The sequence below is a fragment of the Stenotrophomonas sp. B1-1 genome, from assembly GCF_010894375.1.
Classification (GTDB): Bacteria; Pseudomonadota; Gammaproteobacteria; order Xanthomonadales; family Xanthomonadaceae; genus Stenotrophomonas.
Map to the genome: position 1 here is coordinate 1 of NZ_JAAIUZ010000005.1, position 112,531 is coordinate 112,531.

Consider the following 112,531-nt stretch of genomic DNA (forward strand, 5'->3'; position numbering starts at 1 on the left):
GGCCGGCAGCCGGCTTTGCCGTGCCTGTCTGCCAGACGGCCAAAATCCCATCCCACAACACAGTTGCTCCAAGGATGGATTCACGGCGTGTCCTGCAAGCCCACACCGCCCCGCCAAGCCACGGATAGCCCGCTTTTGAAGTTGAAGTTGAAGTTGACGTTGCCCTGGCTTCCAGTAGGTGCAGGGCTGCAAGCCCTGCCGAACACCCCCCTCCCCTTTGCGCATGTAAACGATTCCAGTGTGTTTCAGCGAAACATCATTCGGCCGACACGTCCCTGCAATATTGCGCAGCAGCATGCGCAGACCCTCTGGCCATGCTAAAAATCGCCCCGCCATCGCTTAGATCGATCCAAGCGGATCCCATGGGATGGCCCGGCGTTGGGGACCGGCACAGGACGTACCCGAACAACAGCGCGCCGCCCAGGCAGCCGCGCGGCATCAGCAAAATCGGCACCGCAGATTAGATCGATTCAAGTTTCCGCGACAGTCACCGGATCAATCCATGAGAGAGGGAGAGATGGCAATCAAGCATTCAACTCGTACGCACGGCCGCGACGCCTTGTCGTTCGCCGTCGCACTGGCCCTGGCCGCAGCCGTCGCGCCGACCGGCGCCGCTGCCCAGCAGGCCAGCGCACAACCGACCACCGGCAGCGCCGACGCCACCACGCTGGACAGCGTGCAGGTCACCGGCTACCGCTATGCGATCGAGAAGAGCCTGCAGCAGAAGCGCGACGCCAACGCCGTGGTCGAAGTGATCACCGCCGAGGACGTCGGCAAGTTCCCCGACAAGAACGTTGCCGACTCGCTGCAGCGCGTGCCCGGCGTGGTCATCACCCGCGACGGTGGCGAAGGCAAGAGCGTCAGCGTGCGCGGCCTCGACCCCGACCTGACCTTGACCCAGTTGAACGGCAACTACATCGCCACCTCCGAAACCAATGACGAGGCCAGCCGTTCGTTCAACTACACCCTGCTGCCGTCGAACATGCTGTCCAGCGCCGAGCTGTTCAAATCGCCGGAAGCACGCATTGACGAAGGCGGCATCGGCGGCACGGTCATCCTGCATACCCGCCGCCCGCTGGAAATGGAATCCAACTCCGGCTACGTGACCCTGGAAGGCGTCTCCTCCGACACCCACCAGGATGTCGATCCGCAGGCGTCGGCGCTGTACTCGTGGCACAGCAAGGACGAGCGCTTCGGCGTGCTGGTCGGCGTGACCCAGCAGAAGCGCACCAGCCGCACCATGGAAGTGACCACTGAGAACTACCAGTGGTACGGCACTGACGTCGACGCCCGTGATGTCAACGGCAACGCCCTCACCCAGGGCGGCATCAACTACTGGTGGGGCAACTCCGGCTTCAACGACCAGTTCGGCCGCAACTACACCGACTTCTTCATGCCCACCTCGGTGAACTTCGCGGTGAAGGAAGAGAAGCGCGAGCGCAAGGGCGGCCAGCTGACCTTCCAGTTCAAGCCGGTCGACAACCTGACCCTGACCGCCAACTACTTCCGCTTTCAGCTGGACGGCGACTACACGCAGAACATGCTGAAGGTGCCCGAGTGGAACATGGCGCGCTACAACGGTGACGGCAACTGGGCTGGCGGCCGCCTGCTCAACGGCCTCAGCTTCGACCCCAGTGGCACCGTGGTTACCGGCGCACAGTTCGAAAAGCTGGCCGGCAAGACCTACTACTGCGGCGAAGACGAAGCCGCTGCCGCCGGCCTGGCCCCGGGCGGCTGGGGACCGGACGACTGCACCATTCCCACCCCGCAGCTGACCGGTGGCTACAGTCGCGAAAAGGCGCTCTCGCAGACCGCCGACCTGACCATCGACTGGGACATCAGCCCGCTCTGGAAGGCCTCCTTCAGCGGTGGCCGCACCTGGTCCGAGGGTGGACCGTCGATGAACTTCCGCATGTCGGCCAAGCCGCGCCGCCGCGTCAACGGCGTGTGGGAATCGGGCAACCAGTACACCGCGTGGGACCTGACCGGTACCCCGTCGCTGACCGTCTCGCCGAACCTGCAGGAGGTGCTGATGAATGGCATCGCCGAGGTCGACACCGGTTCCACCGATTCGTCGTGGATGCAGACCGAGGTCGAGCAGAACCACTTCCAGGCCGATGTCACCAAGATGTTCGAAAGCGGCTGGCTGGACTCGATCCAGTTCGGCGCCAAGTACCGTGATGGCAAGGTCCACCGCAACACCGGCAACACCTACTGGGTGTGCCAGGGCGCCGACCCGGCCGACTATGACAGCCGCTACCAGGCCGGCTGTGACAACACTGCCGGCATCGCCCAGCCCGGCTTCTTCCTATCCAACCCGATCAGCGGCATCGCCGGTGGCTTCAACGCGAATGTATTCCCGGGCATCAACTTCCCGTCGTACATCGATTACCTGAACTCCACCTACGGTTCGTCGCACAACCGCGTTGAGGACGATTTCGTCTACAACGTCAACGAGAAGATCTACTCCGGCTACTTCCAGGCCAACTTCCGTACCGAGCGCCTGCGCGGCAACGTCGGTGTGCGCGTGGTGCGCACCAAGCAGTTCGCCCAGTCCAGCGACTCGATCGAACGCTTCAACGATTACTTCCTGGACAACGCCTCCGGCGCGCCAATGTCCTGCGATGATCCGGCGGCGGCCGCCTTCCCGACCTATGGTTGCGAAAGCGGCTTCGTGCGCCTGCCCGATGCCCTGGCACGCGAGAAGAGCTACGAGCTGATCGGTTCGGACCGCACCTACACCGACGTGCTGCCCAGCTTCAACATTGCCTGGGACATCACCGACAACCTGGTGCTGCGTGGCGCTGCGTCGAAGGTGGTGGCACGGCCGAGCTACACCAGCATCGCCGCACCCGGCAGCCTGAGCTACTACAGCCCCGAGTACGTCAATGACCGCCGCGTTGCCGGCGGTGCGCCGACCGAAGGCTGGGCCGGCAGCGGCAGCAACAAGAACCTGGAAGCCTTCGAAGCGACCCAGTACGACCTGGGCGTGGAGTGGTACTTCATGCCGGGCGCGGTCGCCGGCGTCGGCCTGTTCCGCAAGGACATCAGCAACTTCACCGTGCCGATCGTGCGTGACGTGCAGATGGAAGTCGGCGGCGAAATGGTGACGGTGCAGAACTACAGCACCCAGGCCAACGGCCGCGATGCGGTGTCGCAGGGCGTGGAGCTGTACGGCCAGTACACCTTCGACTTCGGCCTGGGCGTGCAGGCCAACTACACCTACAACGACACCAACCTGGCCTCGATCGAGCTCAATGGCGAGAACCTGGGTGCATCGCCGCTGGTGGGCAGTGCCAAGAACCAGGCCAACCTGACGGTGTTCTACGAAACCGACCGGTTCCTGGCCCGCGCCTCGTACAACCGCCGTGGTGAAGTGGTTGGCGGCCTGGTCAACGGCATGACCCAGTACACCGAGCCGTACGACCAGCTGGATCTGAACGTGGCCTACAACTTCACCGAAGCGCTGACGTTCACCGCCTCGGTGCTCAATGCCACCAAGTCGGAACAGCGCGTCTATCTGGGCAACGACACCCAGTCGCGCCTGATCTCCAACCTGTATTCGGGCCGTCAGATCTACTTCGGCGCGACCTACAAGTTCTAAGCGCTACCGGGGTCGGAGCCCTTCTGCGAAGGGATCCGACCCCGTTCAACGGTCCTCCACGGCAGCTGCGCTTTCACAGGTGGCTGCCGTTTTTATGCGCACCTTCGTCCAGCGCCTTGCGCAGTGCCGCCACCGTGGCAGTGCTGGTCTGGTGCCAGTCGGGATCCAGCCCGCGCAGCAGCGGGTTCTGGAATTGCATGGCCGAACGCCGCAGCCCCTTGGCCGATGCATGCAGTTCGCTGCAGCCGGTCAGCCGCGCGATCCTGGCGATGTTGGCCGGGCCGATGCCTGCGCCCGCCATCACGCAAATGCGCCCTGCCGCCTGCGCCACCAGCGCGGCCAGCATGCTGCTGCCGGCTTCGGCGCTCACCTGCCCGCCTGAACTGAGCACCCGCGTGCAGCCCAGGTCGATCACCTGTTGCAGGGCCGCGGGAAGATCGCGTGCGGCATCGAACGCGCGATGGAAGGTGACCTGCAACGGCCCCGCCGCCTGCACCAGTTCGCGGCACAGCGGCATGTCGATGCCACCGTGCACATCCAGCGCACCAATCACCACGCCATCGCAGCCCAGCGCACGGCACTGCGCGATGTCACGCAGCATCAGCTCGGTTTCCAGCGCGTCGTAATGGAAATCGCCCGGGCGCGGCCGCACCAGCACGAACAAGGGAATCTGCAGGCGCTCGCGTGCGATGGCGATGCTGGCGAACGACGGCGTGGTGCCGCCCTCGCCCAGGTTGTCGAACAGCTCGATGCGGTCGGCGCCACCGGCCTGCGCGGCCAGCGCAGATGCCAGTGAATTGCTGGCGATCTCCAGCGTCAGCGCGGCGCTCACGTCTGGCTGCTCGTGTAGATCGACGGCGAATCGCGCAGGTCGTCCTGGCGCTGGCCATCGCATACCGCATAGACGAAGCCGCGATGCAGCGCGTACGCGCCCACTTCGCCCTGCTTGTTCATTGCCAGGAAGCACACCTGCAGCGTGCGGCTGGCTTCGGGGCGCTTGCGCACCACCCGGTCGATCGCTTCACGGCAGGCCTGCGCAGGCGTGCGCCCCTGCCGCATCAGCTCGACGACCAGGAACGAGGCAGCGTTGCGGATCATCTCCTCGCCCACGCCCGAGGCGGTGGCGGCGCCCACTTCGTTGTCCACGTACAGGCCGGCACCGATGATCGGGCTGTCGCCTACGCGCCCGTGCAGCTTCCAAGCCATGCCGCTGGTGGTGCAGGCCCCGGCAAGATGCCCCTTGGCGTCCAGCGCCAGCATGCCGATGGTGTCGTGGTTGTCGCTGTTGCCGGGGATGCCACGGCGCTCGGCGTTGATCTGCGGCTGGTACTGCTCGGTCTTCAACCATTCGCGCCAGGCCGCCTCGGCCTGCGGGGTGAGCAGCCGCTTGCGCTCGAAGCCCTGCTGCACCGCGAACCGCTGGGCACCGTCACCCACCAGCAGTACATGCGGGCTGTTTTCCATCACCCTGCGCGCCACCGACACCGGGTGCGCGATGTCCACCAGGGCAGCCACCGCGCCGCAGCGGCCATCGCCATCCATGATGCTGGCATCCAGGCTCAATACCCCGTCGCGATCGGGGTTGCCGCAATGGCCGACGGTGGGATTGCACAGTTCGCTTTCGGCCCAGCGTGCGCCGGCTTCCACCGCGTCCAGCGCGCTGCCGCCCTGGCCCAGTACCTTCCACGCGGCCTGGTTGGCCGGCACGCCGAAGTCCCACGTTGAAACGACCTTCGCCCCGCCCTGGGTGCGCGCCTGCACACCCGGCAAGGCGGCCATGCCTGCGGCCAATGCACCGGCCTGCAGGAACTGCCTGCGATCCACCATGTTGCCCTCCCCTTGCAGAAAGCGATGCCGGCCGCGGGCCGGCTGCGTGATTCAGCCCCCGCGCGGCAGCCGCGCCGCGTGCCAGACGGCCGCGCCGAGCACGCCCAGCTGGCCATGTTCCACCCGCCACACCGGCACCTGGCGCAGCACATCCGCCAGCACGCCCTTGTTGAGGAAGCGCTCGCGGAAACGCCCGTCGGCCAGGAAATCCTGCACGTGGGCGGAAATGCCGCCGGCCAGGTACACCGAGCGCGCACCTACGGCAATGGCCGCATCGCCCGCCAGGCTGCCCAGCCACGCGCAGAACACCTGCAGGGTTTCCACCGCCACCGCATCCTCGCCACTGCGCGCGGCGCCGATCAGCGCTTCGGTGGTCGACCACTGCGGTGCAACCCCGCGCAGTTCGCACAGGCACGGGTACAGGTTCAGCAGCCCGCTGCCGGACAGCACCCGTTCGTTGTCCACGTGCGGCCAGCGCTGCAGCAGCTTGGCCAGCACCTGCAGTTCCAGCGCGGTGCCAGCCCCCAGCGCGGCGTGGCCCAGTTCACTGGCCAGCACCGGGCGGTCGCCATCGGCAAAGCGCAGCGCTGCGCCCAGGCCGGTGCCCGCGCCCAGCACCAGCGCCGGGAACGCCTGCGCCGGGTCGCCCGGGCCGTTCAGCGGCACCAGCGTTTCCGGCTGCAGGTAGGGCACGGCCAGCGCCACGGCCTCGAAATCGTTGATCAGCTGCAGTTCGCCCAGGCCCGACTGCGCGCGCGTGGCCGACAGCGAAACGGTCCACGGCAGGTTGGCGTTGATCAGCACATCGCCATCGAGCACGCCGGCAATGGCCACCACCGCGCTGTGCGCGGGCGGGTCCAGGCTGGCACTGAAGTCGGCCAGGATCGCTGCCAGGCTGGCGTGGTCGGCGCAGGCATAGGTGCGGTAGCCGCCCAGGCGCGGGGTCTGGCCAGGCACCAGATGGGCCACCGCGACACGGGCGAAGGTGCCGCCCACATCGGCCACTACCACGCTGTGCGAAACGCCGGCGCCGCTGGCGTCGGAGGAAGACGGGTCTACTGCTGCGACGTTCACACGGGCCTGCTTGAATCGACGGATCGGCGTCGATTCTCGGGCATCCCAGCGGCTTTGCCAACGCTGCGGCAATGCCCCGCCCGGCAGCGTCTTACATGCCTTCCTGCTCGGCCACCTGCACGCCGTCCACCAGCACGCGCAGGCGCTGCGGACGGAAGCCGGCGAACAAGAGCGGCCGAGTGCGTTCCACCAGCACCTGGTGGCCGGCGATATGGCGCAGCCAGGACTGCACCAGCGAGAACGAAAAATGCGTGCCCGGGTGCAGCGGGTGCTGCACCCACACCGTTTCGCTGGCGCTGCGCAGCTGCATGGCACCACTGAACCAGTGGCGGCTGAGGGTGACCGGCGTGGTGCCGGCCATGAAGCGGATTTCCATGGCGCGTCCTTTCGTCGTGGCAACCGCCCGCCCGGTCAGGGCTGGGCGGTCTGCAGGCTGTAACTGGTGGTGGCGGTGAACACCGCACCGTCGGGCTGGGTGGAGCGTACCTCCACCTTGTGGCTGCCGACCGCCAGCCCGGTGGGCAGCGCGCCACGCCACAGGTGCGGCGAGGCGGTGGCTTCCGGCGAACGGTCATAGCCGCGCAGGGTGCTGGCCAGATCGTCGGCCACGTTTTCCACCAGCAGGCGCGGGTCGGGCTGGCTGACCTGCTTCATCGGCTGCCACGGGCCACCATCCACGCGGTACTCCACCACGCTGGCGTCCTCGCCCATGTACACGTTGGCGTAGACGCCCCATGCCGGGTAGGCGCCCTGGCGCAGCACCTTCGGCGCGTGCAGGCCGATCTGCTCGCTGGCCGGGGCGCCGGCCACGCGGTACTGCAGGCGGTAGCTGCCGTTGCCGGCCACATCCAGCAGCGCATAGCCCTTGGGCGTGCCATCGCTCATGGTGCTGTCCGGCACGCCGGCGGCATTCTTCACCCCGGACCAGAACGCGCCGCAGTTGGCGCCCACGTTGTATTCGTGCAGCGGCTTGTCGCCCTGCCAGCCTTCGGCCTTGCCGTGGTAGACGTGCTGCTGGGTGTGGCTGTGCCCGCTCAGCACCAGCACGTTGCGGAACGGCTTGAGCAGATCGAACAGGCGCTGGCGGTCGGCATGGCGGAAGGTCTCACGCCCCGGTGCCGCATCGAACAGCGGAATGTGCATGCCCAGCACCAGCAGGCGGTCCTTGTGCAGGCCCTTCAGGTACGCAGCCAGGAAGGCGAACTGGTCCTCGCGCAGGCCGCCCACATACTTCGGCTTGGCGTTGGGGTCGTACACCACATCGTCCAGGAACACGAAGCTGGCACCGCCCTCTTCCACCGCGTAGGTGTCCGGGCCGTAGATGTTGCGCCAGCTGTCCAACGAGTGGTCATCGTTGGCGGCGTCGAAATCCAGGTCGTGGTTGCCGGGCACATGGAACCACGGCACGCCCAGTTCGGTGGTCACCTTGTTGATGGCCGGGTACAGGGTCAGGTCGTCATTGACGATGTCACCCAGGGTGGTGCCCAGCCGCGCCTTGGTCTGCCCCACCAGCGGTTTGACGATCGACTGCTGGTAGTAGCCGATGTCCTGCGTGGTGGCGGTCTGCGAATCGGTGAACACCAGCATCTGGAAGCCGCGCCGGCTGTCGTGGCGATCGGCCTGCAGGGCGAAATCCCAACTGCGGGCGGCATCACCGGTGGCGGCGATGCCACCGTACTTCAGGGCCGGCGAGCCGTTGGGGCGGTAGTGCCGCCAGAACGACGGCAGTCCGTCGGCCGCCTTCGGGAAGGAATAGGCATCGGGCTTGATGACGAACACCGTCTGGCCATCGCGCACCGGCAGGCTGTAGCTGCCATCGGCGGCGGTCTTGACGATGGTTTCGCCGTTGGACACCTGCACGCCGGCCAGGCCGGGATCGGTGGCACCGCGCCCGGGCTTGCCGTCGCGCTCCAGGTAGACCTTGCCGCTCACCACGGTATCGGCGGCCCATGCCGGCGAAGTAAGCAACAGGCAGCACAGCCAGGCGGCAGGCAGTTTCATGGGGGCAGTCCGGGGGCAGAGAGACCCCCTATTGTAGGTGCGGACCGTTGGTCCGCACACCACTATCTGTCGCCCTTGTAGAGTCGAGCCATGCTCGACTGCATTGGCCACAACAGTCGAGCAAGCTCGACTCTACGGGTGGGTGCGGATCACCGGTGCCGCTGCTCCAGCACCGCCCGTGCATCATCCAGCGACAAGCCGCGCGCGCGCAGCAGCACCAGCAGGTGGTACAGCAGGTCAGCCGATTCCCCCAGTAATGCCTCATCGTCCTGGGCCACGGCGGCCAGCGCGGTCTCCACGCCCTCCTCGCCCACCTTCTGCGCGATGCGGCGAATTCCGCCCTCGAACAGCGAGGTGGTGTAGCTGCCCGGCGGTCGCTGCGCATCGCGCACGGCCACCAACTGGCCCAGGCCGCCCAGGAAATCCTTCGGCGCGCCGTCGAAACAGCTTTCCGCGCCGGTGTGGCAGGTCGGGCCGGCCGGGCGCGCCAGCACCAGCACGGTGTCGGCATCACAATCGACGCTGATCGACTGCACCGCCAGCACATGGCCGGACTGCTCGCCCTTGGTCCACAGGCGCTGCTTGCTGCGGCTGTAGAACGTCATGTGGCCGGTCACCTGGGTGATATGCAGCGATTCGGCATTCACATAGCCCAGCATCAGCACCTGCAGCGTATCGGCGTCCTGCACCACAGCCGGCAGCAGGCCATCGCCCTTGCCCCAGTCCAGGGTTTCCAACGCCTGCGGCGACGGGCGTACTTCAATAGACATCTCGAACCTCGATCTGTTGCTCGCGCAGGTAGCGCTTCAAATCTGCAATGGCAATGGCGCCGCTGTGGAACACGCTGGCGGCCAGTGCACCGTCCACGTCGGCCTGGTCGAAGGCCTGGGCGAAGTGCTCCATCGCACCGGCACCGCCGGAGGCAATCAGCGGCACGTTGCAGACTGCACGCGCCTGGCGCAGCTGCGCCACGTCGTAGCCACGGCGCACGCCGTCGCTGTCCATGCAGTTCAGCACGATTTCGCCGGCACCGCGGCGCTGCGCGTCCACGATCCAGTCCAGGGTGCGCAACGGCACCGCCTGGGTCTTGCTGGGATCACCGGTGAAGCGGCGCACGCGCCATTCGCCATCGGCCTCGCGCACCGAATCCACGCCGACCACCACGCACTGCACGCCGAACTCGTCGGCCAGTTCGGTGATCAGCTCGGGACGGCCCAGCGCCGGCGAGTTGATCGAGATCTTGTCGGCACCGGCAAACAGCACACGGCGCGCGGTTTCCACGCTGTCGATGCCACCGGCCACGCAGAACGGAATGTCGATCAGGCGCGCGATGCGCTCGATCCAGCCCACGTCCACCGAACGTGCTTCCGGGCTGGCGCCGATGTCATAAAACACCAGCTCGTCGGCGCCCTGGTCGCGGTAGCGCTGGGCCAGTTCGGCGATATCGCCCATGTCCACGTGGTCGCGGAAGCGCACGCCCTTGACCACGCGGCCATCGCGCACGTCCAGGCAGGGAATGATGCGGCGGCTCAACATGCCAGTGCCTCGCCCAGATCCATGCGCTGTTCCAGCAGGGCCTTGCCCAGGATTGCGCCACCACAGCCGGCCGCGCGCGCCTCGGCCACGTCGGCCACGCTGCGGATGCCACCGGACGCCTGTACGGCCACGCCCGGCAACAGCGCGGCAAGATGCGCGTACAGGCTGATGTTCGGACCGGCCAACATGCCATCGCGGGCGATGTCGGTGCACAGCAGGTGGGCCATGCCCGCCTGCGCATAACGCTGCGCCAATGCATCCAGGGTGACCCCGGCGTTCTCGGTCCAGCCATGGACCGGCAGCTGCCACTGGCCCTGCGCGTCCTGGCGCGCGTCCAGGGCGATGGTCAGGCGCTGCGGACCGAACTCGGCCAGCCAGCCGATCACCGTCTCCGGCTCGCGCACGGCCAGCGAACCGACCACCACGCGGCCGGCACCGGCATCGAGGATGCGCGCCACGTCGTCGCGGCCGCGCACGCCGCCACCGGTCTGCACCTGCAGCGACGTCTGCGCGCGTATCGCCGCCAGCAGGGGCGCCAGGGTGTAACCACCCGCTCGCGCCGCATCCAGATCGACCAGATGCATCCACTGCGCACCCTGCGCGGCAAAGGCCTGCGCGCGCGGCAGCGGATCGTCACCGTAGTGGGTTTCCTGCGCATAGTCGCCCTGGCGCAGCCGCACCACGCGGCCATCACGGATATCCAGCGCGGGGTAGACGGTGAAGCTCATGCAGCGGTGCCCTCAAGGAAATTGCGCAACATCTGCGATCCGGTCTCGCCGGAACGCTCGGGGTGGAACTGGGCGCCGAAGTAGCGGCCCTGCTCCACCACGGCGGTAAACAGGCCGCCGTGATCGCAGGCGGCCACGGTGTGGGTGTTCAGCGGTGCCGCATAGCTGTGCACGAAGTACGCGCTGGCACGCTCGGGCACGCCCTGCAGCAGGGTCGATTCGCGCAGCGGCAGCAGCCGGTTCCAGCCCATGTGTGGCACGCGGATCCCGCACGCCGGCACCAGCTTGCGCACCACACCGGGAATCAGGCCCAGGGTGTCCACGCCCGCTTCTTCGGAACGTTCGAAGAGCAGCTGCATGCCCAGGCAGATACCCATCAGCGGCACTTCCAGGCGCCGCAGCGGTTCCACCAGGCCCTGCGCGTGCAGGCGCTGCATGCCCGGTGCGGCCGCGCCCACGCCAGGCAGGATCACCCGCTGCGCACCGGCCAGGCCCTCGGCATCACGCACCAGCCGCACCCGCGCGCCCAGGCGTTCCAGTGCGTAGCGCACCGAGCCCAGGTTGGCACCGCCGGCATCGATCAGCGCAACCTCGCTCACAGCGCCCCCTTGGTGCTGGGCAACGCCGTGCCCTGTCGGGCCAGCGCCGGGCGCAGCGCACGGGCCAACGCCTTGAAGCACGCCTCGACCTTGTGGTGGTCGTTGTCACCGCGCACCTGCAGGTTCAGGTTCAAACCGCTGGCATCGCACAGCGAACGGAAGAAGTGCGGCACCAGTTCGGTGGGCATGTCGCCCACGCGCTCGCGCTTGAACTCGCCTTCGAACACGAAGTACGGCCGGCCGCTGAAATCCAGCGCGGCGCTGGCCAGGGTCTCGTCCATCGGCAGGGTGAAGCCATAGCGGCCGATGCCGCGCTTGTCGCCCAGCGCTTCGCGCAGCGCCTGCCCCAGCGCCAGGCCGGTGTCCTCGATGGTGTGGTGCTCGTCGATGTGCAGGTCACCCTCGGCCCGGATGTCCAGGGCGAAACCGCCGTGCTTGCCGATCTGTTCCAACATGTGGTCGAAGAACGGCAGGCCGGTGGCGATGTGCGCATCCCCGGCACGGTCCAGGTCCAGTTCAACGCGGATCTTCGTTTCCTTGGTGTTGCGCTGGACCACGGCGGTACGCGGCGCATCGGCCAGCGCGTGGGCGATGCCGGGCCAGTCCCACTCGCCGCCGAACTGCTCGGTACGCAGCTGGAAAGCGCGGATGTTGAGGTTCTCGGCGAACTGCACGTCGGTGATGCGATCACCCACCATGGCCGAACGCGCCCAGTCGATGCTGCGGTCCTGCAGGTAGGCGGTCATCAGGCCGATGGCCGGCTTGCGCGTGGGCGCATTGTCCTGCGGCCAGCTGCAGTCGATCAGCACGTCACGGAACACGATGCCCTGGCTTGCGAAGATCTGCAGCATCAGGTCGTTGGGGCCATCGAAGCTGGCGCGCGGGTACGCGTCGCTGCCCAGGCCATCCTGGTTGGTGACGATGACGAACTGGTAGCCGGCATCGCGCAGCTTCAGCAGCGCCGGAATAACCTGCGGCACGAAGCGCAGCTTCTCGTAGGCGTCGATCTGGAAGTCGGCCGGCTCCTCGATGAGGGTGCCGTCGCGATCGATGAACAGAATGGGGGTCATGCAGCGGCCCTCCGAGCCGACAGGGCCGCGAGCACGCGGTCGTTCTCTTCACGCGTGCCGATGCTGATGCGCAATGCATCGCCCAGCTGCGGCGCGGCGCGCTGGTCACGCACCACCACGCCAGCCGCCAGCAGGGCGTCGAATGCGGCCTGCGCATCGCCAAAGCGCACCAGCAGGTAATTGCCCGACGAGGGGTACACGCGGCGCACGCCGGGCAGGCCCGGCAATGCCGCGAACAAACGTTCGCGTTCGGCAATGACGGTGGCCACGCGCTCGGCGGTGCGGGCCAGTGCGGCCGGCTGCAGCGCCTGCACGGCCAGTTCCGCGCACGGCGTCGGCACCGGATACGGCGCCTGGCAACGGCGCAGCACGGCAATCAATTCCGGCGCGGCAATCAGCGTGCCGATACGGGCCGCAGCCAGTGCATGCGCCTTGGACAGCGTGCGCAGCACCGCCACGTTGGCGTGCGCGGCCAGCAGCGTGGTGGCTGACGGGCGCTGTGCGAATTCCACGTAGGCCTCGTCCACCACCACCAGGGCCTGCCCACGCAACGCCGTGGCCACACGTTCGATCCCGGCCAGGCTGATATCGCTGCCGGCCGGGTTGGACGGTGCGCACAGGAACACCAGCTTGGCGCCCTGCTGCTGCGCGGCGCTGATGACAGCATCCAGATCGGCGTGCAGACCCTCGGCCGAATCCACCAGCGGCACGTCGATCAGCGCGGCGCCCTGCAGGCGCGCGCACACCGCGTACATGCCAAATACCGGCGAGGTAACCAGTACGCCGTCGCGACCGGGCACGCACAGCGCACGCACCAGCAGATCGATGGCCTCGTCGCTGCCACGGCCGATCAGCAGCTGCTGCGGCTGCACGCCGTACAGCGCGGCCAAGCCCTCGCGCAATGCCAACGGTTGCGGTTCGGGATAGCGGCGGCTGCTGCCGACGGTATCGGCAGGATTGGCCCAGGCCGACTCGTTGGCGTTCAGCCAGACATCGCCCTGCACGGCCGCGCTGCGCGCCGAGCTGTAGCCGGCGAAGGCCTGCAGGTCCGGGCGCACCAGCGCCAGTACGTCGTTCACCGCGCTCATGCAGCGGCCTCCATGCGCACGGCCACGGCGCGTTCGTGCGCGTCCAGGCCCTCGGCACTGGCGATGATGCGCGCGCAACCACCAATCGCCGCCAGCCCGGCCGCGCTGGCACTCTGCACGCTGATCAGGTTCTGGAAACTGGCCACGCTCACGCCGCTGTAGGCACGCGCGGCGCCAGCGGTGGGCAGCACGTGGTTGGTACCACTGCAGTAATCGCCCAGCGCTTCCGGCGTGTAGTCGCCCAGGAATACCGAACCGGCGGCCTGCACCTGCGCCAGCCAGTCGCGCGGTTCACGCAGCGCCAGGATCAAGTGCTCGGGTGCGTAGCGATTGCTGATGGCGAAGGCCTCGGCCAGCGCCTCGACCTGGATCAGGCGCGACGCCGACAGCGCCTGCCGCGCGATCTGCTGCCGCGGCAGCAATGCGACCTGGCGTTCCACTTCGGCTTCAACGGCCGCCAGCATCGCTGCGTCGTCGGTCAGCAGCAGCACCTGCGAATCGGGGCCGTGCTCGGCCTGCGACAGCAGATCGGCGGCGACAAAGGCCGGGTTCGCACCGGCATCGGCGATCACCAGCACTTCCGATGGGCCGGCCGGCATGTCGATGGCAGCCGCGCCGTCCTGCGCCACCTGCTGCTTGGCCTCGGTCACGAAACTGTTGCCCGGCCCGAACAGCTTGTCGCAGGCCGGAATGCTGGCCGTGCCATAGGCCATCGCGGCGATGGCCTGGGCCCCGCCCAGCTTGAACACGCGCTGCACGCCGGTCAGCCGCGCGGCCACCAGCACGGCCGGATCGGCACTGCCGTCGGCGCGCGGCGGCGTGCACAGCACCACCTGCGGGCAGCCGGCCAATTGCGCCGGCACGCCCAGCATCAGCGCGGTGGACGGCAGCGGCGCACTGCCGGCGGGCACGTACAACCCTACCCGGCCGATCGGCCGCAGCATGCGTTCGCAGACCACGCCCGGCGCAGTTTCCACCGCATAGCCCTGGCCCATGCCGGCCTGGTGGAAGCGGCCGATGCGCTCGGCGGCCTCGACCATGGCCTGGCGCAGCGCCGCCGGCACGGCCGCTTCAGCGGCGGCGAATTCGTCCTCGGATACTTCGAACGACGGCAGTTCCACGCCGTCGAACCGGGCAGTGATGGCGCGCAGGCCGGCGTCACCTTCGGTGCGCACCTGCGCGATCAACGCAGCCACCGCATCGCGGGTCTGCTGGGCCACGGTCTGCACCGGGCGGGTCAGCGCCTCGCTGCGTGCGGCTTCATCAAGTTGCGACCAGATCAGACGATTCATGCCAGCGACCGCTCCACGCTCAACACCATCAGGCCCTGGGCGCCGGCGCGCTCCAGTTCTTCCATGCGCTGCCAGGTCAGCGGACCCGGGCACATGGTCTGCAGGCGCAATGCGCCCCCATCGGCAGGCAAACGCACCAGCGGCTCGGCATCGGCCAGCAGCTGGGCCAGTGCGTCCACCCGGTCTTCGCTGGCGCGGAACATCAGCAGCTTGCGGTCCTGCTTCTGTACCACGCCATCCAGGCGGCGCAGCAGCATGCTGCGCAGGCCGGCGCGGGCATCGTCGGGCACGCGCACTGCACCGGCCAGCACGGCCTCGCTGTCCAGCAGGTTGTGCACGGGCGTGAGCTGGTTGGCACGCAGGGTGGCGCCACTGGAAACCAGGTCGCAGATCAGGTCGGCAGTGCCCAGGCGCGGGGCGATTTCCACCGAACCGGACAGTTCCACCACCTGCGCATCCACGCCCTGCTCGCCCAGCCACTGCTTGAGGATGGCCGGGTAGCTGGTGGCGATGCGGGTACCGGCCAGCTGCGCCGGACCGCTCCACTGCCACTCTTCGGGCACGGCCAGCATCAGCCGGCACTGGCCGAAGCCCAGCCCGCGCAGGGCCTGATAGGCGTCGGGCAGGCCGATCTGGCGGCGCGCGGCGGCCTGTTCGTCCAGCTCGTTGCGGCCGACGATGCCCAGGTCGCACACGCCGTCGGCAATCAGGCCGGGAATGTCGTCGTCGCGCACCAGCAGCAGGTCCACCGGCAGCGATTCGCCGTAGCAGAACAGCTTGTCGCGGCTCTCGCGCCAGCTCAGGCCGCAGGCGCTGAGCAGGTTGCGGGCGGGCTCGGCCAGACGGCCGCTTTTCTGGATGGCGATGCGCAGCCGGTCACGTGCCGGCGCTGCCTGGGTTGCACTCATGGGGGAAGTCTCGAAGTTCGGAACGGGCGCGGATCAGCGCGAAGCAAGGCGGTCGATGGCAACGGCATAGCCTCGATGGCCATGCTCGAGCGTGCGCGCGACGCGTCCGGTGGTGGTCACGCTGACCCCGGTGCGTTCGTGGATCTCGCGGTAGGGCACGCCCTGCTGCAGCAGCGGCACGACCTTCCAGCGGTCGGCCATGGCTTCCAGCTCGGCGGGGGTGCACAGGTCACGCAGGAAGGCGGCGACCTCGTCGGGGGCGCGCAGGGCGGCAAAGGCCTGGGCCAGGGCGTCCAGGTCGGCCTGCGGGTCTTTGGCGGCAATGTCGGGGCGGGCTTTCACGGGGTCGATTTTGTGCATCAATGTAATAGCGCGTTAGTACATTAACGCATTCTTGCGCAGTGCGTCAAATCTGGAGGGGTGTTGTGGGCAGGGCTGCGCCCTGCACCCGCTGTAGAGTCGAGCCATGCTCGACTGAAGCAACAGCAAAAAGCTGGTTTCCTGGGGTTGGCGGGGTGGGTCCGGTTGAGGGGGACGGCGTAAATACGTCCATGTAGCCTCGGTCGCGCCATCCATGGCGCTCACGCCCCCTCAACCGGACCCACGCCGCCTTCGACAGTTGGCCGCGAGCTGTTGGGACGGCAAGGGGTCGGATTCGTTTTCTGAAGGAAGACGGCTCTGACCCCGGAACGCGGCCCGGAAACAAAAACGCCCACCGGGTGGTGGGCGTTTGCTGGCGTGTCGGCGTGCGGCCAACCGGCCGTTACATCACCTTCGACTGTTCCAGCTCGACCTGCAGGGTGCTGGCCAGTTCGTCGCGGGAGACTTCGAACTGCTGCTCGCGCACCAGGTCCTTCACCGCCACCACGCCGCGCGCCAGTTCATCCTCGCCCGCCAGCACCACGAAGCGGATGCCGGCCTTGGCCGCGTACTGGAACTGCTTGCCGATCTTCTTCGGCTCCATCTGCACTTCGGTGTTGATGCCACCGCTGCGCAGGCGGCGGGCGATGTCCAGCGACTGCGCCATGCCCTGCTCGTCCATCAGCGCCACCAGCGCCTGCACGCTGCTGGCTTCGATGCCGTCGATCAGGCCGGCTTCGCGCAGCTGCCAGAACAGGCGCGACAGACCAATGGAAATGCCCACGCCCGGCAGCTTGGACTTGCTGTAGTGGCTGGCCAGGTCTTCGTAGCGGCCGCCCGAGCAGATCGAGCCGATCTGCGGGTGGTCGGTCAGCGTGGTTTCGTACACGGTGCCGGTGTAGTAATCCAGGCCGCGGGCGATGGAGAAGTTCAGGCAGTACGCGCTTTCCGGCACGCCCAGCGCCTGCACCAGCTGCAGCACTTCGCGCAGCTCGGCCACGCCGGCGCGCAGGGTGTCCGACGATGCGGCATTGGTTTCCAGCGCCGCCAGCTGGGCCAGCGCATCGGCATGGCCCTGCGAACGCACCGCTACGAACGCCAGGATCTTCTCGACCTGTTCGGCCGGAATCCCGAAGCCCTCGCCCACCAGCGTATCGCGCACGTAATCGGCGCCGCGCTTGTCCAGCTTGTCCACTTCGCGCAGCACGGCCAGCTGGCGCTCGCCCTCGGCCACGCCCAGGCTTTCGAAGAAGCCGCGCATCAGCTTGCGGTTGTTCAACTGGATGCTGAAATCGCCGATGCGCAGTTCCGAGAACACCGCATGGATGACCGCCAGGACTTCAGCGTCGTAGCGCACGCTCAGGCTGTCCTTGCCGATCACATCGATGTCGCACTGGTAGAACTCGCGGAAGCGGCCACGCTGGGCACGTTCACCGCGGTACACGCGCTGCATCTGGTAGCGGCGGAACGGGAAGGTCAGTTCGTGTTCGTGCTCGGCCACGTAGCGGGCCAGCGGCACGGTCAGGTCGAAGCGCAGCGCCATTTCCGGCAGCGAACGGTCGCCCGATTCGGCCGCATTGGCCAGCGCACCGGTGGACTGCACGAAGTACACCTGGCGCTCGGTTTCGCCGCCGGACTTGGTCAGCAGCACATCGGACAGCTCGAACACCGGGGTTTCCACCGGCAGGAACCCGAAGCGCTCGTAGTTGCGGCGGATGACGTCCAGCATGCGCTGGAACGCAATCTGCTCGCGCGGCAGCAGTTCAAGGGTGCCGGGCGGGGTACGGGGCTTGATCACGGGGCGGAACTCCTGCAGGAACGGGAACGTGGGAGGGGGCGACATTCTAGCGCCCCGCATCGCTCAGGCGCCGATCAGGGGCCGTCTGGCCGCATGAAGTATCATAAGGCCCTCCCCGCCCGCGATCTGCCCCTGCACCATGTCCCGGCCCGACGGCGCCCTGCCCGCTGATCCCTCCTCCGCTGCACCGTCCTGCACCACGCTGGACTGCCTGCACTGCTCGGTGCGGCATCTGGCGGTGTGCTCGGCGCTGTCGCCCGACGAGGTGCAGGCGCTGGAACAGGTTACGGTGTCGCAGCAGGTGGCCGTGGGCAGCACGCTGGCCCGCAGCGGTGAAGAACGCCTGCATGTCTATACATTGACTGCCGGTGCACTGCGTCTGGTGCGCACCCTGGCCGATGGCCGCCGCCAGATCAGCGGCTTCGTGCTGCCCGGCGATTACCTGGGCCTGAGTGGCAGCGACCACCACCGCTACGATATCGAAGCCATTGCGGACAGTCGCGTGTGCCGGGTGGCGATGCCGCAGATGCGCGCCCTGCGCGGGCGCTACCCGCATCTGGAACGCAAGCTGCTGCAGCGCGCCTGCCAGGAACTGGACGCCGCGCAGGACGCGGCGCTGGCCCTGGCCCGTCTGCAACCGGCAGAGAAGCTGGCCGATTTCCTGCTGCGCCTGGCCGCGCGCGAGGCCCGCCTGGGCGGCGACGGCCTGCGCGTGCAGCTGCCGATGGGCCGCGGCGATATTGCCGATCATCTGGGCCTGACCATGGAAACGGTCAGCCGCACCTTCACCAAGCTGCGCCAGCAGGGCCTGATCGCCCTGCCCCATCTGAACGTAGTGGAGATCCAGGACGAAGACGGCCTGAGTGCGCTGGCCGGTGACGGGCTGATGTGACCGCGGCCGCCGGGCATGGCCCGGCGGCGCTTGATCAACGCAACAACACCTCGCGCAACGCGTTGTAGTCGGCCGGCAACGGCTCGGCATGCGCCGGGCGCTGCAGCAGCGCATCCAGCGCCGGCGGCACCGCCACCGCTTCACCGATCAACGGCTCCACCACCGCCTCGAACTTGGCCGGGTGCGCCGTGGCCACCACCGCCCAGTCACCCTTGGCACCACGCACGCGCAGATCGCGCAGCACTTTTACCGCCGTGGCCGTATGCGGGCAGAACAGTTCGCCATGGCTGGCATGTTCACTGGCGATGGTCGAGCGGATCGTCACATCGTCCACGCTGAACGCACGGAACGCGGCGCGCAGTTCGGCGTCATCGTCGTTGTACAGCCAGCGCAGGCGCTCGAAATTGCTCGGCGCCCCCACATCCATGGCGTTGGCCACGGTGGCCACGCTGGCCTGTGGCTGGTACTGCCCGCCATTGAAGTAGGCCGACAACACCGCATTGGCGTTGGTGGCCAGCACGATCTGCCCGATCGGCACACCCAGCGCCCTCGCCAGCACCGCCGCCATCGCATTGCCCAGGTTGCCGGTCGGCACCACCAGGTTCAGGCGACGCCCGCTCTGCGCGTGGTGCACCAGCGCGGCATGCGCGTAGTAGCTCATCTGCGGCAGCAGGCGGCCCAGGCTGATGCTGTTGGCCGAACTGAGCGGCACCTGCGCCTGCAGCGCGGTGTCGGCCAGCGCCTGCTTGGCCATGGCCTGGCAATCATCGAACGAACCGGCCACGCGCAGCGCCTGGATGTTGTCACCGAAGCAGCCCAGCTGATGCGCCTGGCGCGGCGATACGCGGCCGTCGGGATACAGCACCACCACGCGCACGCCCGGCTGCTGGTGGAAGGCCGCGGCCACGGCCGCACCGGTGTCGCCGGACGTTGCCACCACGATGGTCAGATCGCGGTCCTTGCCGGCCTGCAGGCGCGACAACGCACCGGCCAGGAAACGCGCGCCGATGTCCTTGAACGCGGCCGTGGGCCCATGGAACAGCTCCAGCACATGGTCGCCGTTGCCCAGCGCACGCAGCGGCACGGGGAAATCGAAGGCCTGCTGGCAGATCGCAGGCAGCGCATCGGCCAGTGCATCACCGGCGAAGAACGGCGCCAGCAGATCCGCTGCGGTGTCGGCCAGGGTTGCGCCGGCCTGCAGCACACGCGGTGACGGCAGACGCTCGGGCACGTACAGGCCGCCATCGGGGGCCAGCCCAGCGGCGATGGCCGCACTCAGGCCAACGGCCGGTGATTGGCCGCGGGTCGATACGAAATGCATCACGTCGGTTTCCAGAAGGGGGGAAGGATTCAGCACAGGTGGGCTCCCGGGGCATCCAGCGGCGAGACCCAGGCCTCGCTGTCCAGGCCGGCGGCCGCAAACGCGGCACGCACCGGCGCCGCCGCGGCCCGCGCGCGGTCGGCATCGTCGAACCAGGCGAACACGCTGGGGCCGGCACCGGAAATGCCGGCGCCCATCGCCCCCGCCGCCAGTGCCGCCTCCTTGGCGGCATCGAAACCGGCGATCAGGCCGGCGCGCCGCGGCTCCACCAGTACATCGCGCAGGCCGGCCCGCACCAGCTCCGGATCACTGCGATGGCAACCGCTCAGTACCAGGGCCAGGTTGGCACTCTGCGCAACGAACTCGCCCAGGGCATAGCTGCCCTGCAGCGCCTGCCGCGCACGCCGCGTTTCCAGCACGGCCTGCGGGTGTACCAGCAGGCTGTGCCAACTGGCCGGCACCGGCACCGGCACCAGCCGGTCGGCGGTGCACAGCGCCAACCCGCCCAGCAGCAGCGGGCCCACGTTGTCGCCGTGGCGGCCGCCACTGGCCACCGCTTCGCCATCCAGCGCATGCGGGTACAGCGCTGCGCGTGGCAGCGGCGAATCCAGCAACGCGTTGGCCGCCACCAGAGCGGCCACGCACGAGGCCGCCGAACCGCCCATGCCCGAGCCGAACGGAATGCCCTTGTCGATTTCGATGGCGAAGCCGAACTCCAGGCCCAGCGCTTCACGCAGCGACATCAGCGCCGCGCCGGCGGTGTTGCCGGCGGCGTCCAACGGCAATGCAACTTCGCTGCCGCGGATCGCATCGATGCGCACCAGCGGGTCGGCGATGCGGCGCACGGTTACCGTATCGCCCACCCCGGCAATGGCGTGGCCGAGGATGTCGAAGCCCACGGCCACGTTGGCCACCGAGCCCGGCGCGAATGCACGTGCGATCACAGCCGCGCTCCTTCACCGGCAGCCACCCGCAGCAGGTCGGCAAAGACACCGGCGGCGGTCACTTCCGGACCAGCGCCCGGGCCCTGCACCACCAGCGGGTTGTCGCAGTAACGGCGGGTACGGAACTGCACCACGTTGTCGGTCAGCCGCAGGTTGGCAAAGGCGTGCTCGGCCGGCAGCTCCTGCAGGCCCACCGACGCACCATCTGCGCCCAGCCGCGCGACATAGCGCAGCACTGCCCCACGCTCGCGCGCGGCCTGCAGGCGGGCCAGCAGTTCTGCATCCGAGTCGCCGAGGCGCGCCATGAAATCGTCCACGCTGCCCGCGCGCAGGGCCGCCGGCACCAGGCTTTCCACCTGCACCTGTTCCAGGCTGAGTGCGTGCCCGGCCTCGCGGGCCAGGATCACCAGCTTACGCGCCACGTCCACGCCGGACAGGTCATCGCGCGGGTCCGGTTCGGTGTAGCCCATGGAACGCGCCTGCGCCACCAGTTCCGAGAACGGCTGGCTGCCGTCGAAACGGTTGAACAGCCAGGCCAGCGTGCCGGAGAAGATGCCTTCGATCGCCAGCACTTCATCGCCGGTGTCCACCAGGTCGCGCAGCGTGGTGATGACCGGAAGGCCCGCGCCCACCGTGGCTTCATAGCGGAAGCGCGCGCCACTGGCCGCGGCCGCCGCACGGATGCGCTGGTAGCGTGCCAGCGGTCCGGCCCCGGCCTGTTTGTTCGGGGTCACCACGTGGATGCCGGCAGCCAGCCAGTCGGCGTAGCGCTCGGCCACCTCGGCACTGCCGCTGCAGTCGATCACCACCGCATGCGGCAGGTGCGCGGCCAGCAGGTGTTCGGTGAAGGCATCCAGATCACTGGTCTGGCCGTTTTCCTGCAGCGCGGCGCGCCAGTCGACATGCAGCACCTCCGCTTCCAGGCGCATGCGCGACCGCGAAGCCAGCGCACGCACGCGCAGATCGACATTGGCCTTGGCCAGCAACTGCGGGCGCGCGGCCAACAGCTGGTCCAGCAAGGCTGCACCCACGTTGCCCGGACCGATCACGCCCACCGCGAAGGTCTGCGGCGACAACCAGAACCCTGCATGCGCGGCGCGCAACGCACGCGGCGCATCGGCGCTGGACACGGCCACCGAGATATTGCGCTCGGACGAGCCCTGGGCGATGGCCAGGATGTTCACCTGGGCGCGGCCCAGCGCTTCGAACAGGCGCGCGGCCACGCCTGGCTGGCCGGCCATGCCGTCGCCCACCGCAGCCAGCACGCTCACTTCGTCGCTCACCTGCACCCGCTGCACCTGGCCCACCGACAGTTCGTGGGCAAACGCCTGCAGCAACGCCTCGCGGCCACGCGCCGCCTCGGCAGCGCGCACCACGCAGCAGATCGAATGTTCCGACGACCCCTGCGAGATCATCACCACCGACACATGGGCCTGGCGCAGCGCGGAGAACACGCGCTCGGCGGTACCCGGCACGCCCATCAGGCCGGTGCCTTCCAGGTTCAACAGGGCCAGGCCGGGGCTGAGCGTCAGCCCCTTCACCGGCCCACGCGGCGAACGCTCGGCACTGATGCGCGTGCCCGGATGCAGCGGCTGGAAGGTGTTGCGGATGATGATCGGCATGCCCAGGCGGATCGCCGGCGACATCGTCTGCGGGTGTACTACCTTGGCGCCGAAGTAAGCCAGTTCGCAGGCTTCGTCGTAGCTCAGCGCTTCCAGCTGCACCGCCTCGGGCACCAGCCGTGGGTCGGCCGACAGCACGCCGTCCACATCCGTCCAGATATGCAGCTCATCGGCGTTGAACAAGGCGGCGAAGATCGCGCCGGAATAGTCGCTGCCGTTGCGGCCCAGCGTGGTGATGCGATCCTGGCGGTCACGTGCCACGAAACCGGTGGCCACCACCCGCGCCTGCGGGTGCTGCAGGCGCCAGTTGGCCAGCCGGTCGGCGCTGGCCTCCCAGTCCACGTCCACGCCCAGTTCGCCGTGGCCGACCACCAGCACGTCGCGCGCGTCCAGCACCGCGCAGTCCTCGCCCAGCGCCCGCAGGTGGCTGCCCAGCAACTGCGCGGAAAACACTTCGCCCAGGCCCTGCACGCGGTCCAGCACCTCGCGCGGCAGTTCGCCGATCACCGCCAGCGCGGCCAGCACATCGGCCAACTGGTCAAAGCGCGCGTCGATCCATTCCACCGTCTCGCCCACCTGCTCGCCCAGCAGCGCCACGGCGGCGCCGCGGTGCCGCGCACGCACCGCATGCCAGGCATCGCGCCAGCCCGCGTCGCCGCGCGCGGCCAACTGGGCCAGTTCGATCAGCGCATCGGTCACGCCCTTCATGGCCGACACCACGGTGACCTGCAGCGCTTCGGGGCGGGCCAGCAGCAGACCGGCTACGTGGCGATAGCGCTCGGCATCGGCCACCGACGTGCCGCCGAATTTATGCACGACAGTGGAAGGCGCGGCCAGATCGAGATGGGCAGCGGAATGGGCGGGGGCGTTGGCGGACATGAAGACCTCATTGGGAGGCCCCGTCGCATGCAGGTGTCGAGTTTCCCCGCCACCTGGATGGTGCGGGGCCGTGGTTTTCGGGAGTTACACGAAGACGACGGGCCGCACCAGGGCAGTGGTGACGGTGGTGGTGGTAATGGTGGTAATGGCGACCGGCGCAGTCGAGCGGCCCGCGGTAGCGGGGGCGATCAGGCTGGCAAGGGCGGCATCGAGAACCATGGCGCACAGAAAACACCGTGCGCTGGGGCGCTGTCAAGTGTTGCAGCGCAAAATATTCCTGCGGCGATCATCTGCCAACGTGCCGTCATTTGGTTGCATCTGTGACGAAGCGGCGATCAGGGCGCCCATGGCGCGCAATCACCCGGCATGTTCGGCGATCGCGCGCGGCGCACGGTGTGCGTGCGCACACAGCAGCACCCCGGCCACCAGGCAGACGATGGCCAGCGCCTCCAGCAGGGTCGGCCAGCGCCATTGCCAGGCGAACGCGTACAGCAGCGCAAACAGTGTTTCGAACACGATCATCTGCCCGGTCAGGGTGAGCGGCAGCAGACGGCTGGCGCGGTTCCAGAAAGCATTGCCGATCAGCGAGGCAAACACCGCCACGCCGGCACTGATGCTCCAGAACAGCGTCCACTGCGCTGGGCTGTGCGCCGCGCTCTGGCCAGTGAATGCCATCGGCACCAGCAGCAGGGCCAGGCCGCCGGTGGTCACGCCGGTCAGCATGGACCAGTCATGGCTGGAAAGATCGGGCCGCCGCGCCAGCCAGCGGCTGTTACCCACCGAATACACCGCCCAGGAGAACAGCGCACCAAACGCACACACCAGGCCCAGCACGCGCTGCCGCCACGGCGTGGCCAGGTGTTCGGACATCAGCGCCTCCCAGCCCACCAGGGTGACCCCGAGCACGCACAGCCCCAACGCCGGCAACAACTGCTTCAACGGCACCGCACCCTGCTCGCGCACACCCACCAGGGTCACCACCACGGGGATCAGCCCGACGATGAGCGAGGCCGCCGCACCACCGGCCCACTGCACGGCGGTGGCCAGCAGCAGGAAGTACACCAGGTTGCCAGCCAGGCTGAGCCAGAGCAGGCCCCGCCATTCGGCGCGGCCCAGTTTCGGTGCCAGCCGCTTCCAGCGCGGCAGCAGCAGCACCAGCGCAATCAGGCCGTAGACCAGATAGCGGCCGGCCGACAGCTGCAGCGCATTGAACGAACGCAGCACGGCCGGGGCGAGGAAAACCACGCCCCACAGCGCGCCGGCGGCAACGCCATTGGCGATGCCCAGGGCCATCGGGTTGTTGCGCATGAACACATCATCGGGGGAAGGACAGGCCGCGCAGTGTAGGCGGCGCCGTCGCGCGCGTCTTGACCGAGGCTACTGCCCCAGCCCGTCGCGGCGGCACTTGCCCCGCTCGCCGGCTGTTGCCCCCGCTTTTCGTAGCGTCGAGCTTGCTCGACGGCTGTTGCCCCCGCCTCTCGTAGCGTCGAGCTTGCTCGACGGCGTTCCAGCAAGAGCCGTCGAGCAAGCTCGACGCTACCAAAGCCCTTCACCGCCCGTGTCCGGTCGTTCCGCCGCAAGGCCACGCCGCCCGAGTCAGGGCACCTCACCGCGCCGCCACGCGGCCGGGGTCATCCCGGTTTCCCGGCGCAGCGCACGGGTCAGCGCACTCTGTTCCGAATAACCCGCGGCCAGCGCGATCTGGCTGATCGGCGCGGTACTGGTCAACAGCTGGTGCTTGGCCCAGCGCAACCGGTTGGCACTCAGCCAGGCCTGCGGGCTGACCCCGAATTCCCCCAGGAACAGCGCATGCAGGCGACTTTCACTCACCCCGACAAACCCCGCCATGCGCGCCACCGGCCACGGCTGGCCCGGTTCGCGCTGCACCGCCGCGCACAGGCCCTGCAGCCGCGCACCACTGCCGGCCGGGGCGAACGCATGCAACAGCTCCGGCAGCAGTTCCGGCACCGCCTGCCCCGCCTGCACATGGGCCAGCCGCTGGCGCAGGCGCTGCGGCAGGTGCAGCCAGCGTTGCCGGCACAGGTGCTCCTGGGTGGCATCATCCAGCACACCCGGGCCGCAATCGACGATCACGAAACCGTTCGGGCCCTGCGCCATCTGGTCATGCGCCTCGCCAGCGGCCACGAAGGCGCCCTGCAGCAGATCCAGCCGGCCGCCGTGGCCTTCCATCTCGAACTGCAGTTCGCCCTGCAGCGGCAGCACCCACTGCGCGTAGTCATGCCGGTCCAGGCCGGTGGCCTGGCCGTAGTGCCGCAGGTGGAAGATCGCGCCCATCGGCGCAGTGTGCGCGTGCCGCCGGGTGGCTGCAATGCTGTCATCGGCCCGTGCTAAGGTCGGCGCCATCCACACCCACCGGGATCGCACGATGAAGGAACGTCTGCTGCCGATCGCCCTGGCGCTGCTTCTGGCCAGCCAACCGCTGCCCTCCCTGCGCGCACAGGAAGGACGCACGCCGCCCGCGCCGCACTGCGTGGATGCCCGCAGCGTGCAGCAGGTCGAACAGGATTCCGAAGGGTCCATCGCCGTGCGCGATGGCCGTGACCGCGCCTTCCGCATCGACTTCAGCACCGCCTGCCCCGGCGTGAACCAGGCCGAAGCACTGCGTCTGGAAGCGCCGCAGGGCTGGGCCTGCGGCACACCGGGCGAACAGGTGGTGGTCGATGGCCGCCGTTGCGCAGTGAGCGCAGTCACGCCCATCGACAACCGTACCTTCGCCCTCGCCGCGCATGAAAGCAGCCGCCAGTTCGCCGATACCCTGCCTACGGTCACGGTGGAAGCCAAAGGCACGGCGCGCCGCACCGACGATCGCGGCCGACACACCTTCCAGACCTCATCGGCCGTCTGCTTTGCCACCCGCCACGTACGTGGCTGGAGCGAAACCCCCGAAGGCGTGGTGGTGGAAACCAACCCGCGCCGCAACGGTGGCCACCGCTATTACACGGTTGAACTGGCCAGCAGCTGCTCGATCCTGGCCGGCGCCACCGAGGTCGATTTCCAGTCCGGGTTCCAGAACGGGCTGATCTGCGGCAACCCGCGCGATCGCATCGTGCTGCAGCCGTCGGGCATCGAGAACGATGCCCGCTCCTATGGCCCGCGCTTTGCGCGCCCGGGCTGCGACATCCTGGCCGTCTACCCGAGCGACAGCAAAGGCCCCGCCGCGCCCTAGCCGTCGGTGCCCAGAAACGCAAACGGCTTGCTGGGCTGGAAATGGGACAGCGCATCACCGGCAAAGGTGTTGCGCTGGTCCGGGCCCAAGTCCAGCTTCAGCACGGGCCCGGCGAAGTCGATCTTGTTCAGGTCGACCCAGAACGTATTGGGCGTGAGCGCCGATTCGAAGAAATACAGGCGCCGCTTGTGGTCGGCCACCGTGCGCCAGCGGGTGGACGAAATATTGGGCTCGCCCGGCGTGGTGATGCCGTAGGGCACCGATGCATTGCGGATCACGCTGAACACACTGGCCAGCGCCACCACCGGATCTTCGGCCTTGGGAATGGCATTGATGTAGAACGAGGCACGCGCGAAGCGGTCGGCCGAACGGTTGGTTCCGGGCAGCATCACGGTGCCGCCGATCTGCTTCCAGTAGGCGTTCAGGGCCAGCTGCTCATCGAAGATGGGCGAGTTGGTCATCACCTGGTAGCGGCGGTCGTGGTGGATCACCTGGCGTCCGCCGATGTACTCGACGATGGCGCTGTCACCGCTGGCATCGGACAGGGACAGGTGCAACGTGGCCTGGCGATCTTCGCCGGGCACCTTGTCGGTCACGATGGAATACGGCTCGCGTTCCAGCGCGGCCACCGCCTCCTGCACGGTCGCAAAGTTGTCCAGCACGTACTGTGCCCACAGCGAAATGGCCAGGCCCGGCTTGTTGCTGCGGCTCTTGGGGTATTCCGATTCCACCAGCCACAGCAGGTTGGCCACCAGACCCTTTTCGTTCATGCCATCAGTGGTGGACACGTCGTAGCCAGTCGCCACCACGCTGCCGTAGCGCGCCTTCCAGGCAATCGACTTCGGCCCGGCCTGGCCATTGCGTTCAATGCCCCGTGGCAGCACGTACAGGTTGGTGGCCACATCCACCTTCCAGTCCATGGAGCGGGCGGTGATCACATCACCGTTGTCGCCCAGGTACACCGCGCGCGTACACGCCAGTGCCGGTGAAACCGCCGCTGCCAGCGCCATTGCCAGCATCGCCCTGCCCTGCCACTTCATGCGCGCCATGTCGTGCTCCATTCCCCGGGGATCAGCCGATGAAAGCGCGGCGCTTGTGACCTGCGGGTGAAGTGGTGCGCCTGGGACGGGTGTTACAGCGACGGCTGCACGATCTGCGCCAGCAGATCGATGGCGGTCGGGCCGCCGGCATCGCCTGCCAGCGTGCGCGCGAAACCGGACCAGTCACCGGCGGCCAACTGCCGCAGCAGCGAAGCCTCGACCGGCAGCACGCGCATCGACCAATAGGGAAACTGCCGCTGGCCCAGATGCCCGCGCGCCAGCTCCATCAGATCGTGGTGACTGCCCGCGCGCAGGATGCGTTCGTACACCGAATCGATGCCATCGGGCGGACCTTCGATGTACTGCAGGAAGCGCTGGCCATCGTTGAGCAGCACGCCGGTGACCCCCGCCATCTTGTTGAAGCGTGCCGCGTCGTCCACCAGCGCGTGCATGCGTTCAACCGGAAGATCTGCCTTTGCCTGGCTGACATAGGCGATGGCGCACAGTGGCATGGGGCGTCCTTGACCAAAGAGACACCCACCGTAGCAGTTGCGGACGGATGCGTCTCAATCGCCGCCGGAACTTGCTGAAGAATTCAGGAAACGGCGATGGCGCGCCCATCCACGCGACGCGGCAGGATCGCTTCGAACACCACCTGGCCCGCCTCGTTGCGTGCGGTCAACCGCCCGTGATGCGCGCGCACGAACTGATCGGCGATGTACAAGCCCAGCCCCAGGCCCTTGCTGGGATGGAAGCTGGCCTTGAACGGTTCGAACAGGCGCGGCAGCAGCGCCGCATCGATCTGCCCGGCATTGCGCACGCGCAGGGTGACCGTATGTGCGTCGCGGCCATCGACCTGCACCTGCACCGCCGAATCACCGCCATGGGTCAACGCGTTGCCGACCAGGTTCGCCGCGATCTGGCCCAGCCGATCCAGGTCGCCCTGCAGGCCGCTGTCGCCATCCTGTTCGAACTGCAGCCGGGCGCTGCCATGCGCGCTGCCGGCCTCGGCCAGCACGGCACGGGTCACCTCGGCCAGGTCACACGCCGCCGCATCCATGCGCAACCCGCCGGTGCGGATACGCGAGAAGTCCAGCAGCTGTTCCACCATGCGCGCCATGCGCACCGTGCTGGCCTCCAGGTGCTTCAGCGTCTGCTGCGCCGACGCGTTGTCGGCCGGCAGCTCCAGGCTCAGCTTGTCCGCGCACAGCAGGATGGCCGACAACGGCGTGCGCAGGTCGTGGGTCAACACCGCGGCCATGGTCTCGTTGAGTTTCAGCGCCCGCTCCAGCGCTTCATTGCGGGCCTTCAGCAACTGGCGTTGCTGGTAGAGCTCGATGAATACACTCACCTTGCTCAGGATCACCTGCGGCGCCACCGGCTTGTGCAGGAAATCCACCGCGCCGCTTTCATAGCCCTTGAACGCGCGCACCGGATCGTCGGGCGAGGCGGTCAGGAAGATGATCGGCACATCGCGGCTGCGCTGCGAACCGCGCATCAGCTCGGCCAGGGTGAACCCGTCGATCTCGGGCATGTGCACGTCCAGCAGCGCCAGCGCCACTTCGTGCTCCAGCAGCAGTTCCAGCGCCTGGGCGCCGGAACCGGCCAGCAGCAGGTTCACCCCGTCGCGGCGCAGCAGCGCCTGCATGGCCACCAGGTTCTGCGGCACGTCATCGACGATCAGCAGGTTGACCGGGGACTGCGTCGGGGCAGGCTCGGGCGGCAGCAGGTTCATGCGAAAACTTCCTTCAGGCGACAGCACAATGTTTCAAGGGACAGCACGGCGTCAGCGCCGGCGTGCTGCAGGGCGGAGGCCGGCATCATCGACGCTTCGGCCTCCTCGGGGCATTGCAGCCAGGCGCGGCCACCGGCGCTGCGCACCGCGGCCACGCCTTCGCTGCCATCACTGCTGGCCCCGGTCAGCAGTACCGCCAGCACACCCGCACCGAACACCGCCGCGGCGGATTCGAACAGCGGATCGATGGCCGGCCGCGAAAACAGCACCGGCTCATCCATCGACAGCGCCACGGCCTCGGTGTCTTCCACCAGCAGGTGGTAGTCCGGCGGCGCGAAGGTCACCGTGCCCGGCTGCAGCGGCTGCTTGTCCTCGGCCTCGCGCAGGGCCACCACGCAGTACGGCGCCAGCACTTCGGCAATGCGGCTGCTGCGGTCACGCGGCAGATGCAGCACCACCAGCACCGGCACCGGCAGGCTGGCCGGCAGCGCGCCCAGCAGCTGCTGCAACGCCGCCACGCCCCCCGCCGAAGCGCCCACCACCACCAGCGCCGGACGCGGCTCGGCCATCAGGCCACCTTCCGGTACAGGCGGTGCTCGCGCGAGCAGACTTCGAACGCGCCATGGTGAATGCCAAACTGCAGTGATTCCTTGCTGCCCAGGCCCAGGAAGCCCCGGTGCACCAGCGCTTCGCGGAACAGCCCGACCGCACGGTCCTGCAGATCGCGGTTGAAATAGATCAGCACGTTGCGGCAGGACACCAGATGCACTTCGGAAAACACCGTGTCGGTGGCCAGGCTGTGGTCGGCAAACACCACGTTGCGGCGCAGCTGGCGATCAAACACCGCGCCATCGTAGGCGGTGGCGTAGTAATCAGACAGTGAACCGGTGCCACCGGCGGCCAGGTAATTGCGGCTGAACTGCGCCAGGCGGTCGATGCCATAGGCACCAGCCTCGGCAGTGGCCAGTGCCTCCGGGTTGATATCGGTGGCGTAGACGATGCTGCGATCGAGCAGGCCTTCCTCGTGCAGCAGGATCGCCAGCGACCACACCTCCTCGCCCGTGCTGCAACCGGCCACCCACAGCTTCACCGACGGCCAGGTGCGCAGCACCGGCACCACCTGCTCGCGCAGTTCGCGGAAATACGCCGGGTCACGGAACATTTCCGAGACCTGCACGGTGAAGAACTGCATGGCCTGGGCGAACAGCTCCGGCTCGTGCAGCAGGCGGTGCTGCAGGTCCACCAGGCGCTCGCACTCATAGCGCTGCATGGCCTGGCGCACCCGCCGCCGCAGCGACGAGATGGCGTAGCTGCGGAAGTCGTAGTGGTAGCGCTGGTACAACGCTTCCAGCAACACTTTCAGTTCCAGGTCGAACAGCGCATGTTCGTTCATTGCCGCGAGCACCACACACGGCACAGCGACACCAGCTTGTCCACGTCGATGGGCTTGGCGATGTAATCATTCGCGCCGGCCTGCAGGCAGCGCTCGCGGTCATCGGGCATGGCCTTGGCGGTCAGCGCGATGATCGGCAGGTCCTGCAGGTGCCGCTGCGCACGGATTTCGCGCATGGCAGTCAGGCCATCCTTCTCCGGCATCATGATGTCCATCAGCACCAGATCGACCTCGCGCTGGGCCAGGCGGTCCACCGCTTCCTGGCCGTTGCGCGCGATTTCCAGGCTCACGCCCAGCGGTTCCAGCACGCTGGACAGGGCGAAGATGTTGCGCACATCGTCCTCGGCCAGCAGCACGGTGCGCCCGTCCAGCACAGTGTCGCGGCGGCGTGCCTCGCGCAGCAGGCGCTGCTGGTCACTGGGCAGGCTCGCTTCCACGCTGTGCAGGAACAGGGTCACTTCATCCAGCAGGCGCTCGGGCGAACGCGCGCCCTTGATGATGATGCTCTTGGAATAGCGGCGCAGGCGCTGCTCGTCTTCGCGGCTAAGCGCGCGGCCGGTGTAGACGATCACCGGCGGGAAGCCGACGTCATCGTTGCCGGCCATGTGTTCCAGCAGGTCGTAGCCGCTGCCGTCGGGCAGGGCCAGGTCCATCACCATGCAATCGAAGGTGACCGTGCTCAGCTGCTGCAGCGCCTCGGCCTGGGTGCCCACGGCCACGATCTGCAGCTGGTCGCGGCCCAGCAGCAGTTCCAGGTTGTGGCGCAGGTCGCTGTCGTCTTCCACGATCAGCAGGCGGCGCACGTCGCGCTGGCTGGTCTGTTCCAGCTGCTCGATGGCCGCCACCAGGCGTTCGCGGGTGGTCGGCTTGATCGCAAACCCGATCGCGCCCAGCTCGCGCGCCACCTGGCTGCGATCCATCGCCGACACTACATGCACCGGAATATGGCGGGTGTCGGGATTGCGCTTCAGTCGTTCCAGCACGCTCAGGCCGGATACATCGGGCAGGCCGATGTCCAGCAGGATGCCATTGGGGCGCAGCTCGACGGCCAGTGCCAGCGCTTCTTCGGCCGTGGTGGCCACCACGCAGTCGAAGTCCAGTTCGTGGGCCAGCACCACCAGCGCTTCGGCGAAGGTGGCATCGTCTTCCACGGCCAGGATCAGCCGGCCGCCGTGGCGACGCTGGCCACGATCATCGGCCACGGTGCGCACCGGCGCGGCAGCGCCATGGGCAACCCCCAGCTGCGGCGCGGGCGCATGCACCGCAGCCGGCGCAGCGGCAATGGGCGCAACTTCAGCCGGCGCGTGCGGTACCGATTCGGCCACCGCGGGGGCGCCCTGCAGCGGCAGCTCCAGGATGAAGCAGCTGCCCCGCCCCGGTTCGCTGTCCACCTGGATATCGCCGCCCATGCGCTCGGCCAGGTCGCGCGAGATCGACAGGCCCAGGCCGGTGCCACCGTAGCGGCGGCGGGTGCTGCCATCGGCCTGGCGGAAGGCCTCGAAGATGGCCTGCAGCTGGTCGCGGGCGATGCCGATGCCACTGTCGGCCACTTCGAAACGCACCCGGCCATTGCCGCCGGCGCGCACGTGCAGGCTGACCTTACCGTGCTCGGTGAACTTCAGCGCATTGGCCAGCAGATTCTTCAGGATCTGCTGCAGGCGCTGGCTGTCGGCTACCAGCTGGGTCGGTGCCAGCGCATCGGCTTCGATCTGCAGGGCCAGGCCCTTCTGCCGTGCCATCGGTTCGAAGGTTTCGCGCAGGCGCTGCAGCACGCTGTCCACCACCACCACTTCGTCGGCCAGTTCGACATGGCCGGCTTCGATGCGCGACAGATCCAGGATGTCGTTGATCAACGCCAGCAGATCGTTGTTGGACGACAGGATGGCGCGCGCGTACTTCACCTGCTCCTCGGTCAGCGTGCCGTCCTTGTTATCGGCCAGCAGCTTGGCCAGGATCAGCGAGCTGTTCAGCGGCGTGCGCAGCTCGTGCGACATGTTGGCCAGGAATTCGGACTTGTAGCGCGAAGTGGCGGCCAGCTCGTTGCTGTTGCGCACCAGCTGCCCCTGTGCGACCAGCAGCGCCTGCTTCTGCGCTTCCAGTTCGTGGGTGCGCTCTTCCAGCTGCACGTTGCTCTGTTCCAGCTCGGCCTGCTGCTGCTCCAGGTGGCCCTGCGACTGCATCAGGCTGCGGCTCTGCTCTTCCAGCTCTTCGTTGGCCACGCGCAGTTCTTCCTGCTGCGCCTGCAGTTCCTCGCCCTGGCGCTGCGATTCCTCCAGCAGCACCACCAGCTGTGCACGCAGCATCGAGGCGCGCAGGGCCATGCCGATGGTTTCGCCACAGCGCTGCAGCAGTTCGGTGTCCAGCGCGGCCTGCTGGCCCGGGCTGGCGCGGCCCAGTTCGATCACGCCCACCAGGCTGCCATCGCTGCTGATCGGCGCCAGAATGCGCTCGCGCACGGCAATGCGGCCCAGGCTGGACTGCAGCTCCAGCGCCTGCGCGTCGCCACCACTGAGATGCAGCACCCGGCCATCGCGGGCTACCTGGCCGAGCAGGCCTTCCTGCAGGCCCACGGCGCTGGCAATGCCGGTGGGCAACGCGACCCCGCCGGTCAACTGCAGGCGGCCGCCTTCAAGGCGGTACAGCGCGCCCACCTGGGCCTGCAGCTGCACGGCCAGGCTGGACATGGCCGCCTCGGCAATCTGTTCCGGGCCCAGGTCGCCACGCAGGCTCAGGGCCACTGCATTCTCGGCTTCCTGCAGCCACAGCGCGCGCATGGCCTGGCGCCGGGCCTCGATGGCGCGCGACACGATCAGCGCGATCATCAGGAAGGCCACGCCGCCAATACTGCGGTTCACGAACGAGAACGCGGAATTGCTGCTGGCCGGCGCCACGTTGTAGCCGATGGCCAGCAACCCGCAGGCGATCACCGCCACCATGAACGGGACCCGCGCGCTGCGCTGGAACACCGTCACGCCCACGGCCATGAAGTAGGCCAGCCAGACCGCGTAGCCCAGCGGCACCACCAGTTCCATGGCGGCGGTTGCCGCAAGCAGCACGGCTGAAGCCGTCCAGACCCAGCGGTCACGCGTGGTTGCACCAGGACGCATACAGGTGGTTTCCAGTCGGCAAAAGGGGGATGAGGATACCCCGTGTCGCATTCAGCCGCATACGACGAATGGCACACGCCGCGCCTGCACATATCCTTCACGCTGCGCTGCCTAGGGTCTGCGCCCTTACAGGGGCTTTTTCTATTGACGTGGTCGCTGCCGCATTCACGGATTCCGCACTGACGGATCCCTCACGACAATTGCGATTGCTGATTGACAGCGTGCATGACCATGCGCTGTACCTGCTCGATCCCGACGGCATCATCTGCAGCTGGAACCCGGGCGCGCAGCGCATCAAGGGGTTTGCCGCCGAGGAAGTCGTCGGCACGCATTTCGGCCGCTTCTACCTGGACAAGGATCGCGACGCCGGTGAACCGCAGCGCCTGCTGCAGCTGGCCGCACGCGAGGGGCACCATGCCAGCGAGGGCTGGCGGCTGCGCAAGGACGGTTCTTCGTTCCGCGCCAGCATCGTGATCGAACCGGTGGTCGAACAAGGCCAGCTGCTGGGCTTCGTCAAGATCACCCGCGACATCACCGAAAGCTGGCAGGCCCAGCGCCTGCTGCGCGATGCCCAGCGCGCGCTGCGCCAGACCCAGCAGTTCGAGACCGTGGGCCGGCTCAGCCGCGGCCTGTCGCATGAATTCAACAACCTGCTGACCACCATCGGCAACGCCATCGACCTGGTCTCGCTGCGTGTGGGCCAGGACCCGCGCGCGCAGGAGCTGCTGGCCAGCGCCCAGGCGGCCACCGACCGTGGCGCCCTGCTGACCCGCCAGCTGCTGGCGTTCAGTTCCGGGCAGACCCTGGTACGCGACCGGGTGGACATCAATGCCTTGATCGGCGGCCAGTTGGACGCCCTGCGGCGCAGCTGCCCGCCCGGCATCGGCCTGGACACGTCCATGACCCTGGACCTGCCGCCGCTGTGCCTGGACCGGGCGCAGCTGGAAACCGCGCTGGCCAACCTGGTGGCCAACGCCGCCGAAGCCACCCCGCCCGGGGGCCGGGTGCGGGTGGCCACCGCACTGGAACGGCGTCTGGACCCCGATGCCGACCGGCACGTGGAGCGCGCATACGTTACCCTGCGTGTCCACGACGAGGGCCGTGGCATGGCGCCGGAGATCGCCGAGCGCGCCAGCGAGCCCTTCTTCACCACCAAGGACATTGGCAAAGGCAGCGGCCTGGGCCTGAGCCAGGTGTTCGGTTTCACCACCCAGAGCGGCGGTTTCGTCGACGTGGCCACCACCCCCGGTGTTGGCACGACGGTCAGCCTGCTGCTTCCTGCAATAGAGGACTCCACCCATGACCGATGACCCGATCCGCGTATTGATGGTGGAGGACCAGACCGATCTGCGCGAGATGATCGGCCTGGCCCTGCGCGATTTCGGCATCGACGTGGAAACCACCGCCGACGGTCACGAAGCGGTGGCGCTGCTGCAGAGCGGCACCCGTTTCGACGTGGTGTTCAGCGATATCAGCATGCCCAACGGCATGTCGGGCATCGAACTGAGCGAGCACGTGGCCCGCGACCAGCCGCACGCGCGCATGATCCTGTCCTCCGGCTACGCGCGCTCGCAGCTGCCGCCGCTGCCCGACCAGGTCGAGTTCCTGCCCAAGCCCTACCGCCTGCGCCAGCTGGTGGAACTGCTGCAGCAGCACTGATCCCGCAACGGCCCGGTAGAGTCGAGCTTGCTCGACTGCTCCTGGCTCCTGCCCCATCCGTCGAGCAAGCTCGACGCTACAAAAGCGCCTCGCGTCGCTCCGGCGTGCGGCCGATGTTCCGGGCGACCTCCGTCGAGCAAGCTCGACGCTACGCCGCGCCGGCGAACGTCTCGTGATTGAGGTCCACCCACCCCGTCCACATCAGCTGTATGCCAATGCACAGCAGCACGAACGCCACCAGCTGCTGCATCACCACCGCACCGGTCGGGCCCAGCCGCGTCACCAGAAAAATGGAATTACGCAGGATCAGATAGATCACGCCCACCACCAGCAGCGCCCCACCCACCGCCACGATCACACCCGACAGCAGATGCAGTGGCGTCACCGATTCCACGTGCGTACCCAGGGTGATGCACGCGGCAATGGTTCCCGGACCGGTGGTCAACGGGAACGTCAGCGGAAAGAAACTCTTGCCTTCCAGTTGCGCATCGGCAATCGCCTCGGCCTGCTCCTGCGCCGGGCTGGGCGGGTCGTCAGTACGCGCGCCGAGCATGCGCCAACCGGCGGCGGCCACCAGCAAGCCGCCACCGATACGCACCACCGGCAGGGAAATGCCGAACAACGACAGCACATAGGTGCCGACCAGCATCGCCAGCACGATCACCACGAAGCTGTTCACCGCGATCTGCCGCGCCAGCTTCTTGGCCATGGCGCGGCGGTTGCCCACCGTGGAAACGAAGATCGACGCCGTGCTGAGCGGATTGATGATCGGCAGCAGGGTGACCGGCACCAGGATCAGTTCACCGGCCAGGGTGACAAGCAGGGTGGGCAACTGCACGGGCGCCTCCGTGTGGCTGGGCGGTTACCAGCGCAGGAACAGGGTGACGCCGAAGATGATCAGCACCACGACCAGCACCAGCCACAGGCCGTGGCGCTGTCTCCAGGTGGGCTTGGGCGTACCAGGGGTATTCATGGCGGAAATCCTTGCGTGGAAGGGATGACCGCAGCGTGCTGGACGCCGTGTGCAGTGGGCGTGGAGACGGGTTGGGTACTTCAGAATGGGTAGGATTGAACGGCCGCACCGAGTCATATAGCTTTCAGGCTCAGCTGTCCCCTGAGGGTACATTCGTGAGCGGCATGAATCTGCTTGGATTGCTGTTGATGCTCGGCCAGGACGCTGCTCCGCCGACTACCGCCGACGTTTCCCAGAAAGAGATTGCTGTGGCTGCTGCGGAAGCGGTTGAATCAGCCAGAATCTATGCCAACTGCGCTGGCTGGTGGGATTTCCTGGCCACGCACGAGCGGGAAGCCGGGCGACCCGCGTCCGCCGAGCAGTTCAAGAACCTGGGAAATGGCGCACAGACTGCCGCATTGTGGCTGCATGGCCAGGCATATGCTCTGACCGCGACCAAGCCTGCCCGCTACAAGACGTGGTTACCACTCGTTGCGCCTTTACGGGAGGGCGCGGCCATCAGAGCCGCGGCCATGGCCGAACATGGGAAAATCGACTTGGTGCGATCTGAGCTGCAGCGATGTGAAACCTTGCTGGAGAGCCAGCAGCGAGCCATCGACAGCATCCGCAATGACACTGTTCAACAGGAACTGGATGCCGCCGGTTCGGGCGACTAGTCCGGGGCCATTGCGCAACGAGGCGGGTGCCCGGGCTTTTCTGCTGGACTAACCGTTGTGACGCAGGTGGATCAAGGGATACGGACGACCTTGCGAGTCACACGCTGAACGGCCGGTCTCGATGAACCCCATCCGCAGGTAGAAGCCAACCGCCTGGGCGTTCTGCTCGTTTACATCGGTCGTCAGTTGCTTGTGCGCAGACAATCCATGCAGCAACAGCTGTCGTCCAATGCCGGTGCCACGGACATCAGGATCGATGAACAGCGCTTCCATATGCGAACCGTCGATCAGCATGAAGCCGTACGGCCGATCATTCTGATCAACCGCCACGGTCATCGGCGCTTGGGGCAGGAAAGCGGCGACCTCGACATCAATCGCCTGGCGGTCCTCAGCTTGGAGAAAGCCGTGGGTCGCGTCAACCGAGCGACGCCACAGATCAACCAAGGCTGCGCCATCGTCGGCGCGCGAGGAACGCAGAATGTACATATGCCAGCTCAAGGTGCTTCGAATCTGGTGACCCCGGCCCGATTCGAACGGGCGACCTTCCCCTTAGGAGGGGGGCGACTCGGCCATACGCGGCAAGGGTGGAGGGACGTTTTGTGCCAAAGCTGTGCCAAATTCGCAGATCGGAACCCGCAGGTCAACCCAGGCCGTAGCGACGGAAGCTCGTCAGCAATCCATCAGTTTCATTGAACTACTTCTAACTCCTGCTCCGCGATGCGCCCCGCCGCGCCGCTGGTTCATTTTTACCGAGAAGCGCCGTCTCCGCTTCAATTGCGGAGCACGCCGAGGCCCCTCAGAAGCCAAGCTGCGGCTGCTAAGGTATGCTCTACCCTCATGCGTTGAGTCGCCGGCCATCTGAATCCAGGCAAGGAAATGACAATGGATGAAGTAAAGAAGCTAGAACAGGCAAGGAAGTCGCTGCCGCATGTACTCAATGACACCGCCCCCCTTGAGAGAGATGATTATTTCAAGATAGGACTGTTCATCCAGACGTACTGCTTTGCAGATCTTGAGGCAAGGCGGATCATCAACCTGCTGGAACAGATTCAGTCGGGGAAACCCGCCTCGTATGCTTTGAAGCTCAACGACAAAGATACTATCGCCCACCTCAAGCGTCATGCGGCGGAATGCGTGTGGAACAAAGATATATCGGAAGGACTGGGCAACGCGGCTGAGATCTTGGACATGCACCGGACGATCAGGCACATGTTTGCTCATTGGTCAGGTCGCCGGATACCGGCGCACGACGCCTATATCTTCTTCACAGCAAATTTTGCGGGTCAGAAAATTCCAGATGGGACTCCCAAATTTGAAGAACATGAGGAAGCGAATATGCAATACGCATTGATGCCAATACCTAATTTAGAGCAGGAACTTGAAAAACTGAAGGGGCACGTCCAATACATGACAAACATTGGGCGTCAGCTAGAGGCGAAGGTTAGCGATATTGCCGAGCAGTTCAGAGAAGACAGGAATCAAGGGAAATTCTGATTCATAACGTCTGGAATAAGTTTGGAAGGTAGAGCGCCCCTCCACAACTGGCGATCATTGAGGTGCCGTTACCGACGCCGAAGCGCGGGTTACCTTTGCACTCTGCCGGGGAAGCACAGCTCCAGCGCCTACTTTGCGCCGACAGACGGAGAATCGAGCGGCGGCTTAGAAGTCTGCCTGACTGTGGAACGGAATCAAAGACTTGCTTTGACTTCATTTCTGGAGCAAGCCAGTCGAGGCACTTGCGCCACAAGGCGGGGTGCCCGGGTTTTCTGGAGCCAAATGGGTCAGACGGTGCGGTTCCAGCGCGGACGCCCTGCCCTCACCCAGGTCTTCATTGGATCTTTTGTCCTCGGCTTGGTCACCACCGGCGCCCGCCGCGGTTCCAGCGCCGCCATCACCCGGGCGGACGCAGCAGCAGCCGCCTCGTCCAGACGCTGGGTCTGCTGCTGTTGCTCGCGGGTCGGGGGCAAGCCCGGCAGAGGCGTGGCCGGCGCGATGGGCGTGCTATCGGTAAGGCGGTCCACGGCCTCGCGCAGCGGCAGGCCCGGGTAGAGCCCCACCGCACACCAGTGCTCAGCCAAGCGCCTATCCTAGCGCACGCTAGCAGCTGTCACGAACCGTCCCTGCTCGGCGTCCCTACCTTTGAGTGGACCGACTCCGGCCCACACTTAGAGGAAAAGGACGTTAGAAATGAACCGAGCGAACTGGTTTGTGGTCTCTCCCGAGGGTGCCAAAGCGGTTGGACAGCTCCATCACTTTGTGACCACCGGCACATCGTTGCCCTCAAAATTGATCCACCTGGTGTTCTTGCGCGTTTCCCAACTGAATGGATGCGCGCACTGCATAGACATCCACACACGCGATCTACTCAAGGAAGGCATGCCCTTCGACACAATCACCCTTCTGCCTGTTTGGCACGAAGCCGCGTACCTGTTCTCGGAGCAAGAGCGCGCCGCGTTGGCATGGTCTGAGGAAGTGACGCTTGTCAGCGAGACCCACGCATCTGACGAGGCGTATCAGGCCGTGGCCGCAGCCTTCAGCGAGAAGGACCTTGTCGATCTCACGCTCACGATCGCGGCAATGAACGCGATCAATCGGCTAGGCGTGAGCTTTAGGCTTAAGCCCCGTGCCAAGCCCGCTACCGAGTAACGACACCGGCGAGCGCTGGGCATTGGCCCAGCGCCGCGTCAGCGCCGCTTTGATCCGACTTTTGCCTCCCTCAACCGAGCCTTAGCGGGATCCGTCAGTCTGGGCTTGGTCTCCGCCGGCGGCCGGATCGGCTGCAGCGCCGCCATCACCCGGGCGGACGCAGCAGCGGCCGCCTCGTCCAGGCGCTGGGCCTGCTGCAGTTGCTCGCGCGTCGGAGGCAGTCCGGGGAGTAGCGCGGCCGGCTCAATGGGCGTGTTATCGGTCAGGCGGGCCACGGCTTCGCGCAAGGGCACGCCCGGGTAGAGTCTGGCAGCACACCAGCGCTCAGCGAAGCGCTTGCCCTGCCGGACGCTGGCCACGCGCACATCTTTCACCTGCCAGAACTTCTGGCCTTCCATCCAGAGGCGGACGCCTGGCCGGCCAACTGGCACCACGCTTGCCGTCTCCCGCCCGTTGTACCAAAGCGCCCAGCGATCACCCGTCTGGACCCATCCAGACGGAATCGGGGCGGCGCGGATGCCTTGGTAGCTGCTGGGAGTGAGCATGCTCGGGAGCATACGCCCCGGGGTCGCAGGGGCTGCGACGACGGCTCAAATCTGGCCAAGATCCCGTATGAACGATTGGCCTAGGCTAAGAACATCGGCCAGCGCGCGCCCGCCCGCAGCGCGCCTCCCCGTGGCCTTGTTGAGCCATGCGGCCTGAATGCGGGCGGCCGCCAGAACGGCGTCCGGCGCAAAGCTGTCGGGTCTCACCTGCATGGGCTCCCCGGGAGAGGCGAGCCCACCCACAAGCGGCTGAACCGTCGCGGCCGCGCCGCTGTCGCTTTTCGCATAGGCGGTAGCCACCATGCGTCCCGCCTGGGGTGACCAGCCACCCAGTACCAGGTCGATACCGAGTGCCTCCTGCGGTATGCCGGCGTCGAGAGCCGCTCTCTCATAGGCCGGCCACAACTGATCCACCACCAAGCCACGCTCCTTACCCAGCTGCTCGCCGATTCCTTCGTCCTCGTCTGCCTGATCGGCATCGCCTACTTCGGCTGGTCCAGCATCGGCGACACCCGCCGCAACTGGCCGGCGTTCCGCGCCGAGATGCAGCGCAAGAGCGCCGCCCGTCGCCGACCAGCCCTGCCGACAGACGACACGCACTGAGCAACCGCCCGGCCGGCGCAACTGGCTGGCAATCCATCCTAGGAGTCCAGCATGCGCAACCAGCTCGAATTCTTCGATCACGCCCCAGCCCACGTAGCAAAGGCCAACCGCACCGCCACGTCAGGTCCTGTCCGTCAACTCCTCGTACTTGGAGTAATCGTACGGTTCAACACCGCCATATGCGCGAAAGCGGTTCGCAAAGTCGATGGCCAGGCCGAGGAATACTGCCAGGTACTTGCGGAAAAGTTCTATATCCTCCTCGTTCCCTGTGTACGAAAAACTCGGCACTCCGCTCAAATTTGGGATCGGCGAACTAACCACCATCGGCAGGAGATCTTGACTCATCTGGTTGATGGTTCGGTTGTAACCAACCAGTGTGGCGAGATCATCGCCAATTTCGTCTCGAAGATTTGGAATTCGATCGAGCACTTGCTCTGTACCTGGCAGAAACGAGCCACCCGCTGCCCGCAACGCTCGAACAAGAGACCCAACACGGTACTTGGAAGCTGTGCCCTGACCATTACTGCTCACGCGCCTTTCGCATCGCTTTATTTGAATCGCAAGTTGAACAGGAAGTTCAGAGACTTCGTGCAAGAGCAACCTGACGACAATACGCGCGTTAGCTTCGCGATTGTCCACCGCCTCTTGATGCTGCTGAGCCGCAATTCGTGTCGCCTCCTCGGCGATCTCAGCCGCTCGCTTGGAGGTGCGGTGAGCGAGCATCGCTACCACAGTCGTGGCCACTGCTGCTCCGACACCTACACCAACGGCAGCCCAGTCGGCCACGTTCCCCCAGTCCACTGCGAGCGGGCACATCGCCATCGCGTAATCCCCCTGTCCATGCTGGAACCGATTCTGCCATGACTTACATCCATTCGAACCAGAGCATGGCCGCCATGAACGACAGCGGGGCGGTGGGCAATGGCTGACCATCCGCGTTCAGGGATGGTCGATCAACTCCCGTGCGAGCTTCGATCCGTACTCGAAAGCCTCCTGGACACTGTTGAATTCTTCGCGGTGTCCGTCGGACAGTCTGCGGCTGGGGAACCCATCCACGTAAACCGCCTGAACCGCAATTTCTCCGGTATCGAACTGCCAAATTTCCACGTCGAAACCAATTCCCTTGTACTCGCCGTCCCGCGTGTAGTGCTGAATGCTCTCCATGACCGCCTCTCGAGTGGTGACGCGGCGGATGCTGGCCGAACTTCCAGCGCGGATCAAGTGGGGGTGATCCATGGGTAAAGGCATGCCCATTGGCTTGTGCTGCGTCTGCGATGATCCGCTCGACCTCAGTGATGCCGGTGTCTGCAAGACCTGCGGCAACGGCCTCTGCTGGAACGAATGCGGCAACTGGCACCGAGGCCAGCACACCTGCTCCAACTGCGGCGAAGACGATGCCGAAGAGGACGATGACAATGTCTGATTCCACCAGCGTTATGGACTTGGACGTTGCGCGCGAGATAGCCGCGTCAATGATCGCCAGGTGGGTTGCACGCGGCTGGTCGCGCCAGACCATCCTCGGCTGCCCCTTCGAATACGGAACCACGGCATGCCGGCGGGGGTTCTACGTCATCAGATCTGGTGGCAGCGCGGTCGCCCTGATCGCGTTCGCCCCGTTCGCATTCACCTGTTTCAGCGAAGCGAACGGGCGCGGCGGCATCTTCTCTATCCGCGATCTGCCGCCCCCTCTTTCGGACCGCGCGCACGCGGGTACCGAAGAACTGCAGCCGTTCCAGGCTGGAGACAAGGTGTGGTCCTGGTACAAGGACGAGCCCAACGCGAACTCTGGCCCTCCTGACCTGCCGGGCCAGGCCACCAGCTGGCGCCGTAGGCCACGGCTGTTCACTGTGCGCAGCGCAAGCGGACCGCACACCGAAAGCGGGTTCTGCGCCGGCCGGCCGCACTACCTGGTGAAGCTGCGCTATCAGGAAGGCCCATCTGCCGACCACTACAAAGCCGGCAATTACGACCTGGGCCCGATCAGTGGTCGCCCGTGGCAGATGCGCGCACGTGGCGAGTACCTGCAGCTCGCACAGCGCGCGCCCAGCGCCGGCAGCGGCAGTGGCGGAGAACGTCGTGCAGTTCAACCTCAGCCTAGTCGAACAGACCGCCGGCAGGAGGAAAGCTGCTGGAGGTGCCCATGGGAGCCGCTGAAAAGCTGGACCTGTCCGGCAAAGACTGGCTCACAGTCTAGGAAGCTGCCCACTACTGCGGCGTCTCCAATAGCCAGTTTAGGAAGAACGCCATGGGCTAGGGGCTCACGCCCCGCCGCTTCATGGGAAAGCAGTTGTACAAAAAGGCGGCGCTCTATGCCGCGATTGAGGGCGCAGAGGAATGGCAAAGGTTTGACTCTACTGGCGGGGCAGCAAGGCCTACCTCGACTGGCCGGAAGGCGGCGAGCGCTTTCGTCGGTTCATTGGGCAACCTGACGCCTGTGAGGCGGAGAGAATTCGTGCCGCGAAAGAAGCCGAGCTGACGCACGGGGTGCGGATCCTGGCGCGCTTGCCCAAGGTTCGCGACTACTTGGAGTGGTATCTGGACTGGTACGAGGCCGGGCACCCGACCACGATTTCAAAGGCCAAGAGCGAGGTGACGCGCTTCATCGAGCGCTTCGGCCACCGGCCGATCGACAGCATCCGCGCGGTCGAGGTTGAACAGTACAAGCGCGCGAGGCTGATGGACGACAAGGCTGCAAAGGAAACTGTGGGGAAGGAGATTCGACGGCTGAAAGCGGCCTTCAACCGCGGCGTCGAATGGAAAGAGCTGGACGTGAACCCGCTGTCCTCAGTGAAGGCTCCTCGTGGGGTGCGGAGCGTGGCAGTCAAGTTCTATGACCGGGCGGCAATGGGTCGGCTGTATCGCGCGAACCCTGGTAGGGCGCCGCTGTGGCTCTTCATGGCCCACACCGGGCTGCGGCGGGGCGAGATCATCGGCCTGGAGAAAAGCTCAGTCGTGGCCGACCGTCTCTTCGTGGAGAGCGATCCGAATGAAAGCGGCGAAGGCCGGACAAAGTCAGGTAAGTGGCGGGAGGTTCCCCTCAACCGCTAATGCAAGGTGGGCCCTCCGTCACCTGCCTGACCCGCTGGTTACGGTGCACAAGGACACCGTGTCAGACTGGTTCAAGAAAGACTCGGAGGCGGCAGGTGTTGGTGGTCACCTACATAGGCTCCGCCACACCTTCTGCGCTCATATGGTGATGGCTGGCGTGCCATTGCGTCGTGTGCAAGTTCTTGCGGGTCATGCAGACTACGCGACAACTGAAAAGTACTACGCACATCTAACTCCAGATGGCGATGAGATGGCCGTCTCTAGATTGCACTACTGATTAACATACATGCTTAGAGCTAACGACGCTCTAATGGAAGTGCGGAATCATAAATCGTCCACTCTGGCGAGCCAGGCGAAGGGTCGACAATAGCCTTCGCTTTTTCGATGAGAGCAGCGGCAATCTCACTCTGACGCACAAAAAGCTCGCCCTCGAGCGGCTCTTCATGTGGTACGGCGGCCGGAAAAACGACGTTCGTGTGGCCCGGGTACTCCTCTGGGGTGTACTCGAGCCCAAGACTCTCGCTTAAATAATCACCAGCAGTCAGTGCAGCCACACCCCAATAGAGGTTGCTACCTGTGTTGCCAATAGACGCACATCTGGCTTTAACCTTAGCGTCGGGATCTTCCCTATCCAGCCACCGGATAGTGGAGAGCTTAGCGTGCCCACGTTGGGGCCGAAAAGCAGCAGAGGTCAAGGAACCCTTCTTGTAGAAATGGGGAGTCTTCAAAATCCTGACAATCAACTCATCTTCCATGAAATCCCCTGAACTACTCACCACACCCTCGTTATGTAGATAAGCCCATTTCAGTCCCAAGTATCTTGGCAGACCCGCAACTACGCGGCTTCTTCCCATGCATGCTTCATAGTGAACAGGACGGTGCGAGGGTCTTCTGCCTTGGAACTATGCGCAATTGCACGAGCCAAGTCGGACATCCCCAGTTCTGGCACCCTCTCGTTATCGCCTGAGCATGACGTTCGGCGGGGATAGCCAGGGGATTTGTCAACGACAATCCAAGAGTGGCGAGTCTTGCCGATTTCCAGCTCAGCACGCCCAGTCCGCCAGCGCCACGCAAGCGTAATTGTTCCATTGGGATTAGGGTAAGCAATGGGGGTAGACATCGTGCCACCCATCAATTCTACGAATTGAGTAGCCGTAGAAATAGCTTGAGAGGCAATAGGCGCCGCGCCCTCTCCATCCCAGTCTTCCGGAAGATCCCTAAATCCCCTGATCTCAGACAAAAGTGTAATCTTCGAAGCGAAAGCGTGAATGCTCCTCGTTGCCTCTAACGCCTGCGCCACCGCAACGCCACTTGTAAAGACCGATGACTGGAAGGTCGAAAAAATGGCGGCGGCCGAAGTCAGTCCGCTGATCGTCGACGCCAAATCAGGAATAGCGCCAGCAAAGGTTGCTGACGAACCAACTCTTGCGCCTAAAATTTCGAAATTTTCGACCTGCATTTCAGCCTCCCAACCCAAGGTTGGCGCTAACGCGAGCGCTTCGATTGACCATTTCGAAGAATGTCTTGTGAGCAACCGCTTGCAAATCATCGAACGACGTCATCACGTCTTCAACGGACTCCGCCTTAAGTGCCGACGAGATGATGGTGGTATTCATTACGATTCCAGGCTTGTCGTGGAGCCCGCCTTCGCCAACGTCCAAGGCGAGCTCTCGACCATTCGAGTCCTTACTTGAATAAAAGAATCTCATGGAAGACGCGCTGGTGTCAGTCGAAAAATCTTTAGCCGAATCAAGCTCTTGGTACTGCAAACCCACTACGTCCGCGAAGAACTCAGTAGCGGTCAGGCCTGCAAGATGAGACTCATTGAAGAAATCAATGTACTTCACCACACACCACACCTCAGCCTTGCTGGCCAAGGGAGAGACCGCATTCAAAGCCTCAACACCCTTTTGCAGCACGTCGCGGAAGCTCGCCCAAGATGTGTAAGGGGCCAATCCATTGGTCGTAAATATGCCTACACCGAGTTGGTAGAGAGTATTGAAATCGCCCTCACCTAAGCGGTATCGGTATGCCACGGTTCCACCGGGCTGACCTGGAATCCCTTGTGGCATCGTGCGTTCAAGTTGGTTGTACCCAAACTTGCCCACCTCTATCCCGAACTTGATGTATTCGGATTCATTTGCAAATGCAAAAGGCGCGGGATGGATTGGGCTCCCCTCACCCCACCGCAGTTCGGCGATTACTTCAACGATCGGTGCGTTTGTCATTGCGACTATCAGTCCGGATAGTAGGTTGGCGTCATGCCAGAGGTCGATCCATTGTACGGATCCACGGCCTACGAATAGCATGCCGTCGACGAGCTGCCTAGAGGGGCAAGGGGCTCTCCGCAGCAGGGTCTAAGTGCCTAGGAGGCAGCGGCCCCTCACCGGACAGCATCTTCCGCTCACGCATCCCATCTGCCTCCTCTGTGCCAACTGTGCCAAACGAAGCGAAAAATATCGCTAAAAACGGCAACCCGACACAAGCAACGCTCGCGTAACCTATTGATTCATGGTGACCCCGGCCCGATTCGAACGGGCGACCTTCCCCTTAGGAGGGGGACGCTCTATCCAGCTGAGCTACGGGGCCATGCAGCCGCCAAGTTTACAGGCAAGCCCCCTGCCCTCCAAGCATTCATGTTTCCCATCCCCCAACTCCCACGCCCGCTGGCGCGCCGCACCATGGGTATCCGGGCGGCTCTGCTACCATCGGCGGTTCAGTCCGCTGCATCCCCCACCTGCCCGCGGCGGCGCCTACAACGTAACGAAATACAGGAGTCTGCATGTCTTCCGAGCTGCTCAAATCCCTTGGCCTGGACGCGATCAACGCCGGCACCTACCTGGGCAACGGGGAATGGTCCAACGCCAATGGCGGTGAGCTGATCACCCCGGTGAACCCGACCACCGGCGAGGCCATCGCGCAGGTGCGCGCCACCACCGAATCCGAGTACGAAATCGTCATCGCCCGTGCGCAGGAAGCCTTCAAGGTTTGGCGCACCACCCCGGCCCCGCGCCGTGGCGAGGCCGTGCGCCTGTGCGGCGAAGCGCTGCGCAAGCACAAGGACGCGCTGGGTTCGCTGGTTGCGCTGGAAATGGGCAAGAGCAAGCCCGAAGGCGACGGCGAAGTGCAGGAAATGATCGACATCGCCGATTTCGCCGTGGGCCAGAGCCGCATGCTGTACGGCTACACCATGCATTCCGAGCGCCCCGGCCACCGCATGTACGAGCAGTACCACCCGCTGGGCCTGGTCGGCATCATCTCGGCCTTCAACTTCCCGGTGGCGGTGTGGAGCTGGAACGCCTTCCTGGCCGCCATCTGCGGTGATATCTGCATCTGGAAGCCGTCCAACAAGACCCCGCTGACCGCCATCGCCTCCATGCGCATCTGCAACGAAGCGCTGCGCGAAGCCGGTTTCCCGGACATCTTCTTCCTGGTCAACGACGCCGGCACCGCCCTGTCCGAGACCCTGGTGGACGACCGCCGCGTGCCGCTGATCAGCTTCACCGGCTCCACCCAGGTCGGCCGCACCGTGAATGAAAAGGTGGCCCGCCGCCTCGGCCGCTGCCTGCTGGAACTGGGCGGCAACAACGCCATCATCCTGGACGAAACCGCCGATCTGAAGCTGGCCGTGCCGGGCATCGTGTTCGGTGCGGTCGGTACCGCCGGCCAGCGCTGCACCACCACCCGCCGCCTGATCGTGCACCGCTCGATCTACGCCGATGTGCTGGCCACGCTGGTGAAGGCCTACAAGCAGGTGGAAGGCAAGATCGGCGACCCGACCGATGCCGCCAACCTGATGGGCCCGCTGAACAGCGAAGGCGCCGTGCAGCAGTTCCTGGATGCCATCGCCCAGGCCAAGGCCGCCGGCGGCACCATCGAAACCGGTGGCACCCGCATCGACCGCGCCGGCAACTTCGTGCTGCCGGCCATCGTGTCGGGCCTGAAGAACAGCGACGCGGTGGTACAGCACGAAACCTTCGCGCCCATCCTGTATGTCATGCCGTACGACAACATCGATGAAGCCATCGACATGCAGAACGGCGTGCCGCAGGGCCTGTCCTCGTCCATCTTCACCGCCAACCTGAAGACCGCCGAGAAGTTCCTGTCGGCCGCTGGCAGCGACTGCGGCATCGCCAACATCAACATCGGCACGTCCGGTGCGGAAATCGGCGGCGCCTTCGGTGGCGAGAAGGACACCGGCGGTGGTCGCGAATCTGGTTCGGATGCGTGGAAGGTCTACATGCGCCGCCAGACCAACACCATCAACTACTCCGATTCGCTGCCGCTGGCCCAGGGCATCAAGTTCGATCTGTGATGGCCAACGATTCGGCCATGGCCCAGGGTCGGATCCCCGCAGGGGCTCCGACCCTCGACCTCAGCGGCCGCCGGGTACTGATCGCCGGCGGCAGCAAGGGCATCGGCCGTGAACTGGCGCTGGCCTTTGCCGGCGCCGGTGCCCAGGTATCGGTCTGCGCGCGTGGCCAGGCCGGCCTGGATGCCCTGCAGGCCGACGCCCAGGCCCAAGGCACGCCGCTGCACACCGCCTCCGTCGATCTGGCCGTCCTCGACCAGATTGACGCCTGGCTGCACGGCGCCGCCGAGGCACTGGGCGGTATCGACGTGCTGGTGAACAACGCCACCGGCTACGGCATGGCCGACGATGAAGACGGCTGGGCAGCCAGCCTGCAGATCGACCTGATGGCGGCGGTGCGTGCCTCGCGGCTGGCCCAGCCGTGGCTGCGCGCCTCTGCAGATGCCTGCATCCTGAACCTGTCGTCCATTGCCGCGCAGCAACCGCGCCCGGGTGGCGCGCCGTATGCCGCGGCCAAGGCCGCGCTTTCGCACTACACCACCTCGCAGGCCCTGGCGCTGGCCCCGCACCGCATCCGTGTGAATGCCATCGCCCCCGGCTCGATCGAATTCGCCGACGGCCTGTGGGATCGCCGCCGCGTGGAAGACCCCGCGCTGTACCACGGCACCCTGGCCAAGATCCCGTTCGGCCGCTTCGGCCAGCCGCAGGAAATCGCCAACGCCGCCCTGTTCCTGTGCTCGCCGCTGGCACGCTGGATCACCGGCCACGTGCTCAACGTCGATGGCGGCCAAGTGCTGATGGGCTGACCTTGGCCCTGGTAGCTGCCAACCTTGGTTGGCGATTCGCATCGACCAAGGTCGACGCCTACCAGAGCGTTCCCCGCCGCCCTTGGGCTTGGCCACCCGCAGGCACTATCATGTGCACACTGCCAAGGAGGACCCCGATGAGCGTGGCACCCCGACAGACCAGCACCGTGGCCGTGCTCAGCCTGGTGCTGGGCATTGCAGGCTGGACCGTACTGCCGTTCGTGGCCAGCATCGTGGCCATCATTACCGGGCACATGGCCCGCGCCGAAATCCGCCGCCGCCCCACCGATCTGGAAGGCGATGGCCTGGCCCTGACCGGGCTGATCCTGGGCTGGTTGAACGTGGGCATGGTGCTGCTGGGCATCCTGGCCTTCATCGCTTTCTTCGGCGGCCTGGCCTGGCTGGCCGCCATGTCGAACTGACCGCCATGAGCGCTTCTGACAGCACCGAACGCTTCAGCAGCCGGGTAGCCGACTACGTGCGCTACCGGCCCGACTACCCCGCCGCCCTGATCGACTGGCTGCATGGCCCGATGGGCGTGCCCACCGCGGCCCTGGTGGCCGACATCGGCGCCGGCACCGGCATTTCCAGCCGCCAGTTCCTGGCCGCCGGCCACCCGCTGGTGGCGGTGGAACCCAATGCCGCCATGCGCGCCGCCGCCGAACAATGGCTGGCGCCGCAGTACCCGCAGTTCCGCGCCGTCGATGGCCGTGCCGAAGCCACCGGCCTGGCCGATGCCAGCGTGGATCTGGTGTCTGCCGCCCAGGCATTCCACTGGTTCGACACCGTAGCCGTGCGCGCCGAGTGGCAGCGCATCCTGCGCCCCGGCGGCCTGGCCCTGGTGTACTGGAACTCGCGCCTGCTCGACGCCAGCCCGTTCCTGGTCGGCTACGAGCAGTTGCTGCTGGACTTCGGCACCGACTACACCGCCGTGGCCGAGCGCTACCAGGACGATGCCACCATGCAGGCCTGGTTCGGCCCCGGCCTGCGCGGCTGGGTGCAGCTGCCCAACGTGCAGCACCTGGACCTGGACGCCCTGCGCGGCCGCCTGCTGTCGTCCTCGTATGCGCCGCAGGCCGGGCACCCGCGCCACGATGCCATGCTGGCCGCCTTGCAGGACCTGTTCGCCGCCCACGCCGTGGACGGCCAGGTCGCCTTTGAATATCAAACCCGAGCCTTCCTCGGCACGCTGGACTGAAACCACCGCATGTATTCGCTTGCCCGCCCCTTCCTGTTCTCGCTCGACGCCGAGCGCGCCCACGGCCTCGGCCTGTCCGCTCTGGACCTGGCCTACCGCACCGGCACCACGCCGCTGTTGGCCGCACGCATCGCGCCGATGCCCAGCACGGTGTTCGGGCTGACCTTCCCCAATCCGGTCGGCCTGGCCGCCGGCCTGGACAAGAACGGCGAGCACATCGATGCACTGTTCGCGCTCGGCTTCGGTTTCGTGGAAATCGGCACCATCACCCCGCGCCCGCAGGAAGGCAATCCGAAGCCGCGCCTGTTCCGCCTGCCCGCCCACAGCGCCATCATCAACCGCCTGGGCTTCAACAATGCCGGCGTGGATGCGCTGGTGCGCAACGTGGAACGCGCGCGTGACCGCCGCGGCCTGCTTGGGATCAACATCGGCAAGAACAAGGACACCCCCAACGAACAGGCGGCCGACGATTACATCACCTGCCTGGACAAGGTGTATCCGCTGGCCGACTACATCACGGTGAACATTTCTTCGCCCAACACCGCAGGGCTGCGCGAGCTGCAGGAAGAAACCGCGCTGCGCCAGCTGGTGGCACAGCTGCGCGATCGCCAGGAAGCGCTGGCGGCGCAGCATGGCCGCCGCGTGCCGATGCTGGTGAAGGTGGCACCGGACCTGAGCGAGCGCGATATCGATGCCGCCGCCCGCGTGCTGGGCGAACTGCAGGTGGACGGGGTGATCGCCACCAACACCACCATCGACCGCAGCCGCGTGGCCGGCGATCCGCTGGCCAACGAGGCCGGCGGCCTGTCCGGTGCGCCGGTGCTGGACCAGTCCACCCTGGTGCTGCGCCGCCTGCGCGCGCGCCTGCCCGAATCCATTCCGCTGGTCGGCGTGGGCGGCATCCTGTCCGGCGCCGATGCGGTGGCCAAGATGGCCGCCGGTGCGTCGCTGGTGCAGTGCTACAGCGGCCTGATCTACAAGGGCCCTGCGCTGGTGGCCGACTGCGTGGAAGCGATCCGTCGCCGCCGCGAGGCGCCCAGCCGTGGCGCGGTGGCACCGCTGTGAGCACCGCACCCTTGCGCTGGACCCTGACCGAGAACGCGCCGCTGCAGACGCTGAATACCTTCCATGTGCAGGCCACGGCGGCGCAGCTGCTGGAACTGCACGACCCGGCCCTGCTGCCCGACGTGCTGGCCCTGCCCAGCGTTGCCGGCGGCCCGCTGCTGGTGCTGGGCAGTGGCAGCAACGTGCTGATCGCCGACGATCTGCCCGGCACCGTGCTGGTGTTCGGCAACCGCGATATCAGCTTCCTGGAACACCGCGCCGACCATGCGGTCATCCGCGCCGGTGCCGGTGTGCCCTGGCACGGGCTGGTGATGTGGTCGCTGCAGAATGGCCTGTCCGGGCTGGAAAACCTGGCGCTGATTCCCGGCACCGCCGGTGCCGCGCCGATCCAGAACATTGGTGCCTACGGCGCGCAGGTGGGCGAATTCATCCAGGCCGTTGAAGCCTGGGATTGCCAGGACCAGGCCTGGGTGCGGCTGGACAACGAACAGTGCGGCTTCGGCTACCGCGACAGCGTGTTCAAGCAGCAGGCCGATCGCTACCTGATCACCGCCATCGAACTGAAGCTGCCGCTGCTGCACGATCTGCGCATGGATTACGCCGGCATCCGCGAGGAACTGCAGGCACAGGGCGTGGAACTGCCCAGCGCGGTGGACGTGGCCAACGCGGTCATCGCGATCCGCCGCCGCAAGCTGCCCGACCCGGATGTGCTGGGCAATGCCGGCAGCTTCTTCAAGAACCCGGTGCTGCCGCTGGAACAGACCGAGGTGCTGCTGCAGCACTTCCCCGAGCTTCCGGTGTTCCCGGCCGAGCGCGAGGACCAGCGCAAGGTGTCGGCGGCGTGGATGATCGACGCCTGCGGCTGGAAGGGCTTCCGCGAAGGCGATGCCGGCGTGGCCGCCAGCCATGCACTGGTGCTGGTGAACCACGGCAATGCCAGCGGTGCTGAACTGCTGGCCTTGGCCCGGCGCATTTCCGCCTCGGTGCTGGAAAAATTCGGCGTGCCCATTGAACCGGAACCGCGCCTGCTCGGCGCCCAGTGGTGAACACCGCCGTGCAGGGCCCGGCCGCCGCCCCGTTGCGGGCGGCACTGCTGATGCTGGGCAGCACCCTGGCGTTCGGGCTGATGGCCGTGGCGATCCGCTACGCCACCCGCTACGTGCCCACCCAGGAAGTGGCCTTCTTCCGTAATGCCTTCGGCCTGCTGGCGCTGCTGCCCATGCTGCTGCGCCCGGGCCGTGCGCCGTTGAAGACCCAGCAGTTGCCGCGCTATTTCCTGCGCAGCGCCATCGGCCTGGCCTCGATGCTGTGCGCGTTCTGGGCGCTGGGCCACCTGCCGCTGGCGCAGGCGGTATCGCTGTCCTATTCCACGCCGTTGTTCGTCACCATTGCCGCGGTGCTCTGGCTGGGCGAGATCGTGCGCGTGCGCCGCTGGGCGGCGGTGGTGATCGGCTTCATCGGCGTGCTGGTGATCGTGCGGCCCGGCACCGCCGGCTTTTCCGCAGGCAGCTTGGTGGCCGTGGCCGCCGCCCTGCTCAGCTCGCTGGTGGCGATACAGATCAAGCAACTCACCCGCGTGGACAGCGCCGATACGGTGGTGCTCTACACCTACGTGTTCTGGGTGCCGCTGTCGTTGGTCCCGGCGTTGTTCGTCTGGGTATGGCCCACCGGCATGGCTTGGGTGTGGCTGGTGGCCACCGGCGTGATGGGCACCGTGGGCCAGCTGCTGTGGACCCGCGCGCTACGCCTGGGTGAAGTCTCGGCACTCACTCCGATCAGTTTCCTGCAACTGCCGCTGGTGACCCTGTGCGGCTGGCTGCTGTTTGGCGAAACCATCGACCGCTGGACCCTGATCGGCGCCGGCATCATCCTGGCCGCCAACGCCTACATCGCCCACCGCGAAGCCGTACTGGCCCGCCGCGCCCGCGCGCCTGCCCCGTAGAGTCGAGCTTGCTCGACTGCTCTTTGTAGAGTCGAGCCATGCTCGACTGAATTGCCGAACGCAGTCGAGCATGGCTCGACTCTACAACACACGGCAGTCGAGCATGGCTCGACTCTACAGAACGCAGCACGCCACCCGGTACGCGCGCTCGGCCGCATCCACCACATTCCCCGGCGCGAACTGCTCGCCCAGGAAATGCAGCGCCTGCCGCCGCTGCTGCGCCGCACGTCCCTGCGCCTGCGCCCCCAGCAGCATCTGCTGGAACTCGATCAGGTCCTGCAGCACGCGCACATGCCGGTACCAGGCAATCCATCGCGCATCGCCCAGATCTTCCCCATAGCCTTCCACGAAACCCTGCGGGCGCTCACGCCCCCACCGGCCGCCCACCGCGCCGCCCACGAACATCAGGTCGCGCTCGCGCGGGGCCAGCGCCAGGCCATCCCAGTCGATCAGATGCAGTCGGCCAGCCGTATCCATCAACAGATTGCCGGCATGCAGATCGGTATGGCACACCCGCAGTTCTGCACGCTGGTCCTGCAGGCCCTGCTGAAGTTCCTCGGCGCGTGCATGCAGCTGCGCAATGCGCGCACGCTGTTGCTGCCACAGCGCCAGGAACGCCTCGCCCCAGCGATCCGTGGCCGTCGGCAGCGCACCGGGCTGCTGCAGCCACTGCCCCACCGTCAGCAGCGCGTCGGTATCCAGCGCAACCTGCGGCAGCGCGCTCGCCATCGCTGCCGGCAGGCGCGCCTGGTGCAGGCAACGCAGCACGCGGCCCAGCTGCTGCCACTGCGCCGAACTCAGCGGCGCCTCGAAACCCGATTGCCCTTCAATATAGGGAAACAGCGTGAACTGCAGGCCCCAGCGCTGTGCCGACGCGGCACCGGCCAGGGTGGGCCACGGCGCCACGATTTCCTCGATGCCCAGCGTGCCGCGCAACCAGTGCAGGCTGTCCCACACTGCCGGGTTCACCTGGTAACGGCGGCACTTCAGCCACCACTGCGCGTTACGCGCATCAATGCGGTACACCGCCGCATGGGCATCGGCGCCCACCGCGCGCGGCACCACCGCCGTGGGCGTGATGCCATAGGACTGCTGCAGGACTTCCCCGATCTGCGGCGCCGTTGCAAGTGACATGAACACCCGACTGCGTGGAGGGCACGCCCACTATCGCAGACACGCTTTACAGCGCGCAGGCAAACCGGTCACATCTTTGGCCAGCTGCGACAAAACAGCGCAGCGTCACGTCACGTCACTTCGCGTAGTGCCCCAGGAACATCGCCACGGCCGATTCGGCCACCCGCGTACGCTCGGCTGCGGCCAACGGCGGCTGCCCCAGCGTCACCTGCGGCCAGAACGCAAAGCCCTTCACCAGGCCCTGCAGCTGCTGGTCGGCGAATTCCGGATCGACCTCGCGCAGGCGACCATCGGCCACCGCAGCGCGCACCCACGCACTCACCCCGCCCTCTTTTTCGCCCATGCGGCAGACGATGGCCTGCGCGCGTTCGGGCGAATGGATGATCTCGGCCATCGCCACCCGTGCCAGGTCAATGAAGTTGGGGTCGCCCAGCAGCTCCAGTTTCTTCGCCAGCAACTGCAGCAACTGCGCCTGCAGCGGCTGGTCGGCGCGGTAGGGCACGTCCACGCTCGCCACGCTGCTTTCCCACAGCTCTTCCAGGATCAGCGCGAACAGTTCTTCCTTGCTGGGGAAATGGTTGTAGACCGTGCGCTTGGACACCCCGGCGGCCGCCGCGATGCGGTCCATGCTGGTCGCCTCGTAGCCCGCCGCGCGGAACTCTTCCACCGCCGCGCGCACGATGGCTTCGCGTTTGCGATCGGTCAGGCGTTGCGGGGCACGGGACATGGCGTTACCAGGAATCTGAACGGACGCCGATATTTTACACCGGCCAGTGTACTTTCGAAATCGGAAACTACACTGTGCAGTGTACCCAGCGGACGTCCCCGATGAAGCGCCTGCTCCTTGTCCTCCTGCTTGGAACCCTTGCCGTGACCGCTTATACGTTCTGCAAATCCTGGTCCCTGCCCGACTTCCCCGACTCGCCGCAGTACCGCGACGGCAAGTTCCGCAACGTCCTGCCCAAGCCGGCCATGGGCCTGCGTGATGGTCTGGAGATCTGGTGGACCTTCCTGTTCAACAAGCCCAAGGGCACCGTGCCCACGCAGCCTATTCCCGTGCAACCACTGGACCGCGCCACGCTCGACACCGCGCCCGATCGCAGCCTGTTCCGCCTGGGCCATTCCACCCTCCTGCTGAAGCTGCGCGGCCAGTACTGGCTGACCGACCCGGTGTTCTCCGAACGCGCCTCGCCGGTGCAGTGGATGGGCCCGGCACGCTTCCACGCACCGCCCATCAGCATCGACGAACTGCCGCCCATCGCCGGCGTCATCCTGTCGCACAACCACTACGACCACCTGGACCATGCCGCCGTGCTCGCGCTTGCGGGCAAGACCACGCGCTTCATCGCGCCGCTGGGCGTGGGCGACCAGTTGATCGCCTGGGGCATCGATGCAGCCAAGGTGGAACAGCTGGACTGGTGGCAGAGCACCACCGCTGGCGGCCTGCGCCTGACCGCCACCCCGGGCCAGCATTTTTCCGGTCGTGGCCTGGGCGACAGCGACCGCAGCCTGTGGGCGTCGTGGGTCATCCAGGATGACGACTTCCGCATTTTCTTCAGCGGCGACACCGGCTACTTCGATGGCTTCAAGGCCATTGGTGAAAAGTACGGCCCGTTCGATCTGACCATGATCGAAACCGGCGCCTACGACGAACGCTGGGCCTTCGTACACATGCAGCCCGAACAGACCCTGCAGGCGTACCTGGATCTGCGCGGCAAGTGGCTGCTGCCGATCCACAACGGCACCTTCGACCTGGCCCTGCACGACTGGCAGCAACCGTTCGAACGCATCACCGCCCTGGCCGCTGCCCACAACGTCCCCGTCGCCACCCCGATCATGGGCGAAGCCCTCGACATGCAGGCCCCCACGCCCGGCACCCGCTGGTGGGAATCCCCCCGATAACCCCGGCCGGTAGGTGCCAACCTTGGTTGGCACGCCTTCTACCGCCGCCGTTGCTGCTCCTTGTCCACGTTTACCTGGGCGGCCGCGGCAGCCAGTTCCAGCAGTTCTCTGCTGACCTTCTGGCTACCGCGCGCCTGCAGCCACGCAAGAATGTCAGCCAAGTGCCAGATGGATGCGCTGCCTTCATGCACGGGTGCAGGGAAGGTGTGCGGGTGTGACAGCAGCAATTTGCGCATGTTCTGCCGCGACATGCCCAGCAGATCTGCCACATCGGTCAGCCCCACCAGATCGGGGCTGACTTCAATCAGCTCAGCACCCGGCACCGCGGCCCGTACATCGGCAAGTGCCGATGAGACGGCGTCCTGAGCGCTGGCGGCCTGTCGGCAGAACTCAAGCGCCAACCGACCTGGTCGGCCGATGCCCAGCAATGCATCGTCGCAACCCGCTTCAGCCAGTTGCCGCTCCAACTCGCCGGCATCTGCACCAGCATCAGGCAGACGGAATTTCAGAATGAAGGTGAACTCGGTCATGGATACAACCCTTCGGGGCAGGCAGGTGCGTCATTGCTCACGGATGCAGTTCTCCACAACACGGCGCAGCGCCCTGGCGTGGTTCGCGGGATTGCGCGGCGTGCTCCAGATGCTGACGACACAGAATTCGCCGCAGCGGCACTCCTTGTCGTTGTAGGGGCAGTAAATCCTCCCCCACGCATGGCTGCCACCGATACGTAACCACCAACCACGCTCTTCCGCAAAACGCAGCGCGGCCTCAATGTCTTTGTCTGGATGGCGCGAACGGGGCATTCCTTTCCCTCGGAGTCTGGAGTCAGCCGGATTGGCTGTCAAGTGACAACCCATTCTGTGTGCGAACACCGCGATCAACCGTACGCGTTCTCCAGTACCGATCCAGAGGCACCCACGACACAGCGGTAGGTGCCAACCTTGGTTGGCACGCATTCCCCCAGCCATACCCACCCACATACTGCGATGCGTCATGTAACCGCTTACATCCCTTGCTAGCGTAGCCCTGCCCGTTCCCGGGCCGTGCTCATGTGAGGCCTTCGCAATGACGCTCTGCGCCGACCGCTGCACCACTCCCCCGCCGCACCGGCGCCTCGCCCAGGCACTGCTGCTGCCCACCCTGGCACTGGCGGCGGCGGTCAGCGCACAGAACCTGCCACCGCGCGCGCAATGGCAGGCCAGCGCCTCATCGCAGCAGGTGCCAGCGATGGCGATCGGCCACCTGATCGACAACGATCCGAAGACGGTGACCGGTGGCGCGTTCAGCCCCGGCCATTGGTTCCAGATCGATCTGGGCAAACCGGCAATGCTGGCAGGCGCGCGCCTCACCTGGGATGTCTCCAACCCCGAAGCCTATTCGCTGCAGACCTCGCTCGATGGCACCCACTGGCAGACGGCCTACGTCATGGCCGATTCGCTGGGCGGCATCGAGACCCTGTACTTCGCGCCCCGCCAGGCCCGCTACCTGCGCCTGGCCAGCCCACAGCGCACGTCCGACTGGGGCGTGTCGATCTTCGAAATGGAACCGCTCGACACCGCGCTCAGCGCACAGGTAGCCGGGCTGGATGCCACCCAGACCGCTGCGCTATGGCAGGGCGGCGACACGGTGGCCCTACCCACTGGCAAGGACGGCAGCCACACGCTCGACATCATCCTGCCCCGCGCGCAGCCCAGCACCGGGCTGGCGGTGGACTGGGCCAGCGTGCACGGCGCCGCACGGCTGCAGGCACAGGACGCGCAAGGTCGTTGGCACGAGCTGGCGCGCGATGCGCAGGCCGCCACGCGGCAACAGAGTTGGCTGGCAGCCGATGCACCGCTCGACCTGCAGGCACTGCGGCTGACCGTGGCAGGCGATGCACCGCAGATAAAACGCATCCGCCTGCTCGGCCCGAAGGCCGTGATGACGCCGATGAAGCGTTACCAGATCGCCGCCAGCGGCGCGCAGCGCGCGTTGTTCCCTGCCTCGCTGCACATGCAGCAGACGTACTGGACGGCCGTGGGCGTGCACGCGGGCCGGCAGAAATCCATCTTCGACGAATACGGCAACATCGAGGCCTTCAAGGGCGCGCCGCTGGTTCAACCGATCTGGCGCAGCGCCGATGGCCGCACCGCCGGCGCCGCCGGACACCCCGTGCAGCACGCCCTTCGCGATGGCTGGAAACCCATGCCATCGGCCACCTGGTCGCCGCAGGCGGGGCTGGAACTGCGCAGCGAGGCCTTCGCCATCGAGCGCGACGGTCAGCCGGTCACCTTCGTGCGGCATCGTCTGCACAACACCGGCACTACAGCGATCGAAGGCACGCTGAGCTTGGCCGTGCGACCGATGCAGATGAACCCGCCGTGGCAGAACGGCGGCCTGTCGCCGATCCGCGAGGTGGCCGTTGCAGGCAACGCCGTGCGCGTGAATGGCCGCATCCTGCTGCAGTCACTCACCAGCGTAGATGCCGCAGGCAGCGCGCCGTTCGGCAACGAGGGCGACACCGAAATCACCGCGGCCATCGCCAGCGGACAACTGCCTGCAGCGAAACAGGCCAGCGATGCCGCCGGCCTGGCCGCGGCGGCGCTGAGCTATCGCATCCGCCTGGCCCCCGGTGCCAGCGAAGCCGTCGTGGTGGCCTTCCCGCTTGGCACCGCCAACGCTGATGCCAATGGCGTGCTGCCCCAGGCACCGCCCCTGGACCTGGCATCGCTGCCACGCGACGGCGGCACGGCCTTCGACACGCTGGCCAGCCGCGCCTCCAACGATTGGCAGGCACGGCTGGGCCAGGTGGGACTGCGCCTGCCCGATCCTTCGCTGGTGGACATGCTGCGCGCGCAGGCCGCCTATATGCTGATCAACCAGACAGGCCCGGCGATGCAGCCTGGCCCACGCAACTACAACCGCTCATTCATCCGCGATGGCATGGCGACCTCGGCCGTGCTGCTGCGCATGGGCGAAGCCAAGGTCGCGCGCGACTACCTGGCCTGGTACAGCGAACACGGCGTGCATGACAACGGCCTGGTGTCCCCCATCCTCAATGACGATGGCAGCGTGAACACCGGCTTCGGCTCGGACATCGAGTACGACAGCCAGGGCCAGTACATCACCCTGGTGGCCGACGTCGCACGGCTGGATGGCGGGCCGGAAAGCGTGCGCGCCTATCTGCCCAAGGTGAAGGCCGCGCTGCACTTCCTGCAGGAACTGCGCGAGCGCACCCTGGTGCCGGGCTACATGGCCGACCAGCCGTCGCCGGAGCGCTTCGCCGGCATTCTTGCTCCGTCGATCAGCCACGAAGGCTACCCCTCACCCACCCACAGCTACTGGGACGACTATTGGGGTCTGAAGGGCTGGCATGATGGTGCGTGGCTGGCCGAATCGCTGGGCGACCATGAAACCGCAACGTGGGCGCGCGAACAGTACAAGGCGCTGTATGACGCACTGCATGCCTCGATCCGCGCGACCATGGCATGGAAGGGCATCGACTTCATACCGTCCTCGGCAGACCTGGGCGACGGCGACCCGACCGGTGTGTCGATCGCACTGGACCCCACCGGCGCGCAGAGCGTGCTGCCCGCCGAGGCCCTTCGCACCACCTTCGCCCGCTACCTGGACGATGTGCGCAAGCGCAACCAGCCCGGTGCGCTGTATGCCTATACGCCGTATGAAATCCGCAACGTGCTGAGTTACGTACACCTGGGCCAGCCCGAAGCAGCCGACGAACTGCTGCAGGGCCTGCTGCACGATCGCCGGCCGCTGCAGTGGCAGGTGCTGGCGGAAGTAGTGCATTCGCGGCTGCGCTTCCCGCGCTACCTGGGCGACATGCCGCACACCTGGATCGGCGCCGAGTACGGCCGTACCCTGTTCGGCATGCTGATGCGCGAAGACGACGACGCGCTGTCACTGCTGCCGGGGGCGCCCCCTTCCTGGGTAGCGGGTGAAGGCCTGGCCGTGGACCGCCTGCCCACCGCCTATGGCACGCTGCAGATGCAGGCCCGGCAGCGCGATGGCCGCCTGACGGTGTCGCTGGGCAAAGGACTGCGCAAGGGCACGCCCGTACGCCTGTGGTGGCCCAGCCGCACCCTGCCGAAGGACGTGCGCGTGGATGGGCGAGCGGTATCGAACTTCGACAAAGATGGCGTGCTGCTGGCGAAACCGTTCAAGACGCTTGAGGCGCGTTGGCCGTGACCCGGGTAGGTGCCAACCTTGGTTGGCACGCCCTGCCTTGGTAGGTGCCAACCTTGGTTGGCACGTTTTGCCTTGGTAGGTGCCAACCTTGGTTGGCACGTCCTGCGTCGACCAAGGTCGACGCCTACCAAAGCACAGACCGCCCGCGATCCCGTAGGTGCCAACCTTGGTTGGCACGCCCTGCGTCGACCAAGGTCGACGCCTACCAAAGCACAGACCGCCCGCGATCCCGTAGGTGCCAACCTTGGTTGGCACGCCCTGCGCCGACCAAGGTCGACGCCTACCAAAGCACAGTCCCCTCGCATTCCGGTGGGTGCCAACCGTGGTTGGCACGCGTGCCTCAAAACCCCGGCAACCCCGGCGGGTTGGTCTGCGACTGCGGCACCGCTTCCTCAGCCAGGTTCCAGCGCTGCAGCGCCTGCGCATACGTGCCGCTTTCAATCTGCGTGTTCAACGCCTGGGTAATCGCATCTGCCAGCCCGCTGCCCTTGCGCGTGGTTGCTGAAATCGCCGCCGAATCCGGCCAGCCGCCGGGGAACAGCCCCACCCGCCGTACCTTGCCGTCGCGCGCCGAATAGGCACCGGTCGCGTTCGGTTCAAACGACACATCGGCACGTCCGGTAATCACCGCAAGCCGCCCCACCACCGCATCATCGAAGTACTGGTACTCCACCGGCTTCAAGCCCGCGGCAATATTCTGCTGGTCCCAGTGCCGCAGAATCTGGTCCTGGTTGGTGCTGGCCCCCACCACCACTTTCAGCCCCGCCACATCGGCAGGTTTTTCGATCTTCTGGATCGGTCCGTCGGTGCGTGTGTAGATGCCCAACAGGTCAAACCGATAGCTGGAGAAATCGAACTTTTTCTTGCGCTCTTCGGTCACCGTCACGTTCGACAGCACCGCATCGTACTTGCCCGATTCCAGCCCCAGCGGCCAGTCAGCCCACGCTACCGGCACCAGCACCAGCTTCAGGCCCAGGCCATCGGCAATCAGCTGCGCGATGTCCGGCTCCACGCCAATCACCCGCTTGCTGTCGGCACCATAGTCGGCCAACGGCAGCTGCGCCGGGTGGGTGGCCACGGTCAGCACGCCCGGGGTCACGAAACGGTAGCCGGGCGGCAGCAATGCCTGCGCCTTGGGGTCCGGCGTGCCGCGCAACACCGGTGCATCGGCGCCGGCCAAAGTAACGCTGGCAGCCGGCACCGGCGCCGGTGCCTGCCGCACGCGCGAATAGACGATGCCGGCAATGCCGATCACCAGCACACCCACAACCAACAGGGTGCTGCGCGAAGGACGACGGTGTGATGCAGGGCTCATGGGTTCACTCGAAAGGGCTACAGGGTCTTGGCCAGGAAATCGGCAGTGCGCTGCTGGCGCGGGCGCTCGAACAGTGCCTCGGGCGTGCCCTGTTCGATCACCCGGCCCTGGTCCATCATCACCACGTGGTCGGCCACGCGGCGGGCGAAGGCCAGTTCATGGGTCACGATCACCAGGGTGGTGCCCGAACGCGCCAGTTCTTCAATCACGCTCAGCACTTCGGCCACCAGCTCCGGGTCCAGTGCCGAAGTCGGTTCATCGAACAGCAGCACCTTCGGCTGCAGCGCCAGCGCGCGCGCAATCGCGATGCGCTGCTGCTGGCCACCGGACAACTGCCGCGGGAACGCATCGGCCTTGTCGGCCAGGCCCACGCGCTGCAGCAACGTACGCGCCTGCTGCTCGGCCTGCACGCGCGACACCCCGCGCACCGCGATCGGCGCTTCCATGATGTTTTCCAGCGCGGTCAGGTGCGGGAACAGGTTGAAGCCCTGGAACACCATGCCGACCTCGGCGCGGCGGCGACGGATTTCACGCTCGGGCAGTTCATACAGGGTGTCACCCTCGCGGCGGTAGCCGATCAGCTGCCCGGCCACGCTTACATAGCCGCTGTCGGCGCGCTCCAGATGGTTGATCAGCCGCAGCAGCGTGGATTTACCCGCGCCCGAAGGACCAATCAGCACCGTCACGCTGCCCGCGCGCAGGTCCAGGCTCACATCGTCCAGCACCACCTGCTCGTCGAATACCTTGCCTACGCCGTGCAGGCTCACTGCCGCGCCCTGCCCGGCTTCCACCGGCACCGCCACGCGTGGGCGATCACCATCCCCGGGCACGGCAGCGCGCGCACGCGGCACCGAAGACACCGGCGATATGCTGCGCTCGCGCTGCAGCTGGCCACGCGCAAAGCGCTGCTCCACCCGCCGCTGCAGCAGCGACAGCACGGTCAGGATCACCAGATACCAGACCGTGGCCACCATCAGCAGCGGCACCACTTCCAGGTTGCGGCGATAGATCACCTGCACGGTGTAGAACAGCTCGGGCAGCGCCAGCACGTAGACCACCGAGGTGCTCTTGGCCAGCCCGATCACATCGTTGAAGGCCGCCGGCAGGATCGAGCGCATCGCCTGCGGCAGGATGATGCGGCGCACCTGGCGTCCGCGCGGCAGGCCCAGTGCGGCCGCGGCTTCATATTGGCCATGGTCCACCGACAGAATGCCGCCACGGATCACCTCGGCTGAAAACGCTGCCTGGTTCAACGTCAGGCCCAGCACCGCCGCGGTGAACACGCCGATCAGCTGCGTGGTCGGGTACGAGAACAGGCTGATGCCGGTGAACGGCACGCCCAGTTCAATGGTGCTGTACAGGTAGCCCAGGTTGTTCAGCAGCAGCAACAGCACCAGCAGCGGAATCGAGCGGAACAGCCACACATAGCCCCACGACACCGCTGCCAGCAGCGGCGAGCCGGACACCCGCGCCAGCGCCAGCAGCGTGCCCAGCGCGAAGCCCAGCCCGGTGCCCAGTGCGGTCAGCAGCAGCGTGCGCCCCAGCCCTTCCAACACCGGCTTGGCGAAGAACCATTCGGCGAACGTACCCCAGCCCCAGCGCGGGTTGCCCAGCACCGACTGCAGGCCGATCAGGATCAGCGCCAACGCCAGCAGCGTGCCCACCACCTGCAGCGGGTGCCGCGCCGGCACGATCTTCAATGCGGGTGCAGCGGCAGCGCGCGTGGCCAGTCCTTCCAGCGCGGTCGAAGGCGTGCTCATGCATGCACCGCCTGGCGTGCGGCAACCACCGCGCCTGCCCCCGGCTGCGGCGCGCGCAAGCTTTTCTCGAACGGCAGATGCGCGATGGTTTCCGGGTCGGCGTGCAGGTCGAACAGCGCGGTGTAGCCGTGGCTCAGGTACAGGCCCACGGCCTCGGGCTGGCGGAAGCCGGTGGTCAGGAACACGCGCCGGTAGCCCTGGCGTGCGGCCTGCTCTTCCAGTTCCTGCAGCACCCGCCGCGCAATGCCCTGGCGGCGCAGGCCGGGCAGCGTCCAGATGCGCTTGAATTCGGCGGTGTCGGCATCGCGGTGCGGCATGAAGGCACCACCGGAAATGGCCACGCCATCGCGCAGCAGCAGCACGAAGGCGCCCACCGGCGCGGCAAACGCCTGCGCGGGGTAGCGCTGCAGTTCCTCGCGGGCGCTGCCGCCAATGCGCCGCCGCACATCGGCGTAGCGGCTGTCGTATTCCTGTTCCAGCCCATCGAACAGCGGCCGTGCCAGCGGATCGTCCACGCCGGTATACAGGAAGCGCTCGTTCTCAAACACCGTACTCATGCCGCCTCCTCCACCAGATAATGCTCGGCCAGCCGCGCCCACAGGCTGGCGGCCGGCGCAATGGCTGCATCGTTGAAGACGTAGCGCGGGCTGTGCAGCGAGGCGCTGTCACCGTTGCCGACGAAGATGAAGCTGCCCGGGCGCGCCTGCAGCAGGAAGGCGAAATCCTCACTGGCCGTGCGCGGTGCGAAGTCGGCCACCACCTGCTCGCGGCCAAACGCCTGCACTGCAAGATCACGCACCAGCGCGGTCTGTCCGGCGTGGTTGATCACGCTGGGGAAGCCGCGCGGGAAGGAAATCTCCGCGCGCGCGCCGAATGCCGAAGCGGTCTGCTCTGCAATCTCGATCACCCGCCGCCGCAGGGTGTCGCGCACGTCCGGCAGGTAGGCGCGCACGGTCAGGGTCAGTTCCACCGCATCGGGAATCACGTTGGCCGCCTGGCCACCGTGGATCGAGCCCACGGTCACCACGCCCATCTGTCGCGGGTCGACATTGCGCGACACCACGCTCTGCAGCGCGGTCACGATATGCGCTGCGGCCAGGATCGGGTCCACGCTGCCCTGCGGCTCGGCGCCGTGGCCGCCCTTGCCGATCACCTTCAGCCGCGCCCAATCCACCGATGCCATCGCCGGGCCATCCACAAAACCGAAATGCCCCACCGGCACGCCCGGCCAGTTGTGCAGGCCGTAGATCGCATCCACCGGGAAACGCTCGAACAGGCCGTCGTCGATCATCTTCGATGCACCCGAACCGGTTTCTTCGGCCGGCTGGAACACCAGGTGCAGGGTGCCGCTGAAGCGCCCATGATGGGCCAGGTAATGCGCCGCCGACAGCAGGATGGCGGTGTGGCCATCGTGGCCGCAGGCGTGCATCAGGCCTTCGTTCTGGCTGGCATAAGCAAGGCCGGTTTCCTCGGCGATCGGCAAGGCATCCATGTCCGCGCGCAGGCCCAGCCGGCGCGTGCCGTTGCCACGCTGCAGCGTACCGATCACGCCGGTGCCGCCCACGCCAGTGGTCACCGCATAGCCCCAGTGCTGCAGCAGCTCGGCTACGCGGGCGCTGGTGCGGTGTTCCTCGAACGCCAGTTCCGGGTGGCGGTGCAGGTCATGGCGGATTGCGATGGCCTCGGCAGCGCGTGCCGCGATCTCCGGCAGCACGCCGGTCGCTGCGGAAACGCGCTGAGGGTGGCCCGGCGCCACCGAAATGTCTCCGCTCATCCCCCTACCCCACCTTCCGCGCTGGTGCGGCATCGACCGCATGGCGGCTGGCCTTGTACGGCAGCCCCAGGTTGTCGCGCAGGGTCTGCCCCTGCAGTTCACGCTGGTGGTAACCCCGCGCCTGCAGGATCGGCAGCACCAGGTTCACGAAGTCATCCAGCCCCTCGCGCTGCGCGGCAAAGCCCAGGATGAAGCCATCACTGGCACCGGCATCGAACCAGCGGATCAGTTCGTCGGCCACCTGTTCGGGCGTACCGATGAAATTCGGCCGCGGGCTTACCGCCTGCAGCGCCACCTGGCGCAGGGTCAGGCCCTGGGTACGCGCATCCTGTTTGATGCGGTCGGTGGTGGAGCGGAATGAATTGCTGCCCACCTCACCCAGCTCCGGGAACGGCGCATCCGGGTCGTACTGGCTGAAATCGTGATGGTCGAAGAAGCGCCCCAGGTAGGCCAGCGCATCGTCCAGCCCGGCCAATGCGGCAATGGCCTGATACTTGGCCTCGGCCTCTTCGGCGGTGCGCCCCACGATCGGGCCGATGCCGGGGAAGATCTTCACGTCCGCCGCGCTGCGGCCATGGGCAATCGCCGAATTCTTCACCTTCTGGGTGAAGGCGCGGGTTTCTTCCAGCGACGGCGAATGGGTGAACACCGCATCGGCATACTTGCCCGCCAGTGCAATGCCATCATCGGAAGAGCCGGCCTGGAAGATCACCGGCTGGCCCTGCGGCGAACGCTGGATGTTCAGCGGTCCTTCCACCTGGAAGAAGCGCCCCTTATGGTCCAGGCGGCGGAATTTCTCCGGTGCGAAGAACACGCCGCTGTCGCGCTCGCGCACGAACGCATCGTCATCCCACGAATCCCACAGGCCCTGCACCACGTCCAGATACTCATCGGCAATCTGGTAGCGCAGCGCATGTTCCGGGTGCGGGCGGCCGTAGTTGCGGCCCGACCCCTCCAGCGGCGAAGTCACCACGTTCCAGCCCGCGCGGCCACCACTGAGCAGATCCAGCGAGGCAAACTGGCGCGCCACCGTGAACGGATCGCTGTACGAGGTGGACAAGGTCCCCGCCAGGCCGATCTTCTTCGTCGCCGTAGCCAGCGCAGACAGCAACGAGATCGGCTCGAAGCGGTTGAGGAAGTGCGGAATGGATTTTTCGTTGATGTACAGGCCATCGGCCACGAAGCCGAAGGCGATGCCGTTGTCTTCGGCGGTGCGCGCAATGTCGATGTAGAACTGCAGGTTCACGCTGGCATCGGCCGGATTCGATGCGTGCTTCCACGCATGCATGTGGCTGCCAGGGCCCTGCAGCATGATGCCGAACGGAATGGGACGCGGGGTCGTGCTCATGGGGGAATCTCCTGCAGGTCAGGCCACTGCCGCGCGCGGTGCGGGCGACAGCAGTTCAAGGGAGGTCAGGCGTGCATCCAGGTCGGCCACCGGCGCATCCAGGATGAATTCGCCCACGCCGAAGCGGCGGTGCAGTGCGTCCAGTTCTGCGCGCACGTGGGCGGCATCGCCGGACAGCACGCTGGGCACGGTTTCCTCGATACGGAACTCGGCCACACCCACCTGGCGGGCGTACTCGGCTGCCGCTTCCGGGCTCGGCAGGTTCACCGTCTGCCCCGGCGCCAGGTGCACCTTGTACACGCGCAGCGCGCCGATGTGCCGCGCCGCTGCTTCGGCGGTGGGCGCAGCGAAGGCCACCGTGGCCAGCAACGGCGGCTGCGTGGACAGCGCGCGGTAGGCCTCGAACGCCGCTTCAATGTGCTGCGGGTCGCCGTCGAAGTGCGCCGCGTACACGAAGCGCCAACCCAGTTCGGCGGCCTGGCGCGCACTGTGCGGGCTGGCGCCCAGCAGGAAGCGTTCGGGCGCAGTCTGCGGTACCGGCCGTGCCTGCGCATCCTCGCGGGTGCCGGCCAGATAGCCTTGCAGATCGCGCAGCTGCTGGTCGAAATCGGCGAAGGCCGGGCGCCCCGCCGCCAGCGCTGCGGTCGAGGCCGGCAGACCGCCCGGTGCCTTGCCCACGCCCAGATCCACCCGGCCCGGTGCCAGCGCCGCCAGCAGGTTGAAGTTCTCGGCCACCTTATACGGTGCGTAGTGGCGCAGCATCACCCCGCCACTGCCAATGCGGATGCGCCGCGTCTGCGCCAGCACCCAGGCCGCCAGCACTTCCGGCGCCGGGCTGGCCAGGGTGGGCGCAGCGTGGTGTTCGGCAAACCAATAGCGGTGGTAACCCAACTGCTCGGCGCGCTGCGCCAGCTGCAGGCTGTTGCGCAGCGCCTGCTCCGGCGTTGCGCCCTCGGCCACCGGGCTCTTGTCCAATACGCTTATCTGGTAGCTCATGCACGCGTCCTCGCTCAGGGGTGGGCCACGGGAATGCCCAGCAGGGCATTGAGCGCCGCCAGAATCGGCTCGGCACCGGACACCACCTGGCGGTCCTGGTGCGCGCCACTGGCGTGTTCGCTGTGCACGCCCTGCGGCAGCACCAGCTTGGGCAGCGACTGGTCCTGCTCGCCAATCTCGGCAATCACCTCACGGCGCGGCCGGGCGAACCCGATCCGGCGCACGTCCAGCTGGTCATCCAGACCGTCAATGCTGGACAGCGCACCTTCCAGCAGCAGGCTGTGCCGGCAGAAGAAACGTTGCCCGGGCAACTGGCCATCCTCGAACTGGCGATCCAGCAGGAACAGGATGGGCTTGGGGGATGCGTCTACCGCCACAGTGAAGTCCTCATCAGGTGCGGCGTGACCCTGCCGCGTCACCTTCGATGCTAGAGAGACCGAGCGCCGCCACTGCGCCAGTGCGCGACAATCGGCGGTCAGATCCGGCCATGCAGATGCGTGTTGGCCATAACGTCATGGCCATCACAGGCAATGTCAGGCAATGCGGCGCAACGCCACGGGCAGCGCCACGCCCTGCGCCGCCAGGTGCCCGCCCGCCCGTTCGGCAGCCAAGACGATGCGCGCCTGCAGGGCCGCGCTGTTGATCACCTCGCCATCGAAATCGGCCGGCGTGGCATACACCCCGATCGGCAACGTGTGCGCCTGCAGGAAACTGAACAACGGCCGCAGCTGGTGATCGATCACCAGTGCGTGGCGCTCGCTGCCACCGGTGGCGGCCAGCAGCACCGGCGTATCCACCAGCGCTTCCAGCCCGATGAAATCCACCAGGTGCTTGAACAACCCCGGGTACGAGCCACGATAGACCGGCGCAGCCACCACCAGCAGGTCAGCCGCTTCGATGGTCTGCAGCGCCTGCTCCACCGCAGGCGCGGCCTCATCGCGCGACAGCGCCTGGCCCAGCGAGCGCGCGATCGGCGCCAGCTCCACCCACTCCACCCGCGCCTGCACCCGCTGCTGCAGCGCATCCAGCAGATGCCGCACCAGCAACGACGTACGCGATGTCGCCGACCCCGTCGGCGAGCCCACCAATGCCACCACGTTCACCACAGAAGACATAGAAACCCCCGCTTTACGCGCTCTTGTAGAGTCGAGCCACGCTCGACTGCCTTACACCTCAGAACCGATAGTTCACCCGCCCGTACCAAACCGCCCCCACCGTGCTCAGCACATCGCCGGTATCCCAGGTGGTTTCGATGCTGGCCACGTCGGTGGCACTGCGCGCGTACTCGGGCACCTTGCGGGTGCGCTTGTCGAACACGTTGTTCACCCCCAGCGCGGCGCTCCAGCCCGCGCCCAGTTCCACCGCGCCGGAAATGTTTGTCACCAGCACCGGCGGCTGCGTGTAGGCCACGCCGTTGTTCAGGCGCTTGATCGGCCCGTAGTAGGTGAAGTCCAGGTTCGAGCGCCAGCGCCCGTTCTGCCAGCCCAACCCCGCCACCTGGGTGTACTGTGGGGTGCGATAGCGCAGTGCGTATTCGCTGGAACGGGTGAGCAGGTTGATGTTGGGCAGGCCCTGCAGCGCCGCCGGAATCGCACTCACTTTCTGGATCGTGGTGCGGCCCACGTTGGCTGCGTACGTCCAGCGCAGCTTGCCCCACGCCGTGTCCTGGTTCGCTTCCAGGGTCAGCTCCACGCCGCGCGTACGGGTGTCGCCCACGTTGGTGAAGTAGCTGGCGTAGAACGCATCGCCGGGCAGAATGCTGATGCCGGCCGTGCCCAGCAGCGCGTCGATGGTGTTCTTCTGCGCGGCGGTCAGCACGGTGCCGCTGTTGTCGGTAATGCGCGCCGGGTCCTGCGCGTTGTAGCCAATCTGGCTGGACTGCCCCAGCTGCCCGCGGATATCGATCTGGTACGCGTCCACCGCCAGATGGAAGCCCGGGCTCGGGTCCCAGGTCACGCCCAGGCTGTAGTTGGTGGCCTTTTCCGGCTTCAGCGGCGTCGCGCCCAGCGCAACGGCAGCCGGCGAGCCAACCTGCGCCACCAGCGTGGTGCCGCACGGGCAGCTGCCGGTGGCCTGGTAGAACTGCGCACCCAGGCTGGGCGCATGGAAACCATTGCTGACCGTGGCACGCACGCCCAGTGCATCGGTGAAGTCGAAGCGCGTGGTCAGCCGCCCGGTGGACACCGTGCCGAAATCAGAGTGATCTTCCCAACGCGCCGCCGCATCCAAGTACCAGCGCGAGGTGATGTTGGTGGCTGCACCGGCATACACCGCCTTGCTGTTGCGCGTGGCCTTCACGGCATCGGCGGTGGAATAGCCCACGAACGCCGCTGCGCCAAAGCCGGTGTACGACTCCCACTGTCCCGCGCCGCGTTCGTACTGTTCGTGCTGGTACTCAGCGCCGGCACTTACTTCCAGTGGCGACGCGAAGGCCGCCACCTCGAACCCACGGCGCAGGTCCAGGTTGGCGATGCCCTGCTGGTAGTCCAGCTTGCCGTCGTAGAAATCGGTGGGCGAGCCGGGGTATGGCAGCGAATAATTCACCGAATTGCGCGTGTAGGTGCGCACCGTGTTGCGGTTGCCGGTCAGGCTGGCGTCGTAGTCCCAGCCCGCAAGCTGGCCCTTCACCCCGGCCGTGCCGGTGTACTGCTTCTCCTTGGTTTCCAGCACCGGCAGGAAGCCATCGGGAAACACACTCAACACGCCCGGCGCTTTGTAGGTAGTGAAGATCGTGGCCGGCAGGCGGAAGTTCTGGATCGCCTGCGCCGTGCGGTCGCTGGCCGTGGCATTGGCATAGAACTGCGCGCTCTCGCCCAGGCCGTGCCCCACGTTCACTGCGAAGGCCTTCAATGCGTAGGACGGCGAACTGAGGATGGTGTTGGCTTCCGCATCGCGCGTGGCCTCGGCCGGGTTCGGCGATGCACCGGCAGGCAGACGGTTGTTCGGGCGCAACGCCACCAGGTTGCCATTGGCATCCACTGCCGGGTAGCTCAGGTAGCCATCGATATAGCGCCGGGTGCGGATGGCATGGTGCTGGCGCGTGGTTTCACCTGACAGATTGATGAAACCATCCTCGCCCCAGGGCAGGCCCACATTGGCGCGCACGCTGGTGCGGGTGCCATCGCCATCGAAGCTCTGCCCGCTTTCCACCGACACATCGCCGCCGTGCGCCTGCGATTTCAGGATCACGTTGATCACACCGGTAATGGCGTCAGAACCGTAGATGGCCGAGGCGCCATCGCGCAGCACCTCCACATGGTCGATGGCCGACACCGGAATGAGCGCCAGATCGGCCCAGGCGTGGCCGGGGTAGCCGCCGCCGTTGGCACCACTCACATAGGCGCTGGCATTGCGGCGTTTGCCGTTCACCAGCACCAGCGTGTAGCCCGGCGACAGATTGCGCAGCTGGTAGCCGCGAATCAGGCTTTCCTGGTCGCTCTGGTAGCCACCAATCTGGCTGAGCGACGGCAGGCTGCGCTGCAGCGCTTCCAGCAGATTGGCCTGGCCGGTGGAGGCCAGATCCTCGGCCGAGATCACATCGATGGGGGTGGAACTGTTCTTCACCGTGCGCGTGCTGGTGCGCGAACCGGTCACCACCACCGCATCCAGTGTGGACGCGGCCAGGTTGGCCGAGGTAGCGCTGGCCGTGCTGGCCGGTGCATCGGCATCAGCATCGGCGGCGTGGGCAGGTGCAGCGGCCAGCGTGGCCGCGATCAGAACCGCGAGGGTATTCAGGACAGGCGTGTGGGCGGCAGGCATGGGGGCTCTTGGGGGTGGGCCGGAGACACACCTCCATTCAAGAGCCCCCGCCCGCCACGCAACAGGCGAAATCGCGTCACCCAACCGTCATATCGCGCCAGCCACATGACCGCTGGTAATGACCTTACGCAGCCGGGGTCGGATCCCTTTCCGCAGGAAAGGGCTCTGACGCCACACGCCATCCCACACACCCCATCGGGGTCAGAGCCCTTCCTGTGGAAGGGATCTGACCCCAACTCACTGCACCCGTCCGGGGTCGGATCCCTTTCCGCAGGAAAGGGCTCTGACCCCTACTCCATATGCCAGCACGGCATCACCACATGCCCGCACACCCCTGCGCTTACGGCCGCGCCTCGCTAGCATCACCCCATGCACAGCGAACCCGCCGCCCCCACTGTTGCCATCGTGGCCTGCCACGGCCAGGGGCTGTTCGAATTCGGCTGTGCCGTCGGTCTGTTCGCGCCCATCCGCCCGGAACTGGGCGTGGCCTGGTACCGCACCCAGGTGTGCGCTGGCGAACCCGGTGCGCTGCGCATGCTTGGCAACGCGCAGGTGCAGCTGCCCTACTCGCTCGATGCGGTGGAAGATGCCGACATCATCGTCATTCCCGGTTGGCGCGAACCCAGCGAGCGCCCACCCCAGGCGCTGCTCGATGCGCTCATCCGTGCCCATGCGCGCGGCGCACGCATCACCAGCATCTGCTCCGGCGCGTTCGTGCTGGCCTGGGCCGGCCTGCTCGATGGCCGCCAGGCCACCACGCACTGGCGGCTGACCGACACCCTCGCCCGCGAATTTCCGCGCGTGCACGTGCGCGACGACGTGCTCTATGTCGATACCGGCGACATCATCACCTCGGCCGGTTCGGCCACCGGCATGGACATGATGCTGCACATGGTGCGCAAGGATTACGGCGCGCGCGTGGCCAATCTGGTGGCCGAGCGGCTGGTGCTGGCACCGTGGCGCGATGCCGAACGAAGCCAACGGGTCAGTCGGGCCATTCCCAATGGCGAACCCACGCGGCTGGCCAAACTGATGGAATGGATGCGCCGCAATATCCGCGATGCACATTCGCTGGCCAGCCTGGCCGAACAGGCCGCACTGAGCCAGCGCACCCTGCAGCGGCAGTTCCTGGAAGCCACCGGCTTGTCGCCCATCGATTGGCTCATCCGCGAGCGCGTGGCGTTTGCCCGCGAACTGCTGGAAACCACCGACCGGCCATTGCAATGGGTGGCCGAACAGGCCGGGTTCGGTTCGCAGGAATCGTTCCGCCGACACTTCCGTGGGCTGGTCGATGCCAGCCCAACGGAATACCGCAGCCAGCATCGTGGGGCGGTCAGTGCGGATCGGCTGGTCGGGTGCTGACGCTGCCCGCTATGCGGACCACAGGCGAACGTCCTCCGCCCCAGTGGGGAAAAATCCGTCCGGTTTGCAGAACACCAGTTTCCCGCCGAGAGACTGAGTGCGAGTGAAAACAGCTACGCCACCCTCGCTGCCGAATACTGCGTAGTGGTGAGTCAACTGGCACACCAGATTGGCTTCGGCACCCGGCTGACGCTTCCAGAAGGGGCTTACCTCCGAGTAAGCGAAAAGATGAAGCTGGAGTCCTTGATAGCCATGGCCCACCGAGTAGTCAGGTAGACCGGAGTGCTGAACCTCAACCTGCCGCAATGCATCACGAAGCCGCTCCATCGCGGCAACGGCATTCTCCGCAGGGGGCATGGCCTCGAATGCATCCAATGCCAACTTCAATCGCTCGCTCTTCTTCAACATCGACTAATCCTTGACGGGAAGACCTCAGGATGGAGTGTAGGCGCTGCCGATGTTGTTCAGCATGCGATTGCTGTTCCGCCGCATTCATTGGCGAGCAGCACGTCCAATCCGCCAGCATTGCGCAGCGAACCCGACCACGAATACCACTGCGCAGCACAGCAACACCTGCAGCACGACCGGTGCCAACGGCGCAGCCGCAATCGGGTGCCCAACCGGCAAACGGGTAAGCGTTTCATTGGTGCCCGGTACCAACGACAGCAGGAAGCTGAAGGACAACGCGAACGTTGAAAGATACGGCGCCAGACGCCCCAACACGCGCAGGCGTCCTGCCAGAACGCCGCCGAATGCGATAAGCAGCACGATCACCCCAAACGCATGGCCCGGGTTCAGCCCACCCGTACTGGATACGGTGAATGCCGTCGCCACTGACAGCACCAGACCGACCAGATAGACCTTGCCTGAGCGAGTGGACGGGTCGATCGCGCGATGGCGGATGAAGCTGTAAAGCCCGGCCAGGACAGGAATCAGGCTGACGGCCGTATGGATTGCGCCGAGGGTGGACAGTGGGTGTGCCATGAAAAACTCCGGACTCTATGTGAACCTACTAGTAGGTAGGCTAGTTGGACAAAAGAAAGGCCTGCGCTGCCGCAGGCCCACCAAGCAACTCTCAGGCTGGCGCGCTTACCCGCGCGATAGCCAGGCGCGCCAGCGTCGCGAACGTGGCTGCGTCACCAAAGCCACGCGCGGCCAGCATCGCGCCATGCACCGACGACATGAAGGCCTTCGCCTCGTCGGCCGCCGAGCTTTGCAGCCGCAATTGCCCCTGCGCCGCGCCTTTTTCCAGGGTGAGGGTCAGCCAGCCGCTCAGATCTTCGAAATGGCCGCGTACTTCATCGGCGATCTCTGTCGGAATCAACGGCGCCTCGGCCGCCAACATCGCGCAGATGCAGAACGACGACGTACCGCCGGCAATACAACTGGACCAGTAATCCACGTAAGCGTTCAGTTCCTTCAGCGGATCGCCCAACTGCCGGTCCAGCAGCGCCAGACCTTCGCGGGCTTCTGCCCGGTACAGCACCACCACCGTGCGCACCAGGTCCGCCTTGCTGGGGAAGTGGTGGTGGATGCTGGCCTTGCTGATGTTCACCCGCGCCGACACGTCGGCATAGCTGAAACCGTTGTAGCCACCGGCTTCCAACAGGGATCGGGCCTGGGCCAGGATTTCCAGCGCTTTCGGAGAGAGCTGCTCTTTCATGAGGCCAAACCTACTAGTTGGTAGGCTTGGCTGTCAAGTGAGGCCGCTGCGCTCGCCGGGCGTGGCCCGGCGCTACCGGTGGGTGATGGGTAGTGCACCGCCATGCACAGCGGCGGCTCAATGCGACGACACAAACACCGCCCCCTCCACCGGCGCTGGCAGCGCAAAGCTGCGCCGCATGCGCGCCACCTCGGCGGCCGGCGGTAACCCGAACAGCCGCTTGAACTCCCGGTTGAACTGCGAGGGGCTGGCATAGCCCACCGCCAGCGATGCCGCTTCTGCAGTCATCGCCTGCCGCAGCATCAACAGCCGCGCTTGGTGCAGCCGGGTGGACTTTACGTACTGCATGGGCGACGTGCCGGTAACGCTGCGGAAATGCTCATGGAAGGTGGCCACGCTCATTTCGGCTTCGGCGGCCAGCGCATCCACATCCAGCGCGGTGGCATAGGCGGCGTGGATATGCCGCAGCACCTTGCCGATGCGCCCGAAGCGCCCGCGCATTGCCAACGCTTCGCGCATGGCCGCGCCCTGCGCACCGGTCAGCACGCGGAAGTACAGCTCGCGCACCAGCGATGGCCCCAGCACTTCGGCTTCCAACGGGTCGGCCAAGGCTTCCAGCAGCCGCAGCACGGTGGCCTGCAGGGCGCCCTGCATCGGGCTGGCCATCATGCTCTGCGCAGGCGCTGCGCTGCTGCCCGCGCGCTCGCCCAGTTCAATCAGCAGGTCGGCAGCCAACTGCAGGTCCAGGTGCAGGTAGATCGCCAGCAGCGGCGCCTCGGCGGTGGCCTCGGTTTCCATGGTGAACGGCACCGGTACCGACACGGCCAGATAGTGCTGCGGGTCGTACTGGTAGACCTGCCCGCCCAGGTAGCCGCGCTTCACGCCCTGGCAGACGATCACGATGCCCGGGTCGTACAGCACCGGCGTGAGCGCCAGTGGCCGGTCCGAGCGCAGCAGCCGCACACCCGGCAGCGCAGTCAGCGTGTAGCCCTCGTCCACGGCCAGCGCCTGCAGCAGCTCCACCATGCGCGCCTGTGCCTGCGGCTGGGTCGGCTCTTCGCGCGACATCGCACCCTCGTAGAAATAGGCAAGAACGGGCGAAGCTTAGGCCTGGGCGGCGCCGGGCTCAAGCACTAACGTGCAAGCTCCCTCACACGAGCCCTCCCCATGACGGCATCCCGCCTCCTCCTCATCACCGGCGTCAGCAGCGGCTTCGGCCGTGCCCTGGCCCAGCAGGCGCTGCTGGCCGGCCACCGCGTGGTCGGCACCGTGCGCAGCGCCGCTGCGTGCAGCGACTTCGAAACCCTCGCCCCCGGCCGTGCCTTTGGGCGCCTGCTGGACGTCACCGATGCGCAGGCCATCGACGCGCTGGTCCACACCATTGAAACCGAGATCGGCGCCATCGATGTGCTGGTCAACAACGCCGGCTACGGTCACGAAGGCATCCTGGAAGAATCCACGCTGGACGAACTGCGCCACCAGTTCGAAGTGAACGTGTTCGGCCCGGCCGCGCTGATCAAGGCCGTGCTGCCGCACATGCGCGCGCGCCGCCGCGGCCACATCCTCAACATCACCTCCATGGGCGGCTTCATCACCATGCCCGGCATCGCGTGGTACTGCGGCAGCAAGTTCGCGCTGGAAGGCATCAGCGAAGTGCTGGGCAAGGAAGTGGCCGCGTTCGGCATCCATGTAACGGCGGTGGCGCCCGGTTCGTTCCGCACCGATTGGGCCGGGCGCTCCATGGTGCGTGCACCGCGCGCGATCGAGGACTACGACGCACTGTTCGACCCCATCCGCAGCGCGCGCGAGGCCAAGAGCGGCCAGCAACTGGGCGATCCAGTAAAAGCCGCGCAGGCCATGCTGCAGGTGATCGACAGCCCCACCCCGCCCAGCCAGCTGCTGCTGGGCAGCGATGCCCTGCACCTGGTGCGCGGCAAGCTGCAGGCCATGGCCCAGCGTATCGACCAGTGGGAAGCGCTGAGTCGGTCCACCGACAGCCCGGTTTGAACTGAATACGGGGCGCCGTTGACATGCAGGCGATTGCCTGCCTATTCTCCGCCCCATGGACGGCCCGCGCCGTGGGCCGCCCTCCTACCGGAGGACGCTGAGATGGTCGAGATCGCGCACCGCGTCGGTATCAAGGCACCCGTCGCACAGGTCTACCAGGCCCTGGCCACCCCGCAGGGCGTTGCCGCCTGGTGGACCGAGGAAACCACCGGCGACCAGCACCCCGGCGGCACGCTGCACCTGCGCTTCACCGCCCATGGCGAAGAACGCGGCGTCATGCAGATGAAGTTGCAGGAACTGCAGCCAGACACCCTGGTGCTGTGGGAAGTGCTGGCCGGCCCGCCGGAATGGATCGGCACCTACATCCGTTTCGCCCTGCGCCAGGAAGGTGAGTACAGCATCGTGCTGTTCACCCACGAAGGCTGGAGCGAGCGCGCCGAATTCACCCGGCACTGCAGCACCAAGTGGGCCATGTTCCTGATGAGCCTGAAATCCCTGCTGGAAACCGGCAGCGGCCAACCCAGCCCACGCGACATCAAGATTGACGAGTGGAACTGACCCACCGCATGGATGCAGACAAGGTTTTCAAAGCCCTGGCCGACCCTACGCGCCGCACCCTGTTGGACAGGCTGTGTGCGCAGAACGGCCAGACCCTGGGCCAATTGTGCGACCACCTGCAGATGACCCGGCAGTCGGCCACCCAGCACCTTGGCCTGCTGGAAGACGCCAACCTGATCAGCACCGTGCGCCGCGGCCGCGAAAAACTGCACTTCATCAACCCGGTGCCGCTGCATGACGTCTACGAACGCTGGGTACGCAAGTTCGAGCAGCAGCGGCTGACCCTGCTGCATGACCTGAAACGCGAACTGGAAGGAGAATGACCATGCCCACCGAGGCCACCCGCTTCATCCACGTGATCTACATCGCGTCCACACCGCAGAAGGTGTTCGATGCCATCACCCGCCCGGAAGTCGCACGCACCTATTGGGGTCACGAAAACGTATCGGACTGGCAGCCCGGTTCGCGCTGGCAGCATGTGCGCGCCAACGATGCACGCACGGTCGAACTGGTAGGCGAAGTGGTGGAAAGCACCCCACCCTCGCGCCTGGTCATCACCTGGGCGGCGGCATCGCAGGCAGATAATCCTGCCAGCTACAGCCGGGTGACGTTCGATATCGTGCCCTATGAAAACATGGTGCGGCTGACCGTTACCCACGACGAGCTGGAGCCAGGCAGCGGCATGGATACCGGCATCCGCCAGGGCTGGCCAATCGTGCTGTCCAGCCTGAAATCGCTGCTGGAAACCGGCACCGGCCTGGATGTGTTTGCCAAGCCGAAGGGGTGACCCTGCGCCGCTATCCCCCACCACGGATCCCGCCACGCGGCACACCAGCATCGTGGCGGCCAGCGCCCCGGCGAAGGCGAACAGCCAGCTCATCTCGGCGTTGAGCAGTCGCTTGTCTGCTTCATCCAACAGACCGGCATCGCGGCGGCGGACCTGACGGTAGAGCAGCAGCATGCAAAGCGCCATCAACACCAGCAGCGGCAGCCACGCGAACAGCAGCACGTTCAGTTGGCCAGCAAACGCCGGGCTTACGCTGAAACGGCTGACCCAGCTAGCGAAGGCGCGCTGGTTATCCAGCGGCAGGAACACGAACAAAGCAAGCGCCATGCCCAGCACGTACAGCGCGGCATGGCGCAGCCGTAGCGACCACGGCCAACGCACACCGGCGTGCGGCGATGCCACGTTGGCGCCCAGTTGAAACGAACCGGGCGTGCGCCCGGCCTCAACCTCGCGCGCGTGATGCCAGAAGCCGCGCAGCATGCCCCGATGCAGCACCGGTAGCAGCACCACCGCGCAGAACCCGACCAGCACCGTGTTCAGTGCCAGCGCACCACCTTGCTCCCGGTCGCCGAACAGCAGGGCCAGGCCGAACCAAGAGGCGAAGAACACGGTCATGCCGACCGCGAACAGCGCGGCCGCGACCAACAGGCGGCGCCCTGGCTTCGCGGCCATCCAGGCATGCAACCCTGTGCTGTTCTGCTCATCCTTCATGGCAATCTCCTGTGGCGCCCTACCCGCTTCAGCGTTGAATCACGTAGACAAACATGCCCACCAGCATCAGCAACGCCACCGCCAAGGCGATGTAGGGCGCGGTTGAAAAGAGCTTCAGCAGCAGGTCAATGCCCGTGCTGCGCTTGCGCCCGCCAACGTGCTGATCCAGCACGCTATACAGGCCGACGAAGCTGGCCTTGTCCTTCTCGTCGGGTGCGCTGAAGTCGCGCCAGGTCAGCAGGCCGCAGTAACGACCCGTGGCAGAATCCAGCCGCAACACATGACCGCCGCGGCGGTTGATGAACGGGTACGCGTTGTAGCTGCGAATTGCCGAGAACGGTGAAGAGAACAGCGTGCGCTCACCGTGGCGGATCGCAACTGCGCCCGGGGACAGCACGATATCAATCAGGTACGTGCCACGGCGAACGATCATGTAGTTCACCCCACCCACCATCGAAAGCGTGGCGATCAAGAAAGCGGTCTGCGCGGAAGTGTGCTCGATGGTATAAGCGCACGGCACGATGACCGACAGCGGCACCACCACCGCGATCAGGTTGATCAGCAGGGTTTTCCAAGCCACTTGTCTTACGGTCAGCGTTTCCATTCGCGGTCCTTCGCTGGGGGGGAAACGGGGTCGGCGCGAACAACCAGCGGCCGGTGGGGGCATGCTAATCGGAAATGGGGTGGCAAGTGCAGGGGCTGGTGGTGACGCCTTTGGCTTGGCCGAACTCGGGGACATCATCCGGCACGCCCCTATTCCAGCTCGGGCATGCCGGCCGCCCCCGGAAGCCGCATGAAGCTACCCGCCCTGTATGGATAGACTCGCATGAAAGCCAACAGCGCACTCAGGGAGGAAACGATGCCCTTCGTCAACGAGTACATTTCACCGGAGGATTCGGCCACGTACCGCCTGGCCGAGATTGATGCCAAGGTCATCGGCGGGAACAAGTCGCACGACTGGACCGTCGACCGCGACCAGGACATCTATCTGCGCAATCTTGCAAACGGGCGTGAACAGGAGTTTCGTCATCAGGGCCACTGGACGTTCTATTGGAAGGGAGCCGCGCTGACGATCCGGTTGGATCTGCTGGATGGCAAGGGGAAACCAGGACATCCCGGATGGTCGCATTGGCGACTTGTCTCTCTGAACGGAAGCCATGGCTTGCCGCTAGCGCTCAAGCGGCAGAAGCAGGCAATTCTGGATGATCTGAAGAGGGCGCTGGTGGCGTACAAGGACGGCGGCGTTTTCTCAAAGAATACCGACTACACCATCACCTTGGAGCTTGGAGATTAGTGCGTGCTATGAGCGCACCGTTCAATGGCTCAAGGATTCGATGACATCGCCAATGAGCAATCTCGAGGAGGAAACCCGGCCTTCAGCGGCCTGCGAGATTCCATTCACAGTATTGCGTGACCCGTTTGCCGCAGCAGGGTTCGCCATCTCAACGAACGCAGTGGGTTTCAAGCCGATGGTCTACTTTGATCGAACCGTCAGCGATGGGCTGCATCTGCATGTCATCTTGAGCACGGACAGTCATACCAACCCCCAGTGCACTACACGTGCCAGGGTCGAAATGGAGCCGAGCGATCACTAGAGCCCCCGCTCACTGGCGGACGGGGCTTAGGCGCAGAGGCCGCTGAACGAAACGATAGTGTCGCAATCAACCTGTTCCCGTTCGTCTCTCCTGAGACCTGGGCCCGCAAAGGGCTGTTCACATGTGCCCAACTGCCTGAAACCTCACGACCTTAGCCATTCCATGGTGGCACCCATGATCTGTCCCGATACAATCCGACCACACCTGAGGCACTCTCAAGGAGGACACAATGCCGTTCGTCAACGAGTACATCTCGCCGGAAGATGCGGCCAGATATCACTTGGCCGAGATTGACGCCAGCTGCAGAAGCGGCGGAATTTCCCGGCAATGGACCATTGATCGCGAGCAGGACATCTATCTCAGGATCCTATCGCGGGGCCTTGAGGCGGAGACAAAGCATGAAGGCGTGTGGTCGTTCCACTGGAAAGGAACTCTAGTGACGGTCCGCTTGGACCTGTTGGATGGGAAGGGAAAACCAGGACAACCAGGGTGGTCGCATTGGCTACTGGTCAGACTGAACGGGACCAGTGGCTTGCCACCGGCACTTGGCCCATACAAGCGATCGGTCATAGAGAGCCTTAAGCAAGCTCTGTTGGCATACAAGGACGCTGGGGTACTTTCGGGCAACACGGACTACACAGTTACCTTGGATATTGGCAGGGAGTGCGTGCTGTAATCGCACCAGTCAACAGTGCAAGCATCTGCTGACAGATGGCGATGACGCCAAGATCTGAGGCGTAGCCAAGAGTTGCCTCAATCAATCAACCAAGTGCCGTGTGGAGCGATTGCTCGAGTAGGAGGGTATCCGGCCATGCATGCTCACGGCATCGTATCGCTCTATCCATCCGACACCATCTGTGACGCATCTGGCATATCCAGTCATCCAAACGTGATGAGTTCGCACGCACGGAAATGCATCTTCTCCAGAATCTGAAGCAGATTTGTGGGTACACACCGGCTTCGCACCACGGCGACAGCTATTGTAGCGATACAATCCGACGCACTGCAGAAGCACCCTCAAGGAGGACACGATGCCGTTCGTGAACGAGTACATCTCGTCGGAAGATGTTGAGAAGTATCAGTTGGCAGAAGTTGATGCCAAGTTCGGGCACGGAAGTGAATCGCGGGACTGGACCATTGACCGCGAACGGGACATTTATCTGCGCACCCTTGCCGTCGGGCGGGAGCAAGAGTTCCTGCATCGCAGCTATTGGACGTTCTATTGGAAAGGAACTGCTCTAACGATCCGGCTGGACCTCCTAAGCGGCAAAGGTAAGGTTGGACAACCTGGAAGTGCTCATTGGCGGCTACTTGGATTTGAGGCTGGCAATGGGCTGCCACCTCACCTGATGGAGCACAAGCCAGTAATCCTTGCGGATCTGAAACAGGCACTCACTGAGTACAAGGATGGTGGGGTTTTCTCAGTCTGTACCGATTTCGCCGTTACCTTGGATATCGGTGAGGAGTATGTCGAGTGAGCGCGCCGCTGACGAAGGCCCAGGCCACCGAGCTTCTCCGTCAAAATCCAGCGGCCTACATCACCCACGAAAGCTTGTTAGACCTGACCAAGCAGCTGGACGCGCACAGCCCCGGGCGAGTTACCGTGCTGTACAGCGGCCCGGTGGGGAAAGTGCTCGCAACGGAAGATGTGGCGACAGCGCTTGCAGCATCGGTGAAAGACGTTCGCATCATCAACAACAGCGCGGCAGCAGCATTCCTGACATCAAGCGATTTTCTAAGCGCTGCGGCACGCTTGGATGGCGTGTCACTCATCGAATTCAGGGATGAGAACTATCGAAGCCCCACCAAAAACTGGCTATATCACCCCACGGACGGCCCTTGGGCGGACGTTTCCAGGCGCTTCGCCGACGGCGCGCGCGGAGACGTCCGTGCCGTACTCCCCAATCCGGCACCAGATCGTGTGTTCGCGTTATCGGAACTACCACGCATTCTAGCCAACGAGCACGTGACATCGCTCGAGGGTCTTCCCCGCGCCAAGCTTGCTGAGCTGCACTCGCGTGATAGCCAAGCCGCCTTTGAAATGGTCGTCGCACAATCACATGCAAGCATGAGCAATCTGCGCGTGGGAGTGTATGCAAACGGTAGCCTGGTGCGTGACGATGCCAAACAGGTTCAGCTAGACAGCCGCTCGTACTTTTACGAGGGTCAGGCACAAGGCCAGGCGCCTGGCATTTCCAGCACCACGCGTGACCTTGGACTTCTATCGGGCCGGCCAGCCCCTTATACCGAGACCGGTTACGCACGCGCGCAAGCCTGGCGCACCGAAGCAATGCCCGACGCAGACCTGCGTATCCCCTCCGTTGAAACCGGGACGGTGCGCTCGGTGGGACGCGCCATGGGCGTTGCCGCTGCAGGTGTGGAAATCGGCAGTGCAGCGCACGACTATGCGCGCCTGCGCGGCCAGGGCAACCTGGCTGCCGCACAGGCGGCAGTCGGCCGCTCGGTCAGCACCGGCGCGGGTGCATGGATGGGCTTCGAAGCCGGTGCCTTCGCGGGGGCTTCGGGCGGTCCACTTGGCGCCCTTGGGGTGGGCGCATTGGGCGCCGTGGTCGGCGGGCTTGCAGGCGACAAAATTGCCGACAAGATCCAGGAAAGGCAGATCTACACCCAGCGAGGCAGTGATCTCAACACCTGGCAGGCCAACCCGGCCCATCCTGAGCAGGGCTGGACGCGCACCCTGCCGGCGCTGCCAACCGCCCCCCAAGGCCAGCGTTTCGACGCACCCCCTGCCCTGGCCGACGAGTTGAACTACAAGGCCGTGTCCAAAGCCACCGAGCTCGGCATGGGCAGCGCCAGTGCCCGCAATCCCTTCGTGCTGCCTGCCAGCCGCGAGGACACTTTCAGTGCGTACGGCGGCGATTGGACCCGCAACGCGGTAAGTGGCGGCTGGCAGCGCCAGATCAATTACGACCGGCCGGGCCTGGGTCATACGGAATCCGCATCCCCGCAACGGGCCGAACAGCTTGATGCGCAGTCGCAGCAGATCGCCATCGATAACGCTGCGCACAGCCCGGCCGCGCTGGCAGCCACCTACATGGCGCTCTACAACCAGAGCGACTGGCAGCGGCACGGAAAGGTGCCTAGCGCCGTCGAAAACACGATGGCAAGGCCAGAGCGGGTGCTGGCTTCCGATGGCCACACCTATGGTCGGCAAGCCAACGGCGAGTGGATTCACAACGAGTTCCCGTGGGCCACCCGGGCCAAAGGCAATCTGCCTGCCGAACTGGACCTGGCGCTTGAAGCACAGCGCTCGCGCGTCCAGCAGCTGCTATCCCCCACCGCACCGTCTGGGCGGGAAATTCCGACGCTGGAGACCGTAAAGGTCACGCCTACCGTGGAACAGCAGGCCGAGATCGGGAAGGCTGTTGCCTCACCGCCAGCCTCGACGGGCCCGACACCGCCGCCACTGCCGGATCGCATGAGCGATGCCGGGCACCCGGCCAACGACGAGTTCCAGCGCATTCTGGGTGAACTGCACCAAGCGGAAACCGCTCGAGGCATACCCCACGGCAAGCACAGCGAGCAGGTCGCCGCCGCCCTGCTGGTCCAAGCCGAACAGAAGGGCGAGCGGATAGCCAGCGTGCGTATCGTCGACAACGGTCATATCGACGGCTTCGCCGAGTTTCAGGATCGTTCCGGCCCGGGCGTAGTTCGCGTTGCGGCGGACAAGGCATTATCGATGTCGGTGGAGCAGCACTCGCAGCAGTGGGAGCAATCACGCTTGCCGCGCCACGACGACATTGCCGCGTTGTCCCCAGATGATCAGGCGATGTTCGCGCGCATCCGCCAAGGCGTGCCGGGGCACGTTGGCGACGACCACGTGATGCGAGCGCTGTACGACGCAAAGAAGGCCGACATGGCCAGCCCGGACAGAATCGGCCAGGTGATGATGGCAGGCGACACGATCTGCATCGCCGGCACCGTTCCAGGCTTCCGATCGATGACCGAGGTGGGGCAGAACGCGCCGCCGCTGAAGGAAACCGCGGAACAGCTGCAGTCGTTCAATCAGCAGCGGGAGCACCAGCTGGCGATGGAACAGCAGCGAAACCAGGATGGCCCCGGTGGCCGTGCTGGCCCGAGCTTCGGCTAAGCGGCTCACGGCAGTAGCCACCGCCAGCGTGAAAACTACGCTGGCATGTCGTGTGAAGACCTGCCCACGCGCCCTCCTGCCCCCGACTTGTAACCTGAGGCCCTACCAACTGCCTGGGGCGCAGGGTGAACGCATCGATCCAGCGGGTGAACCTGCAACGGCTGATCCTCGCGCTTGCCGCGCTCTCGGCCCTGGTCATGCTGGGCAATGCGGTCTGGGCCAGCTACCAGGTGCAGCGCCAGCAGCTGCTTGAGAAGAGCCTGGAAGCCAACCGGGTGTACGCGCACTCGCTGGCGCAGTCCACGCAGCACTTCGTGCTGAACGCGCAGCAGCAACTGGCGGTCGGCGCCGAACGCCTCAGCCGCAATGCCGCCCAGCCCGCGGCGCACGACGATGAAGTGGAACGGGTCAAGCTGCAGACCGCCTTCAACAGCGTCATCTCGGTCAATGCCCAGGGCGTGGTGGTGGGCACTTCACCGGCCCTGCCCGAGCTGCAGGGCAAGGCCCTCACCAGCGCGGCCAACCGGCAGGCGCTGCAGCAGCGGGTGCCGATGGTTAGCGATCCGTTCGTTGCCCACACCGGCAACCTGGTCGTCACCCTGTCCCACCCCGTGTTCAACGCCGACGGCGACTACGCCGGCTACATCACCGCGTCCATCCATCTGCGCGACCCCAACGTGCTGCACAGCCTGCTCGGCACCCATCCCTACGACGATGGCTCGTACCTGTACGTGGTCAGCCGCGATGGCACCGTGCTCTACCACCCCGACCCCGACCGCGTCGGCCAGGCCGCCACCCGCAATGCCGCCGTGGAGGCACTCAGCCAGGGCCGTGCCGGCGCCCTGCACTCGCGCAACAGCCACGGCGTGCCGATGCTGGCCGGCTTCGCGCCGGTGCCCGCGGCCGGCTGGGGCATCGTCGCCCAGCGCCCGACCGATGCGGCCGTGGCCCCCATGGGCAGCCTGACGGCCACGGTGCTGCGCAATGCCGCGCCGTTGGGGCTGCTGACCCTGCTGCTGATCTGGCTGTGCTCGCGGCGCATTGCCTCGCCGTTGCAGGAACTGGCCCGGCACGCACAGGACCAGGATGTCGGCACCGCCATCACCCAGGTCAAGGCGGTCAATTCCTGGTACCACGAAGCCGCCCAGCTCAAGCAGGCCGTGCTGGTCAGCTTCCGCAACCTCAACGAACGTATCGGGCTGCTGGACAAGGCGGCCCTCACCGATCCCCTCACCCAGCTGCTCAACCGGCGCGGGCTGGAACGCGCGCTCAGCGCGCTGAATGCCTCGGGCGTGCCATTCGGGGTCATCACCCTGGACGTGGACCACTTCAAGGACGTCAACGACCAGCACGGCCACGATACCGGCGACCAGGTGCTGGCCGGCATCGCCCAGTGCATGCGGGCCAACGCGCGCCCGCAGGACGTGCTGTGCCGCCTGGGCGGTGAGGAGTTCCTCGCCCTGCTGCCCGAGGTCAGCGCAGACGCCGCCCTGCAGGTGGCCGAGCGCCTGCGCAGCGTGATCGAGGCGCAGGCCTTCCCCACCGTCGGGCACATCACCATTTCAGCCGGCGTCAGCCATTACCCTGAAACCCAGGGCGACGCAGACCTGGTCATCCGCCAGGCCGACAAGGCGCTGTACCGCGCCAAGCACGGCGGCCGCAACCGTGCCGTGCTGTACCGGCGTCGCAGCCAGCGGCGCGAAAACCCGTCTTGACGCGATGCTTGCCGTTTCTGCACAACGGCACCGCCCCACACCTGCAACCCTGTCATCACCGCCGTGCCGCCTGCACGGCACTGCTTCGGCTCTATGGCGCCCCTGTTCAACCGGAACACGCACATGGCCCCTACCCGTACCGAAGAACGCATGTCGACGCTGGACGTCCTGGACGTCCTGGACGACGCCGCGGGCGCCTCGCTGGATCGGCTGACCGACCTGGCGGCGCGCACCTTCCGCACGCCGGTGGCCTTCGTCTCGCTCATTGAAGAAGATCGCCAGCGGCTGATATCACGCCAAGGCCTGGACGTGGCCGAATCGCATATCCGCGATTCCATCTGCGCCCACACCATCGGCTCCCCCGCCGGCCAGGTCATCAACGACCTGCGCGTGGATCCGCGTTTTTCCAGCCTGCCGCTGGTGGCCGGGCCACCGCACCTGCGCTTCTATGCCGGTACGCCACTGGTGGCCGCCAACGGTGTGCCCATCGGTGCGCTGTGCGTGATGGACAGCGTGCCCCGGCAGTTTTCCGCCGATGACCGTCGGCAACTGCAGACGTTGGGCATGGCGGTGATGAACGAACTGGAGCTGCGCACCCTCAGCGGTCGTCGCGATCCGGTCAGTGGCCTGCCCAACCGCCACCAGTTCGCCATCGATTACGCCGCGCGCGCGGTGCGCACGCCGGGCCAGCCGTGCTTCGCGGTAATGATCGACATCCTGGATCTGCCGCGCGCCCACGAGGCCGGCCAGGTGCTGGGCATGGTGCCGCTGGAAGCACTGATCCGCCGTGCGGGCGTACGCCTCAACCTGGCCCTCGACGGCGTGGCCCAGGTCTACCATGTGGGCGCCACCCGCTTCGCCTTCGTGGTGGAACTGCCCGCGCGCGAAGCCATCGAACGCCTGGTTCACCTGCTGCACGACGATCTCATCCGCCCGTTGATGGCGGCATCGGTTCCGCTGGCGCCGCAGTTCCATGCCGGCCTGTGCGAGGCCGCCCTGGGCCGTGACAGTGCCGACGATGTGCTGCGCAAGATGATGATCGCGCTCGGCTCGGCCCTTGCCAGCCAGGTTACCTGCTGCTGGTACTCGCCCAGCCGCGATGAACGCCTGCAGCGCAGCTACCGTCTGGCCACCGACGGCCAGCAGGCGCTGCAGCAGGACCAGTTCCACCTGGTCTACCAGCCGCGCTTCCGTGCCCATGATCTTGCCCCGGTGGCGGCCGAAGTGCTGTTGCGCTGGAACCACCCGCAGCTGGGCGCGGTCAGCCCGGCCGAGTTCATTCCCGTATTCGAGCGCACCACGCTGATGGATGGCGTTACCGCCTGGGTGCTGGAACACGCCTTCAGCCAGCTGGCGCAATGGCGGCGCGAAGGCCTCAGCCTCACCCTGTCCATCAACCTGTCCGCGCGCGATGTGTCCCGCAAGGGCATGGCCGATGCCTTCATTTCCGCGCTGCTGTGCAAGGGGCTGTCCTGCAGCGATGTGGAAATCGAGATCACCGAAGGCGAATGGCTGCATGCCGATTCGCTGCCCGGCGAACAACTGCAGCAGCTGGCCGCGGCCGGCGTGCGCGTGGCCATCGATGATTTCGGCAGTGGCTACAGCAACTTCGGCTACCTCACCGAACTGCCCATCCACACCATCAAGCTGGACAAGTCGATGATCGACGACCTGCCCACCGATAGGCGCGCCCAGTTGAAGGTGCAGGCGGTCATCAGCCTGGCCCACGGCCTGGGCTACAACACCGTGGGCGAAGGCGCCGAGACCCCGGAACAGGTGGCCCTGCTGCAGGCCTATGGCTGCGATGAGATCCAGGGGTTTGCCCTGTCCCGCCCGATCAGCGCGGCAGATCTGGCCCGGCAGCTGGAAGCCGCGCCCTTCGCCCAGACCTGACACCCGGGGGCACATGCCCAGCAGAAGCTGAATGTGCGCGTCGGCCTTCATCTGTCGCGCACACAACCGGGCATTCCGGCACGGCATTATTGCGGCGCATCAGCAGCGCCCCTTCCCCCGGATTTCCCTTGCAGCCGCATTCCCCTTTGGCCGGTCAACCGGCCCCGTTGTCGCATGACTTTTTCGAATTCCTGGCCGTACGCGCGGGTGAGCAGTGGTTTGCCGTGGACGTGCAGGCCGCTGTGGAAATCCGTGGCCCTGAAACCTTCAACCGCACACGCGGCGAAGGCCGCCCCACCGTTACCGTGCGCGAAGAAGCACTGAGGGTGGTCGACCTGCGCCGGCTCAGCGGGCTGGCTGCGTTCGGGTCCGCCTGCCCGGCGATGCTGCTGGTGCAGGCAAGTGCAGAGGTGCTGGCCTTGGCCGTGGACGAAGTGGGCGAGATCGAAAGCGTCCCGCGCGAGCGGGTGCGGGCGGTCAATCCGCTGGGGTTTGTGTTCTGTAGGCAGACTATCGCTCTGGGTGCCAAGGGCGTGTTGCCGCTGATCGACCCGGTTTTGTTGATCGCCGCGTGATCACGTCGCCGGGCATGGCCCGGCGCTACCGCACCCCACCCGCGACGCCCTTTCGCGCCGCCGGGCACGGCCCGGCGCTACCCCACCGCGCCCGCAACACCCTCCGGTAGCGCCGGGCCAGGCCGGGCGAACGCAGCGGCCCATGACGCAGTCGGCACGCCAAATCGGCCGGATGTGCCACATCGCTGCACGCGCTCTGTCTGCCGCGCTCTCGTGCGGCATGCCTCATACAACGACTCCTAAGCGGAAAACGTCACGCATCTCCGGGCTTTTCGCGCCGTTTGCGCCATCGCATGTCGCGTCAAACTCGCCTGCGGCACGGGCGAGCGCTCTCGTGTCGCATGTGCCGCTGATTGTGCATGCGACAATCCTCTCCGCTCTTTCGATGCATCTGCACGTTTCGGATTTTTCTGATTGAAGCGAGCGTGCATGCGTAAACAACATGGCGTGCCACCGACAACGGGTGGCCGGGTCTGCAAACCCGTACTGATGTCTGCGCTGTTGTTTACGCTTGCCCGTCGGCACCGTCCTTAACCGGTGCCGGCGGGCAATCCGTCGGCCGTCTATGGCGGGCGGTGCGTGGGGATCTTCGGATCCACCGGTTCAATGGCGCTACATCATCCCGGTTTGCAGCCACGTACCGTCCGCCACCCCGCCTAACGCGGGTGGCGCTGCTGTGCCTTTGCCACGGAAGCCGACGCCATGACTGCACCGAACGCCCTGCCCTTCAGCGCCCCCGCTGATTCCATCAACGACGACGAAAACCCCTCGCCCGACCTCAGCACCCTGCTCGGCTGCCTCGACCGCATCCGCACGGGCGAAGGCGCCGACGGCCAACCCTGGCCGGAAACGCACCTGACCCTCGGCCGCCGCATGGCCCTGGCCCGTACTGACCGCGCCGCCGCCGGTCTGCTCACCGTGGCCGAAGTGCTGCACGCCGCAGAGCGCTGCCGCGCCGTGGCCACACCCGACCGGCACCTGAGCGAAGGCGTGGTCGATGGCCTGTTCCTGGCCTGCCGCAGCCTAGCCGAACTGGTGTGCCAGGACATCCGGCCGCGCGGATGATCAGCGTCGTTCTCCGCTTCCAGATCGCCAAACACCACCACACCGATTATCAGGTTGCCTATCTGCAGCTGGTCGAGTTGCTGCAGCGCTTCCCCGGCAGCGACACCTGGTACTGCGAAGTAAACGCCCCCGGCCAGGTGCCGCTACGGCTGGATGATGCGGCGGCCGTGGTGCATCGCCTGCGGGTGCGCGCGGAACTGGCGACCGTGCGCACGTTCAGTGCATCGCTGTTGAACCGGCCAACCGGGCAACGCCTGCCCGGGCTAATGAGTGTCAACTACAGCCCGGGCGTCGGCAGCATGACCGTGGTCGTCCACCGACCCGCCGATGTGCAGCCCAACCCCACCCGCTGGATCGCCGGCATCATGCTGGCGGTGCTGGAAAGCGAACTGGGCACCCGCTACGCATTTGCCGACGTCTACGACCGCTTGAACGGGCGATTCCAGAACTACCACGATGCCTGCGCAAGCTACCCCGGCGGCACTGCCTGGGGTGGATGGCGTACGTGCGCAGGGCAGTGAGCGCGGCGGAGCTCCCACAGGCCGCGTTGATTCTGCCCGCGCCGGGGGGATCGATTGTGGTGTCGGTGGATGGGGCGTTCAAGCTGGCCGACAAGAAGCATGTGCGGGTGGCGAACGTGTTGGAGATGCGGATGTATGAGTTGGGGTTGCTGCCGGTGTTCTAACAGTGTGCCGGCCAAGTACAGCCAAGGCAGCTTCACCTACGCCGCCCACCCCGCTCTGCAATCCTTCGGGCTAGACTGCGGGCATTCGGCGTTTGGTGAGCGAGCAATGGACAGCTATCGCGATCAACATCCCCGCGTCTTGCTGCTACTGGCAGGCGTGCTGGCCCTGGCCACTCCCGCAGGTGCGCAGGCGCCACCGCCCCAACGGCCGGAACCTATCCCGCCCGTAACCAACGCCGATGTGCAGCGCGAACAGGACAAGGCGGCCGCGATCGTCGACAGCGTGATCTCAGATGTCCACGGACCCGTTTTAACGTTAAAAGAGGAGCCCCCGCTGAAACCCGGGCCTGCACTCAGCGCGTCCAGGCTTATCGATCAGGTGCATTCACTGGCCCGCGCCTTGCGCCGCTACGCCGACACCGAGCCCGACCGGGTGCAGCGTGCGCTCGGCATTACGCTTCCGTACGACGCCGAAGGGCGGCAACGCGGCACTGCGGGCAAATTCGACGCGGGCACCTACGCGTGGACAGTATCGATGTCCACCACCGTTCCTGTAGCGAGCTCTGTGCGGTTGTCGCTCGACCCACCCACCCTGTGTTTGAGCGTTGATGAACTGAAAGCACCACTGCTGGCCGATCGGTTCAAGATGTATGTACCCACCTTCGGTGACGATGACCGGATCCTGTTCTACAAACCGGTCGAATCGCAGCTGACATTGTATGTGCACATTGCCGTGGATCGTCTGGACAAGCCGACCTGTGGCCGCACCGTAACGTTCGACATTGCTCCCAGCGATGACTGATCCTGCGCAATGCGTTCGTGGTGGCATTTCGCGATACCGAAGTTGCATCACAACTGGGGAGATGGAGTTCTTGCATGCAGATCCTCCGCACAACTTTCATAGTATTGGCGCTTTTTCTGGCATCACGCCCTGCCGGCGCTGTAGCCGATCAGCACGTGGCATCATCGAGCGCCACTGCCCACACGGGTCTGACACCCGCGGAGCTGGGCCGGCGCTTTCTAGCACTGCTGGAACACACAGAGAGCTTCAGTCAGCTGACGGCAGCGTCTGTTCAACGGGCCATGGGTGTCCCCTTCATTGCAGATGCAGATGGCAGCGGGTTCTACACTCTGCTTATGCCTGATGGAGACTGGCAGTACAGCGTGGTCTACAACTTCGACGATGCTCACCCGCAGTACTCGAACATTGCGGTCGATCTGATCAGGTCCCGGGAGACGGCCTACGAAAGCAATGCGCCCTGCGAGCTTGAGCTTCGAAGGTACCAAGCCTCATTGGCGGCCATGGGGTTCGCTGCCGAGCCTCCCGCCTACAACCATTTTGGTCGGATCGCAGCGTTCAACTACACACGGAAGAATCTTCGGGTGCAGATCATTTCGCATCACCTTCCGTCATCCGCCAACCGACCGGAACGCGACTGTGTCAGGACCTTGAGTGCACATGCATTCGGCCCATCACAAGCCGAACCCATGGACGCAAAGTAGCGGCGTCGTTCAAGGGAAGAGAACACATGAAGCTGATTGCCCATCCATCGCTCAACGCCTTGGCCCAGGAATGCCGGGAATGGCTTGAGCATGCTCAAGCAAAGGGCAATGCCAAGCAGGCCGAGACCTCTCTGCTGGCGTACCTGGACACGCCGGGCGAACTGGCCTCGAAGGCGGCCAGCCAGCTGAGTGATCTCGCGCTCTTCTACGATGTACGAAGCTGCGATGCGTTCTTCCGATCCGACACCGGGACACTGGCACAGTCGATCCAGCGCGCCGTTCGCCTGCGCGCCCTGCATTTCCGCTGGCCAACCGCCATCCATGGGAAGCGCCATCCACTGTCGGATTAGGCGCTATGGAAGCCCCCCTCCCCCTCTGGAACTGTGGCCAATGTCACACATACGTCGCTGCACTGCGCACTGACGCAGCGAAACATCGCTTTCGGAGAGAAGTAGAGTAATTTCGCTTCAGGTAACGGAGGAGCCAAGCATGGGCGCAATTAACAGATGTCTGATTGCATCGTTGCTTCTTGTCGCAACCGCATGCAACGCAAACGTCGCCATGAAGGCAAGAACCGAAAGGACGGAATCGAGCATGACAGCGCAAACTGAAATCACTGCCGAGGAGCTGGGCCAGCGTTTTCTAGAAATGATAAAGAACACTAGTGACTTCAGAGAACTGACGCCGGATTACATCCAAGAGGCGATCGGCAGGAAGCTCACTCCCGACATAGACGGAAAATCGGGATTCTACACGCTGAAGCTACCCAGTGGCGATTGGCAGTACAGCGTTACCTACACCTTCGACAGATCCTTCTCCGAAAACTCGAACACCGCATTGACGCTGATGAAGTCAAATGAAGGCGCTGATGAAAGACATCCCCCTTGCGAACTCGAGCTTGATTCTTACAGAGCCTCGATAGAATCCTTTGGCTTCAAGCCAGAACCAATCTCCTACAGCGAGATCGGATGGATCCTGGCCCTCAGGTACACGCGCAACAACGTTCTCGTTCAGATCATTCCGCACCACGTTCCATCTGTAGCGGGCAGACCAGGGCGCGACTGCGTGAACTCGCTGAGCATCCATAAATTCGGAGAGTAAAAGGAATGACATCTCCCAATGCGCAATTGCAAGCCATTCTCGTTGAATACTCAAATCAAGCGGGCGTTTCACCTGAGCAGGCGGCACTGTTGCGCGCAACCATCAGCGGTGATTCTGATCTGACTCAGCGATTCAACGAGCAGGCGGCGACAGGCAACTTGACGGGATTTTCGCACGGCCAGAGCAATCAGGGACAGTTGATCGGGACATACGAAAAGGCGACAGGAGTCGTAACACTTCCCGGCTTGGCATCCGGACCCGGGCTGGATCAAGGGCTAAGAGGCGCCCTGCGGCTGCAGGAAATGAGCATTCGGTTCGCTCATAGCACCTATACGGATTCCGATGGCCAGAACTGCATCGTATCGCAGGACATGGTCTCGAACCTCCAAACGACCATCAATGGGTCGCCGACGCTCGCGAATGAGATGAAGCGCGCTGTAACGACGGTTGACAACAGCAATCGACAGTCCAGAGACAGCGGCGGACCGCATATGCTGCTCGAGCACTTCGCGCCGCTCAGTGGAACCATCGCTGGAGGAACATTTAATCCCGGCAGCAAGACCATGAGCATTCCGCCGAAGACGCTTGATCAGCCGGCGGCAGCATTTCACCACTCCAAAGCAGCTGCGGACCTGACATTCGTTCTGGGCCACGAAACCCAGCACGCTTTTAATCAAGTCGAAGTGGCGGCCGCCTATCGGGATTTTGATAGGTCTGCAAGGCGAATCGCGGAAGACAACAATCCAACCAATGATTACACGGCTCCCATTGAGCAACTGGTAGCTAGCAATCGCCGAGATGAGGCAAAGGCTCAAATTGCCGGATGGAACGCGTTCGTTGACAGCGTTCGCCAGAGAGAGCCTGCCGCCGATCTGACTACGATGATGAATCTGCGCATCAGCCGCACGGGTGATTTCATCGAGAATGATCCGACAAGACCAGGGCACGCCAAGCCGCGCGAGGGATTCAATTTCAATAGCGACGGCACACTGTCCATGACTGAGGAGAATGTCGCCACTCAAGAGCGATATTACTTCAACAAGCCTCCTCTCGGTGCCCAGGGGCTCCCTGCAAGTCAGACCATCGGCAAAGGATTCCACGGTGACTCGGACTACCCAAATTACTATGGAGCTGGCGCCGTCAGCCGCGCCATTGCATATGACCGGACCTATGCGCACCCTGTCGCTGGCGTAGAGCCAAAGATGCAGCTAGACATGCAGCGGCTCAGGCTTGACGAACGCCTACTTGAACGCAATGGAATCACCTTACCCGCAGCGACGGCAGCAACCCCCCAGGAGTATTGGGACACAAGCACCACGCCGCCGACGCGAGGGCTCTTCCAACACACCCGAGACTCGCACGAACACATCTATCCCTCGCCTGAGTTCGACCCAACGCCAGACCAGAGTCAAACGGAGAGCGCGAAGAATATCGACGCTGCACTGTTTGACAAGATTCGGAATGGGGTGCGTGATCTCGACTCGAGCGTTGGAAAATCGTGGGATGAGCACAGCGATCGACTGAGTGCCAGCTTGCTGCTGATGGCCACTGACAAGGGCTTTACAGCGCAGGACGATGTAAGAATTGCGTGCAGCACCGGGAACGATGCGATGAATGGAGGACAGTTTCTCCACCTCTGGCGATGCGGCCACCCCTCCCCCGATCCGGCTGCCCACAGGGCTAGTATGACGATGCAAGATGCACTCTCGTTGCCTGCTGATCAACGCCTGGCTCAGGTACAGGATATGCAGCAGACCAAGGCAGAGGATATCCAGGCCAGCCTGCAGCGCGACGTTGCGGTACTGGACGCCGCTACAGCTCGATCCATGTAGTCAACTGGACAGCCTCGGCTTCAAGAGAGCACATTCCTGTCCCAGACGAGCCGACCTACGCCGAAATGTCCGCGCCAAATCGGAACGGGCGACCTGGAATCCAGGGTAGCGGCGTACGCGTGCACCCGTTATCGGGCGGTCCAACCGCCATCCATCGGGAGTGCCGTACCCGTAATCTGCGCTGCGGCTTCCGAGGCAAGGAACACCACCATGTCCCCCAGCTGCTCCGGCGTCACGAACTGCAGCGAAGGTTGCTTTTCGGCCAGCAGCTCACGGGCCGCGGCTTCCTGATCGGTCCCTTCCCGCTCCGCCAGCGCGGTGATCTGCTGTTCCACCAGTGCCGTGCGTACCCAACCCGGGCAGATGGCGTTGGCGGTGATGCCGGTGCCCGCATTCTCCAGCGCCGTCACCTTGGTAAACCCGACCACGCCGTGCTTGGCCGCCACATAGGCGGACTTGTTCACCGAGCCAACCAGCCCGTGTACCGACGCAATGTTGATGATGCGGCCCGATCCCTGCTGCTTCATGTGCGGCAGCGCCGCCGCCGTTGCATGGAACACCGCCGATAGATTCAGCGCCAGGATCGCTTCCCACTTCTCGACCGGAAATTCCTCGATCGACGCGGTGTGCTGGATGCCAGCGTTGTTCACCAGGATGTCGATGCGACCCATCGTGGCCACGGCACGGGCGATCATTTCCCGTACTGCTTCGCCGCTAGAAAGGTCGGCGCCATCGTGTGCCACTCGCACCCCGAACTCGTTCGACAGGCTGGAGCGGATGCGTTCGATCTCCGTCGCATCGCCGAAGCCATTGAGCACGATGTCGGCCCCCTGCCGCGCCAACGCGGTGGCGATGCCAAGACCGATACCGCTGGTGGAGCCGGTGACTACCGCGACCTTTCCACTGAACATGGGCGAGACTCCTTGGGACGGAGGCACAGTGTAGATCCACGCTCCGCCTAGATGCTCTTCACGCATGCGCATCAGATCCTATCGTTCCGACTACGAAGCAGCCCCCGAAGGCCACCGCCCCTCGCCTGCGTGGCAAATGGCATTTGTCTACGACCGGCTGGCTAGTCCATTGACTCATGCAGAGTCGCGCGCATACTGGATGCAAAGCCTCATTCAGCAGGAAGGATTTGCAGACATGCCCCAGTCCTCCCCGCCGCTTCCCGGAAAGCTTCGCGAAATCCTCAAAGACTATCCGGAGCACATCGAAAGGCTGCAGGAGGCACTCAATCGATCCGCTGAGCGATCCCGGCAAGTTTCGTTGATGCCTTTCGACGATGCGATATCCGCATTGGAAGGAAGGCTGGCTACGTTCATCATCGAAGCACGCGATGAGCTTGCGAGCGCCGAAGCGTCAGGGGATGCCAGAGCGATTGCGGATGCAGCTGAAAAGGAAAGACTGATGCTTAGAGCACGCCTGCAGCGGCAGTGGATAGGGGATGAGTCCATTCAAGCCTATTTTCAGGGGTTCGAGCCTTGAGCGAACATAACTACGAGCAGTCGATGTCGTGATCAGCACGCACTGAGTGGGGTCCCTGTCACACTCTCGCTCTCAGCACCTGGCTTCTGTCTCCTTGGTCACTGGCTGTAGCCTATGGGCCCCACGCATTGGCGCATTTCTCCCACCGAGATGCAATTTGGCACGCCAGCGGGCTCAAGGGTAGGCTATTCGAGACAAAGTCCGATAACGCAGCGACAGGACCGGACCCAACGCATGGAATCGACGTCTACCAATCAGCCCCGGAAAGGCGAGTTCTACCAATTGCAGCCGGATGTTTTCCGAGGTGGCAAGGGGCATGGCGTAGTCTTTGAGAACGAGAACGCACTACTTACCCCACCCAGACTCATTCTGTTGCCCAAGGCCGGGGGTTTCCCACCGCTGCGCGAGACCCCACGCTTGGTCTATCACCCTCGCGAGGGTGTATTTCCCGAGGATCTGGAAGGCGGGATGAGTGGCTATTGGCTGGTCTCCGAGCGCCTGCGGCAGGTGATGGAGGAGGTCGACCCCGACGCATTCGACTTCGCCGAAACCGACTATCGCTTGGCCGACGGTTCAAAGGGGCCCACCTACTACCTCTGCGATGTGGTGCGTACATTGAATGCCTTGGATGAGGAGGCGTCTACACTCGACATCGAGATTAGTGATGAGTTTGAAGCCGGCAAGTATTACGGGCTCACGGGTGATGTCCGGCTGGCGTTCAAGCGTGAGGTTCTGGATTCGGCCCACGTGTTCAGATTGGCGTTCCATGGAGGGGTGTTCTGCGACCGCACATTCAAAGATGCCGTGGAGGCTGCCGGAATCGTCACGCCCAGGAAGTCCAACGGTCTCTGGTTCGAAGACGTTGTGAACCGCTGAACCGGCAGTATCGGCAATAGAGAAAGAACCTGATCATGCCTAACTACCGCACGCATCTTCAGGACCATCACACCATCGAGCAGCAGACGCTCAAGAGCAGTTCACTGCTTGCCAAGCTGCAGAGCGCGGGAAAGCAAGGCCCTCAAGGTGACCACCATGACTCTGACCGCCCCACCGGTACCGGCGAAGCTCCGGGAACTGCTAAAGGACTATCCGGAGCACATCAAACAGCTGCAGGAGGCTCTCATTTCAGTGAGCGACGGGCGACAGAATTACGCCCCTCCGTTTGAGGCTGCTGTCTGGCTGTTGGAAGACTGCGTTACTGCCTTCAAGAGAGAAGCCCGCGCTGAAATAGACGCCGCTGTGGCAGCAAGCGACTCGCAGGCGCTTGAACGAGCCAAAGAGAAAGAACGGCTGATGTCCTTTGCCAGGTCCAGCAACATTGGCCTGGCAGATCTCAGCGAGCTGCACGCCTACTTTGACGCCAACATCAGGTAACGCTGATGCCCTCCGGTGCACTGAACGACAGTAGATCCACCCATGCGTGGATGCTCTCCCCATCGCGCCCCGTCGAAGAAAACGACCAAAAGGACAGCAACCAGCGAGCACAGATCGACTCCAGCAACCGAACAGTCCCTTACCCACGGGCCGCCCTACTTCAACCGCTCCACCAACCGCGGCCCCACCTCCAGCGCCGAAGCCGGGTTCTGGCCAGTAATCAGCTCGAGGCCCACCACCACATGCCCAGTCCACGGCGTGGTATTGCTGCTGAACTTTGCACCTGCCAGCTGCAATGACCTGCCCCCGGTTTCCTGGTCCGATCCTGGCACAGTCTACGGACCCCTTAATGGATGCCAGTAATGCCCATGCCCCCTCCCCCAATCCCTACAGAGCTTCGTGAACTGCTCAAAGACTACCCGGAGCATATCGAGCGATTGCAGCAAGTTCTGAATCGATCAGCAGAACGCTCTCTGGAAGTTTCATTGATGCCATTTGACGACGCAATCAATGCACTGGTGGGCCGACTGGAATCATTCATCATCGAAGCGCGCACCGAGCTCGCGGACGCCAAGGCATCGGGAGACCCGCAGGCAATTGAACGCGCCTCGGAGAAAGAGCGACTGATGTCGTTTGCCCGATCCAGCAACATAGGCATGGCCAATCTCAGCGAGTTGCGCGCCTACTTTGATGCAAACATGGGCTAAGACTGGACCGGCCGGACTTCCCTAGACCCTCACGACCGCAAGGATGATGGACACATGCCCGTTAGAGACCCCGCTTTCTACGACCTGCGCCGCCTGTACTCCGACGAAGACATTGAAAGCCTCGTGCGGCAATACAAGACTCTTTGTAGTGCGGACGAGGCGTGCGCCCAAAGGCATGGCGATGGAGGTATCCGGTCCATTGGGGACTATGAAAATGCAAGACAAGCAGAAGAGGAGAAGAGGGATTTCGAGCAAAAGCATCCACAGCTCGTAGAGATCATCAACAGCAAGAAAGGGCCTGTGAAAGATCCACGGTAAGAAGCCGCCCTACTTCAACCGCTCCACCAACCGCTGCCCCACTTCCAACGCCGAAGCCGGGTTCTGCCCGGTAATAAGCTCGCGGTCCACCACCACATGCCCCGTCCACGGCGTGGTATTGCCGCTGAACCTCGCCCCCGCCCGCTGCAACGCGGTCTGCGGGTAGAACTTCATCTCACCACCGCCCAGCATCGGCTTGGCCTGCTCTTCTTCCTGGTTGCTGATCACCGTCATCTGGTAGCCGCTGTAGATCCACTTCGGCGTGGCCGGCGTTGTACCCGCTTCCAGCTTCGCCACGAAACCCGCCGCATCCGGCAGCGTGGACAGCAGCGCGATCGGCCCATGGCAGACCAGCGCGGTGGTCTTGTTTCGCTGATGGAAATCGGCCAGCAACCGGCCCAGCGCTGGGCTCTTCAACAGGTCCTGCATCGGCGCGTGGCCACCGGGAATGTAGACCGCATCGAAACGCGCGTAGCCCTGCTGCTCCACGCGCGCCAGGCTGAGCACCGGCGAGGCCGTCGGCGAGGTCAGCGCCAGCTTCTCCAGCAGCTCCTTGTGCAGCTTCAGCTGCGCGGCATCGTTGCCGAAGTACGCCGGCGTCACCGAAGACGCATCCACCGTCGGCGCCCGCCCCCGCGGCGTAGCGAAGGTCACCTCGTGGCCCGCGTCCAGCAGCAGCTTGACCGGCTGCATCAGCTCGTTGAGATAGAAGCCGGTGGACAGCACCTTGCCGTCCTTCAGGTCCAGGTGGTTTTCGTCGGACAGCACCACCAGCACATTGGCGGCATGCGCGCCGCTGGCGGCCAGGGTCAGGGCCAGCGCTGCGGCCAGCCGGGTCATCAGGTTCATGGGGAGCTCCTATCGGGGAATCGCGGCCACTTTATTCATCGCCCCAGCGGCGATAAATTGGCCCCATCGCAAAACATCTGTTCCCCGGAGAGCCAAATGAGCCGCAAGTTCGACTACCTGGGCGACGTGGAGGTGTTCTTGGCGGTGGTCGAGCACGGCTCGTTCACCGCCGGCGCCGTGGCGTTGTCCACCACGCCCTCGGTGCTGAGCCGCGCGGTTACCCGCCTGGAAGCACGGCTGGGCCGGCAACTACTGCAGCGGACCACCCGCCGCGTGGGTCTGACCGACGCCGGCCGGCTTTATCTGGAACAGGTGCGCACCGCCTTCGGCCTGCTGGACGACGCCGAGCGCGACGTACAGGGTCAGGACGGTGCACTTGCAGGCCGCGTGCGCCTGAGCGTGCCCACCACCTATGGCCACTACCGGCTGCCGCCCGTGCTGGCGCGCTTTGCGCAGCAGCATCCGCAGGTGCAGGTGGAACTGAACATCACCAACCGCAATGTGGACCTGGTGGCCGAAGGCTTCGACCTGGCCATCCGCCTGGGCCAGCTGCCGGACAGCGGGCTGGTGGGGCGGAAACTGGAAGACGCGCCACTGTTGCTGGTGGCCGCGCCGGACTACCTGCAGCGTCGCGGCACCCCGCAGACGCTGGACGACCTGCAGCAGCACATGTGCCTGCCCTTCGTGATGCCGCGTACTGGGCGGTTGGCGCCTTGGATCTTCCGCGAAGACGGGCGCGACATGGACTGGCTGCCGCGTTCGTCGATTGAGACCTCTGACGATGTGCTGGGCGTGGTGTCGCTGGCCGAACAGGGCATTGGCATCTGCCAGAGTTACGAGTTCATCGTGCGCGATCGGCTGCGGCGTGGGCAGCTGGTGGAGGTGTTGCCGCAACTGCGCGGGCGGTCGCGGCAGTTCTCGGTGATCTATGCGCCGCATCGGCGGCAGTCGGCGGCGGCAAGGGCGATGATTGAGTTGCTGGTGGGGAATGCGGCTGGAGTCTAGGTTAGCGGGTGGCTGACGCTGCCAAGCTCGCTGTAGGTGTTTAGTCAGAGCCGATTTTCGGGCTATGAGGCTGACTGGACGCAGTCTCCGCCAAGGGTAGGCTATGAACGGCTGCGGAGAGGGTGTCGCGTCATACTTTGCGGCGCGGATGCGCGCCACCCACTCGATGCAGATGCTATTGCCAAGCTCTGGCATTCGCTTCCGGACAAAGACGGACGCCCACCACGTTCTGCTAGGCGACGGGAAAATACCACTCTCTGCCATTGATTGCGAAGCCCGACGGACTAAATCATAGAACGCGTTTGCGGATCACCCGCGTCTACGCGCGATCTCGCGGAGCCGCAGGTAACGTGCGTCCTGCGCAAGCTCTGCCACAGCCCCCGCGATCTCGTCCAAGCATTCATTTAACTCCAACGACACCCATTGTTGATCTCGAATCACAACATTCAGCAGCGTCAAAGCGACGCTCGCGAAATCTCTGCACAGGCCCGACTCGTGCAAAAGGTGCAAGAGATAGTCCGGGTGTTCGACCGGTTGCAGCCAGTCCTGCATTGCAGCCACGGCTGCCGGAAACTCTCCACGGGAGGCAATCACCAAGCGCGTCAATGAATCGGCAATGCGCGGCGTGGCCGTGTCGCGAGACTTTGGCCAAACCTGCTGCCAGAATGGTTGCACACGATTTTTCCAGAACTCTTCACGCTGATCGGCTGCGCCTTCAAGTGCTTGCACTAGCGCCTGTGCGGATGCTTCGAGGCCTTCCTGTGGGAGCGCACCAAAGGCAGATCGGAACTCTTCAGCAGTGTATCCATCTGTTGGCCCCAACGCCGCGTATGTCAAGAAGGTCGCAAACTGCCGCCGATGCTCTCCCAGATCGGAATAGTGATTTGCGCTATCGAGGAACTGCGACTTGAAGGCAATCATCAATGGTTGATACAAGCGCGGCGACCAAAGAAATCCTTCCCAAACGGCTTTTGCTTCTATGGGATCTTCCCAACGAAAGAGCGGAAGAAGGTATTGTTCACTCCAGGATCGATCAACTCTAAATAATGCAACCAGCTGTGATCCAAGCAGAACTCTACCGTGGCGAAAGCGCGCTACTTGTACATCGCACATCAAGGTGAAGATTGGCTTTAGACTCCCCGTGAGAAGATCATTGTCATTCGGAGCCTCTTTAAACCACAGATTGATCAAAGCCTGAGTGACCTGTCCGATGGGATGATTGATCGCATCACCGACAGGGTTATGCACCTCTACGCCATCACGTACAAGGCGAGAGCCCGATTCCTCGTCCAGCGGAAGCATCAATACTCGGCGGCAAATGCCAAGCAGGATGTCTTCGTGGCACTTGATGGACTTGGATGCAGCTTCAAGCCACCACGCCACGGCGCGGATAGTTTCCTGAAGCACGGCATCAGACATTGTCGAGACTAGCGGCGCGGCGTAACGCCAAGATCGCGCGACAGTCTCATCTTCTGCCCAAGTCTGCAGGGCCTCACGCCATCGCTCAGCTGGCCACACGCCATCTCTTGCTAAATCGCTCAATGCGAGCAAACTGTGGAAGAAACGCGTGCGGCAAACGTCACGCCACGTGTCTTCGTAAAATGGCCGCCGCTCGGGCATTGGCTTTGCTAGCCACTGCACCAGACCCTGTCGTTTCCGGGGCGCAATGTCGACGTCACGGCTCTCTTGATGGTCCGGGTCGCCGGTGCCGCTCATCCAATGTGAGAATTCATCACGTTCATTGGTGGCCAACCGCCATTGCGGATAAGAAGTGGATAACTCAGCCAGACGTTCCGCCGCAGACGCCCCCAAGGCAAGCCCTGATGAACTGAGTTTAGCCAAATGTAGCCAGACGGAGCGAGCCACCAAGTCCTGCCAACGCCCTGCTTCCAAGTCGTCTCGGTACATATCACGGGGCGGACCAGCCAAAATTGCGGCTTCCAGACGCTCCTGCACGTTACCTTCCAATTGCCGCCCCCTCAGAACAAGCAGCCTAAATACCTCACGCCCCGTATTGGGTGACCACAGCCACCATGCTCCGTCTGCCAGCAGCCAGTCCACCCACTGCTTGGACTGGACGCTCTCTTCTTCGCTTGAGGCGAACAGGGCCAATCTCTTGAACGTTGGGTATGGCAATTCGAACCAGCCTTCGGCGTAGCGGCGCGCGCGCTCGCTATCGGCCGAGCGAACCGCTAGCCAAGCATCGCGCAGCAGTTCGATCAGGCTTACCCAGTCGTGGAAGCCGCGGTTCTGCCAGTGCGGTGTAATGGACGGCAAATCCCAGTATGAGCGGTCGTTACGGTCGTCCGCGTCACCCAATTCGCACGACAAGTCCAATGCATCACGTAAGAGCTGCTGGAAATCCTCAAGCAGCGCCGGCAACGCAGACCGCCAGGACTCGTCGGAAAGGTCGCGCAAAGTCGCGTGCACGTGATCAGCGCCCAACACTAGCTCCCAGTCGACCAACTGTTTGATACGCGTGATCTCTTTGCCCACACTCGAATCATCCTCGCCCCAACGGAACGGTTTCTTCAGAACCAGCATCGGCGCAAGAAGATTTCGCAACTCTAGCCGCATAGTTGTGGTCAACCCATCACGCTTCAGACGACTCTTCCATCGATAAAGATCGCCATTGCGCCAATGTGACTTCAAACGCCCACTAAGCAAGAGCCGCCACAAAGTGCGAATCAATGAGCCGGGAATGGCTTTGGGAGAGTGCAAGCGCATTTCGTCCAATTCAGAGGTCTTGCCATCACTCTCCAGCTTTGCAATGAGATCCAGCTGCTGTTCGATCAACCGCTGCCAACGGTCGTGCAACTGCCCCCCGCGCTCGGCAATCCAGATGATGAGCCTCGGGTCATCGAGATAGCGCACCAGCCAGCGGGCCAACTGGAACATCACATCGTCCCAATCGCTATTACTCAAGCCGCCACCAGCCAACAGCATAGGAGGGGCCCGGTCGTACGCGACGGGCCGGCGTATCAGACTGAATCTCAGCTTGCTGTTTACTTCTGTATGAGGCGGAATGCGGAAGCGCGGCAGATCGCTGAACGTAAAACGATTGTCCGACAGTGGCTCCAGAAGCCAGTCTAGTGGCGGGGCGGGATTGATCTCCGCAAAACGCTTTGCCGGCAAACCGGACTTATCCGATAGTGCCCACAGTGTCCGCCCGACGAAGTCGTCTTGCCGAGTGCTGTCCTGAGGGCGTGCAAAAGCATGCTTGACGATGATGGCTTCTTTCCCTTGAACGCCATCGCGGTAGGTGTCAGCCCAGGCGTGCAAGGTATGGTGCAGCGCCGAATGGGGGTAGCTTCCAGCATAGGTGGAGTAAAGGATAGGCGTGACGCCCTTGGCCTCCCACTCTATCGTTACCCGGCGCTCCTCACCCGGCTTGCAATCCCCCAGCGCCCAGGCTTGCGGAGTGACTTCGCCCAGCATCCTGTCCGCTGCCAGTGCATCCATCATGTAACGCAGCACCGGATCGTTGATGCTATAGCCCACAAAGCAAACTACGTAGTTGCGGAACAGCTCACTTACGAAGCGTGCGGCCCAGCGTTCAGTGAGGTAAGCCAGACCGAAATCGCCGCTGGTGACAACCAAGCGGTTCAATGCGGTGGCGTCCGCCTTTTCAGGCAGCAATCCATGCAAATAGACGACCCCGTCCCATCGGCTGTTCTTCGGAATTGGCAACATCGGCGCCGCATAGGCCTGAAACGTCTGGCCTGAGCGTTTGGCAGCTGCGTGAAAGATGCGGTCAAAGTTAGTAGTGACCAAGCGGACTGCGCCCTCGCGACAGCGCGCAAGACGTATCAGCGCCGACTGTGTATCAGTTGCACCATTTCGGCGAAGCTTTGGTTTGAGCGCCTCCGCCAATGCTCGACGAACGGCCAGACGTTGTCCAGGCAAGCGCCTTTCGAGCAAATCTAGGGTTGCGTCAAACTGACCTCGGTCGAAGGCCTCACGCTCAATGTCCGAAAGTGCCGTACCGTTCCGCAGATAGATCTGCTCTACCAGCCCCTTGAAACCTGGCAGGCCTGCAGGGTAGGAAATGCCCGCCCCACAGAAGAACACCACCCGGCCGTCTTCGTGCGCCTGCAAGAGCGCGTCCGGGATATCAGGGCCATCGACGATGAACTGCATTCAGAGTCATTCCTTTGGCAAACATATCTCACCCAGAGTCATCGCTCGACTCAGCGGGTCCGATGCAACAGTAAACCGTGCCCCGAAGTAGCGTCGACATCGGCTTGCACTGGAGAAACCTCTTATCCCCGAGAACCATCCTTCGGGCCACCGAGCAAGAGCGTCTGTAGCGGCAAGCCCCGAAGCGCCTTCGCCCTGAACGAATTGTTAGGCGCCAACACGTTGGATTCGCACCATGCTGTACTGGCGAAGCGCGCGCTTGCCGTCAGCTGAGACTAGATTGATCAGATAGTCGTTGGTAGCCAATAGGTCAGCGGCCTGGTCAAGCGATGTTGCAAATACCTTGTTCACTGCGTTGTTGGTTGGAGAGTCAGACGAAGAAGCGCGCTTGCGATTAAGCACATAGCGACCACATGAGTCCGGTTTTGCGATGAATGCCTTCCCAGCTGCCTCACCGCGCGTACCAATAGCAATAATACTAACTACGATTCCAGTCACGAAAATCACCTTTCTTGATACCGGATGCAAGAGTTAAGCCCCCCCTCGAAGGGGCTTCAGCTGCAGATTTTCTCTTGCCAGAATAGCGTTTAATCAAATGAAATGGATAGTCTTTGAGCTTCGCGACTACTTCTCCGGAGAGCGCCATAGTAAGGAGGGAGATTAGCATCTCACTCATGCCCCCCCCCGCGCTCCGAGCTTTCTCTTTAGCTGATAATTGTTTTTTTCGACAATAGGCCCGACCGTTAAACTCGGTCAGCCAACAAACAACAAGGGCGCCTCTCGGCGCCCTTGTTCTCTCAACTCACTCCCACTCAATAGTAGCCGGCGGCTTCCCCGAGATGTCATAGACAACCCGCGACACCCCCCGCAACTCATTGATGATCCGGTTGCTCACCGTCCCCAGGAATTCATACGGCAGATGCGCCCAATGCGCGGTCATGAAATCAATCGTCTCAACCGCACGCAGCGCAATCACCCACTCATAAGCCCGCGCATCGCCCACCACACCCACCGACTTCACCGGCAGGAACACGGCAAACGCCTGGCTGGTCTTGTCGTACAGATCGGCCTTGCGCAGCTCATCAATGAAGATGGCATCGGCCTTGGCCAGCAGTTCGGCGTACTCACGCTTCACTTCGCCCAGGATACGCACGCCCAGGCCCGGGCCCGGGAACGGGTGGCGGTAGACCATGGTGCGCGGCAGGCCCAGCTCAACGCCCAAGCGGCGCACTTCGTCCTTGAACAGCTCGCGCAGCGGCTCCACCAGGCCCAGCTTCATGTGCTCCGGCAGGCCGCCCACGTTGTGGTGGCTCTTGATCACGTGCGCCTTGCCGGTCTTGCTGCCGGCCGACTCGATCACGTCCGGGTAGATGGTGCCCTGCGCCAGCCACTTGGCGTTCTTCAGCTTGTTCGACTCTTCGTCGAAGATCTCAACGAACAGGTTGCCGATGATCTTGCGCTTGGCTTCCGGGTCGCTCACGCCTTCAAGCGCGGCGAAGTAACGGTCGGCGGCGTTCACGCGCACCACCTTCACGCCCATGTGCTCGGCGAACATCGCCATCACCTGGTCGCCTTCCTGCCAACGCAGCAGGCCGGTATCCACGAATACGCAGGTCAGCTTCTCGCCAATGGCCTTGTGCAGCAGCGCGGCCACCACGGACGAATCGACGCCGCCGGACAGGCCCAGGATCACTTCGTCATCGCCCACCTGTTCGCGCACGCGGGCGATCTGGTCGTCGATGATGTTGGCCGCGGTCCACAGGGTCTGGCAACCGCACACATCCACCACGAAGCGGCGCAGCAGCGCCTGGCCCTGCAGGGTGTGGGTCACTTCCGGGTGGAACTGCACGCCGTACCAGCGCTTTTCTTCGTTTGCCATGGCGGCCACCGGAATGCGGTCGGTGGTGGCGGTGATGGTGAAGCCCGGCGGCGCGACGGAAACGTGGTCGCCGTGGCTCATCCAGACATTCAGCTTCGGCTCGCCGCCGTGGTCGCTCAGGCCCTTGAACAGCGCATCGGGGTTGATCACGTTCACTTCGGCGTGGCCGAATTCGCGCTGGTCAGCGGCTTCGGTAGCGCCGCCCAGCTGCGCGGCCAGGGTCTGCATGCCGTAGCAGATGCCGAAGATCGGCAGGCCGCTGTCGAACACTTCCTGCGGCGCGGCCGGGGCGCCCGGCAGCGTGGTCGATTCCGGGCCACCGGACAGGATGATGCCCTTGGCGCCAAACGCCGCGATCTCGGCCGGGTTGTGGTCCCAGGCCCAGATTTCGCAGTAGACGCCCAGCTCGCGGATGCGGCGGGCGATCAGCTGCGTGTACTGCGCGCCGAAATCGAGGATCAGGATCTTGTCGTTATGGATGTTGGTCATGGCGCCCTGGCAATGCAGTAGGGAAAACGAAGCTTCAAATAATTTGCTGCGGCAGATGGAAAAAGAGGAACGGGAATCAGCTTCCTCGTTCCTCTTTGCCCGGCCCGCGTCAGGCGCGGTAGTTCGGCGGTTCCTTGGTGATCGTCACGTCGTGGACGTGGCTCTCACGCTGGCCGGCGCCGCTGATCTTCACGAACTTCGGCTTGGTGCGCATGTCGTCGATGGTCGCGCAGCCCACGTAGCCCATGGTGGCGCGCAGGCCGCCCATCAGCTGGTGGATGATGCCCCCCACCGGGCCGCGGTACGGCACGCGGCCTTCGATGCCTTCGGGCACCAGCTTGTCGGCACTGGAAGCGTCCTGGAAGTAGCGGTCCTTCGACCCCTTTTCCATGGCGGCCAGCGAACCCATGCCGCGGTAGCTCTTGTACGAACGGCCCTGGTACAGCTCGGTCTCGCCCGGCGATTCCTCGGTACCGGCCAGCAGGCCACCGACCATGATGGTCGAGGCACCGGCGGCCAGCGCCTTGCCGATGTCACCCGAGTAACGGATGCCACCGTCGGCGATGAGCGGGATGCGGTCCTGCAGGGCTTCGGCCACCAGGTCGATGGCGGTCACCTGCGGCACGCCCACGCCGGCAACCACGCGCGTGGTGCAGATCGAGCCCGGGCCGATGCCCACCTTCACCGCGTCCGCGCCGCTGTCCAGCAGCGCCAGTGCGGCTTCGCCGGTGCAGATGTTGCCACCGATGACCTGCACGTGCGGGAAGTTCTTCTTCACCCAGGCAACGCGGTCCAGCACGCCCTGCGAGTGGCCGTGCGCGGTATCGACCACGATCACGTCCACGCCGGCGGCGACCAGCGCTTCCACGCGGCGATCGGTATCGCCACCCACGCCGACGGCAGCGCCGACCAGCAGGCGGGTCGACAGATCCTTGGCAGCGTTGGGGAAGTCGGTGTTCTTCTGGATGTCCTTCACGGTGATCAGGCCACGCAGGGCGAAATCATCGTTGACCACCAGCACCTTTTCGATGCGGTTGCGGTGCAGCAGCTGCAGCACTTCATCGCTGGCGGCGCCTTCCTTCACCGTAACCAGGCGATCCTTCTTGGTCATGATGTGGCGGACCGGATCGTCCAGCTCGGTTTCAAAGCGCATATCGCGGTGGGTCACGATACCGGCCAGCAGGCCGTCGCTGCCCACCACCGGCACGCCGGAGATGTTGTGCGCCTGGGTCAGGGCCAGCACGTCGCGGATGGTGGTTTCCGGGCCGACGGTGATCGGGTCGCGGATGACGCCGGCCTCGAACTTCTTGACCTTGGCCACTTCCGCGGCCTGCTGTTCCAGGCTGAGATTCTTGTGGATGATGCCCATGCCGCCGAGCTGGGCCATGGCGATGGCCAGGCGGGCTTCGGTGACGGTATCCATGGCTGCAGACAGGATCGGAAGCTTCAGCTTCAGGTCGCGAGTCAACCGCGTTTCGAGGTTGACGTCCTTGGGCAGGATGGTCGAATGAGCGGGGACGAGCGAGACGTCGTCGTAAGTGAGTGCTTCAGCCTGGATGCGCAGCATCGGCATACCCGAGATGTGGGGAAGCGCGACATTTTACCCCTTTTTCACGCCCGATGGGAGGGGGTGGATGCGACGCAGTGTCGCGCGGGCGACGATCGGTTCAGGGGGCTGGAACCGGCTCTCAGGGCCTGGAACCTGCCCTTGGTGGGTGCGGACCGTTGGTCCGCACTGAAACCGCCTGGGTCCTGAAACCGCCTCTGGTAGGTGCCAACCTTGGTTGGCACAAACCGGCAGAGGCCCCTACCCCATCTGGGGTCCGGGCGCCGGACAAATCGTGCCAACCAAGGTTGGCACCTACCCAGAGCGGGCCATTCGCATGTCTCTGGTGGGTGCAGACCGTTGGTCCGCACTGAAACCGCCCGGGTCCTGAAACCGCCTTTGGTAGGTGCCAACCTTGGTTGGCACAAACCGGCAGATGCCCTCACCCCATCTGGGGTCCGGGCGCCGGACGGAACGTGCCAACCAAGGTTGGCACCTACCCAGAGCGGGACATTCGCATGTCTTTGGTGGGTGCGGACCGTTGGTCCGCACTGAAACCGTCTGTGGCCTGAAACCGCCTTTGGTAGGTGCCAACCTTGGTTGGCACAAACCGGCAGACGCCCTCACCCCATCTCGGGTCCAAATGCCGGACAGATCGTGGCAACCAAGGTTGGCACCTACCAGGAGCGGGACATCGGCATGTCTCTGGCATCGTGCCGACCAACGGTCGGCACCCACCAACGGCGGATATCCCCAACCGCAGGTCAGCTCGAGGCTTCCGCCGCTTCCAACGTGTTCTGCATCAACGTGGCCACGGTCATCGGGCCCACGCCACCCGGCACCGGGGTGATCCAGCTCGCGCGCTCGGCGGCGGCTTCAAACCCGACGTCACCCACCAACCGGCCGTCATCCAACCGGTTGATGCCCACGTCGATCACCACAGCGCCCGGCTTCACCCATTCGCCCGGCACGATGCCCGGGCGGCCCACGGCCACCACCAGGATGTCGGCGTTGCGCACGGCCTGTTCCAGCACGTCCTTGGGGGTGAACTTGTGGCAGCTGGTGACGGTGCAGCCGGCAATCAGCAGCTCCAGGCCCATCGGCCGGCCCACGTGGTTGCTTACGCCCACGATGGTGGCGTTGCGGCCGCGCACCGGCTGGTCGGTGTGGCCCAGCAGCGTGGTGATGCCGCGCGGGGTGCAGGGGCGCAGGCCGAATTCACGCAGGGCCAGATGGCCGACGTTTTCCGGGTGGAAGCCGTCCACGTCCTTGCGCGGGTCGATGCGCTGGATCAGCCGGCGGGCATCCGGAATGCCCGGCAGCGGCAGCTGGATCAGGATGCCGTTGATCTTCGGGTCGGCATTCAGCTGGTCAATCAGGTCCAGCAGCTCGGCCTCGGTGGTGCCGGCCGGCAGATCGTAGTCGTAGGCTTCAATGCCGACCTTCTCCGCCGCACGGCGCTTGTTGCGCACGTACACGGTCGAGGCCGGGTCACCGCCCACCAGCACCACGGCCAGGCCCGGGCGGCTGCCGCCGGCGGCGACGCGGGCGTCAACGCGCACCTTCAGGCTGTCGAGCAGATCCTCGGCAATACGGCGGCCATCGAGGATGCGGGCAGGAGGCGTTGCGACGGAATCGTTCATCGAATGCGGGGGCAGGCGGCGGCGGGGACGCTATTGTCCCTGATTCAGGCCCCCTCGCCCACCGCAGCATGCGGCCAGGAAGGGGTCGGATCCCTTTGCCACAGGCAAAGGGCTCTGACCCCGCAAGCTGCGGAGCCTACGAGGCCTGGGGTCAGAGCCCTTTCCGCTGGAAAGGGATCTGCCCCCCGGGGCGCATGGGATCGGATCCCTTTGCCGCAGGCAAAGGGCTCTGACCCCTCCCCCCTCACTCCTCTTCTTCTTCCGGCACCTGGTCGGCATTCAACGTGCGCGCCTTGCGCTTGGGTGCGGTGAACGGCGTCGGGGTCGGCACGCCTGGCAGTGCGCTGCCGAACACCATGTGCGCACCGGCACGCAGGCTGCCGCCGGCCATTTCCAGTTCGAAACGCTCGGCGTCGCGCTCGCGGATCTGCTGGGCGATTTCCTGGGCATCTTCTTCTTCGGCACCCAGTTCCATCAGCGCGGCCTGGCCGAACAGCAAGGCCGATTCGAAGGTCTCGCGAATCTGGAAATCGACGCCGGCATGGATCAACCGCAGCGAGTGCTCGCGGTCGAACGAGCGCACCAGCAGCTTGGCCTGCGGGAATTCGTGCGCCACCAATTCCACGATGCGGTCGGCGTCTTCGGCATTGTTCACGCATACCGCAATGGCACGCGCGGTGGCCGCGCCGGAGGCGTGCAGCACGTCAAGACGCGTGCCGTCGCCGTAATAGATCTTGAAACCGAAGCGCTCGGCGTTGTGGATCATGTCCACGTCGTTGTCGATGATGGTCACGTCCACGTCCCGCGCCAGCAGCGACTGGCTGGCGACCTGGCCGAAGCGGCCGAAGCCGATCAGCAGCACGCTGCCGGACAGGCCATCGGCGGTGTCCACCCCTTCCAGGCTGACTTCCGGCTTGGGCGCCACGTGCTTGTAGACCAGCACCACCAGCGGGGTCAGTGCCATCGACAGCACCACCACGGCGGTGAAGTTGGCATTGATGTCCATGTTGATGACGCCGGCGCTGGCGGCGGCACTGAACAGCACGAAGGCGAACTCGCCGCCCTGCGCCATCAGCACGCCACGGTCCAGCGCCTGCGCGTGGTCGCTGCCCATCAGGCGCGCCACCGCGTAGATGCACAGGGCCTTGGCGGCCATCAGCGCCAGCACCAGGCCGACGATCAGCGGCCAGTTGCCGGCCACCACGCCCAGGTCCAGCGCCATGCCCACGCTCAGGAAGAACAGGCCCAGCAGGATGCCGCGGAACGGTTCGATGTCCGCTTCGATCTGGTGGCGGAAGGTCGATTCGCTCAGCAGCACGCCGGCCAGGAACGCGCCCATCGCCATCGACAAGCCCGACAGCTGCATCAGCAGCGCCGCGCCCAGCACCACCAGCAGCGCGGCGGCGGTCATCACTTCGCGCGCCTTGGCTTCGGCCAGCAGGCGGAACAGCGGGTTCAGCAGGAAGCGACCGACCAGCACCAGGCCGATGATGGCGCCGGCGCCGATGGCCACCGACAACCAGCGCGAGCCCTCACCATCGGCACTGCCGGCGCTGGGCGCCATCCACGCCACCAGGGCCAGCAGCGGAACGATCAAGAGGTCTTCGAACAGCAGGATGGAAACGATCTTCTGCCCCGACGGCAGCGCGATGTCGCCGCGCTCGGCCAGCAGCTGCATGACCACCGCGGTGGAGGTCAGCACGAAACCAGTGGCGCCGATGAAAGCGACCTGCCAGGGCAGCCCGAACAGCTTGGCGATGCTGGTCAGCACCAGCGCGCAGGTGACGATCTGCAGCGTGCCCAGCCCGAAGATTTCCTTGCGCAGGCTCCACAGGTGCGAGGGCCGCATTTCTAGGCCGATGACGAACAGGAACATCACCACGCCCAGTTCGGCGGTGTGCAGGATCGCCTGCGGGTCGGAGAACCACCCGAGCCCGAACGGGCCGATGGCCAGGCCGGCGGTGAAATAGCCCAGTACCGAGCCCAGGCCCAGCCTGCGGAACAGCGGCACCATGACCACCGCTGCGCCCAACAGGGCGACGACCTTGACCAGTTCGCTGGTCGCTGCTTCTACCGCCATGCGGTGTGTTCCCCAGATGCGTTGATGGGGTCAACGATAGGGGAAGTTGGTGGACGGCAATAGCATGTGCGTTGCGTTTGATTGTGCCGAAAACGGAACGATGGCGGAAACAATACCCATCATCGTTCCATTGTCGAGTCGAGCCATGCTCGACTGCTCTGCGCGGTGGGCCAAAGGCAGTCGAGCATGGCTCGACTCTACAGTCACCCGCCCCGGCAG

110 protein-coding genes, 1 tRNA gene and 1 pseudogene (1 of these 112 cut by a window edge) are annotated in these 112,531 nt (G+C 65.1%); 46 read left to right on the plus strand and 66 right to left on the minus strand.

What is annotated here, in order from left to right:
* Positions 1–517 precede the first annotated feature (517 nt).
* Complete coding sequence (locus tag G4G00_RS03195) at positions 518–3,604, plus strand: TonB-dependent receptor (protein WP_164271164.1); 3,087 nt, start codon at positions 518–520, stop codon at positions 3,602–3,604.
* A gap of 73 nt (positions 3,605–3,677) precedes the next feature.
* On the opposite strand, the gene G4G00_RS03200 is transcribed toward G4G00_RS03195, so the two are convergent.
* The 15 genes from G4G00_RS03200 to hisS form a co-directional block, all read right to left on the minus strand.
* On the minus strand, positions 3,678–4,436 hold the full coding sequence (locus G4G00_RS03200; RefSeq protein WP_108752953.1) for a copper homeostasis protein CutC: 759 nt from the start codon (positions 4,434–4,436) through the stop codon (positions 3,678–3,680).
* Positions 4,433–5,431 carry a N(4)-(beta-N-acetylglucosaminyl)-L-asparaginase gene (locus G4G00_RS03205; RefSeq protein ID WP_164271166.1) on the minus strand — a complete coding sequence of 333 codons (999 nt, stop codon included), beginning with the start codon at positions 5,429–5,431 and terminating at the stop codon, positions 4,433–4,435. The genes G4G00_RS03200 and G4G00_RS03205 overlap by 4 nt, the downstream gene beginning before the upstream one ends.
* Positions 5,432–5,482: 51 nt before the next feature.
* Positions 5,483–6,505 carry a glucokinase gene (locus G4G00_RS03210; protein WP_108752951.1) on the minus strand — a complete coding sequence of 341 codons (1,023 nt, stop codon included), beginning with the start codon at positions 6,503–6,505 and terminating at the stop codon, positions 5,483–5,485.
* 91 nt (positions 6,506–6,596) lie between these two features.
* The gene (locus tag G4G00_RS03215; RefSeq protein ID WP_108749468.1) at positions 6,597–6,881 is read right to left on the minus strand and encodes a hypothetical protein; all 285 of its coding nucleotides are present in this window, start codon (positions 6,879–6,881) and stop codon (positions 6,597–6,599) included.
* A 35-nt stretch (positions 6,882–6,916) separates the two neighbouring features.
* On the minus strand, positions 6,917–8,506 hold the full coding sequence (locus G4G00_RS03220) for a calcineurin-like phosphoesterase family protein (RefSeq protein WP_108752950.1): 1,590 nt from the start codon (positions 8,504–8,506) through the stop codon (positions 6,917–6,919).
* Positions 8,507–8,655: 149 nt separating this feature from the next.
* Positions 8,656–9,276 carry a bifunctional phosphoribosyl-AMP cyclohydrolase/phosphoribosyl-ATP diphosphatase HisIE gene (gene hisIE, locus G4G00_RS03225; RefSeq protein WP_108752949.1) on the minus strand — a complete coding sequence of 207 codons (621 nt, stop codon included), beginning with the start codon at positions 9,274–9,276 and terminating at the stop codon, positions 8,656–8,658.
* The gene (hisF, locus tag G4G00_RS03230) at positions 9,266–10,042 is read right to left on the minus strand and encodes an imidazole glycerol phosphate synthase subunit HisF (protein ID WP_108752948.1); all 777 of its coding nucleotides are present in this window, start codon (positions 10,040–10,042) and stop codon (positions 9,266–9,268) included. The genes hisIE and hisF overlap by 11 nt, the downstream gene beginning before the upstream one ends.
* A complete protein-coding gene (gene hisA / locus G4G00_RS03235) occupies positions 10,036–10,770 on the minus strand; it encodes a 1-(5-phosphoribosyl)-5-[(5-phosphoribosylamino)methylideneamino]imidazole-4-carboxamide isomerase (protein ID WP_108752947.1) in 735 nt (244 codons plus the stop codon). The genes hisF and hisA overlap by 7 nt, the downstream gene beginning before the upstream one ends.
* The gene (gene hisH, locus G4G00_RS03240) at positions 10,767–11,369 is read right to left on the minus strand and encodes an imidazole glycerol phosphate synthase subunit HisH (RefSeq protein ID WP_108752946.1); all 603 of its coding nucleotides are present in this window, start codon (positions 11,367–11,369) and stop codon (positions 10,767–10,769) included. Before hisH ends, hisA begins: the two co-directional genes overlap by 4 nt.
* The gene (gene hisB / locus G4G00_RS03245; RefSeq protein WP_164271169.1) at positions 11,366–12,439 is read right to left on the minus strand and encodes a bifunctional histidinol-phosphatase/imidazoleglycerol-phosphate dehydratase HisB; all 1,074 of its coding nucleotides are present in this window, start codon (positions 12,437–12,439) and stop codon (positions 11,366–11,368) included. The genes hisH and hisB overlap by 4 nt, the downstream gene beginning before the upstream one ends.
* Positions 12,436–13,527 (minus strand): histidinol-phosphate transaminase, encoded by a 1,092-nt coding sequence (gene hisC, locus G4G00_RS03250; protein WP_164271172.1) that lies wholly within the window; start codon positions 13,525–13,527, stop codon positions 12,436–12,438. Before hisC ends, hisB begins: the two co-directional genes overlap by 4 nt.
* On the minus strand, positions 13,524–14,819 hold the full coding sequence (hisD, locus tag G4G00_RS03255) for a histidinol dehydrogenase (RefSeq protein ID WP_164271175.1): 1,296 nt from the start codon (positions 14,817–14,819) through the stop codon (positions 13,524–13,526). Before hisD ends, hisC begins: the two co-directional genes overlap by 4 nt.
* On the minus strand, positions 14,816–15,727 hold the full coding sequence (gene hisG / locus G4G00_RS03260) for an ATP phosphoribosyltransferase (protein ID WP_108752942.1): 912 nt from the start codon (positions 15,725–15,727) through the stop codon (positions 14,816–14,818). Before hisG ends, hisD begins: the two co-directional genes overlap by 4 nt.
* A 33-nt stretch (positions 15,728–15,760) precedes the next feature.
* Entirely contained in the window at positions 15,761–16,087 is a 327-nt protein-coding gene (locus G4G00_RS03265; RefSeq protein WP_240336072.1) for a YerC/YecD family TrpR-related protein, read from the minus strand.
* A 403-nt stretch (positions 16,088–16,490) separates the two neighbouring features.
* The gene (hisS, locus tag G4G00_RS03270; RefSeq protein WP_108761870.1) at positions 16,491–17,885 is read right to left on the minus strand and encodes a histidine--tRNA ligase; all 1,395 of its coding nucleotides are present in this window, start codon (positions 17,883–17,885) and stop codon (positions 16,491–16,493) included.
* Positions 17,886–18,024: 139 nt separating this feature from the next.
* Between hisS and G4G00_RS03275 the strand changes: the two genes are divergently transcribed.
* The gene (locus G4G00_RS03275) at positions 18,025–18,777 is read left to right on the plus strand and encodes a helix-turn-helix domain-containing protein (protein WP_164271180.1); all 753 of its coding nucleotides are present in this window, start codon (positions 18,025–18,027) and stop codon (positions 18,775–18,777) included.
* A 34-nt stretch (positions 18,778–18,811) separates the two neighbouring features.
* Here G4G00_RS03275 and thrC read toward each other — a convergent pair whose 3' ends face one another.
* The 6 genes from thrC to G4G00_RS03300 form a co-directional block, all read right to left on the minus strand.
* On the minus strand, positions 18,812–20,098 hold the full coding sequence (gene thrC / locus G4G00_RS03280; protein WP_164271522.1) for a threonine synthase: 1,287 nt from the start codon (positions 20,096–20,098) through the stop codon (positions 18,812–18,814).
* 29 nt (positions 20,099–20,127) lie between these two features.
* Entirely contained in the window at positions 20,128–21,042 is a 915-nt protein-coding gene (locus G4G00_RS03285; protein WP_108761868.1) for a homoserine kinase, read from the minus strand.
* Positions 21,039–23,543 (minus strand): bifunctional aspartate kinase/homoserine dehydrogenase I, encoded by a 2,505-nt coding sequence (gene thrA / locus G4G00_RS03290; protein ID WP_164271183.1) that lies wholly within the window; start codon positions 23,541–23,543, stop codon positions 21,039–21,041. The genes G4G00_RS03285 and thrA overlap by 4 nt, the downstream gene beginning before the upstream one ends.
* Before the next feature lie 84 nt (positions 23,544–23,627).
* On the minus strand, positions 23,628–23,762 hold the full coding sequence (locus G4G00_RS22080) for a hypothetical protein (RefSeq protein ID WP_267895964.1): 135 nt from the start codon (positions 23,760–23,762) through the stop codon (positions 23,628–23,630).
* A 138-nt stretch (positions 23,763–23,900) separates the two neighbouring features.
* Positions 23,901–24,851 carry a DMT family transporter gene (locus G4G00_RS03295; protein WP_164271186.1) on the minus strand — a complete coding sequence of 317 codons (951 nt, stop codon included), beginning with the start codon at positions 24,849–24,851 and terminating at the stop codon, positions 23,901–23,903.
* A gap of 288 nt (positions 24,852–25,139) precedes the next feature.
* Complete coding sequence (locus tag G4G00_RS03300) at positions 25,140–25,838, minus strand: AraC family transcriptional regulator (protein ID WP_164271525.1); 699 nt, start codon at positions 25,836–25,838, stop codon at positions 25,140–25,142.
* Between the two features lie 91 nt (positions 25,839–25,929).
* Between G4G00_RS03300 and G4G00_RS03305 the strand changes: the two genes are divergently transcribed.
* On the plus strand, positions 25,930–26,730 hold the full coding sequence (locus tag G4G00_RS03305; RefSeq protein ID WP_164271188.1) for a DUF6491 family protein: 801 nt from the start codon (positions 25,930–25,932) through the stop codon (positions 26,728–26,730).
* Here G4G00_RS03305 and G4G00_RS03310 read toward each other — a convergent pair.
* The 6 genes from G4G00_RS03310 to G4G00_RS03335 all read right to left on the minus strand — a co-directional run bounded on the left by G4G00_RS03310 (position 26,727) and on the right by G4G00_RS03335 (position 34,005).
* Positions 26,727–27,779 carry a linear amide C-N hydrolase gene (locus G4G00_RS03310; protein WP_108757708.1) on the minus strand — a complete coding sequence of 351 codons (1,053 nt, stop codon included), beginning with the start codon at positions 27,777–27,779 and terminating at the stop codon, positions 26,727–26,729. The genes G4G00_RS03305 and G4G00_RS03310 overlap by 4 nt on opposite strands.
* Before the next feature lie 83 nt (positions 27,780–27,862).
* A complete protein-coding gene (locus G4G00_RS03315; protein WP_108752934.1) occupies positions 27,863–28,282 on the minus strand; it encodes a BLUF domain-containing protein in 420 nt (139 codons plus the stop codon).
* An 83-nt stretch (positions 28,283–28,365) separates the two neighbouring features.
* Positions 28,366–29,505, minus strand: a complete 1,140-nt coding sequence (locus G4G00_RS03320) for a hybrid sensor histidine kinase/response regulator (protein ID WP_108752933.1) — start codon at positions 29,503–29,505, stop codon at positions 28,366–28,368.
* On the minus strand, positions 29,502–30,074 hold the full coding sequence (locus tag G4G00_RS03325; protein ID WP_108752932.1) for a chemotaxis protein CheB: 573 nt from the start codon (positions 30,072–30,074) through the stop codon (positions 29,502–29,504). The genes G4G00_RS03320 and G4G00_RS03325 overlap by 4 nt, the downstream gene beginning before the upstream one ends.
* Positions 30,074–30,898: a CheR family methyltransferase gene (locus tag G4G00_RS03330; RefSeq protein ID WP_164271191.1), complete on the minus strand. Its 825-nt coding sequence runs from the start codon at positions 30,896–30,898 to the stop codon at positions 30,074–30,076. Before G4G00_RS03330 ends, G4G00_RS03325 begins: the two co-directional genes overlap by 1 nt.
* A complete protein-coding gene (locus G4G00_RS03335) occupies positions 30,895–34,005 on the minus strand; it encodes a response regulator (RefSeq protein WP_108752930.1) in 3,111 nt (1,036 codons plus the stop codon). The genes G4G00_RS03330 and G4G00_RS03335 overlap by 4 nt, the downstream gene beginning before the upstream one ends.
* Positions 34,006–34,154: 149 nt before the next feature.
* On the opposite strand from G4G00_RS03335, the gene G4G00_RS03340 reads away from it, so the two are divergent.
* Positions 34,155–35,315, plus strand: coding sequence for an ATP-binding protein (locus G4G00_RS03340; protein ID WP_234414687.1), 1,161 nt, complete (start codon positions 34,155–34,157; stop codon positions 35,313–35,315).
* Positions 35,305–35,664 carry a response regulator gene (locus tag G4G00_RS03345; protein WP_108749445.1) on the plus strand — a complete coding sequence of 120 codons (360 nt, stop codon included), beginning with the start codon at positions 35,305–35,307 and terminating at the stop codon, positions 35,662–35,664. Before G4G00_RS03340 ends, G4G00_RS03345 begins: the two co-directional genes overlap by 11 nt.
* 148 nt (positions 35,665–35,812) lie before the next feature.
* On the opposite strand, the gene G4G00_RS03350 is transcribed toward G4G00_RS03345, so the two are convergent.
* Positions 35,813–36,502, minus strand: a complete 690-nt coding sequence (locus G4G00_RS03350) for a MarC family protein (RefSeq protein WP_108752928.1) — start codon at positions 36,500–36,502, stop codon at positions 35,813–35,815.
* A gap of 299 nt (positions 36,503–36,801) precedes the next feature.
* On the opposite strand from G4G00_RS03350, the gene G4G00_RS03355 reads away from it, so the two are divergent.
* Positions 36,802–37,293 (plus strand): hypothetical protein, encoded by a 492-nt coding sequence (locus G4G00_RS03355; RefSeq protein ID WP_164271194.1) that lies wholly within the window; start codon positions 36,802–36,804, stop codon positions 37,291–37,293.
* Between the two features lie 48 nt (positions 37,294–37,341).
* Here the strand turns inward: G4G00_RS03355 and G4G00_RS03360 are convergent, their stop codons facing one another.
* Positions 37,342–37,779, minus strand: coding sequence for an acetyltransferase (locus G4G00_RS03360; RefSeq protein WP_108752926.1), 438 nt, complete (start codon positions 37,777–37,779; stop codon positions 37,342–37,344).
* A gap of 396 nt (positions 37,780–38,175) precedes the next feature.
* On the opposite strand from G4G00_RS03360, the gene G4G00_RS03365 reads away from it, so the two are divergent.
* On the plus strand, positions 38,176–38,787 hold the full coding sequence (locus G4G00_RS03365) for a hypothetical protein (RefSeq protein WP_164271197.1): 612 nt from the start codon (positions 38,176–38,178) through the stop codon (positions 38,785–38,787).
* 287 nt (positions 38,788–39,074) lie between these two features.
* On the opposite strand, the gene G4G00_RS03370 is transcribed toward G4G00_RS03365, so the two are convergent.
* Positions 39,075–39,371 (minus strand): hypothetical protein, encoded by a 297-nt coding sequence (locus G4G00_RS03370; RefSeq protein WP_240336073.1) that lies wholly within the window; start codon positions 39,369–39,371, stop codon positions 39,075–39,077.
* Between the two features lie 109 nt (positions 39,372–39,480).
* On the opposite strand from G4G00_RS03370, the gene G4G00_RS03375 reads away from it, so the two are divergent.
* Positions 39,481–39,939, plus strand: a complete 459-nt coding sequence (locus G4G00_RS03375; RefSeq protein WP_125437895.1) for a carboxymuconolactone decarboxylase family protein — start codon at positions 39,481–39,483, stop codon at positions 39,937–39,939.
* Positions 39,940–39,977: 38 nt separating this feature from the next.
* On the opposite strand, the gene G4G00_RS03380 is transcribed toward G4G00_RS03375, so the two are convergent.
* The 4 genes from G4G00_RS03380 to G4G00_RS03395 form a co-directional block, all read right to left on the minus strand.
* Positions 39,978–40,337: a hypothetical protein gene (locus G4G00_RS03380; protein WP_343161367.1), complete on the minus strand. Its 360-nt coding sequence runs from the start codon at positions 40,335–40,337 to the stop codon at positions 39,978–39,980.
* Positions 40,338–40,529: 192 nt separating this feature from the next.
* The gene (locus G4G00_RS03385) at positions 40,530–41,168 is read right to left on the minus strand and encodes a hypothetical protein (protein ID WP_164271161.1); all 639 of its coding nucleotides are present in this window, start codon (positions 41,166–41,168) and stop codon (positions 40,530–40,532) included.
* Between the two features lie 39 nt (positions 41,169–41,207).
* Positions 41,208–41,873 carry a hypothetical protein gene (locus G4G00_RS03390; protein ID WP_164271202.1) on the minus strand — a complete coding sequence of 222 codons (666 nt, stop codon included), beginning with the start codon at positions 41,871–41,873 and terminating at the stop codon, positions 41,208–41,210.
* A gap of 153 nt (positions 41,874–42,026) precedes the next feature.
* Positions 42,027–42,308, minus strand: a complete 282-nt coding sequence (locus G4G00_RS03395) for a hypothetical protein (protein ID WP_164271205.1) — start codon at positions 42,306–42,308, stop codon at positions 42,027–42,029.
* A gap of 13 nt (positions 42,309–42,321) precedes the next feature.
* Between G4G00_RS03395 and G4G00_RS03400 the strand changes: the two genes are divergently transcribed.
* From G4G00_RS03400 to G4G00_RS21885, 3 genes are all read left to right on the plus strand, one after another.
* Entirely contained in the window at positions 42,322–42,510 is a 189-nt protein-coding gene (locus G4G00_RS03400; RefSeq protein ID WP_164271207.1) for a hypothetical protein, read from the plus strand.
* A 1,079-nt stretch (positions 42,511–43,589) separates the two neighbouring features.
* The gene (locus G4G00_RS21880; protein WP_240336074.1) at positions 43,590–44,135 is read left to right on the plus strand and encodes a hypothetical protein; all 546 of its coding nucleotides are present in this window, start codon (positions 43,590–43,592) and stop codon (positions 44,133–44,135) included.
* Positions 44,074–44,412: a site-specific integrase gene (locus G4G00_RS21885; protein WP_240336075.1), complete on the plus strand. Its 339-nt coding sequence runs from the start codon at positions 44,074–44,076 to the stop codon at positions 44,410–44,412. Before G4G00_RS21880 ends, G4G00_RS21885 begins: the two co-directional genes overlap by 62 nt.
* 19 nt (positions 44,413–44,431) lie before the next feature.
* Here the strand turns inward: G4G00_RS21885 and G4G00_RS03410 are convergent, their stop codons facing one another.
* From G4G00_RS03410 to G4G00_RS03425, 4 genes are all read right to left on the minus strand, one after another.
* A complete protein-coding gene (locus tag G4G00_RS03410; RefSeq protein WP_164271210.1) occupies positions 44,432–44,890 on the minus strand; it encodes a hypothetical protein in 459 nt (152 codons plus the stop codon).
* A gap of 80 nt (positions 44,891–44,970) precedes the next feature.
* Positions 44,971–45,594 (minus strand): hypothetical protein, encoded by a 624-nt coding sequence (locus G4G00_RS03415; RefSeq protein ID WP_164271213.1) that lies wholly within the window; start codon positions 45,592–45,594, stop codon positions 44,971–44,973.
* Between the two features lies 1 nt (position 45,595).
* Positions 45,596–46,363, minus strand: coding sequence for a TIGR04255 family protein (locus tag G4G00_RS03420; protein WP_164271216.1), 768 nt, complete (start codon positions 46,361–46,363; stop codon positions 45,596–45,598).
* 284 nt (positions 46,364–46,647) lie between these two features.
* Positions 46,648–46,724 (minus strand) — tRNA-Arg (locus G4G00_RS03425).
* 193 nt (positions 46,725–46,917) lie between these two features.
* Here G4G00_RS03425 and G4G00_RS03430 point away from each other — a divergent pair.
* From G4G00_RS03430 to G4G00_RS03460, 7 genes are all read left to right on the plus strand, one after another.
* The gene (locus G4G00_RS03430; RefSeq protein ID WP_108752925.1) at positions 46,918–48,450 is read left to right on the plus strand and encodes an aldehyde dehydrogenase family protein; all 1,533 of its coding nucleotides are present in this window, start codon (positions 46,918–46,920) and stop codon (positions 48,448–48,450) included.
* Positions 48,451–48,467: 17 nt separating this feature from the next.
* A complete protein-coding gene (locus G4G00_RS03435) occupies positions 48,468–49,253 on the plus strand; it encodes an SDR family oxidoreductase (RefSeq protein ID WP_234414686.1) in 786 nt (261 codons plus the stop codon).
* A gap of 137 nt (positions 49,254–49,390) precedes the next feature.
* Complete coding sequence (locus tag G4G00_RS03440; protein WP_108752923.1) at positions 49,391–49,675, plus strand: DUF4190 domain-containing protein; 285 nt, start codon at positions 49,391–49,393, stop codon at positions 49,673–49,675.
* A gap of 5 nt (positions 49,676–49,680) precedes the next feature.
* On the plus strand, positions 49,681–50,451 hold the full coding sequence (locus G4G00_RS03445) for a class I SAM-dependent methyltransferase (protein WP_108752922.1): 771 nt from the start codon (positions 49,681–49,683) through the stop codon (positions 50,449–50,451).
* Between the two features lie 9 nt (positions 50,452–50,460).
* The gene (locus G4G00_RS03450; RefSeq protein ID WP_164271219.1) at positions 50,461–51,516 is read left to right on the plus strand and encodes a quinone-dependent dihydroorotate dehydrogenase; all 1,056 of its coding nucleotides are present in this window, start codon (positions 50,461–50,463) and stop codon (positions 51,514–51,516) included.
* Positions 51,513–52,562, plus strand: a complete 1,050-nt coding sequence (gene murB / locus G4G00_RS03455; RefSeq protein WP_164271222.1) for a UDP-N-acetylmuramate dehydrogenase — start codon at positions 51,513–51,515, stop codon at positions 52,560–52,562. The genes G4G00_RS03450 and murB overlap by 4 nt, the downstream gene beginning before the upstream one ends.
* Positions 52,563–52,594: 32 nt before the next feature.
* Positions 52,595–53,458 carry a DMT family transporter gene (locus tag G4G00_RS03460; RefSeq protein WP_275898488.1) on the plus strand — a complete coding sequence of 288 codons (864 nt, stop codon included), beginning with the start codon at positions 52,595–52,597 and terminating at the stop codon, positions 53,456–53,458.
* A 114-nt stretch (positions 53,459–53,572) separates the two neighbouring features.
* Here the strand turns inward: G4G00_RS03460 and G4G00_RS03465 are convergent, their stop codons facing one another.
* Positions 53,573–54,592 carry an aminoglycoside phosphotransferase family protein gene (locus G4G00_RS03465; RefSeq protein WP_164271225.1) on the minus strand — a complete coding sequence of 340 codons (1,020 nt, stop codon included), beginning with the start codon at positions 54,590–54,592 and terminating at the stop codon, positions 53,573–53,575.
* Positions 54,593–54,707: 115 nt separating this feature from the next.
* Complete coding sequence (locus G4G00_RS03470; RefSeq protein ID WP_108761857.1) at positions 54,708–55,319, minus strand: TetR/AcrR family transcriptional regulator; 612 nt, start codon at positions 55,317–55,319, stop codon at positions 54,708–54,710.
* Between the two features lie 101 nt (positions 55,320–55,420).
* Here G4G00_RS03470 and G4G00_RS03475 point away from each other — a divergent pair, with 101 nt between their 5' ends.
* The gene (locus G4G00_RS03475) at positions 55,421–56,494 is read left to right on the plus strand and encodes an MBL fold metallo-hydrolase (RefSeq protein WP_164271228.1); all 1,074 of its coding nucleotides are present in this window, start codon (positions 55,421–55,423) and stop codon (positions 56,492–56,494) included.
* Between the two features lie 38 nt (positions 56,495–56,532).
* On the opposite strand, the gene G4G00_RS03480 is transcribed toward G4G00_RS03475, so the two are convergent.
* Positions 56,533–57,024: a DNA-binding protein gene (locus tag G4G00_RS03480; RefSeq protein WP_108752917.1), complete on the minus strand. Its 492-nt coding sequence runs from the start codon at positions 57,022–57,024 to the stop codon at positions 56,533–56,535.
* Between the two features lie 30 nt (positions 57,025–57,054).
* Positions 57,055–57,297 carry a hypothetical protein gene (locus tag G4G00_RS03485; protein WP_164271231.1) on the minus strand — a complete coding sequence of 81 codons (243 nt, stop codon included), beginning with the start codon at positions 57,295–57,297 and terminating at the stop codon, positions 57,055–57,057.
* 262 nt (positions 57,298–57,559) lie between these two features.
* Here G4G00_RS03485 and G4G00_RS03490 point away from each other — a divergent pair, with 262 nt between their 5' ends.
* Positions 57,560–60,679 (plus strand): discoidin domain-containing protein, encoded by a 3,120-nt coding sequence (locus G4G00_RS03490; RefSeq protein ID WP_164271234.1) that lies wholly within the window; start codon positions 57,560–57,562, stop codon positions 60,677–60,679.
* Positions 60,680–61,019: 340 nt separating this feature from the next.
* Here the strand turns inward: G4G00_RS03490 and G4G00_RS03495 are convergent, their stop codons facing one another.
* The 9 genes from G4G00_RS03495 to G4G00_RS03535 form a co-directional block, all read right to left on the minus strand.
* Positions 61,020–61,994, minus strand: coding sequence for an ABC transporter substrate-binding protein (locus G4G00_RS03495; protein WP_108761852.1), 975 nt, complete (start codon positions 61,992–61,994; stop codon positions 61,020–61,022).
* Positions 61,995–62,011: 17 nt separating this feature from the next.
* Positions 62,012–63,754 (minus strand): amino acid ABC transporter permease/ATP-binding protein, encoded by a 1,743-nt coding sequence (locus tag G4G00_RS22085; protein ID WP_164271237.1) that lies wholly within the window; start codon positions 63,752–63,754, stop codon positions 62,012–62,014.
* Positions 63,751–64,302: a GNAT family N-acetyltransferase gene (locus tag G4G00_RS03505; protein WP_164271531.1), complete on the minus strand. Its 552-nt coding sequence runs from the start codon at positions 64,300–64,302 to the stop codon at positions 63,751–63,753. The genes G4G00_RS22085 and G4G00_RS03505 overlap by 4 nt, the downstream gene beginning before the upstream one ends.
* Positions 64,303–64,307: 5 nt before the next feature.
* Complete coding sequence (locus G4G00_RS03510; protein WP_164271240.1) at positions 64,308–65,528, minus strand: M20 aminoacylase family protein; 1,221 nt, start codon at positions 65,526–65,528, stop codon at positions 64,308–64,310.
* Positions 65,529–65,532: 4 nt separating this feature from the next.
* Entirely contained in the window at positions 65,533–66,876 is a 1,344-nt protein-coding gene (locus G4G00_RS03515; RefSeq protein ID WP_108771530.1) for an LLM class flavin-dependent oxidoreductase, read from the minus strand.
* 18 nt (positions 66,877–66,894) lie between these two features.
* Entirely contained in the window at positions 66,895–67,872 is a 978-nt protein-coding gene (locus G4G00_RS03520; RefSeq protein ID WP_164271243.1) for an MsnO8 family LLM class oxidoreductase, read from the minus strand.
* 14 nt (positions 67,873–67,886) lie between these two features.
* Positions 67,887–68,249 carry a DUF3088 family protein gene (locus G4G00_RS03525; protein WP_108756021.1) on the minus strand — a complete coding sequence of 121 codons (363 nt, stop codon included), beginning with the start codon at positions 68,247–68,249 and terminating at the stop codon, positions 67,887–67,889.
* Between the two features lie 156 nt (positions 68,250–68,405).
* A complete protein-coding gene (msuE, locus tag G4G00_RS03530) occupies positions 68,406–68,987 on the minus strand; it encodes an FMN reductase (protein WP_108771528.1) in 582 nt (193 codons plus the stop codon).
* A gap of 58 nt (positions 68,988–69,045) precedes the next feature.
* Entirely contained in the window at positions 69,046–71,631 is a 2,586-nt protein-coding gene (locus G4G00_RS03535) for a TonB-dependent receptor (protein WP_164271246.1), read from the minus strand.
* A gap of 369 nt (positions 71,632–72,000) precedes the next feature.
* On the opposite strand from G4G00_RS03535, the gene G4G00_RS03540 reads away from it, so the two are divergent.
* Positions 72,001–72,993, plus strand: coding sequence for a helix-turn-helix domain-containing protein (locus G4G00_RS03540; protein ID WP_164271249.1), 993 nt, complete (start codon positions 72,001–72,003; stop codon positions 72,991–72,993).
* 9 nt (positions 72,994–73,002) lie between these two features.
* Here G4G00_RS03540 and G4G00_RS03545 read toward each other — a convergent pair whose 3' ends face one another.
* From G4G00_RS03545 to G4G00_RS03560, 4 genes are all read right to left on the minus strand, one after another.
* Positions 73,003–73,401 carry a hypothetical protein gene (locus G4G00_RS03545; RefSeq protein WP_164271252.1) on the minus strand — a complete coding sequence of 133 codons (399 nt, stop codon included), beginning with the start codon at positions 73,399–73,401 and terminating at the stop codon, positions 73,003–73,005.
* 84 nt (positions 73,402–73,485) lie between these two features.
* The gene (locus G4G00_RS03550; protein ID WP_164271255.1) at positions 73,486–73,977 is read right to left on the minus strand and encodes a hypothetical protein; all 492 of its coding nucleotides are present in this window, start codon (positions 73,975–73,977) and stop codon (positions 73,486–73,488) included.
* A gap of 91 nt (positions 73,978–74,068) precedes the next feature.
* Complete coding sequence (locus G4G00_RS03555; RefSeq protein WP_164271258.1) at positions 74,069–74,656, minus strand: TetR/AcrR family transcriptional regulator; 588 nt, start codon at positions 74,654–74,656, stop codon at positions 74,069–74,071.
* A 117-nt stretch (positions 74,657–74,773) separates the two neighbouring features.
* Complete coding sequence (locus G4G00_RS03560; RefSeq protein ID WP_164271261.1) at positions 74,774–75,724, minus strand: AraC family transcriptional regulator; 951 nt, start codon at positions 75,722–75,724, stop codon at positions 74,774–74,776.
* Positions 75,725–75,823: 99 nt separating this feature from the next.
* Here G4G00_RS03560 and G4G00_RS03565 point away from each other — a divergent pair, with 99 nt between their 5' ends.
* The 4 genes from G4G00_RS03565 (at position 75,824) to G4G00_RS03580 (ending at position 78,008) form a co-directional block, all read left to right on the plus strand.
* Positions 75,824–76,663, plus strand: coding sequence for an oxidoreductase (locus G4G00_RS03565; protein WP_164271264.1), 840 nt, complete (start codon positions 75,824–75,826; stop codon positions 76,661–76,663).
* Positions 76,664–76,765: 102 nt separating this feature from the next.
* Entirely contained in the window at positions 76,766–77,221 is a 456-nt protein-coding gene (locus tag G4G00_RS03570) for an SRPBCC domain-containing protein (RefSeq protein ID WP_164271267.1), read from the plus strand.
* Between the two features lie 8 nt (positions 77,222–77,229).
* A complete protein-coding gene (locus G4G00_RS03575) occupies positions 77,230–77,544 on the plus strand; it encodes a metalloregulator ArsR/SmtB family transcription factor (protein WP_108754783.1) in 315 nt (104 codons plus the stop codon).
* A gap of 2 nt (positions 77,545–77,546) precedes the next feature.
* Positions 77,547–78,008 carry an SRPBCC family protein gene (locus G4G00_RS03580; protein WP_164271534.1) on the plus strand — a complete coding sequence of 154 codons (462 nt, stop codon included), beginning with the start codon at positions 77,547–77,549 and terminating at the stop codon, positions 78,006–78,008.
* A gap of 739 nt (positions 78,009–78,747) precedes the next feature.
* On the opposite strand, the gene G4G00_RS03585 is transcribed toward G4G00_RS03580, so the two are convergent.
* A complete protein-coding gene (locus G4G00_RS03585) occupies positions 78,748–79,323 on the minus strand; it encodes a hypothetical protein (protein ID WP_164271270.1) in 576 nt (191 codons plus the stop codon).
* 222 nt (positions 79,324–79,545) lie between these two features.
* Here G4G00_RS03585 and G4G00_RS03590 point away from each other — a divergent pair, with 222 nt between their 5' ends.
* From G4G00_RS03590 to G4G00_RS21800, 15 genes are all read left to right on the plus strand, one after another.
* Positions 79,546–80,013, plus strand: a complete 468-nt coding sequence (locus G4G00_RS03590) for a hypothetical protein (RefSeq protein WP_240336076.1) — start codon at positions 79,546–79,548, stop codon at positions 80,011–80,013.
* 530 nt (positions 80,014–80,543) lie between these two features.
* Complete coding sequence (locus G4G00_RS03595) at positions 80,544–80,990, plus strand: hypothetical protein (protein WP_164271273.1); 447 nt, start codon at positions 80,544–80,546, stop codon at positions 80,988–80,990.
* 355 nt (positions 80,991–81,345) lie between these two features.
* Entirely contained in the window at positions 81,346–81,792 is a 447-nt protein-coding gene (locus tag G4G00_RS03600; protein ID WP_164271276.1) for a hypothetical protein, read from the plus strand.
* Positions 81,789–84,425: an XVIPCD domain-containing protein gene (locus G4G00_RS03605; protein WP_164271279.1), complete on the plus strand. Its 2,637-nt coding sequence runs from the start codon at positions 81,789–81,791 to the stop codon at positions 84,423–84,425. The genes G4G00_RS03600 and G4G00_RS03605 overlap by 4 nt, the downstream gene beginning before the upstream one ends.
* Positions 84,426–84,550: 125 nt before the next feature.
* The gene (locus G4G00_RS03610) at positions 84,551–86,140 is read left to right on the plus strand and encodes a sensor domain-containing diguanylate cyclase (RefSeq protein WP_240336077.1); all 1,590 of its coding nucleotides are present in this window, start codon (positions 84,551–84,553) and stop codon (positions 86,138–86,140) included.
* A gap of 123 nt (positions 86,141–86,263) precedes the next feature.
* Entirely contained in the window at positions 86,264–88,033 is a 1,770-nt protein-coding gene (locus G4G00_RS03615) for an EAL domain-containing protein (RefSeq protein ID WP_240336078.1), read from the plus strand.
* A 167-nt stretch (positions 88,034–88,200) separates the two neighbouring features.
* Complete coding sequence (locus G4G00_RS03620) at positions 88,201–88,608, plus strand: chemotaxis protein CheW (protein WP_275898489.1); 408 nt, start codon at positions 88,201–88,203, stop codon at positions 88,606–88,608.
* A gap of 702 nt (positions 88,609–89,310) precedes the next feature.
* Complete coding sequence (locus G4G00_RS03625) at positions 89,311–89,673, plus strand: hypothetical protein (RefSeq protein WP_164271282.1); 363 nt, start codon at positions 89,311–89,313, stop codon at positions 89,671–89,673.
* Positions 89,670–90,194: a hypothetical protein gene (locus tag G4G00_RS03630; protein WP_164271285.1), complete on the plus strand. Its 525-nt coding sequence runs from the start codon at positions 89,670–89,672 to the stop codon at positions 90,192–90,194. Before G4G00_RS03625 ends, G4G00_RS03630 begins: the two co-directional genes overlap by 4 nt.
* On the plus strand, positions 90,179–90,358 hold the full coding sequence (locus G4G00_RS03635) for a hypothetical protein (RefSeq protein WP_164271288.1): 180 nt from the start codon (positions 90,179–90,181) through the stop codon (positions 90,356–90,358). The genes G4G00_RS03630 and G4G00_RS03635 overlap by 16 nt, the downstream gene beginning before the upstream one ends.
* Before the next feature lie 106 nt (positions 90,359–90,464).
* Positions 90,465–91,160, plus strand: coding sequence for a hypothetical protein (locus G4G00_RS03640; RefSeq protein ID WP_164271291.1), 696 nt, complete (start codon positions 90,465–90,467; stop codon positions 91,158–91,160).
* 74 nt (positions 91,161–91,234) lie between these two features.
* Complete coding sequence (locus G4G00_RS03645) at positions 91,235–91,861, plus strand: hypothetical protein (protein ID WP_164271294.1); 627 nt, start codon at positions 91,235–91,237, stop codon at positions 91,859–91,861.
* Positions 91,862–91,887: 26 nt separating this feature from the next.
* On the plus strand, positions 91,888–92,211 hold the full coding sequence (locus G4G00_RS03650; RefSeq protein WP_164271296.1) for a hypothetical protein: 324 nt from the start codon (positions 91,888–91,890) through the stop codon (positions 92,209–92,211).
* A gap of 139 nt (positions 92,212–92,350) precedes the next feature.
* A complete protein-coding gene (locus tag G4G00_RS03655) occupies positions 92,351–92,962 on the plus strand; it encodes a hypothetical protein (RefSeq protein ID WP_164271299.1) in 612 nt (203 codons plus the stop codon).
* 5 nt (positions 92,963–92,967) lie between these two features.
* On the plus strand, positions 92,968–94,794 hold the full coding sequence (locus G4G00_RS21800) for an XVIPCD domain-containing protein (RefSeq protein WP_205515520.1): 1,827 nt from the start codon (positions 92,968–92,970) through the stop codon (positions 94,792–94,794).
* A gap of 128 nt (positions 94,795–94,922) precedes the next feature.
* On the opposite strand, the gene G4G00_RS03665 is transcribed toward G4G00_RS21800, so the two are convergent.
* Positions 94,923–95,705 carry a 3-hydroxybutyrate dehydrogenase gene (locus G4G00_RS03665; protein WP_164271302.1) on the minus strand — a complete coding sequence of 261 codons (783 nt, stop codon included), beginning with the start codon at positions 95,703–95,705 and terminating at the stop codon, positions 94,923–94,925.
* 64 nt (positions 95,706–95,769) lie between these two features.
* On the opposite strand from G4G00_RS03665, the gene G4G00_RS03670 reads away from it, so the two are divergent.
* The 3 genes from G4G00_RS03670 to G4G00_RS03680 all read left to right on the plus strand — a co-directional run bounded on the left by G4G00_RS03670 (position 95,770) and on the right by G4G00_RS03680 (position 97,656).
* Positions 95,770–96,282: a hypothetical protein gene (locus G4G00_RS03670; RefSeq protein WP_164271305.1), complete on the plus strand. Its 513-nt coding sequence runs from the start codon at positions 95,770–95,772 to the stop codon at positions 96,280–96,282.
* A 234-nt stretch (positions 96,283–96,516) separates the two neighbouring features.
* Positions 96,517–97,158 (plus strand): DUF1629 domain-containing protein, encoded by a 642-nt coding sequence (locus G4G00_RS03675; protein WP_164271308.1) that lies wholly within the window; start codon positions 96,517–96,519, stop codon positions 97,156–97,158.
* Between the two features lie 156 nt (positions 97,159–97,314).
* Positions 97,315–97,656, plus strand: coding sequence for a hypothetical protein (locus G4G00_RS03680; protein WP_240336080.1), 342 nt, complete (start codon positions 97,315–97,317; stop codon positions 97,654–97,656).
* A 155-nt stretch (positions 97,657–97,811) separates the two neighbouring features.
* On the opposite strand, the pseudogene G4G00_RS22125 reads toward G4G00_RS03680, so the two are convergent.
* A pseudogene (locus G4G00_RS22125) lies at positions 97,812–97,955 on the minus strand (type 1 glutamine amidotransferase domain-containing protein); the annotation flags it as partial.
* A 63-nt stretch (positions 97,956–98,018) separates the two neighbouring features.
* Here G4G00_RS22125 and G4G00_RS03690 point away from each other — a divergent pair.
* Together G4G00_RS03690 and G4G00_RS03695 are read left to right on the plus strand one after the other, a co-directional pair.
* Positions 98,019–98,363, plus strand: a complete 345-nt coding sequence (locus G4G00_RS03690) for a hypothetical protein (protein ID WP_234413483.1) — start codon at positions 98,019–98,021, stop codon at positions 98,361–98,363.
* A gap of 54 nt (positions 98,364–98,417) precedes the next feature.
* Complete coding sequence (locus G4G00_RS03695; protein ID WP_164271311.1) at positions 98,418–98,681, plus strand: hypothetical protein; 264 nt, start codon at positions 98,418–98,420, stop codon at positions 98,679–98,681.
* Positions 98,682–98,690: 9 nt separating this feature from the next.
* On the opposite strand, the gene G4G00_RS03700 is transcribed toward G4G00_RS03695, so the two are convergent.
* Entirely contained in the window at positions 98,691–99,530 is an 840-nt protein-coding gene (locus G4G00_RS03700) for a type 1 glutamine amidotransferase domain-containing protein (protein WP_164271314.1), read from the minus strand.
* A gap of 96 nt (positions 99,531–99,626) precedes the next feature.
* On the opposite strand from G4G00_RS03700, the gene G4G00_RS03705 reads away from it, so the two are divergent.
* The gene (locus tag G4G00_RS03705; RefSeq protein ID WP_164271317.1) at positions 99,627–100,535 is read left to right on the plus strand and encodes a LysR family transcriptional regulator; all 909 of its coding nucleotides are present in this window, start codon (positions 99,627–99,629) and stop codon (positions 100,533–100,535) included.
* Positions 100,536–100,844: 309 nt separating this feature from the next.
* Here G4G00_RS03705 and dsr1 read toward each other — a convergent pair whose 3' ends face one another.
* The 7 genes from dsr1 to moeB form a co-directional block, all read right to left on the minus strand.
* Positions 100,845–104,675, minus strand: coding sequence for an anti-phage defense-associated sirtuin Dsr1 (dsr1, locus tag G4G00_RS03710; RefSeq protein WP_164271320.1), 3,831 nt, complete (start codon positions 104,673–104,675; stop codon positions 100,845–100,847).
* Between the two features lie 207 nt (positions 104,676–104,882).
* Entirely contained in the window at positions 104,883–105,173 is a 291-nt protein-coding gene (locus tag G4G00_RS03715; protein WP_164271323.1) for a hypothetical protein, read from the minus strand.
* A gap of 304 nt (positions 105,174–105,477) precedes the next feature.
* A complete protein-coding gene (gene guaA, locus G4G00_RS03720) occupies positions 105,478–107,043 on the minus strand; it encodes a glutamine-hydrolyzing GMP synthase (protein WP_005413109.1) in 1,566 nt (521 codons plus the stop codon).
* A gap of 109 nt (positions 107,044–107,152) precedes the next feature.
* Entirely contained in the window at positions 107,153–108,610 is a 1,458-nt protein-coding gene (gene guaB / locus G4G00_RS03725) for an IMP dehydrogenase (RefSeq protein WP_164271326.1), read from the minus strand.
* 743 nt (positions 108,611–109,353) lie between these two features.
* Positions 109,354–110,232, minus strand: coding sequence for a bifunctional methylenetetrahydrofolate dehydrogenase/methenyltetrahydrofolate cyclohydrolase FolD (gene folD, locus G4G00_RS03730; protein ID WP_108752884.1), 879 nt, complete (start codon positions 110,230–110,232; stop codon positions 109,354–109,356).
* 244 nt (positions 110,233–110,476) lie between these two features.
* A complete protein-coding gene (locus G4G00_RS03735; protein ID WP_164271329.1) occupies positions 110,477–112,312 on the minus strand; it encodes a monovalent cation:proton antiporter-2 (CPA2) family protein in 1,836 nt (611 codons plus the stop codon).
* A gap of 203 nt (positions 112,313–112,515) precedes the next feature.
* A protein-coding gene (moeB, locus tag G4G00_RS03740; RefSeq protein ID WP_164271332.1) for a molybdopterin-synthase adenylyltransferase MoeB crosses the window boundary here: on the minus strand, positions 112,516–112,531 show its 3' portion. It continues 1,121 nt past the right edge of the window; only the last 16 of its 1,137 coding nucleotides appear in the window; its start codon lies off the right edge, out of view — the gene reads right to left on this strand; the stop codon is at positions 112,516–112,518.

Excerpts from the sequence above, each read along its gene's own strand:
- G4G00_RS03375 (WP_125437895.1), top strand. The coding sequence starts at position 39,481 with ATGAACCGAGCGAACTGGTTTGTGGTCTCTCCCGAGGGTGCCAAAGCG.
- G4G00_RS03555 (WP_164271258.1), bottom strand. The coding sequence starts at position 74,656 with ATGAAAGAGCAGCTCTCTCCGAAAGCGCTGGAAATCCTGGCCCAGGCC.
- G4G00_RS21800 (WP_205515520.1), top strand. The coding sequence starts at position 92,968 with ATGACATCTCCCAATGCGCAATTGCAAGCCATTCTCGTTGAATACTCA.
- G4G00_RS03565 (WP_164271264.1), top strand. The coding sequence starts at position 75,824 with ATGACGGCATCCCGCCTCCTCCTCATCACCGGCGTCAGCAGCGGCTTC.
- G4G00_RS03705 (WP_164271317.1), top strand. The coding sequence starts at position 99,627 with ATGAGCCGCAAGTTCGACTACCTGGGCGACGTGGAGGTGTTCTTGGCG.
- G4G00_RS03320 (WP_108752933.1), bottom strand. The coding sequence starts at position 29,505 with ATGAACCTGCTGCCGCCCGAGCCTGCCCCGACGCAGTCCCCGGTCAAC.
- G4G00_RS03655 (WP_164271299.1), top strand. The coding sequence starts at position 92,351 with ATGGGCGCAATTAACAGATGTCTGATTGCATCGTTGCTTCTTGTCGCA.
- G4G00_RS03600 (WP_164271276.1), top strand. The coding sequence starts at position 81,346 with ATGCCGTTCGTGAACGAGTACATCTCGTCGGAAGATGTTGAGAAGTAT.
- G4G00_RS03665 (WP_164271302.1), bottom strand. The coding sequence starts at position 95,705 with ATGTTCAGTGGAAAGGTCGCGGTAGTCACCGGCTCCACCAGCGGTATC.
- G4G00_RS03220 (WP_108752950.1), bottom strand. The coding sequence starts at position 8,506 with ATGAAACTGCCTGCCGCCTGGCTGTGCTGCCTGTTGCTTACTTCGCCG.
- G4G00_RS03410 (WP_164271210.1), bottom strand. The coding sequence starts at position 44,890 with ATGGAAGATGAGTTGATTGTCAGGATTTTGAAGACTCCCCATTTCTAC.
- G4G00_RS03490 (WP_164271234.1), top strand. The coding sequence starts at position 57,560 with ATGACGCTCTGCGCCGACCGCTGCACCACTCCCCCGCCGCACCGGCGC.
- folD (WP_108752884.1), bottom strand. The coding sequence starts at position 110,232 with ATGAACGATTCCGTCGCAACGCCTCCTGCCCGCATCCTCGATGGCCGC.
- G4G00_RS22080 (WP_267895964.1), bottom strand. The coding sequence starts at position 23,762 with ATGGTTCTCGATGCCGCCCTTGCCAGCCTGATCGCCCCCGCTACCGCG.
- G4G00_RS03300 (WP_164271525.1), bottom strand. The coding sequence starts at position 25,838 with ATGGGCGCGATCTTCCACCTGCGGCACTACGGCCAGGCCACCGGCCTG.
- hisIE (WP_108752949.1), bottom strand. The coding sequence starts at position 9,276 with ATGTCTATTGAAGTACGCCCGTCGCCGCAGGCGTTGGAAACCCTGGAC.
- G4G00_RS03520 (WP_164271243.1), bottom strand. The coding sequence starts at position 67,872 with ATGAGCTACCAGATAAGCGTATTGGACAAGAGCCCGGTGGCCGAGGGC.
- G4G00_RS03640 (WP_164271291.1), top strand. The coding sequence starts at position 90,465 with ATGGACAGCTATCGCGATCAACATCCCCGCGTCTTGCTGCTACTGGCA.
- G4G00_RS21885 (WP_240336075.1), top strand. The coding sequence starts at position 44,074 with ATGAAAGCGGCGAAGGCCGGACAAAGTCAGGTAAGTGGCGGGAGGTTC.
- G4G00_RS03310 (WP_108757708.1), bottom strand. The coding sequence starts at position 27,779 with ATGGCGCGCATGAAGTGGCAGGGCAGGGCGATGCTGGCAATGGCGCTG.
- G4G00_RS03305 (WP_164271188.1), top strand. The coding sequence starts at position 25,930 with ATGAAGGAACGTCTGCTGCCGATCGCCCTGGCGCTGCTTCTGGCCAGC.
- G4G00_RS03430 (WP_108752925.1), top strand. The coding sequence starts at position 46,918 with ATGTCTTCCGAGCTGCTCAAATCCCTTGGCCTGGACGCGATCAACGCC.
- G4G00_RS03540 (WP_164271249.1), top strand. The coding sequence starts at position 72,001 with ATGCACAGCGAACCCGCCGCCCCCACTGTTGCCATCGTGGCCTGCCAC.
- G4G00_RS03475 (WP_164271228.1), top strand. The coding sequence starts at position 55,421 with ATGAAGCGCCTGCTCCTTGTCCTCCTGCTTGGAACCCTTGCCGTGACC.
- hisG (WP_108752942.1), bottom strand. The coding sequence starts at position 15,727 with ATGAGTGCAACCCAGGCAGCGCCGGCACGTGACCGGCTGCGCATCGCC.
- hisF (WP_108752948.1), bottom strand. The coding sequence starts at position 10,042 with ATGTTGAGCCGCCGCATCATTCCCTGCCTGGACGTGCGCGATGGCCGC.
- G4G00_RS03365 (WP_164271197.1), top strand. The coding sequence starts at position 38,176 with ATGGATGAAGTAAAGAAGCTAGAACAGGCAAGGAAGTCGCTGCCGCAT.
- G4G00_RS03440 (WP_108752923.1), top strand. The coding sequence starts at position 49,391 with ATGAGCGTGGCACCCCGACAGACCAGCACCGTGGCCGTGCTCAGCCTG.
- G4G00_RS03400 (WP_164271207.1), top strand. The coding sequence starts at position 42,322 with ATGGGTAAAGGCATGCCCATTGGCTTGTGCTGCGTCTGCGATGATCCG.
- G4G00_RS03295 (WP_164271186.1), bottom strand. The coding sequence starts at position 24,851 with ATGCGCAACAACCCGATGGCCCTGGGCATCGCCAATGGCGTTGCCGCC.
- G4G00_RS03435 (WP_234414686.1), top strand. The coding sequence starts at position 48,468 with ATGGCCCAGGGTCGGATCCCCGCAGGGGCTCCGACCCTCGACCTCAGC.
- thrA (WP_164271183.1), bottom strand. The coding sequence starts at position 23,543 with ATGTCCGCCAACGCCCCCGCCCATTCCGCTGCCCATCTCGATCTGGCC.
- G4G00_RS03625 (WP_164271282.1), top strand. The coding sequence starts at position 89,311 with ATGACTGCACCGAACGCCCTGCCCTTCAGCGCCCCCGCTGATTCCATC.
- G4G00_RS03195 (WP_164271164.1), top strand. The coding sequence starts at position 518 with ATGGCAATCAAGCATTCAACTCGTACGCACGGCCGCGACGCCTTGTCG.
- G4G00_RS03415 (WP_164271213.1), bottom strand. The coding sequence starts at position 45,594 with ATGCAGGTCGAAAATTTCGAAATTTTAGGCGCAAGAGTTGGTTCGTCA.
- G4G00_RS03650 (WP_164271296.1), top strand. The coding sequence starts at position 91,888 with ATGAAGCTGATTGCCCATCCATCGCTCAACGCCTTGGCCCAGGAATGC.
- G4G00_RS03690 (WP_234413483.1), top strand. The coding sequence starts at position 98,019 with ATGCCCATGCCCCCTCCCCCAATCCCTACAGAGCTTCGTGAACTGCTC.
- G4G00_RS03315 (WP_108752934.1), bottom strand. The coding sequence starts at position 28,282 with ATGCCACTGTGCGCCATCGCCTATGTCAGCCAGGCAAAGGCAGATCTT.
- G4G00_RS03545 (WP_164271252.1), bottom strand. The coding sequence starts at position 73,401 with ATGTTGAAGAAGAGCGAGCGATTGAAGTTGGCATTGGATGCATTCGAG.
- G4G00_RS03695 (WP_164271311.1), top strand. The coding sequence starts at position 98,418 with ATGCCCGTTAGAGACCCCGCTTTCTACGACCTGCGCCGCCTGTACTCC.
- G4G00_RS03585 (WP_164271270.1), bottom strand. The coding sequence starts at position 79,323 with ATGGAAACGCTGACCGTAAGACAAGTGGCTTGGAAAACCCTGCTGATC.
- guaB (WP_164271326.1), bottom strand. The coding sequence starts at position 108,610 with ATGCTGCGCATCCAGGCTGAAGCACTCACTTACGACGACGTCTCGCTC.
- G4G00_RS03470 (WP_108761857.1), bottom strand. The coding sequence starts at position 55,319 with ATGTCCCGTGCCCCGCAACGCCTGACCGATCGCAAACGCGAAGCCATC.
- G4G00_RS03560 (WP_164271261.1), bottom strand. The coding sequence starts at position 75,724 with ATGTCGCGCGAAGAGCCGACCCAGCCGCAGGCACAGGCGCGCATGGTG.
- msuE (WP_108771528.1), bottom strand. The coding sequence starts at position 68,987 with ATGTCTTCTGTGGTGAACGTGGTGGCATTGGTGGGCTCGCCGACGGGG.
- G4G00_RS03465 (WP_164271225.1), bottom strand. The coding sequence starts at position 54,592 with ATGTCACTTGCAACGGCGCCGCAGATCGGGGAAGTCCTGCAGCAGTCC.
- G4G00_RS03450 (WP_164271219.1), top strand. The coding sequence starts at position 50,461 with ATGTATTCGCTTGCCCGCCCCTTCCTGTTCTCGCTCGACGCCGAGCGC.
- G4G00_RS03590 (WP_240336076.1), top strand. The coding sequence starts at position 79,546 with ATGAAAGCCAACAGCGCACTCAGGGAGGAAACGATGCCCTTCGTCAAC.
- G4G00_RS03615 (WP_240336078.1), top strand. The coding sequence starts at position 86,264 with ATGGCCCCTACCCGTACCGAAGAACGCATGTCGACGCTGGACGTCCTG.
- G4G00_RS22085 (WP_164271237.1), bottom strand. The coding sequence starts at position 63,754 with ATGAGCACGCCTTCGACCGCGCTGGAAGGACTGGCCACGCGCGCTGCC.
- G4G00_RS03570 (WP_164271267.1), top strand. The coding sequence starts at position 76,766 with ATGGTCGAGATCGCGCACCGCGTCGGTATCAAGGCACCCGTCGCACAG.
- G4G00_RS03485 (WP_164271231.1), bottom strand. The coding sequence starts at position 57,297 with ATGCCCCGTTCGCGCCATCCAGACAAAGACATTGAGGCCGCGCTGCGT.
- G4G00_RS03360 (WP_108752926.1), bottom strand. The coding sequence starts at position 37,779 with ATGTACATTCTGCGTTCCTCGCGCGCCGACGATGGCGCAGCCTTGGTT.
- guaA (WP_005413109.1), bottom strand. The coding sequence starts at position 107,043 with ATGACCAACATCCATAACGACAAGATCCTGATCCTCGATTTCGGCGCG.
- G4G00_RS03515 (WP_108771530.1), bottom strand. The coding sequence starts at position 66,876 with ATGAGCACGACCCCGCGTCCCATTCCGTTCGGCATCATGCTGCAGGGC.
- G4G00_RS03355 (WP_164271194.1), top strand. The coding sequence starts at position 36,802 with ATGAATCTGCTTGGATTGCTGTTGATGCTCGGCCAGGACGCTGCTCCG.
- G4G00_RS03265 (WP_240336072.1), bottom strand. The coding sequence starts at position 16,087 with ATGCACAAAATCGACCCCGTGAAAGCCCGCCCCGACATTGCCGCCAAA.
- G4G00_RS03445 (WP_108752922.1), top strand. The coding sequence starts at position 49,681 with ATGAGCGCTTCTGACAGCACCGAACGCTTCAGCAGCCGGGTAGCCGAC.
- G4G00_RS03735 (WP_164271329.1), bottom strand. The coding sequence starts at position 112,312 with ATGGCGGTAGAAGCAGCGACCAGCGAACTGGTCAAGGTCGTCGCCCTG.
- G4G00_RS03495 (WP_108761852.1), bottom strand. The coding sequence starts at position 61,994 with ATGAGCCCTGCATCACACCGTCGTCCTTCGCGCAGCACCCTGTTGGTT.
- G4G00_RS03215 (WP_108749468.1), bottom strand. The coding sequence starts at position 6,881 with ATGGAAATCCGCTTCATGGCCGGCACCACGCCGGTCACCCTCAGCCGC.
- G4G00_RS03205 (WP_164271166.1), bottom strand. The coding sequence starts at position 5,431 with ATGGTGGATCGCAGGCAGTTCCTGCAGGCCGGTGCATTGGCCGCAGGC.
- dsr1 (WP_164271320.1), bottom strand. The coding sequence starts at position 104,675 with ATGCAGTTCATCGTCGATGGCCCTGATATCCCGGACGCGCTCTTGCAG.
- hisA (WP_108752947.1), bottom strand. The coding sequence starts at position 10,770 with ATGAGCTTCACCGTCTACCCCGCGCTGGATATCCGTGATGGCCGCGTG.
- G4G00_RS03535 (WP_164271246.1), bottom strand. The coding sequence starts at position 71,631 with ATGCCTGCCGCCCACACGCCTGTCCTGAATACCCTCGCGGTTCTGATC.
- G4G00_RS03595 (WP_164271273.1), top strand. The coding sequence starts at position 80,544 with ATGCCGTTCGTCAACGAGTACATCTCGCCGGAAGATGCGGCCAGATAT.
- G4G00_RS03680 (WP_240336080.1), top strand. The coding sequence starts at position 97,315 with ATGACTCTGACCGCCCCACCGGTACCGGCGAAGCTCCGGGAACTGCTA.
- G4G00_RS03480 (WP_108752917.1), bottom strand. The coding sequence starts at position 57,024 with ATGACCGAGTTCACCTTCATTCTGAAATTCCGTCTGCCTGATGCTGGT.
- G4G00_RS03675 (WP_164271308.1), top strand. The coding sequence starts at position 96,517 with ATGGAATCGACGTCTACCAATCAGCCCCGGAAAGGCGAGTTCTACCAA.
- G4G00_RS03700 (WP_164271314.1), bottom strand. The coding sequence starts at position 99,530 with ATGAACCTGATGACCCGGCTGGCCGCAGCGCTGGCCCTGACCCTGGCC.
- G4G00_RS03630 (WP_164271285.1), top strand. The coding sequence starts at position 89,670 with ATGATCAGCGTCGTTCTCCGCTTCCAGATCGCCAAACACCACCACACC.
- G4G00_RS03575 (WP_108754783.1), top strand. The coding sequence starts at position 77,230 with ATGGATGCAGACAAGGTTTTCAAAGCCCTGGCCGACCCTACGCGCCGC.
- G4G00_RS03420 (WP_164271216.1), bottom strand. The coding sequence starts at position 46,363 with ATGACAAACGCACCGATCGTTGAAGTAATCGCCGAACTGCGGTGGGGT.
- G4G00_RS03550 (WP_164271255.1), bottom strand. The coding sequence starts at position 73,977 with ATGGCACACCCACTGTCCACCCTCGGCGCAATCCATACGGCCGTCAGC.
- G4G00_RS03510 (WP_164271240.1), bottom strand. The coding sequence starts at position 65,528 with ATGAGCGGAGACATTTCGGTGGCGCCGGGCCACCCTCAGCGCGTTTCC.
- G4G00_RS03335 (WP_108752930.1), bottom strand. The coding sequence starts at position 34,005 with ATGCGTCCTGGTGCAACCACGCGTGACCGCTGGGTCTGGACGGCTTCA.
- G4G00_RS03330 (WP_164271191.1), bottom strand. The coding sequence starts at position 30,898 with ATGAACGAACATGCGCTGTTCGACCTGGAACTGAAAGTGTTGCTGGAA.
- G4G00_RS03345 (WP_108749445.1), top strand. The coding sequence starts at position 35,305 with ATGACCGATGACCCGATCCGCGTATTGATGGTGGAGGACCAGACCGAT.
- thrC (WP_164271522.1), bottom strand. The coding sequence starts at position 20,098 with ATGCATTTCGTATCGACCCGCGGCCAATCACCGGCCGTTGGCCTGAGT.
- hisC (WP_164271172.1), bottom strand. The coding sequence starts at position 13,527 with ATGAGCGCGGTGAACGACGTACTGGCGCTGGTGCGCCCGGACCTGCAG.
- hisB (WP_164271169.1), bottom strand. The coding sequence starts at position 12,439 with ATGACCCCCATTCTGTTCATCGATCGCGACGGCACCCTCATCGAGGAG.
- G4G00_RS03670 (WP_164271305.1), top strand. The coding sequence starts at position 95,770 with ATGCGCATCAGATCCTATCGTTCCGACTACGAAGCAGCCCCCGAAGGC.
- G4G00_RS03580 (WP_164271534.1), top strand. The coding sequence starts at position 77,547 with ATGCCCACCGAGGCCACCCGCTTCATCCACGTGATCTACATCGCGTCC.
- hisD (WP_164271175.1), bottom strand. The coding sequence starts at position 14,819 with ATGAATCGTCTGATCTGGTCGCAACTTGATGAAGCCGCACGCAGCGAG.
- G4G00_RS03275 (WP_164271180.1), top strand. The coding sequence starts at position 18,025 with ATGTCCCGGCCCGACGGCGCCCTGCCCGCTGATCCCTCCTCCGCTGCA.
- G4G00_RS03325 (WP_108752932.1), bottom strand. The coding sequence starts at position 30,074 with ATGGCCGAGCCGCGTCCGGCGCTGGTGGTGGTGGGCGCTTCGGCGGGG.
- G4G00_RS03380 (WP_343161367.1), bottom strand. The coding sequence starts at position 40,337 with ATGGAAGGCCAGAAGTTCTGGCAGGTGAAAGATGTGCGCGTGGCCAGC.
- G4G00_RS03645 (WP_164271294.1), top strand. The coding sequence starts at position 91,235 with ATGCAGATCCTCCGCACAACTTTCATAGTATTGGCGCTTTTTCTGGCA.